This is a genomic window from Streptomyces sp. NPDC001443 (assembly GCF_053597355.1).
This window is the reverse complement of record NZ_JBSFIA010000006.1, coordinates 100354-211038: the sequence shown is the minus strand read 5'-3', so window position 1 is coordinate 211038 and position 110685 is coordinate 100354. Positions and strand designations below refer to the sequence as shown.

Annotated in this window: 108 protein-coding genes, 1 pseudogene and 1 riboswitch (2 of these 110 cut by a window edge); of the genes and pseudogenes, 53 read left to right on the top strand and 56 right to left on the bottom strand. The window is 73.2% G+C overall.

Annotated features, from left to right (window positions below):
* Nucleotides 1–619, top strand: the end of a protein-coding gene (locus ACWC24_RS10105) for an aminotransferase class I/II-fold pyridoxal phosphate-dependent enzyme (protein WP_450662358.1). It extends 713 nt beyond the left edge of the window; only the last 619 of its 1332 coding nucleotides appear in the window; its start codon lies off the left edge, out of view; its stop codon occupies nucleotides 617–619.
* A 121-nt stretch (nucleotides 620–740) separates the two neighbouring features.
* Here ACWC24_RS10105 and ACWC24_RS10100 read toward each other — a convergent pair whose 3' ends face one another.
* Nucleotides 741–1688: a DMT family transporter gene (locus tag ACWC24_RS10100; protein ID WP_450662357.1), complete on the bottom strand. Its 948-nt coding sequence runs from the start codon at nucleotides 1686–1688 to the stop codon at nucleotides 741–743.
* A 74-nt stretch (nucleotides 1689–1762) separates the two neighbouring features.
* Here ACWC24_RS10100 and ACWC24_RS10095 point away from each other — a divergent pair, with 74 nt between their 5' ends.
* Nucleotides 1763–2665: a LysR family transcriptional regulator gene (locus tag ACWC24_RS10095; RefSeq protein ID WP_450662356.1), complete on the top strand. Its 903-nt coding sequence runs from the start codon at nucleotides 1763–1765 to the stop codon at nucleotides 2663–2665.
* Nucleotides 2666–2710: 45 nt separating this feature from the next.
* On the opposite strand, the gene ACWC24_RS10090 is transcribed toward ACWC24_RS10095, so the two are convergent.
* A complete protein-coding gene (locus ACWC24_RS10090; protein WP_450662355.1) occupies nucleotides 2711–3178 on the bottom strand; it encodes a pyridoxamine 5'-phosphate oxidase family protein in 468 nt (155 codons plus the stop codon).
* Between the two features lie 165 nt (nucleotides 3179–3343).
* Between ACWC24_RS10090 and ACWC24_RS10085 the strand changes: the two genes are divergently transcribed.
* On the top strand, nucleotides 3344–3994 hold the full coding sequence (locus tag ACWC24_RS10085; protein WP_450662354.1) for a cysteine hydrolase: 651 nt from the start codon (nucleotides 3344–3346) through the stop codon (nucleotides 3992–3994).
* A 6-nt stretch (nucleotides 3995–4000) separates the two neighbouring features.
* Here ACWC24_RS10085 and ACWC24_RS10080 read toward each other — a convergent pair whose 3' ends face one another.
* Nucleotides 4001–4435, bottom strand: coding sequence for a Rieske 2Fe-2S domain-containing protein (locus tag ACWC24_RS10080; protein WP_450662353.1), 435 nt, complete (start codon nucleotides 4433–4435; stop codon nucleotides 4001–4003).
* 187 nt (nucleotides 4436–4622) lie between these two features.
* On the opposite strand from ACWC24_RS10080, the gene ACWC24_RS10075 reads away from it, so the two are divergent.
* The 7 genes from ACWC24_RS10075 to ACWC24_RS10045 all read left to right on the top strand — a co-directional run bounded on the left by ACWC24_RS10075 (nucleotide 4623) and on the right by ACWC24_RS10045 (nucleotide 10638).
* A complete protein-coding gene (locus ACWC24_RS10075; protein ID WP_450662352.1) occupies nucleotides 4623–5378 on the top strand; it encodes a HipA family kinase in 756 nt (251 codons plus the stop codon).
* The gene (locus ACWC24_RS10070; protein WP_450662351.1) at nucleotides 5375–5758 is read left to right on the top strand and encodes a DUF3037 domain-containing protein; all 384 of its coding nucleotides are present in this window, start codon (nucleotides 5375–5377) and stop codon (nucleotides 5756–5758) included. Before ACWC24_RS10075 ends, ACWC24_RS10070 begins: the two co-directional genes overlap by 4 nt.
* A 136-nt stretch (nucleotides 5759–5894) precedes the next feature.
* A complete protein-coding gene (gene fabG / locus ACWC24_RS10065) occupies nucleotides 5895–6656 on the top strand; it encodes a 3-oxoacyl-ACP reductase FabG (RefSeq protein ID WP_392618385.1) in 762 nt (253 codons plus the stop codon).
* Nucleotides 6657–6668: 12 nt separating this feature from the next.
* Complete coding sequence (locus ACWC24_RS10060; RefSeq protein WP_450662350.1) at nucleotides 6669–7421, top strand: SDR family oxidoreductase; 753 nt, start codon at nucleotides 6669–6671, stop codon at nucleotides 7419–7421.
* A 227-nt stretch (nucleotides 7422–7648) separates the two neighbouring features.
* Nucleotides 7649–9226: an ABC transporter substrate-binding protein gene (locus ACWC24_RS10055; protein ID WP_450662349.1), complete on the top strand. Its 1578-nt coding sequence runs from the start codon at nucleotides 7649–7651 to the stop codon at nucleotides 9224–9226.
* Nucleotides 9227–9307: 81 nt separating this feature from the next.
* A complete protein-coding gene (locus tag ACWC24_RS10050) occupies nucleotides 9308–9991 on the top strand; it encodes a uracil-DNA glycosylase (RefSeq protein ID WP_450662348.1) in 684 nt (227 codons plus the stop codon).
* 125 nt (nucleotides 9992–10116) lie between these two features.
* The gene (locus tag ACWC24_RS10045; protein ID WP_450662347.1) at nucleotides 10117–10638 is read left to right on the top strand and encodes a hypothetical protein; all 522 of its coding nucleotides are present in this window, start codon (nucleotides 10117–10119) and stop codon (nucleotides 10636–10638) included.
* Between the two features lie 118 nt (nucleotides 10639–10756).
* Here ACWC24_RS10045 and ACWC24_RS10040 read toward each other — a convergent pair whose 3' ends face one another.
* Together ACWC24_RS10040 and ACWC24_RS10035 are read right to left on the bottom strand one after the other, a co-directional pair.
* Entirely contained in the window at nucleotides 10757–11224 is a 468-nt protein-coding gene (locus ACWC24_RS10040; RefSeq protein ID WP_450662346.1) for a hypothetical protein, read from the bottom strand.
* Between the two features lie 112 nt (nucleotides 11225–11336).
* Nucleotides 11337–11849 carry a DinB family protein gene (locus tag ACWC24_RS10035; protein ID WP_450662345.1) on the bottom strand — a complete coding sequence of 171 codons (513 nt, stop codon included), beginning with the start codon at nucleotides 11847–11849 and terminating at the stop codon, nucleotides 11337–11339.
* Between the two features lie 104 nt (nucleotides 11850–11953).
* On the opposite strand from ACWC24_RS10035, the gene ACWC24_RS10030 reads away from it, so the two are divergent.
* The gene (locus tag ACWC24_RS10030; RefSeq protein ID WP_450662344.1) at nucleotides 11954–12865 is read left to right on the top strand and encodes a Gfo/Idh/MocA family protein; all 912 of its coding nucleotides are present in this window, start codon (nucleotides 11954–11956) and stop codon (nucleotides 12863–12865) included.
* On the opposite strand, the gene lnt is transcribed toward ACWC24_RS10030, so the two are convergent.
* From lnt to ACWC24_RS10000, 6 genes are all read right to left on the bottom strand, one after another.
* Nucleotides 12783–14357, bottom strand: coding sequence for an apolipoprotein N-acyltransferase (gene lnt, locus ACWC24_RS10025; protein WP_450662343.1), 1575 nt, complete (start codon nucleotides 14355–14357; stop codon nucleotides 12783–12785). The two genes, ACWC24_RS10030 and lnt, sit on opposite strands and share 83 nt — an antisense overlap.
* Nucleotides 14358–14543: 186 nt before the next feature.
* Entirely contained in the window at nucleotides 14544–15047 is a 504-nt protein-coding gene (locus tag ACWC24_RS10020; protein ID WP_450662342.1) for a nuclear transport factor 2 family protein, read from the bottom strand.
* 57 nt (nucleotides 15048–15104) lie between these two features.
* Nucleotides 15105–16163: a hypothetical protein gene (locus tag ACWC24_RS10015; protein ID WP_450662341.1), complete on the bottom strand. Its 1059-nt coding sequence runs from the start codon at nucleotides 16161–16163 to the stop codon at nucleotides 15105–15107.
* Between the two features lie 84 nt (nucleotides 16164–16247).
* Nucleotides 16248–17432: a PP2C family protein-serine/threonine phosphatase gene (locus ACWC24_RS10010; protein WP_450662340.1), complete on the bottom strand. Its 1185-nt coding sequence runs from the start codon at nucleotides 17430–17432 to the stop codon at nucleotides 16248–16250.
* A 245-nt stretch (nucleotides 17433–17677) separates the two neighbouring features.
* Complete coding sequence (locus ACWC24_RS10005) at nucleotides 17678–17857, bottom strand: hypothetical protein (protein ID WP_450662339.1); 180 nt, start codon at nucleotides 17855–17857, stop codon at nucleotides 17678–17680.
* A gap of 260 nt (nucleotides 17858–18117) precedes the next feature.
* Nucleotides 18118–18993, bottom strand: coding sequence for an undecaprenyl-diphosphate phosphatase (locus ACWC24_RS10000; RefSeq protein ID WP_450662338.1), 876 nt, complete (start codon nucleotides 18991–18993; stop codon nucleotides 18118–18120).
* A gap of 334 nt (nucleotides 18994–19327) precedes the next feature.
* On the opposite strand from ACWC24_RS10000, the gene ACWC24_RS09995 reads away from it, so the two are divergent.
* From ACWC24_RS09995 to ACWC24_RS09980, 4 genes are all read left to right on the top strand, one after another.
* Nucleotides 19328–20593, top strand: coding sequence for a Gfo/Idh/MocA family protein (locus ACWC24_RS09995; RefSeq protein WP_450662337.1), 1266 nt, complete (start codon nucleotides 19328–19330; stop codon nucleotides 20591–20593).
* A complete protein-coding gene (locus tag ACWC24_RS09990) occupies nucleotides 20590–21519 on the top strand; it encodes a DUF6807 domain-containing protein (RefSeq protein ID WP_450662336.1) in 930 nt (309 codons plus the stop codon). The genes ACWC24_RS09995 and ACWC24_RS09990 overlap by 4 nt, the downstream gene beginning before the upstream one ends.
* Nucleotides 21513–22244 carry a cupin domain-containing protein gene (locus ACWC24_RS09985; protein ID WP_450662335.1) on the top strand — a complete coding sequence of 244 codons (732 nt, stop codon included), beginning with the start codon at nucleotides 21513–21515 and terminating at the stop codon, nucleotides 22242–22244. Before ACWC24_RS09990 ends, ACWC24_RS09985 begins: the two co-directional genes overlap by 7 nt.
* 86 nt (nucleotides 22245–22330) lie before the next feature.
* Nucleotides 22331–22879, top strand: a complete 549-nt coding sequence (locus ACWC24_RS09980; protein WP_450662334.1) for a GNAT family N-acetyltransferase — start codon at nucleotides 22331–22333, stop codon at nucleotides 22877–22879.
* A gap of 28 nt (nucleotides 22880–22907) precedes the next feature.
* Here ACWC24_RS09980 and ACWC24_RS09975 read toward each other — a convergent pair whose 3' ends face one another.
* Complete coding sequence (locus tag ACWC24_RS09975) at nucleotides 22908–23681, bottom strand: TVP38/TMEM64 family protein (protein WP_450662333.1); 774 nt, start codon at nucleotides 23679–23681, stop codon at nucleotides 22908–22910.
* Nucleotides 23682–24049: 368 nt separating this feature from the next.
* Between ACWC24_RS09975 and tuf the strand changes: the two genes are divergently transcribed.
* From tuf to ACWC24_RS09960, 3 genes are all read left to right on the top strand, one after another.
* Nucleotides 24050–25219: an elongation factor Tu gene (tuf, locus tag ACWC24_RS09970; RefSeq protein WP_450662332.1), complete on the top strand. Its 1170-nt coding sequence runs from the start codon at nucleotides 24050–24052 to the stop codon at nucleotides 25217–25219.
* A 121-nt stretch (nucleotides 25220–25340) separates the two neighbouring features.
* Nucleotides 25341–26186: a spermidine synthase gene (locus tag ACWC24_RS09965; RefSeq protein ID WP_450662331.1), complete on the top strand. Its 846-nt coding sequence runs from the start codon at nucleotides 25341–25343 to the stop codon at nucleotides 26184–26186.
* Between the two features lie 235 nt (nucleotides 26187–26421).
* Nucleotides 26422–27369 (top strand): MIP/aquaporin family protein, encoded by a 948-nt coding sequence (locus ACWC24_RS09960; protein ID WP_450662330.1) that lies wholly within the window; start codon nucleotides 26422–26424, stop codon nucleotides 27367–27369.
* A gap of 119 nt (nucleotides 27370–27488) precedes the next feature.
* Here the strand turns inward: ACWC24_RS09960 and ACWC24_RS09955 are convergent, their stop codons facing one another.
* On the bottom strand, nucleotides 27489–28523 hold the full coding sequence (locus ACWC24_RS09955) for a hypothetical protein (protein WP_450662329.1): 1035 nt from the start codon (nucleotides 28521–28523) through the stop codon (nucleotides 27489–27491).
* A gap of 134 nt (nucleotides 28524–28657) precedes the next feature.
* On the opposite strand from ACWC24_RS09955, the gene ACWC24_RS09950 reads away from it, so the two are divergent.
* Together ACWC24_RS09950 and ACWC24_RS09945 are read left to right on the top strand one after the other, a co-directional pair.
* On the top strand, nucleotides 28658–29095 hold the full coding sequence (locus ACWC24_RS09950; protein WP_450662395.1) for a DUF4442 domain-containing protein: 438 nt from the start codon (nucleotides 28658–28660) through the stop codon (nucleotides 29093–29095).
* A gap of 94 nt (nucleotides 29096–29189) precedes the next feature.
* Nucleotides 29190–29840, top strand: coding sequence for a DedA family protein (locus tag ACWC24_RS09945; RefSeq protein ID WP_450662328.1), 651 nt, complete (start codon nucleotides 29190–29192; stop codon nucleotides 29838–29840).
* A gap of 57 nt (nucleotides 29841–29897) precedes the next feature.
* Here the strand turns inward: ACWC24_RS09945 and ACWC24_RS09940 are convergent, their stop codons facing one another.
* A complete protein-coding gene (locus tag ACWC24_RS09940; RefSeq protein WP_450662327.1) occupies nucleotides 29898–30428 on the bottom strand; it encodes a gamma carbonic anhydrase family protein in 531 nt (176 codons plus the stop codon).
* A 76-nt stretch (nucleotides 30429–30504) separates the two neighbouring features.
* Here ACWC24_RS09940 and ACWC24_RS09935 point away from each other — a divergent pair, with 76 nt between their 5' ends.
* On the top strand, nucleotides 30505–31296 hold the full coding sequence (locus ACWC24_RS09935; protein ID WP_450662326.1) for an acyltransferase: 792 nt from the start codon (nucleotides 30505–30507) through the stop codon (nucleotides 31294–31296).
* A 50-nt stretch (nucleotides 31297–31346) separates the two neighbouring features.
* Here ACWC24_RS09935 and ACWC24_RS09930 read toward each other — a convergent pair whose 3' ends face one another.
* Nucleotides 31347–32204: a DMT family transporter gene (locus tag ACWC24_RS09930; RefSeq protein WP_450662325.1), complete on the bottom strand. Its 858-nt coding sequence runs from the start codon at nucleotides 32202–32204 to the stop codon at nucleotides 31347–31349.
* 145 nt (nucleotides 32205–32349) lie between these two features.
* Here ACWC24_RS09930 and ACWC24_RS09925 point away from each other — a divergent pair, with 145 nt between their 5' ends.
* Together ACWC24_RS09925 and ACWC24_RS09920 are read left to right on the top strand one after the other, a co-directional pair.
* Nucleotides 32350–32922, top strand: coding sequence for a helix-turn-helix domain-containing protein (locus ACWC24_RS09925; protein WP_450662324.1), 573 nt, complete (start codon nucleotides 32350–32352; stop codon nucleotides 32920–32922).
* A gap of 43 nt (nucleotides 32923–32965) precedes the next feature.
* Entirely contained in the window at nucleotides 32966–33523 is a 558-nt protein-coding gene (locus tag ACWC24_RS09920; RefSeq protein WP_450662323.1) for a YbaK/EbsC family protein, read from the top strand.
* Between the two features lie 2 nt (nucleotides 33524–33525).
* Here the strand turns inward: ACWC24_RS09920 and ACWC24_RS09915 are convergent, their stop codons facing one another.
* Nucleotides 33526–34698 (bottom strand): cation diffusion facilitator family transporter, encoded by a 1173-nt coding sequence (locus ACWC24_RS09915; protein WP_450662322.1) that lies wholly within the window; start codon nucleotides 34696–34698, stop codon nucleotides 33526–33528.
* A 76-nt stretch (nucleotides 34699–34774) separates the two neighbouring features.
* Between ACWC24_RS09915 and ACWC24_RS09910 the strand changes: the two genes are divergently transcribed.
* The gene (locus tag ACWC24_RS09910; RefSeq protein ID WP_450662321.1) at nucleotides 34775–35140 is read left to right on the top strand and encodes an ArsR/SmtB family transcription factor; all 366 of its coding nucleotides are present in this window, start codon (nucleotides 34775–34777) and stop codon (nucleotides 35138–35140) included.
* Nucleotides 35141–35180: 40 nt separating this feature from the next.
* On the opposite strand, the gene ACWC24_RS09905 is transcribed toward ACWC24_RS09910, so the two are convergent.
* Nucleotides 35181–35588, bottom strand: coding sequence for a CoA-binding protein (locus ACWC24_RS09905; RefSeq protein ID WP_450662320.1), 408 nt, complete (start codon nucleotides 35586–35588; stop codon nucleotides 35181–35183).
* Between the two features lie 172 nt (nucleotides 35589–35760).
* Here ACWC24_RS09905 and ACWC24_RS09900 point away from each other — a divergent pair, with 172 nt between their 5' ends.
* On the top strand, nucleotides 35761–36489 hold the full coding sequence (locus tag ACWC24_RS09900) for a hypothetical protein (protein WP_450662319.1): 729 nt from the start codon (nucleotides 35761–35763) through the stop codon (nucleotides 36487–36489).
* Nucleotides 36486–37031, top strand: a complete 546-nt coding sequence (locus ACWC24_RS09895; RefSeq protein WP_450662318.1) for a SixA phosphatase family protein — start codon at nucleotides 36486–36488, stop codon at nucleotides 37029–37031. Before ACWC24_RS09900 ends, ACWC24_RS09895 begins: the two co-directional genes overlap by 4 nt.
* Nucleotides 37032–37052: 21 nt before the next feature.
* Here ACWC24_RS09895 and ACWC24_RS09890 read toward each other — a convergent pair whose 3' ends face one another.
* Complete coding sequence (locus ACWC24_RS09890) at nucleotides 37053–39059, bottom strand: amino acid transporter (RefSeq protein ID WP_450662317.1); 2007 nt, start codon at nucleotides 39057–39059, stop codon at nucleotides 37053–37055.
* Between the two features lie 173 nt (nucleotides 39060–39232).
* On the opposite strand from ACWC24_RS09890, the gene ACWC24_RS09885 reads away from it, so the two are divergent.
* From ACWC24_RS09885 to ACWC24_RS09875, 3 genes are all read left to right on the top strand, one after another.
* Nucleotides 39233–39859 carry a YigZ family protein gene (locus ACWC24_RS09885; RefSeq protein WP_450662316.1) on the top strand — a complete coding sequence of 209 codons (627 nt, stop codon included), beginning with the start codon at nucleotides 39233–39235 and terminating at the stop codon, nucleotides 39857–39859.
* A gap of 302 nt (nucleotides 39860–40161) precedes the next feature.
* Nucleotides 40162–41325: an exonuclease SbcCD subunit D gene (locus ACWC24_RS09880; protein ID WP_450662315.1), complete on the top strand. Its 1164-nt coding sequence runs from the start codon at nucleotides 40162–40164 to the stop codon at nucleotides 41323–41325.
* Nucleotides 41322–44324 carry an AAA family ATPase gene (locus ACWC24_RS09875; protein ID WP_450662314.1) on the top strand — a complete coding sequence of 1001 codons (3003 nt, stop codon included), beginning with the start codon at nucleotides 41322–41324 and terminating at the stop codon, nucleotides 44322–44324. The genes ACWC24_RS09880 and ACWC24_RS09875 overlap by 4 nt, the downstream gene beginning before the upstream one ends.
* Before the next feature lie 45 nt (nucleotides 44325–44369).
* On the opposite strand, the gene ACWC24_RS09870 is transcribed toward ACWC24_RS09875, so the two are convergent.
* Nucleotides 44370–44816 carry an Lrp/AsnC family transcriptional regulator gene (locus tag ACWC24_RS09870; RefSeq protein WP_375982675.1) on the bottom strand — a complete coding sequence of 149 codons (447 nt, stop codon included), beginning with the start codon at nucleotides 44814–44816 and terminating at the stop codon, nucleotides 44370–44372.
* Between the two features lie 144 nt (nucleotides 44817–44960).
* Here ACWC24_RS09870 and ACWC24_RS09865 point away from each other — a divergent pair, with 144 nt between their 5' ends.
* Nucleotides 44961–45449: a rhodanese-like domain-containing protein gene (locus tag ACWC24_RS09865; protein WP_450662313.1), complete on the top strand. Its 489-nt coding sequence runs from the start codon at nucleotides 44961–44963 to the stop codon at nucleotides 45447–45449.
* Between the two features lie 164 nt (nucleotides 45450–45613).
* Here the strand turns inward: ACWC24_RS09865 and ACWC24_RS09860 are convergent, their stop codons facing one another.
* Entirely contained in the window at nucleotides 45614–47305 is a 1692-nt protein-coding gene (locus ACWC24_RS09860; RefSeq protein WP_450662312.1) for a DUF885 domain-containing protein, read from the bottom strand.
* 75 nt (nucleotides 47306–47380) lie between these two features.
* Nucleotides 47381–47878: an Lrp/AsnC family transcriptional regulator gene (locus ACWC24_RS09855; RefSeq protein WP_450662311.1), complete on the bottom strand. Its 498-nt coding sequence runs from the start codon at nucleotides 47876–47878 to the stop codon at nucleotides 47381–47383.
* Between the two features lie 60 nt (nucleotides 47879–47938).
* Here ACWC24_RS09855 and ACWC24_RS09850 point away from each other — a divergent pair, with 60 nt between their 5' ends.
* Nucleotides 47939–49153: a trans-sulfuration enzyme family protein gene (locus ACWC24_RS09850; protein WP_450662310.1), complete on the top strand. Its 1215-nt coding sequence runs from the start codon at nucleotides 47939–47941 to the stop codon at nucleotides 49151–49153.
* A gap of 74 nt (nucleotides 49154–49227) precedes the next feature.
* On the opposite strand, the gene ACWC24_RS09845 is transcribed toward ACWC24_RS09850, so the two are convergent.
* From ACWC24_RS09845 to pdxR, 5 genes are all read right to left on the bottom strand, one after another.
* The gene (locus tag ACWC24_RS09845) at nucleotides 49228–50661 is read right to left on the bottom strand and encodes a GNAT family N-acetyltransferase (RefSeq protein WP_450662309.1); all 1434 of its coding nucleotides are present in this window, start codon (nucleotides 50659–50661) and stop codon (nucleotides 49228–49230) included.
* A 188-nt stretch (nucleotides 50662–50849) separates the two neighbouring features.
* Entirely contained in the window at nucleotides 50850–53513 is a 2664-nt protein-coding gene (locus tag ACWC24_RS09840) for a DUF7824 domain-containing protein (protein WP_450662308.1), read from the bottom strand.
* A complete protein-coding gene (locus tag ACWC24_RS09835) occupies nucleotides 53510–54925 on the bottom strand; it encodes an SWIM zinc finger family protein (RefSeq protein WP_450662307.1) in 1416 nt (471 codons plus the stop codon). Before ACWC24_RS09835 ends, ACWC24_RS09840 begins: the two co-directional genes overlap by 4 nt.
* A 186-nt stretch (nucleotides 54926–55111) precedes the next feature.
* A complete protein-coding gene (locus tag ACWC24_RS09830) occupies nucleotides 55112–56698 on the bottom strand; it encodes an alkaline phosphatase D family protein (protein WP_450662306.1) in 1587 nt (528 codons plus the stop codon).
* 142 nt (nucleotides 56699–56840) lie between these two features.
* A complete protein-coding gene (pdxR, locus tag ACWC24_RS09825) occupies nucleotides 56841–58289 on the bottom strand; it encodes a MocR-like pyridoxine biosynthesis transcription factor PdxR (RefSeq protein WP_450662305.1) in 1449 nt (482 codons plus the stop codon).
* Nucleotides 58290–58336: 47 nt separating this feature from the next.
* Between pdxR and ACWC24_RS09820 the strand changes: the two are divergent.
* Nucleotides 58337–59173: pseudogene (locus tag ACWC24_RS09820) on the top strand (EamA family transporter); the annotation flags it as partial.
* A gap of 75 nt (nucleotides 59174–59248) precedes the next feature.
* Here ACWC24_RS09820 and ACWC24_RS09815 read toward each other — a convergent pair.
* Nucleotides 59249–60079 (bottom strand): alpha/beta fold hydrolase, encoded by an 831-nt coding sequence (locus tag ACWC24_RS09815; protein ID WP_450662304.1) that lies wholly within the window; start codon nucleotides 60077–60079, stop codon nucleotides 59249–59251.
* 390 nt (nucleotides 60080–60469) lie between these two features.
* Here ACWC24_RS09815 and ACWC24_RS09810 point away from each other — a divergent pair, with 390 nt between their 5' ends.
* The gene (locus tag ACWC24_RS09810) at nucleotides 60470–61231 is read left to right on the top strand and encodes a GntR family transcriptional regulator (protein WP_450662303.1); all 762 of its coding nucleotides are present in this window, start codon (nucleotides 60470–60472) and stop codon (nucleotides 61229–61231) included.
* Between the two features lie 191 nt (nucleotides 61232–61422).
* Here ACWC24_RS09810 and ACWC24_RS09805 read toward each other — a convergent pair whose 3' ends face one another.
* The 3 genes from ACWC24_RS09805 to ACWC24_RS09795 form a co-directional block, all read right to left on the bottom strand.
* On the bottom strand, nucleotides 61423–62580 hold the full coding sequence (locus ACWC24_RS09805; protein WP_450662302.1) for an ROK family transcriptional regulator: 1158 nt from the start codon (nucleotides 62578–62580) through the stop codon (nucleotides 61423–61425).
* Nucleotides 62581–62679: 99 nt separating this feature from the next.
* Nucleotides 62680–63342, bottom strand: coding sequence for a response regulator transcription factor (locus ACWC24_RS09800; RefSeq protein WP_450662301.1), 663 nt, complete (start codon nucleotides 63340–63342; stop codon nucleotides 62680–62682).
* Nucleotides 63343–63356: 14 nt separating this feature from the next.
* Nucleotides 63357–64526, bottom strand: coding sequence for a sensor histidine kinase (locus ACWC24_RS09795; protein ID WP_450662300.1), 1170 nt, complete (start codon nucleotides 64524–64526; stop codon nucleotides 63357–63359).
* 107 nt (nucleotides 64527–64633) lie between these two features.
* Here ACWC24_RS09795 and ACWC24_RS09790 point away from each other — a divergent pair, with 107 nt between their 5' ends.
* The 3 genes from ACWC24_RS09790 (at nucleotide 64634) to ACWC24_RS09780 (ending at nucleotide 66663) form a co-directional block, all read left to right on the top strand.
* Complete coding sequence (locus tag ACWC24_RS09790) at nucleotides 64634–65554, top strand: ATP-binding cassette domain-containing protein (protein ID WP_450662299.1); 921 nt, start codon at nucleotides 64634–64636, stop codon at nucleotides 65552–65554.
* A gap of 1 nt (nucleotide 65555) precedes the next feature.
* Nucleotides 65556–66281, top strand: coding sequence for an ABC transporter permease (locus tag ACWC24_RS09785; RefSeq protein WP_450662298.1), 726 nt, complete (start codon nucleotides 65556–65558; stop codon nucleotides 66279–66281).
* A 175-nt stretch (nucleotides 66282–66456) separates the two neighbouring features.
* Nucleotides 66457–66663: a hypothetical protein gene (locus ACWC24_RS09780; protein ID WP_450662297.1), complete on the top strand. Its 207-nt coding sequence runs from the start codon at nucleotides 66457–66459 to the stop codon at nucleotides 66661–66663.
* A 106-nt stretch (nucleotides 66664–66769) separates the two neighbouring features.
* On the opposite strand, the gene mug is transcribed toward ACWC24_RS09780, so the two are convergent.
* From mug to ACWC24_RS09740, 8 genes are all read right to left on the bottom strand, one after another.
* Entirely contained in the window at nucleotides 66770–67315 is a 546-nt protein-coding gene (mug, locus tag ACWC24_RS09775; RefSeq protein ID WP_450662394.1) for a G/U mismatch-specific DNA glycosylase, read from the bottom strand.
* A complete protein-coding gene (gene purB / locus ACWC24_RS09770; protein ID WP_450662296.1) occupies nucleotides 67312–68754 on the bottom strand; it encodes an adenylosuccinate lyase in 1443 nt (480 codons plus the stop codon). The genes mug and purB overlap by 4 nt, the downstream gene beginning before the upstream one ends.
* A 144-nt stretch (nucleotides 68755–68898) precedes the next feature.
* Nucleotides 68899–69687, bottom strand: a complete 789-nt coding sequence (locus tag ACWC24_RS09765; protein WP_450662295.1) for an SGNH/GDSL hydrolase family protein — start codon at nucleotides 69685–69687, stop codon at nucleotides 68899–68901.
* 109 nt (nucleotides 69688–69796) lie between these two features.
* Nucleotides 69797–70810 carry a hemolysin family protein gene (locus ACWC24_RS09760; RefSeq protein ID WP_450662294.1) on the bottom strand — a complete coding sequence of 338 codons (1014 nt, stop codon included), beginning with the start codon at nucleotides 70808–70810 and terminating at the stop codon, nucleotides 69797–69799.
* The gene (locus tag ACWC24_RS09755; protein ID WP_450662293.1) at nucleotides 70807–72198 is read right to left on the bottom strand and encodes a hemolysin family protein; all 1392 of its coding nucleotides are present in this window, start codon (nucleotides 72196–72198) and stop codon (nucleotides 70807–70809) included. Before ACWC24_RS09755 ends, ACWC24_RS09760 begins: the two co-directional genes overlap by 4 nt.
* Nucleotides 72199–72365: 167 nt before the next feature.
* A complete protein-coding gene (locus ACWC24_RS09750; RefSeq protein WP_450662292.1) occupies nucleotides 72366–72791 on the bottom strand; it encodes a GNAT family N-acetyltransferase in 426 nt (141 codons plus the stop codon).
* An 85-nt stretch (nucleotides 72792–72876) separates the two neighbouring features.
* Entirely contained in the window at nucleotides 72877–75444 is a 2568-nt protein-coding gene (locus ACWC24_RS09745; protein ID WP_450662291.1) for an ABC transporter permease, read from the bottom strand.
* Between the two features lie 4 nt (nucleotides 75445–75448).
* A complete protein-coding gene (locus tag ACWC24_RS09740; RefSeq protein WP_450662290.1) occupies nucleotides 75449–76309 on the bottom strand; it encodes an ABC transporter ATP-binding protein in 861 nt (286 codons plus the stop codon).
* Nucleotides 76310–76599: 290 nt separating this feature from the next.
* Here ACWC24_RS09740 and ACWC24_RS09735 point away from each other — a divergent pair, with 290 nt between their 5' ends.
* Both ACWC24_RS09735 and ACWC24_RS09730 read left to right on the top strand, forming a co-directional pair.
* Complete coding sequence (locus ACWC24_RS09735) at nucleotides 76600–76839, top strand: toxin-antitoxin system HicB family antitoxin (protein ID WP_450662289.1); 240 nt, start codon at nucleotides 76600–76602, stop codon at nucleotides 76837–76839.
* Nucleotides 76840–76843: 4 nt separating this feature from the next.
* Complete coding sequence (locus ACWC24_RS09730; RefSeq protein WP_450662288.1) at nucleotides 76844–77218, top strand: fic family toxin-antitoxin system, toxin component; 375 nt, start codon at nucleotides 76844–76846, stop codon at nucleotides 77216–77218.
* Between the two features lie 40 nt (nucleotides 77219–77258).
* On the opposite strand, the gene ACWC24_RS09725 is transcribed toward ACWC24_RS09730, so the two are convergent.
* On the bottom strand, nucleotides 77259–77945 hold the full coding sequence (locus ACWC24_RS09725; protein WP_450662287.1) for a class I SAM-dependent methyltransferase: 687 nt from the start codon (nucleotides 77943–77945) through the stop codon (nucleotides 77259–77261).
* A gap of 181 nt (nucleotides 77946–78126) precedes the next feature.
* Entirely contained in the window at nucleotides 78127–78813 is a 687-nt protein-coding gene (locus ACWC24_RS09720; protein WP_450662286.1) for an esterase/lipase family protein, read from the bottom strand.
* A gap of 118 nt (nucleotides 78814–78931) precedes the next feature.
* Between ACWC24_RS09720 and ACWC24_RS09715 the strand changes: the two genes are divergently transcribed.
* A complete protein-coding gene (locus tag ACWC24_RS09715) occupies nucleotides 78932–81376 on the top strand; it encodes a LuxR C-terminal-related transcriptional regulator (protein WP_450662393.1) in 2445 nt (814 codons plus the stop codon).
* A gap of 329 nt (nucleotides 81377–81705) precedes the next feature.
* On the opposite strand, the gene bioD is transcribed toward ACWC24_RS09715, so the two are convergent.
* From bioD to bioB, 3 genes are read right to left on the bottom strand one after another with little or no spacing between them, the layout of a single operon-like run.
* On the bottom strand, nucleotides 81706–82434 hold the full coding sequence (bioD, locus tag ACWC24_RS09710; RefSeq protein ID WP_450662285.1) for a dethiobiotin synthase: 729 nt from the start codon (nucleotides 82432–82434) through the stop codon (nucleotides 81706–81708).
* Nucleotides 82435–82437: 3 nt separating this feature from the next.
* A complete protein-coding gene (locus ACWC24_RS09705; RefSeq protein ID WP_450662284.1) occupies nucleotides 82438–83718 on the bottom strand; it encodes an adenosylmethionine--8-amino-7-oxononanoate transaminase in 1281 nt (426 codons plus the stop codon).
* Nucleotides 83711–84901 (bottom strand): biotin synthase BioB, encoded by a 1191-nt coding sequence (bioB, locus tag ACWC24_RS09700; RefSeq protein WP_450662283.1) that lies wholly within the window; start codon nucleotides 84899–84901, stop codon nucleotides 83711–83713. Before bioB ends, ACWC24_RS09705 begins: the two co-directional genes overlap by 8 nt.
* 147 nt (nucleotides 84902–85048) lie before the next feature.
* Between bioB and ACWC24_RS09695 the strand changes: the two genes are divergently transcribed.
* On the top strand, nucleotides 85049–86176 hold the full coding sequence (locus tag ACWC24_RS09695) for an 8-amino-7-oxononanoate synthase (protein ID WP_450662282.1): 1128 nt from the start codon (nucleotides 85049–85051) through the stop codon (nucleotides 86174–86176).
* Between the two features lie 126 nt (nucleotides 86177–86302).
* Here ACWC24_RS09695 and ACWC24_RS09690 read toward each other — a convergent pair whose 3' ends face one another.
* Entirely contained in the window at nucleotides 86303–86527 is a 225-nt protein-coding gene (locus ACWC24_RS09690) for a DUF397 domain-containing protein (RefSeq protein WP_450662281.1), read from the bottom strand.
* Nucleotides 86528–86536: 9 nt separating this feature from the next.
* On the bottom strand, nucleotides 86537–87394 hold the full coding sequence (locus tag ACWC24_RS09685) for a helix-turn-helix domain-containing protein (protein ID WP_450662280.1): 858 nt from the start codon (nucleotides 87392–87394) through the stop codon (nucleotides 86537–86539).
* 210 nt (nucleotides 87395–87604) lie between these two features.
* On the opposite strand from ACWC24_RS09685, the gene ACWC24_RS09680 reads away from it, so the two are divergent.
* Nucleotides 87605–88063 carry an ATP-binding protein gene (locus tag ACWC24_RS09680; RefSeq protein WP_450662279.1) on the top strand — a complete coding sequence of 153 codons (459 nt, stop codon included), beginning with the start codon at nucleotides 87605–87607 and terminating at the stop codon, nucleotides 88061–88063.
* A gap of 93 nt (nucleotides 88064–88156) precedes the next feature.
* On the opposite strand, the gene ACWC24_RS09675 is transcribed toward ACWC24_RS09680, so the two are convergent.
* The 3 genes from ACWC24_RS09675 to ACWC24_RS09665 form a co-directional block, all read right to left on the bottom strand.
* Nucleotides 88157–88630, bottom strand: coding sequence for a C40 family peptidase (locus ACWC24_RS09675; RefSeq protein WP_450662278.1), 474 nt, complete (start codon nucleotides 88628–88630; stop codon nucleotides 88157–88159).
* 3 nt (nucleotides 88631–88633) lie between these two features.
* Nucleotides 88634–88805, bottom strand: a riboswitch (cyclic di-AMP (ydaO/yuaA leader).
* 379 nt (nucleotides 88806–89184) lie between these two features.
* Nucleotides 89185–89493 carry a hypothetical protein gene (locus tag ACWC24_RS09670; protein ID WP_152886784.1) on the bottom strand — a complete coding sequence of 103 codons (309 nt, stop codon included), beginning with the start codon at nucleotides 89491–89493 and terminating at the stop codon, nucleotides 89185–89187.
* Between the two features lie 7 nt (nucleotides 89494–89500).
* Nucleotides 89501–90187 (bottom strand): ATP-dependent Clp protease proteolytic subunit, encoded by a 687-nt coding sequence (locus ACWC24_RS09665; protein ID WP_450662277.1) that lies wholly within the window; start codon nucleotides 90185–90187, stop codon nucleotides 89501–89503.
* A gap of 73 nt (nucleotides 90188–90260) precedes the next feature.
* Here ACWC24_RS09665 and ACWC24_RS09660 point away from each other — a divergent pair, with 73 nt between their 5' ends.
* Nucleotides 90261–90536 (top strand): type II toxin-antitoxin system Phd/YefM family antitoxin, encoded by a 276-nt coding sequence (locus ACWC24_RS09660; RefSeq protein WP_450662276.1) that lies wholly within the window; start codon nucleotides 90261–90263, stop codon nucleotides 90534–90536.
* A 24-nt stretch (nucleotides 90537–90560) separates the two neighbouring features.
* Here ACWC24_RS09660 and ACWC24_RS09655 read toward each other — a convergent pair whose 3' ends face one another.
* Complete coding sequence (locus tag ACWC24_RS09655) at nucleotides 90561–91574, bottom strand: ABC transporter permease (protein WP_450662275.1); 1014 nt, start codon at nucleotides 91572–91574, stop codon at nucleotides 90561–90563.
* Between the two features lie 127 nt (nucleotides 91575–91701).
* On the opposite strand from ACWC24_RS09655, the gene ACWC24_RS09650 reads away from it, so the two are divergent.
* The 8 genes from ACWC24_RS09650 (at nucleotide 91702) to ACWC24_RS09615 (ending at nucleotide 98950) form a co-directional block, all read left to right on the top strand.
* Nucleotides 91702–92331 (top strand): TetR/AcrR family transcriptional regulator, encoded by a 630-nt coding sequence (locus ACWC24_RS09650; protein ID WP_450662274.1) that lies wholly within the window; start codon nucleotides 91702–91704, stop codon nucleotides 92329–92331.
* 215 nt (nucleotides 92332–92546) lie between these two features.
* On the top strand, nucleotides 92547–92849 hold the full coding sequence (locus tag ACWC24_RS09645) for an urease subunit gamma (RefSeq protein WP_162468422.1): 303 nt from the start codon (nucleotides 92547–92549) through the stop codon (nucleotides 92847–92849).
* A gap of 12 nt (nucleotides 92850–92861) precedes the next feature.
* Nucleotides 92862–93173, top strand: a complete 312-nt coding sequence (locus ACWC24_RS09640; protein ID WP_450662273.1) for an urease subunit beta — start codon at nucleotides 92862–92864, stop codon at nucleotides 93171–93173.
* Nucleotides 93166–94887, top strand: coding sequence for an urease subunit alpha (locus ACWC24_RS09635; RefSeq protein WP_450662272.1), 1722 nt, complete (start codon nucleotides 93166–93168; stop codon nucleotides 94885–94887). Before ACWC24_RS09640 ends, ACWC24_RS09635 begins: the two co-directional genes overlap by 8 nt.
* The gene (locus ACWC24_RS09630) at nucleotides 94887–95561 is read left to right on the top strand and encodes an urease accessory protein UreF (RefSeq protein WP_450662271.1); all 675 of its coding nucleotides are present in this window, start codon (nucleotides 94887–94889) and stop codon (nucleotides 95559–95561) included. The genes ACWC24_RS09635 and ACWC24_RS09630 overlap by 1 nt, the downstream gene beginning before the upstream one ends.
* Nucleotides 95562–95644: 83 nt before the next feature.
* The gene (gene ureG, locus ACWC24_RS09625; protein ID WP_450662270.1) at nucleotides 95645–96328 is read left to right on the top strand and encodes an urease accessory protein UreG; all 684 of its coding nucleotides are present in this window, start codon (nucleotides 95645–95647) and stop codon (nucleotides 96326–96328) included.
* Nucleotides 96325–97077 (top strand): urease accessory protein UreD, encoded by a 753-nt coding sequence (locus tag ACWC24_RS09620; RefSeq protein ID WP_450662269.1) that lies wholly within the window; start codon nucleotides 96325–96327, stop codon nucleotides 97075–97077. The genes ureG and ACWC24_RS09620 overlap by 4 nt, the downstream gene beginning before the upstream one ends.
* Nucleotides 97078–97354: 277 nt before the next feature.
* Complete coding sequence (locus ACWC24_RS09615) at nucleotides 97355–98950, top strand: alpha/beta hydrolase (RefSeq protein ID WP_450662268.1); 1596 nt, start codon at nucleotides 97355–97357, stop codon at nucleotides 98948–98950.
* A 111-nt stretch (nucleotides 98951–99061) separates the two neighbouring features.
* On the opposite strand, the gene ACWC24_RS09610 is transcribed toward ACWC24_RS09615, so the two are convergent.
* The 7 genes from ACWC24_RS09610 to ACWC24_RS09580 all read right to left on the bottom strand — a co-directional run bounded on the left by ACWC24_RS09610 (nucleotide 99062) and on the right by ACWC24_RS09580 (nucleotide 108369).
* Entirely contained in the window at nucleotides 99062–99787 is a 726-nt protein-coding gene (locus tag ACWC24_RS09610) for a lysophospholipid acyltransferase family protein (protein WP_450662267.1), read from the bottom strand.
* A 106-nt stretch (nucleotides 99788–99893) separates the two neighbouring features.
* Nucleotides 99894–101639 (bottom strand): glycoside hydrolase family 15 protein, encoded by a 1746-nt coding sequence (locus tag ACWC24_RS09605; protein ID WP_450662392.1) that lies wholly within the window; start codon nucleotides 101637–101639, stop codon nucleotides 99894–99896.
* Nucleotides 101640–101789: 150 nt separating this feature from the next.
* Nucleotides 101790–102830 carry an NAD-dependent epimerase/dehydratase family protein gene (locus tag ACWC24_RS09600; protein ID WP_450662266.1) on the bottom strand — a complete coding sequence of 347 codons (1041 nt, stop codon included), beginning with the start codon at nucleotides 102828–102830 and terminating at the stop codon, nucleotides 101790–101792.
* A gap of 201 nt (nucleotides 102831–103031) precedes the next feature.
* Entirely contained in the window at nucleotides 103032–105491 is a 2460-nt protein-coding gene (locus ACWC24_RS09595) for a SpoIIE family protein phosphatase (RefSeq protein ID WP_450662265.1), read from the bottom strand.
* Between the two features lie 159 nt (nucleotides 105492–105650).
* Entirely contained in the window at nucleotides 105651–106889 is a 1239-nt protein-coding gene (rocD, locus tag ACWC24_RS09590; RefSeq protein ID WP_450662264.1) for an ornithine--oxo-acid transaminase, read from the bottom strand.
* A complete protein-coding gene (gene ddaH / locus ACWC24_RS09585; RefSeq protein WP_450662263.1) occupies nucleotides 106889–107707 on the bottom strand; it encodes a dimethylargininase in 819 nt (272 codons plus the stop codon). The genes rocD and ddaH overlap by 1 nt, the downstream gene beginning before the upstream one ends.
* 116 nt (nucleotides 107708–107823) lie before the next feature.
* Nucleotides 107824–108369 carry an Lrp/AsnC family transcriptional regulator gene (locus tag ACWC24_RS09580; protein ID WP_450662262.1) on the bottom strand — a complete coding sequence of 182 codons (546 nt, stop codon included), beginning with the start codon at nucleotides 108367–108369 and terminating at the stop codon, nucleotides 107824–107826.
* A gap of 88 nt (nucleotides 108370–108457) precedes the next feature.
* Between ACWC24_RS09580 and ACWC24_RS09575 the strand changes: the two genes are divergently transcribed.
* The 3 genes in view from ACWC24_RS09575 to ACWC24_RS09565 are tightly spaced (at most 10 nt apart) and all read left to right on the top strand, a layout consistent with a single transcriptional unit that may run on beyond the window.
* Nucleotides 108458–109213 carry a LytR/AlgR family response regulator transcription factor gene (locus ACWC24_RS09575; protein ID WP_450662261.1) on the top strand — a complete coding sequence of 252 codons (756 nt, stop codon included), beginning with the start codon at nucleotides 108458–108460 and terminating at the stop codon, nucleotides 109211–109213.
* A 10-nt stretch (nucleotides 109214–109223) separates the two neighbouring features.
* Nucleotides 109224–109583 (top strand): hypothetical protein, encoded by a 360-nt coding sequence (locus ACWC24_RS09570; protein WP_450662260.1) that lies wholly within the window; start codon nucleotides 109224–109226, stop codon nucleotides 109581–109583.
* A 5-nt stretch (nucleotides 109584–109588) separates the two neighbouring features.
* Nucleotides 109589–110685: the 5' portion of a sodium/solute symporter gene (locus ACWC24_RS09565; protein WP_450662259.1), read on the top strand. 634 nt of this gene lie beyond the right edge of the window; the window shows 1097 of its 1731 coding nt (coding positions 1–1097); it begins with the start codon at nucleotides 109589–109591; its stop codon lies beyond the right edge, outside the window.

Below are 110685 nucleotides of genomic sequence, written 5' to 3'. Positions count from 1 at the left end.
CGCGGTGAACGCCATTCGGGCGCGCGCCCTGCGGGCCGTGCTGCGCGAGCACCCCGACACCCTCCTGATCGAGGACGACCACGGGCACCGCATCGTCGACCTTCCCCTGCACCCGCTCGCCGGCACCACCCGCAACTGGGCCTTCGTCCGCTCGGTAGCCAAGGCCTACGGCCCCGACCTCAGGCTCGCGGTACTCACCGGGGACACCGTCACCCTCGACCGGGTCAGCGGACGCCAGCGGCTCGGTCCCGGCTGGGTCAGCCGGCTCGTCCAGCGGGCCGTGCTGCGGCTGTGGACCGACGGCGCGGTGGACGCGCCCGCGGTCGCGGCGGCGTACGGGCGACGGCGGGACGCGCTGATCGGCGCGCTCGCCGACCGGGGGATCGAGGCTCATGGGCGCAGCGGCATGAACGTCTGGATCCCGGTTCCGGACGAGACCGGCGCGGTCGCCCGGCTGCTGCACGCCGGCTGGGCGGTCGCGCCCGGCGCCCGGTTCCGGCTGGGCGCGCCCCCCGGCATCCGGATCACCGTCTCGACCCTGGCCGCGCACGAGACCGGTCCGCTCGCGGACGCGGTCGCCGCGGCGGTCGGCCCGGCTCCGGCCCGCCACCATGTCTGAACGGTCCGAACGGTCCGAACGGTCCGAACGCCCGCTGCAGTCGCCGACACGCAGGCCCCGGGGTGACACCCGGGGCGCCGGACGCCCGCCCAGAAACCGACCAGCCCCCGCGCCTCCCGTCCTACGACCTGCCGCGGACCTGGCTCAGCGCCGCGCCCGCCAGGACGACGACCGCGCCGACCGGGGTGGTCCAGGCCAGCGGCTCGCCGAGGATCGCGACACCCGCGGCCGTGGCGATGACCGGGATGAAGTACGTGACCATCTGGGCGGTGGTCGGACCGACCTCGGCCACCAGGCCGTGCTGGACGAGGACCGCGAACCCGGTGCCGAACGCGCCCAGGGCGGCGATCGCCAGCAGGGGCAGCAGCGCGAAGTGGGTCGGCAGGGTGGTGAACAGCGGTGTGACGACGGCCAGTTGCACGGTGGCCAGCAGGAGCTGGGCCCCGGTCAGGGACAGGTGGGAGACGCCGGAGCCGGTCAGCGTGCGACGGACGTGGATCCAGCCGACCGGGTAGCAGAGCGAGGCCAGCAGCGCCAGCGCGGTGCCCCTGGCGTCCAGGCCGTGGAATCCCTGCCAGGCGCCGAGCACGGTCAGCACGCCCAGGAAGCCCAGGCCGAGCCCGGCGACCCGGAGCCGGGTCGGCCGGTCCTCGGAGAGCGCGACCAGGGACAGGGCCATGCCCCACAGGGGTGAGGTGGCGTTGCAGATGCCCGCCAGCGTGGACGGGATCGTCAGCTCCGCGTAGGCGAAGAGGGAGAAGGGCAGCGCGTTGAGGAGGAAGGCGGCGACCGCCAGATGCGCCCAGGTCCGCCGGCCGCGCGGGAGCCGTTCGCCCTTGACGGCCATGGCCGCCGCGAGCACCGCGGTGCCGAACACCAGTCGGCCGAGGGTGACCTGGAAGGGTGCGTACCCGTCGGTACCCACTTTGATCAGCAGGAAGCTGAAGCCCCAGATCAGGGACAGGGCCGCGAAGCGCAGCCGCCAGTCCCGGACCCGGCGCGGGCGGTGGCCGGCGGGGGTGGCCGGAAGGGGCTCGTGGGTGGCGGCGACGGTGCTGACGGTGCTCATGCAGGCAACGATGGGGGAGCAGACGTCGTAGCACAATCGAGAATTCGCAAGCGTTATCTCGTAGTATCGCTTACATGTTGAACCTGGAGCGGCTGCGCACGCTCGACGCCCTCGCCCGGCACGGCTCGGTCAGCGGGGCGGCCGAGGGGCTGCACATCACCACGTCCGCCGTCTCGCAGCAGCTGGCCAAGCTGGAGCGGGAGGTCGGGCAGCGGCTGCTGGCCCGGCACGGCCGGGGCGTACGGCTGACGGACGCGGGCCGGCTGCTCGCCGACCACGCGGCCCGCATCCTGTCGCAGGTGCAGCTCGCCCAGTCCGACCTGGAGGCGCAGCGCGGACAGGTCGTCGGCGAACTCGGGCTGTCGGCCTTCCCGACCGCCGCCCGGGGACTGTTCCCCACCGCGCTCTCCGCCCTGCGCGCCGAGCACCCGGCGCTGCGGATCCGCTCGTGCGAGCTGGAACCGGAGGCCGGGGTCACCGCCGTGATGCGCGGCGACCTCGACCTCGCGGTGGTGCTCGACTGGTACAACAAGTCGATCCCGCTGCCCGAGGGGCTGACGAAGGCACCCATCCTCGACGACCCCGCGGACGTCGCCCTGCCGGCCGGCCATCCGCTCGCCGGACGCGACGCGGTGGATCTCGCGGAGTTCGCCGAGGACGAGTGGATCACCTGGGGCGAGGGCGAGTTCTGCCACGAGTGGCTGATGTACACCCTGCGCTCGCAGGGCATCGAACCGATCGTCGGCCACCGGGCCGGCGAGACGCACACCCAACTCGTCCTGGTCGCGGCCGGACTGGGCGTGTGCGTCGCGCCCCTGCTCGGCCGCAGCCCGATGCCGCCCGGGGTCGTCACCGTCCCGCTCGCCCAGCCGGTGAGCCGTCACGTCTACGCCGTCTGGCGCACGGACGCCGACCGCCGCCCGTCGATCCGCGCGGCGGTACGGGCGCTGCGAGCGGCCGCGGAACAGGTCGGCTGAGCAAGCCGATCGAACGCATCGGCCGAACACACCGGCCGAACGTGCCTACGCGCCACCGAGTTTGCGGAAGTCCCAGGACACGATCTTCTCGGGGATCAGCCGCACCCACGCGTGTCGGCCGTCGTGCGGCATCTCCTCCAGACCGAAGTTCTTGCGGGCGAACAGCGTCTCGGGAACGTCGAGTTCCGCGCGCAGCTCCCCGGTGCGCGGACTCTCGCCCACGAAGTCCACGGTCCCCGAAAGCTCGACGCCGCGCAGTTCGTCGTACGCCTCGCCCGTGTCGACCACGATCGCCACCCGGGGATCGTGACGCAGATGGATCCAGCGCTTGCTGCGCACCACCGAGTACAGCCACATCGAGGTGCCGTCCCAGGCGAACCACAGTGTGCTGACGTGCGGCGCGCCGTCGGCCGACACGGTGGCGACCCGGCAGGTGCGCTGGGTCGTGAGGAACTCGTCCAGTTCCCCCGGTGTCATCATGATCTTGCGACCCCGGCGCTGAGTGGCGGTCATGCGGCCCCCTCTTCTTGTCCCACGTCGTGCCAGAGGGCCGTGGTCCCCGAGCGGGGAGATCCTCTGACATCACGTCAGAAAAGAATGGAACGTCTTCCGTCGTCGCGCAATGGTGGCTAGTGTCACGCCCCGCCGGTCCGTGCCGAGGAAGAGCGAGGACGTGCCATGCCGTCGCCGGAACAGCTCGTCCACCTCCTCGACCCGGTGAGCACGGTGCTGCTCACCGTGGAGTGCCAGCAGGGCGTCGTGGGTCCCGACAGCGCGCTGCCCGAACTCGCCCGCGAGGCCCGCTCCTCCGGAGCCCTCGCCAACGTCGCCCGGCTGGTCGCCGCCGCGCACGAAAGCGGGATCCAGGTGATCCACGCCGTCGCCGAACGCCGTCCGGACGGCCGCGGCGCCAACCGTAACGCCCGCCTCTTCCGCGCCGCAGAACGCCTGCCCGTCCAGCAGTTGACCGGTACCACCGCGGTGCGGGTGGCGCCGCCGATCGAGGTCGCCGCGGACGACCTCGTCGTACGGCGGCTGCACGGTCTGTCGCCCCTCCAGGGCACCGATGTCGACCCGCTGCTGCGCAATCTCGGCTGCCGCACCCTGGTCGTCACCGGTGTCTCCGCCAACGTGGCGATCCCCAACGCCGTCTTCGACGCGGTCAACCGCGGCTACACGGCGGTCGTGCCGACGGACGCCGTCGCGGGCGTGCCGGCCGACTACACGCCCATGATGATCCGTCACACGCTGGCCCTGGTGGCGACGTTGGTGACCACCGACGAAATGCTCGGCGTCCTGCTGCGGCCCCGGCGGGCCGCACACGGGTGACCGTGCTCAGGCCAGCTTGATCTCGTCGCCGGACACGGTGATCTCCACGGCGGGCAGCGGCTGCGTCGCCGGGACCCGCTTGACGCTGCCGTCCTCGATGGAGAACTCGCTGTGGTGGCACGGGCAGACGATCACGCCGTTCGCGACGCTGGTCACCGGACACCCCTTGTGCGTGCACTTCGTGGAGAAGGCCTTGAACGTGCCCGCCGTCGGCTGCGTCACCACCACGCCCGGCTCCGTGAAGATCTTGCCGCCGCCCTCCGGGATGTCCGAGGTCTTCCCGATGACCGTGCCCGCGGAGCCGGCGCCCGAGGCGTCCTTGTCGCCCGAGTCCTGCGACCCGCACGCGGTCAGCGCGACGGCGATCCCGGCCGCTCCGACGGTCGCCACGACGGTGCGGCGGCTGGGGCCGGTGACGGGCTGAAGCGATTCGCTGGTCATGCTGACGTTCCCTTCCCTGGATCTCACCTGATCTGCACTTCAGTACGGCCGGGGCGCACGCGCCGTTCATCCGGGCGGACCCGCTCTCGTCCGGATGCGCCGGACGAGATGCCGGGAGGACGCCGCGACGGGCGGCCGCCGGGAGCGGTCGGCGTGGGTCGCCCTGACACCCCAGTAACCTGGGGCGATGCTCAAGGAAGTCATCGCGACCCGCTACATCACGCCGCTGCGTGAGGGCGGCTCGCTGCCGGGGCTCGTCGAGGCCGACGACCTCGGGACGTACGTCATGAAGTTCACCGGCGCGGGACAGGGCCGCAAGACGCTCGTCGCCGAGGTCGTGTGCGCGGAACTCGCCCGCCGGCTCGGCCTGCGCGTCCCCGGCCTGGTGACGCTCGAACTGGACCCGGTGCTCGGACTCGGCGAACCGGACCAGGAGGTGCAGGAGCTGCTCAAGTCCAGCGGCGGGACCAACCTCGGCATGGACTTCCTCTCCGGCGCCCTCGGCTTCGACCCGCTCGCGTTCCGGGTGAGTCCCGAGGAGGCCGGGCGGATCGTCTGGTTCGACGCGCTCGTCAACAACGTCGACCGGTCCTGGCGCAATCCCAACCTGCTGATGTGGCGGGGCGAGCTGTGGCTCATCGACCACGGCGCCACCATGATCTGGCACCACAACTGGCGCGGAGCCGAAGCCTCCGCGGCCCGCCCCTACGACATCGGCGACCACGCGCTCAGGCCGTTCGGGCCGGATGTCGCCGCGGCCGCCGCCGAGCTGGCGCCCCTGGTCACCGAGGAGCTGCTCGCCGAGGTCACCGCCGCGATCCCGGACGTGTGGCTGACCGACGAGCCGGGCTTCGACACGCCGGACGAACTCCGGCGGGCCTACGCGCGGCCGCTGCTCGCGCGCGCGGGCGCCATCCACGAGCGCATCCAGGGGGCACAGTGAGCGGGCGGAACGTCTTCGAGTACGCGGTGCTGCGGGTGGTGCCCCGCGTGGAGCGCGGCGAGTGCATCAACGCCGGAGTCCTCGTCTACTGCCGGGCCGCGTCCTACGTAGGCGTGCGTACGCATCTCGACGAGCACAGGCTGCTGGCGCTGGACCCGGCCGCGGACGTCGACGCCGTACGGGCGGCGCTGCGCGCGGTCGAGGGCGTGTGCGCCGGGGGCACCGCGGCCGGGCAGGCCGCGGGCGACGACGCCGGCCGGCGCTTCCGCTGGCTGATCGCGCCGCGTTCCACGGTCGTCCAGCCGGGCCCCGTGCACACCGGTCTGACCGGTGATCCCGCGGCCGAGGCCGAGCGGTTGCTGGAGCTGCTCGTCAGGTAATGGATCACATGCCCGCGGTGTGCCGTTGACACCGCGTGCCAGGGCTTCTAGCGTCACGTCTGCTGAAGGTACTAAGCGGTCGCTCACCTCAGGGGCGTACCGTGGGAGCCGCACTCAAGCGCGAGGAGAACCAGCAATGTCCACCACTGAGCAGCGGGTCGCCGTAGTCACCGGCGCGGCGCGCGGCATCGGCGCCGCCACCGCCGTACGGCTGGCCGCCGAGGGCCGCGCCGTCGCCGTGATCGACCTCGACGAGGCCGCCTGCAAGGACACCGTCGAGAAGATCACCGCGGCGGGCGGCAGGGCCGTGGCGATCGGCGCGGACGTCTCCGACGAGGCGCAGGTCGAGGCCGCGATCGCGCGGGTCGTGGAGGAGCTCGGCGCCCCGACCATCCTGGTCAACAACGCCGGTGTGCTCCGGGACAACCTGCTGTTCAAGATGTCCGCCGCGGACTGGGACACCGTCCTGAACGTGCACCTGCGCGGCTCGTTCCTGATGACCAAGGCGGTCCAGAAGCACATGGTGGACGCGGGCTTCGGCCGGGTCGTCAACCTCTCCTCGTCCTCCGCCCTCGGCAACCGCGGCCAGGCCAACTACTCCGCCGCCAAGGCCGGTCTCCAGGGCTTCACCAAGACCCTGGCCATCGAGCTCGGCAAGTTCGGCATCACCGCCAACGCCGTCGCGCCCGGCTTCATCGCCACCGAGATGACCAAGGCCACCGCGGACCGCGTCGGCATGGGCTTCGACGACTTCAAGGCCGCCGCCGCCACCCAGATCCCGGTGCAGCGCGTCGGCGAGCCCGAGGACATCGCCAACGCCATCGCCTTCTTCACGAACGAGGCGGCCGGCTTCGTCTCCGGCCAGGTGCTGTACGTGGCCGGCGGGCCGCTCGACTAAGGATCGGCGAACATGACTGAACTCTCCGGCAAGGTCGCCCTGGTCACGGGCGCGAGCCGCGGCATCGGCTACGGCGTCGCCGAGGCGCTGGTCGCCCGCGGCGACCGGGTCTGCATCACCGGCCGCAACGAGGAGGCCCTGAAGGAGGCCGTCGACGCGCTCGGCGCCGACCGGGTCATCGGCGTGGCGGGCAAGGCCCACGACGTGGAGCACCAGGCGGCCGCCGTCGAGCGCACCATGGAGGCCTTCGGCCGCGTCGACTTCCTGGTCAACAACGCCGGTACGAACCCGGTGTTCGGACCGATCGCCGACCTCGACCTCGATGTCGCGCGCAAGGTGTTCGAGACCAACGTGATCTCGGCGCTCGGCTTCGCGCAGCGCACCTGGCACGCCTGGCAGAAGGACAACGGCGGCGCGATCGTCAACATCGCCTCCGTCGCGGGCCTTTCGGCCTCGCCCTTCATCGGCGCCTACGGCGTCAGCAAGGCCGCGATGATCAACCTGACCCAGCAGCTCGCGCACGAGTACGCGCCGAGGGTCCGGGTCAACGCCATCGCCCCGGCCGTCGTGAAGACCAAGTTCGCCCAGGCCCTGTACGAGGGCCGGGAGGCGGAGGCCGCCGCGTCCTACCCGCTCGGCCGGCTCGGCGTGCCCTCGGACATCGGTGGCACCGCCGCGTTCCTGACCTCGACCCAGTCCGACTGGATCACCGGCCAGACCCTCGTGGTCGACGGCGGCATCTTCCTCAACGCCGGCGTCGGCTGACCTGCGCGCATCCGGAACGGGCGCTGTTTCCTCCCCCGCGGATCCTGCCGGATCCATACGGGACTTGACGGAAACGGCGCCCGTTTCGTCGTACAGGAGACCTGCAGGCGTTTGCCGACTCCGTTGAACACGGGTTGATCTCGGGCCCCGCAAGAAGCTGGTTCAACTCCCGTCACTCTGCGGTATGGTCTGCCGACCCTTGGTATGCCAGATCGAGGAGCGTGCGCGTGTTCAACCGGAAGCGAAGCCTGCGCCAGGTTGCGGCGATCGCATCCATATCCCTGGTGACTGGATGCAGCTACCTCTCGGCAAGCGACTCCGCGGGGAAGGGCCCGATCGTGGTGGGGACGACCAGCGCCCCCAGCACACTGGACCCCGCCGCCTCCTGGGACGGCTCCTGGGAGCTGTTCCGGAACATCTACCAGACGCTGCTGGCGTATCCGAACGGCGCGACGACGCCGCAGCCGGACGCCGCCCAGAGCTGCGACTTCACCGACGACACCAACACCAAGTACCGGTGCAAACTGCGTGCGGACATGAAGTTCTCCGACGGTGACGCGCTCGACGCCGCCGCGGTCAAGTACTCCATCGACCGGATCAGGAAGATCAACGCGGCCAGCGGTCCGGCCGGGCTGCTGGGCAGTCTGGACCGGGTGCAGGTGCTGGGCGACCGTGAGATCGTCTTCCACCTCAACCAGGCCGACGCGACCTTCCCGTTCGTCCTCGCCACCCCGGCCATGTCCATCGTCGACCCCGACGACTACCCGGCCGACTCCCTCCGCAAGGACGGCAAGGTCTACGGGTCGGGGCCCTACCGGCTCCAGTCCTACGACGAGGGCAGCAAGGCCTCCCTCGTCAAGAACGGGAACTACAAGGGTTTCGCCGACATCAAGAACGACGCGGTGACGATCCGCTACTTCCAGGACTCGGCCACCATGGTCAAGGCCCTGCGCGACCACGACATCGACGTGACCTACCGGGGTCTCGCCGCCGGCGACATCATCGGCCTGGAACGCAAGGACGACGAGCGCGACATCCAGCTCGTCGAGGGCGCCGGCACCGACATCAGCTACCTGGTGTTCAACCCCAAGGACAAGTGGGCCGGCAAGCCGGCCGTGCGCAAGGCCGTCGCCCAGGTCGTCGACCGGTCGGCGATCGCCCACAAGATCTACAAGGACACCGTGGACCCGCTGTACTCCATGGTCCCCAAGGGTCTGACCGGGCACACCACGGGCTTCTTCGACGACTTCGGCGACCCGAACACCGCCAAGGCCCGGGCGATGCTGACCGGCGCGGGCATCACCACGCCCGTTCCGCTCACCCTCTGGTACACCACCGACCGCTACGGCTCCGAGACGGCCCTTCAGTTCCGCGAGCTCAAGCGCCAGTTGGAGACCACGGGCCTGTTCACCGTGACGCTCAAGAGCCGGCCCTGGAAGACCTACGTCGAGGGCTACCAGAACGGCGAGTACCCGGTGTTCGGGCGCGGCTGGTTCCCGGACTTCCCCGACGCGGACAACTTCATCGCGCCCTTCGTGGGCAAGCAGAACGCCCTCGGCACGCCCTACCCGGAGCCGAAGATCGCCGATGCGCTGGCCCACTCCCGAAAGCAGAGCGACCGCGGCGCCGTGATCAAGGACTTCGAGGACGCCCAGCAGGTCCTCGTCGACGACGCGCGACTGCTGCCGCTGTGGCAGGGCAGGCAGTACGTGGCCGAGAGCGTGGACATCTCGGGCGGGGAGCGCGCGCTGGACCCCTCGACGATCATGATGATGTGGGAGCTGTCCCGCAAGACCAGTTGGTAGAGCCGTTCGCCGGGCCGGTTGTCAGTGGTCGCCTGTAGGTTCTGAAGTCTGCAAGCGACCGTACGACATAAGGACATCGACGTGACCGACACCGCCATGCTGCCCGAGTCCTGGCGCGGCGTCCTGGGCGACGAACTCCAGCAGCCCTACTTCAAGGAGCTGACGGAGTTCGTCGAGGACGAGCGGGCGAAGGGGCCCGTCTACCCTCCGCGCGAGGAGGTGTTCGCCGCGCTCGACGCCACACCGTACGAGCGGGTCAAGGTCCTGATCCTCGGCCAGGACCCGTACCACGGCGAGGGCCAGGGCCACGGCCTGTGCTTCTCGGTCCGCCCCGGGGTGAAGGTCCCGCCGTCCCTGCGCAACATCTACAAGGAGATGCACGAGGAACTGGGCACGCCCGTCCCGGACAACGGCTATCTGATGCCGTGGGCCCAGCAGGGCGTGCTGCTGCTCAACGCGGTGCTCACCGTCCGCTCCGGCGAGGCGAACTCGCACAAGGGCAAGGGCTGGGAGAAGTTCACGGACGCGGTGATCCGCGCGGTGGCCGACCGGCCCGACCCGGCGGTCTTCGTCCTGTGGGGCAACTACGCGCAGAAGAAGCTGCCGCTGATCGACGAGAGCCGGCACGTGGTGGTCAAGGGCGCTCACCCCTCGCCCCTGTCGGCCAAGAAGTTCTTCGGCTCCCGTCCGTTCACGCAGATCAACGAGGCCGTGGCGGCGCAGGGACACGAGCCCATCGACTGGACCGTGCCGAACCTGGGCTGACCCGCTGCCGGGCCGGTCCCTTTCATCGGCCGGCCCGGTGCCGCCTGCTCCGGATCCCCGGTCCCTGCCGTTAGCGTCGGTCGGCAGGGTCCGGCGAGGACGCCGACGAGCACGCGGAGGACGCGGTGGCGGAGCGACAGGGGCAGACGGCATCCGATGCCGTGCTGACGCGGATCGGGCAGCTCGTGATGCTGCATCACGCGGGCGATCGCGAGGAGGCCCGCCGCCGGCTGCTGGAGCTGTGGACGGAGCTCGGCGAACACGGCGAGCCGCTGCACCGCTGCACCCTGGCGCACTACCTCGCCGACACCCAGGACGACCCCGACGACGAACTCGCCTGGGACCTGAGGGCGTTGACCGCCGCAGAGGAACTCACGGACGAGCGACGCGCGGAGCCCGACCAACTGGTCGCCGTACGGGCGCTGTACCCCTCGCTGCACCTGAACCTCGCGACGGACTATGCGAAGCTCGGCCGCCGCGAGGCCGCCCGCAGCCATGTCCGCCGGGCCCGCGGGGCCGCCGGGGCCCTGGGCGACGACACCTACGGCGACGGGATCCGGGCGGCGATCAGCCGGCTGGAACTGACGCTGGAGGAAGGAGACGGCTCCGGCGGGGGGATCTGGGGCCCGCCGCGGCAGCGCCCCTGAGGGGCCGGGGAGCCGTCGCCTGCCCGGGGCGGGCGACCGCCCCGGGGGCTTCGCCGCGATCGGGGGCCGCACCGTGCTCGGGGGCCGTCGCCGCGATCAGGGCGTACGGGCTGTCGCCTCAACGCCCGTACGCCTGCTCGCAGATCGCCGACTCCGGGCTGTCCGCGCGCCAGCCCCCGTACGTCCTGCCGAGGGCGCACAGGTCCGGGTTGCCGCGCACCGTCCCGGACATCTCCGGGATCTCGGTCCGCGGCCGGTGAGGCCCACGGGAGCGCGGGCGCGGCGGCCGGGGCACGGTGTCCGGCTGCGCCCGCCCGGCCGCCGCGTGCCCTCGCGGAGCCGCCTGCCGCGGTGCCGGCGTCGGCGGCTGCGACCCTTGCCGCGGCCCTACGAGCTCCAGAGCCTCCCGGTCCGGTGCCTGCACCACCTGGGACTGCGGGTCGACCTCCGCCCGGGGCACGGGTGAGGACGCGGGCGCCGCCGCCGGAGGGTCGGCCGCGGGCGGACGCTGGACCGTCACACAGCCGGTGAGGGCCGACACGGCCACGGTGGCCAGAAGCGTCGCGAGGGTCGTCGTTCGATGCACCCGCGCAACTCTGATGGCTCGGACCCCGTGAGGCACGGCGGACGAGCGGAGGTTGCCCCACACGGGTGATCCCGCACCCCCTACGAGGGTTCCGGGCCCGCCCGGGCTGACGTCAGTCGCCCGTGACGCCGTCGACGCGCTCACGGATCAGATCGGCGTGACCGTTGTGACGCGCGTACTCCTCGATCATGTGCGTGTAGATCCAGCGCAGGCTGAACGGCTCGTCGTTGTGCCTGCTGCGCCCCGCGGAGAGCTCGTCGAGGCCGAGGCCGGCCGCGTTGCGCCGGGCGATCCCGATCTCCGCCTGCCAGCCGTCGTGGGCGTCCTGCCAGGTGTCCGCCTCGGTGAGATGGAACTCGCCGTCCGGATCCTCCTTGCTGTAATAGATCGGCCCGGGGTCGTCGCCCGTCAGCACCCTGCGGAACCAGTTCCGTTCCACCTCGGCCATGTGCCGCACGAGACCCATCAGGGACAGCTCGGACGGGGGCACGGCGGCGGTCCTGAGCTGCTCGTCGGTCAGGCCCTCGCACTTCACGGCGAGCGTCTGCCGGTGGTAGTCCAGCCAGCCCTCCAGCATGGTGCGTTCGTCGGCGTCCTGGTCCGGTTCCCTGCGCTCGGTCGTCATGCCCTCATGCTCACCCGACCCGTCCCGATCCACCAGGGGTTTTCGACCGGGCCCTGCGTATGCTGCCGTGCAGGCAGGCGCGGACAAGCAGAGAAGGAGCCCCCGTGAAGGTCGGCTGCATCGGACTCGGTGACATCGCGCAGAAGGCCTATCTGCCGGTGCTCGGGGTCCAGCCCGGGATCGAACTGCACCTTCAGACCCGGACCCCCGCCACCCTCGACCGGGTCGGCGACAGTCTTCGGGTGCCCGGCGCCCAGCGCCACCGGGACCTCGAGTCACTGCTCGCCCAGGGCCTCGACGCCGCGTTCGTGCACGCGCCCACCACCGCGCACCCCGAGATCGTCGCCCGGCTGCTCGAAGCGGGCGTACCGACGTACGTCGACAAGCCGCTCGCCTACGAACTCGCCGACTCCGAGCGGCTAGTGGCGCTCGCCGAGCAGCACGGGGTGTCACTCGCCGTCGGCTTCAACCGGCGTCACGCCCCGGGCTACACCCAGTGCGCGGAGCACCCGCGGGAGCTCATCCTGATGCAGAAGAACCGCATCGGGCTGCCGGAGAAGCCTCGCACGATGATCCTCGACGACTTCATCCACGTCGTGGACACCCTGCGCTTCCTGGTACCCGGCACGGTCGACGACGTGAGCGTGCGGGCCCGCGTACGCGACGGTCTGCTGCACCACGTCGTGCTCCAGCTCGCCGGGGACGGCTTCACCGCGCTGGGCGTGATGAACCGGCTCAGCGGCTCCGCCGAGGAGATCCTGGAGGTCTCCGGCCAGGACTCCAAGCGGCAGGTGATCAACCTCGCCGAGACCGTCGACCACCGGGGCCAGCCCACCCTGCGCCGCCGCGGCGACTGGGTGCCGGTGGCCCGGCAGCGTGGCATCGAGCAGGCCGTACTGGCCTTTCTCGACGCGGTACGGGCGGGCAGGGTGCTCAGTGCCCGGGATGCGCTGGCGACTCATGAGCTGTGCGAACGCGTGGTGCGTGCGGTACAGGAGAGCCCCGGCGCAGTCTGACCGCCCGAGCGCCCTCGGTCAGGCACAGCGCCGCCAGCACCAGCAGCGACACCTGGGCCGGCCAGTCGCCGAACCGGACGTACGGGGTGACGCCGGTGGCGAGCGGCACCTCGTACACCCGCGCCGCGCTCGTGTCCGTCCCCAGCCACGGACCGATCCGTTCCCCGCTCGGCCCGTACACGGCGGAGACCCCGGTCAGCGTGGCGTGCACCATCGGCCGGCCGGTCTCCGCCGCGCGCAGCGCCGCCAGCGAGGCGTGCTGCTCGGGAGCCCAGCTCCGCTGGAACGTCGAGGTCGAGGACTGGCCGACCAGGACGTCGGCGCCGTCCTCGGCCAGGTGCCGGGTCATGTCGGGGAACGCGGTCTCGAAGCAGACCAGCGGGCCGATGCGCAGCCCGTGCCCGGCGTTCATCACCACCTGCTCGGTGCCGCGCCTGCGGTCCTCGCCGGCCGCCCTGCCGACCGAGGTCGCCCAGCCGAGCAGGGACCGGGCCGGGACGTACTCGCCGAAGGGGACGAGCCGCATCTTGTCGTAGCGGTCGCCGGTCGGGCCGTCCGGGCCCACCAGGATCGAACTCTTGTAGATGCCGGGCCGGTCGGAGCGGCGCGCGTCCACGTTGACCAGGATGTCCGCTCCGGTCTCCCGGGAGAGCGCGGCGACCCGCCGGGCCAGATCGGGGCGGTGGCCGAGGTCGAAGCCGACACTGCTCTCGCCCCAGACGATCAGATCGACGTGCCGGCCGGCCAGTTCGCGCGTCAGCTGTTCCTCCCGGGCGAAACGGCGGTCGCCGCTGTCGGGGCCGCCGACCACCCCGGGCTGGACGACGGCGATCCGCACGCGCGAGTCCGTCTCGGGGCGCGGTGACCACACCCAGGCGGCCGAGGCGGTCGCGGCCGTCGCGACGAGAGCGGCCACGGCCGGTATCCGGGCCCGCGGGACCGCGGTGAGGACGGCGAACGCGACGTTCACGGCCACCACCAGGAAGCTGAGCAGCCACACCCCGCCGACCGACGCCAGCCGCAGGGCCGCCGTCACCTGCCACTGGCTGGCGCCGAGCATGCCCCATGGCCCGCCGAGGCCCTGCCAGGAGCGCACCAGCTCGATCGCCAGCCAGCCCGAGGGCAGCACGACCAGGGCGGCCAGGACCCGGCCGCCCGAGGGCACCCCGGCCAGGAACCGGCGCACCAGCCAGGCCCACGGCGCCCACAGCGCGCCCAGCAGAGCCGCGATGACCAGCAGGAACACATGCAGGTTCGGCAGCAGCCAGTGGTGCATGGCCAGCAGGAACCCGAAACCGCCGCACCAGCCGTCGTACGCCGCGCGCCGCCCGCTCGGCGCGGCCCGCGCCAGCAGGATCCACGGGACCAGGGCGGCGTACGCGAACCACCACAGGGAGGGGGCGGGGAACGCGAGCACGGGCAGCGCCCCGGCGAGTGCCGCGAGAGTCCCACGGCGCCAGGGGGAGACGAGCCACCGCTCGGGCCTCCTCATCGCCGCCCTCCCGCTCCGGTCCGGGAGGTCGGCAGCTCTTTACGCGGCTCGGGGCCGGTGCCGGCACCGGCCGGCCGGTGCATTGGGACCAGCTCGGGTTCTGGCAACAGGACTCACTCCCGCTCCGTCTCCGGGGACGGTTCCAGTGTGCGCGCCGGGGTGGGGGGTGCGACAGGGTGCCTCGGCTCAGTCGGCCGGGGCACGGTGGGCGGGGCCGGCCGACGGGCCGGGGACGCGGCGCCACTTCTCCTCGACGACCACCTCGCGCAGCCGCCAGCCGTCGTACGTCCGCAGCAGCGTGAAGGCGTAGCGGCCGCCGCACACGAAGTCCGGTGCCGCCGCGGAGCCGTCGCCGCCGGGACCGGCGAAGCGCATGGGGTTGAGGTAGTCGGCCTGGACGCGGGCGGTGTCCCCGGTGTCCTGCTCCAGGATCCCGAAGCGCACCCGGCGGTTGACGATCAGATGCTGCCGCATGGCGAAGAGCCGCATGCTGTCGGCGAGCCAGCCGGCCACCGTGCGGGCGTCGCCCTCGATCCCGCCGGCCGAGCGGTAGTCGGCGCGCCCGTCCGGGGTGAACAGGCCCCGGTAGGCCGCCCAGTCGCCGTCGTCCACCGCCACCGCGTAGTCGGTGACCAGTCCGTCCACCGCCAGCCGGTCCATCACGGTCGCGAGCTCCACACGCTGCGTCATCGGCTCAGTGTTGGGCATGGCGCGGGCCGCGCCAAGGGGCGTGCGGCGACATTCGGGTCAGGTGTTCTCCGGGCTGTTCTCCGGGCCGTTCTCCGGGCTGCTCTCCGGGCCGTGTTCCGGATCCTTCTCCGGCTCCTTCAGCTCCTTCTCCGGGTCCTTCTCCGGTTCCTTGGACCGCCGACGTGAGACCTGTTCGCGCGCGGTGTGCCAGCGGGAGCGGGCCTGCTCGACCACGAGGTCCCACTGGCGGCGGACCTCGTTGTCCGAGGGGCGGTGGCCGTGCTTGATCCGGACGAGCTCGTCGCGCACCTCGCGGCCCACCGCCGCCGACCCGACGATGACGAGCATGGCGGCGAAGAGCGCGGAGATCATCGCGAAGACGGCGCCGATGGCCCCGTAGCGCGAGGCGTAGGAGTTGAACAGGCGCGGCAGATACACGGCCGCGCCCACCGAGTAGACGGCCGTCAGGACGGCCGCGGTGGTCACGAAGGGCAGCAGGTCCGCCCAGCCGATCCGCTTCGCGGACAGCAGCCGGCCGCTCCACAGGAGGAAGGCGGCGGTCAGCGGCACCTCGGACACCGCCGCCGTCAGTTCCAGACGTCCGCCGCCGAGGACCGCGTGCAGCCATCCGGTGACGGCCATGTAGACGCCCAGCGAGATGATCCACCACAGGCCGTTGCGTGTGTTGCGGACACTGAGCGGCTTGAGCTGCCAGGTCTGTTCGAACAGCCGCTGCGAGGCCCGTGCGAAGCTCAGCGCGGAGATCGTCAGGAACACCACCCCGAAGACGCCCGCGCTCGTGACGTCGTCCTCGGCGGGGGTGAAGAGCGACCGGACGGAGGTGGCGCCCGCTCCGGTGAGGCCGTAGCGGCTGATGATCCGTTCCGCGGCGTCGTAGTCCGTGGCACTGTTCAGCACGGCGCTGGTCAGGATCGCGAGCGGGATGACCGCGGTGAGCGCGCTGGAGGCCAGGGCCATCGCGCGGTCGAAGCCCACGATCTTCTGGAACCTGTTGACGACGCGCAGCGCGAAGGAGGGGCGCAGCCAGAACGTCAGGGTCCTGGTGACGCGCTCGCGATTGATCTCCGCCGTTCTGTCCTCCGTAGCGATCGTCACCTTTGTGGTGATGTGACCTTAATGGACGGCTTGATGGGCGGACAGGGCGACACGGCCCGGCCGGGTCGGCGGTGCGGTGCCCGGTCAGGACCCGGCCGGCCGGTCGGGGTGACCGTCGAGGTGGGCGGCCGGCTGCGGCCGGGGGAAGTGCCGGGAGCGGGTGCGCTCGATCACCAGTACGGCGACGTCGTCGCCGGGACTGCCTCCGACGTGGCGGAGCAGGTCGTGGTGGATGTGCCGCAACAGGGTGTCGGGGCCGTTGACGGGCAGGAACGAGGTGATCCGTTCGGCGAGCGGATAGAAGGCCCCGCCCGGCGACCGGGCCTCGACGACCCCGTCCGTGTAGAGCACGAGCAGGTCACCGCCCTCGACGGTGAAGGTCTCGGCGGAGCGGGGCGAACCGGCGGCGGGTTCGCACAGGCCCAGCGGCGGTACGGGGTGCCGGACGGACAGGGCGGTGACCTGCCGGCCGCGTACCCGCAGCGGAGCCGGATGGCCGAAGTTGATCAACTCGGCCTGTGCGGTGTCGTCGGGGATGTCGAGCATGAGCGCGGTGATGAAGTGCTCGCCGAGTTCCTGCTCGGTGTCCACCACCTCCGCCAGGTTCCGGTGGACGCTGTCCTCGACCGCGGCGGCCAGTTCGGGCAGGGGGCCGTACCGGTGCGCGCCCTCGCGGAACGCTCCCAGGACCAGGGAGGCCTCGGCGATGGCGCCGAGGCCCTTGCCCCGGACGTCACCGATGATCACACGGGTGGCGGGCCGGTCGGCCCGGGCGACGGCGAAGAGATCGCCCCCGATCTGCGTCTCGTCCTCGGCGGACAGGTACAGCCAGGCCACCCGCAGCGGGCCGACCCGCCGCGGCGGTGGTCTTAGCAGTACGCGCTGTGCCGTCTCGGCCACGGACCGGGCCAGGCCCAGTGATCGCTCCCTGCGCTCCTGGATGTGGCGCAGGAAGACCGTGAGTCCGGAGAGCAGGGTCAGGGCGGTGATCTGCGCCAGATGGTTGGGTGTGGTCAGTCCGCCGTGGAACACGGCGATCAGCGCCTGGGCCGTGATGGCCAGGGTCCCGGCCAGCGCGGTCATGGCGGTGCCGCCCAGCGAGGCGGTGAGCGCGGGGGCGACGACGAGCAGGGGGCCCAGGTGGACGTCCTGGGGGACCTGGAGGTCCACCACGGTGATCGCCACGATCAGTCCGAGTGGAATCGCCACCAGTCCACGGCTCAGTGGCTGCTCGAGGAGGTGGTCCACCGAGGCGCGCCGAAGACCCATATGTCCATTTTGCGCTCTGGTTGAAATATCGCCGCGCATTGGGGAGACCGGAGTGGCGATCGAGGGTGTCGGGAGGAGGGATCCCGGGGCCGGGAGTGGCGGTCGGGGGGCCGGGAGCGCGGACCGCGGGGGCCGGAAGCGGCGATCGGGGGGCGAGTGGCGCGTGCGCGTGGACCCGGAAGGAGATGTCCGTCCGGCGGCGACCTCCCCAGGTGCCGCCGGACGGAGAGCGGGGGTGGTGCGGCTCAGGCCGCCTTCACTACCTCGCCGCGGATCGCCGCGGCCCACTCGACCACCAGCAGCTCGTACTCCGTCCGCTCCTGGGTCGACAGCGAGCCGCCGGTGCGCATCCAGAGCGCCCGGATCTGCTCGTTCACCTCGGCGGCGTCACGCACGGAACCAGGGGTCACGGATTCGGGGGACATGGGGGTCAGCCTAGGGGCAAGCACTGACAGTGCGCTACCGGGTCACTACACAGATCGTATGCCGTAGGTCACGAGCGCGGGATCGCCGGCGCGTGACGGCGGCGGGGCGGCCGGGGTGGAACGGCCGTGCGCGGACCGGGAGTTCGCGTGGTGCGGCAGCGGACGGGCCGGACATGGCGGTCGGTCGAGGGCTCCCCCTCCGTGAATTCCGGCAAGGGAGAGCCCTGTTGGTGTCGCGCGGGCGCCGTCGTGCGCGGGGCTCAGCCCGCGGACTCCGCCGCGTGCGGGCTCAGCACGCCCGCGGCCACCAGGCCGATGACGACGATGCCGAGGGCGACGCGGTAGTAGACGAACGGCATGAAGGACTTGGTGGAGATGAACTTCATGAACCATGCGATGACGGCGTAGCCGGACGCGAACGCGATCACCGTCGCGAACAGCGTCGGCCCCCACAGCACATGGTCGCTCTCCAGCGCGTCCTTGGTCTCGAAGAGGCCGGAGGCGAGTACCGCCGGCATGGCGAGCAGGAAGGAGTAACGGGCCGCCGCCTCGCGCTTGTAGCCCATGAACAGGCCGCCGCTGATGGTGGCGCCGGACCGGGAGACGCCGGGCACGAGGGCGCAGGCCTGGCAGAAGCCGTAGATCAGGCCGTCCTTCACGCCGAGGTTCTCAAGCCCCTTGCGCTGCTTGGGCGCACGGTGCCGGCCGCCCTTCTCGTCGCGGTCCGCGAGGCGGTCGGCGATGCCTATGACGATGCCGACGACGATCAGCATGGTCGCCGTCACCCGCAGATCGCGGAACGGTCCCTCGATCTGGTCCTTGAGCGTCAGGCCGAGCACGCCGATCGGGATCGAGCCGACGATCACCAGCCACCCCATCTGCGCGTCGTGGTCGCTGCGCATCGCCTTGTCGAAGAGCGAGCGGCACCACGCGGAAAGGATCCTGCCGATGTCCTTGCGGAAGTAGATCAGCACGGCGGCCTCGGTGCCGATCTGGGTGATCGCGGTGAAGGCCGCTCCCGGGTCCTTCCAGCCCGAGAAGGCGGCGGTGAGCCGCAGGTGCGCGCTGGAGGACACGGGGAGGAACTCGGTCAGCCCCTGGACGAGGCCGAGGACGAGGGATTCGAACCAAGACATGAAGTGAGGAAGTCCAAGTGCCGATGCGGGAAGGGGCGAGGGTCCGCCGGGTCCGCCCGGTCCGCCGTGCGGGGGCACGGACACGCGTTCCGTCGCGCGCGTTGATCACGTGCGCCGTGATGCAGCGTAGCGTCCCCGGGTGACAGGCCCGTCACAGGGGTTTCGAACACAGCCGGTGAGCGGCCGCTTCGGGGTGTTGACCGGCCGCGGCGCCGCCGCATACGTTGCCAGAGGGGAAAGCGCTTACCGTCGAGCGCGCGGCCGTGTCCACCGCCAGGGTCACCGCCGTGCCCGCCGTCCTGTCCGCCGCTTCGGAGGAGTGCTGATCACACCCATGCCCACGCCTGCCGCCCGGCCCGGGACGCCCGCGTCGCCATCCGCCGCCCGCCCCGGGACACCCGCGCCCGTATCCGCCGCCCGGCCCGCGACGTCCCGGGCCGGCTTCGCCCCGCTCGACGGCCGTCCTGTCCGCGCCGCCGTCGTCGGCACCGGCGCGATCGCGCGCGGAAGTCATCTGCCCGCGCTCGCCCGGCTCGCCGAGGAGGGCCGGACGGAGGTCGTCGCCGCCGTCGACATCGACCCCGGTGCCGTCCGCGAGTTCTGCGCCTCGGGCGGGATCCCGCACGCCTACACCGACCTGGACCGGATGCTGCGGGAGCAGCGGCCCGACCTGGTCACCGTCTGCACCCCGCCCACCCTGCACCGTGAGCAGACGGTGGCCGCGCTGCGCGCCGGGGCGTGGGTGTGGTGCGAGAAGCCGCCGGTGCCCACGCTCGCCGATTTCGACGCGGTCGAGGCCGCGGCGGGCGACGGGGGCGGGCCGTACGCCTCCATCGTCTTCCAGCACCGCTTCGGCTCCGGCTCCCGCCATGTCCGTCGGCTGCTCGCCGAGCGGGCCATGGGGCGGCCGCTCGTGGCGCACTGCCAGACCACCTGGTACCGCGACGCCGCCTACTACGCCGTGCCCTGGCGGGGCCGCTGGGGCACCGAGGGCGGCGGCCCGGCCATGGGGCACGGGATCCACCAGATGGACCTGCTGCTCGATCTGCTGGGACCGTGGAGCGAGGTGCGGGCCATGGCCGGGCGGCTGGTGCACGCCGTGGAGACGGAGGACGTCTCCACGGCGCTGGTCCGCTTCGAGAACGGGGCCCTGGCGACCGTCGTCAACAGCGTCCTCAGCCCCGACGAGGTCAGCCGCATCCGGATCGACTGCGAGCACGCCACCGTAGAGCTCACCCACCTCTACGGACACGGCAACGCGAACTGGCGCGTGACCCCGGCGGCGCACGTGCCGCAGGACGAGGCCGCCGCCTGGCGGGACTTCGGCGCGGACGTGCCCAGTTCGCACCTGGAACAGCTCCGTGAACTGGTGGCGAGCATGCGGGCCGGGCAGCGGCCGCGCAGCAGCGGCGAGGAGGCGCGCACGAGCCTGGAGCTGATCAGCGCGCTGTACAAGTCGGCGTTCACCGACGTCACGGTGCGGCGGGGCGAGATCGGGCCGGGAGACCCGTTCTACACGGCCCTGCACGGGGGCGTGCCCGGCTGGGCACCCGCGACCGCCGCCCCCGGGGTCCCCGCGGGCGAGGAGGTGTCCGCATGACGACCGGACTGCGCGTCGTGCACACGCACGGTGATCGCATCACGGTGACCGAGACCGCCACCGGCGTCGAACTGCTCGCCTACGTCTACCGGCCGGAAGCGGCCTGGGAGGCGCCCAAGCCGTACATCCACCCGCTGCGCACCCTGGCCGGGGACGTCGTCACCGGCTACCGGCCCAACGACCACCGCTGGCACAAGGGCCTGTCGCTCACGGCCTCCCATCTGTCCGGAGCCAACCTGTGGGGCGGCAACACCTACGTCCACGGCCAGGGGTATCTCGAACTCCCCGAGCGGGTCGGCTCGATGGCGCACGTCGCCTTCGACGAGGTCGCCGCCGACGGCGGACGCGCCGTCATCGCCGAACGCCTCACCTGGCACCCGTACGGCGGGGAGCTGTGGGCCGAGGAGCGACGTCGCGTGGAGATCCACGACGTGGACCCGGCGGCCGGCTCCTGGGCGCTGACCTGGACGACCGCCGTCACCAACCGGCGCGCGGAGCCGCTGCTGTTCGGCAGCCCCACCACCGCCGGGCGCGAAATGGCGGGCTACACGGGGCTGTTCTGGCGCGGCCCGCGCGCCTTCCGGGACGGACTCGTCCTCGGACCCGACGGCGAGGGCCGGCAGCTGATGGGCAGTCAGTCCTCCTGGCTGGCGCTCCGCGGCGAGCACGACGGCGCGGACGGCCACGCGACCCTGGTCTTCGCGCACGCTCCCGAGAACGACCACGCCGGAGCCCTGGGCACCCACCCCGCCCACTGGTTCGTGCGCAACGACCCCTTCGCCGCCGTCGCCCCGTCCTGGGCCTTCCACGACGAGCTCGCGCTCGCCCCCGGTGCCACCCTCGCCCGCCGCTACCGGGTCGTGGTGGCCGACGGGGCCTGGGCGCGGGAGGAGATCGCCGGGTATCTGAAGGCGCACCCGTGGTGAGCCCGGCGCAGTTCGCCGGACCGCCGGGCGGGGTCGGCCTGTCGCGGCTGTCGGTGTACGACTGGCCGGCGGCCGACGGCGTGTGCGGCGGAACACCCCATCTGCACCTGGCCTGTTCGGAGGCGTACGTGGTCACCGGCGGCCGGGGCGCGGTGCAGACGCTCACCGCCTCCGGGTACGAGGTCACACCGCTCACGCCGGGCACCGTCGCCTGGTTCACGCCCGGCACGATCCACCGGCTGGTCGACGAGGGCGACCTGCGCATCACCGTCCTGATGCAGAACGGCGGGCTCCCGGAGGCGGGCGACGCGGTGCTCACCCTGCCGCCGCCGTACCTGGCCGACCCGGGCACGTACGCCGCCGCCACGACGATCCCCGCCGACGCGCCCGAGGCCGAGCGGGAGCGGATCGCCCGGGCCCGCCGGGACCTCGCCCTGGCGGGCTACCGGGCGCTGCGGGACGCCGAAGGCCCCGAGGCGCTGGCCGCTTTCCATCAGGCCGCCTGCGCGCTGGTGCGCCCGCGGATCGCCGAGTGGCGCGAGCGCTGGCGGCGCGGTGCCGAGGCCGCCGCGAAGGCGACGGGGGAGCAGCTCGACCGCCTGGAACGGGGCGATCCGTCCCACCTCGGCGGGGCCGTCGTACGATCCGAACAGCCCTTGGAGCGCGGGAGGTTCGGGATGTGCGGACGGCTGGACGTGTACGACTTCCGGGAGGCCCACGGGTGAACCGGCCGGTCGAGGGAGGTGAGGCCGGACCGCCGGGGAGCGGGGCTGCCGGGGCGCCTGCGGGCCGGGCCGTCGCGTCGCCCGTCGTGACGGTCCGGGGCCGGACCGAGGACGACCTGGCGGACTGCGTACGGCTCCTCGCCGAGGTCCACCGCCGCGACGGCTATCCCGTGAACTGGCCCGAACGGCCCGCGACATGGCTGACCCCGGCGTCCGCACTCGGGGCCTGGGTGGCCGAGGTCGAGGGCCGTCCGGCCGGGCATGTCGGCCTGTCCCGGGCCGCGGAGGGCGACCTCGCCCCCGTGGTGTGGAGCGAACGCGCCGGTCTGCCCGTGGAGTCGGCCGCCGTCCTCGGCCGGCTCTTCGTCGCGGCCGCAGCGCGGGGACACGGCCTCGGGGGCCTGCTCGTCGGCCGGGCCGTACGGGAGGCCCGGCGGCACGGGCTGCACCCGGTGCTCGACGTCGTGGCCTCCGACACCGCCGCGGCCGCCCTGTACGAGCGGCTTGGCTGGGAGCGGCTGGCCACGGTGGAGCAGCTGTGGGGGCCGGACCGGCGGGTGAGGGTGCACTGCTACGCGGCGCCCGCCACGCCCTCCGGAGGATCCGCGGGGCGGGCGGGCGCGCCGACGCCGTGATCCCGGGCGCTATGTGACGGACGGGCCGTCAGCTCGACCGCAGGTGGTGGCGCTTGCGCCAGGCCACCACCGCGCCCGCCAGCGTCGGTACGGTGATGGCGGCCATCGCGACGAGGAACGCGGGGGACGTCGGCGCCGAGGCGCGGGCCCCCGCGACGACGTACGCGGCGGTGTTCGGAACCGAGCCGAGCGCCGTCGCGAGCAGGAACGGCAGCCAGCCCATGCGGGAGACGGCCGCGCAGTAGTTCGCCGCCCAGAACGGCACCCCCGGGAACAGCCGGGCCGCCATCATCGAGCGGAAGCCGTGCCGGCTGAGCTGGCCGTCCGCCGCCTTCAGCCAGCGGCCCCGCAGCAGCGGACGCAGCGCGCCCTGCCCGAGCGCCCGGCCCAGCCCGAACGCGATCCCGGCGCCGAGCACGGTGCCCGCCAGCGTCGAGGCGGTACCGAGCTGCGAGCCGAACAGCGCGCCCGCCGCCAGGTTCAGCAGCGGCCGGGGCACGAACGCCACCGTGCACAGCCCGTACGCCAGCGCGAACACCAGGGCCGCGGTGGCGCCCCCGGCGTGCGGTGGCCAGCCGTGGGCCAGCAGCTTCTGCGGCTCGAAGAGCAGCACGCTCGACGCGGCCGCCGCGAGCAGCACGACGAGCAGGGCGAACCGGGACCACGGTGAGAGCAGCGCTCTCGTGCAGCGTGTGGTGAAGCCGACGGGCGTGGGCAGGGGCACGGCGAGGGCGAGCTCCGTGGCGGCGGCCCGGGGAGTGGCCGTGGCGGTGCCCCCAGAGCGGGTGGTGGCATCGAGCATTCGGTGACAGTAACCGACGGACGCGTGTGATCGCCGTACGGCCCTGGAGAAGAACGCCGCCACGCGCGCGTGCGGGCGAGACCGGGCGCGGGCCGGAAAACCATTCGACGTGCGGGGACGCGTCGGCGAGGATCGGCGTCATGTTCCGGTACGCCTTCCACCTCGCAGCATCCGCGGTCGCGGATGCCACGAAGGCTGCCGTTCCCGTGTTCGTCGCAGCAGTCGACGGCGCCCGAAGCTGACCCTCTCCGGACATTCCGGCGGACCCCGCAGGGGGAGGGTCGGCCAGTCCCTCGGGGTCCCCGTCCCGCCGCGCCCACCGCGCCGGGACCTTCGCTCGGTCCACTGAGAGGCTTCCAGGTACCGCCATGCCCAAGACGGCATACGTGCGCACCAAACCGCATCTGAACATCGGCACGATGGGCCACGTCGACCACGGCAAGACCACCCTGACCGCCGCCATCACCAAGGTCCTCGCCGACCGCGGGACCGGCACCTTCGTCCCGTTCGACCGCATCGACCGGGCGCCGGAGGAGGCCGCCCGCGGCATCACCATCAACATCGCGCACGTCGAGTACGAGACCGACACCCGGCACTACGCGCACGTGGACATGCCGGGCCACGCCGACTACGTCAAGAACATGGTCACCGGGGCCGCGCAGCTCGACGGGGCGATCCTCGTCGTCTCCGCCCTCGACAGCGTCATGCCGCAGACCGCCGAGCACGTGCTGCTCGCCCGTCAGGTGGGCGTCGACCATGTGGTCGTCGCGCTGACCATGGCCGACCGGGCCGACGAGGAGCTCGCCGACCTGGTCGAGCTGGAGGTCCGCGAACTGCTCACCGCGCAGGGCTACGGCGGCGACGCCGTGCCCGTCGTACGGGTCTCCGGACTCGGGGCGCTGGAGGGCGACCCGCGCTGGACCGCGTCGATCGAGGCGCTGCTCGACGCGGTGGACACCTATGTGCCCCTGCCGGAGCGGTACGTGGACGCGCCGTTCCTGCTGCCGGTGGAGAACGTGCTCACCATCACCGGCCGCGGGACGGTGGTCACCGGTGCCGTCGAGCGCGGCACGGTCCACGTCGGTGACCGGGTCGAGGTGCTCGGCGCCGGTGTCGAGAGCGTCGTCACCGGCGTGGAAACCTTCGGCAAGCCCATGGCCGAGGCGCAGGCGGGCGACAACGTCGCGCTGCTGCTGCGCGGGGTGCCACGGGACGCCGTCCGGCGCGGGCACGTCGTCGCGGCGCCCGGCAGCGTCGTGCCCCGGCGTCGCTTCACGGCGCGGGTGTACGTGCTGTCGGGGCGCGAGGGCGGCCGCACCACCCCGGTGTCGACCGGCTACCGGCCGCAGTTCTACATCCGTACCGCGGACGTGGTCGGCGACGTCGACCTCGGCGAGGTCGCGGTCGCCCGCCCCGGCGACACGGTCACGATGACCGTCGAGCTGGGACGCGAGGTACCGCTGGAGCCCGGGCTCGGCTTCGCCATCCGCGAGGGCGGCCGGACGGTCGGCGCGGGCAGCGTGACCGCCGTCGAGTGACGGCGCGCCACCCGGGCACGGGGACGCTCCCGGTCCCCGTGCCCGGGTCCGGGGCGCCTCCGTACGGGCAGGCGCCCCGGTGCGGTCCGGGCGGGGCCGGTCGCGCGGGCACAATGGGACGGTGAACGAGCCCATACCCGTAAGCCGAGCCGTCGATCACGGGTTCGCCAAGCTGATGCCCGACGTCGACCGGGAGCGGGCCTGGCTGCTGACCGTCGACGGGGCTCCGCAGTCGTACGTCGACCTGGACGAGCCGACGCACCTGGAGTTCGAGTACGCGCGCCGGCTCGGGCACGTCCTGGACACCGTCACCCGGGCCGGGGCTCCGCTGGACGCGCTGCACCTCGGCGGAGGCGCGCTCACCCTGCCCCGCTACCTGGCCGCGACCAGGCCCGGATCCCGGCAGGACGTCGTCGAGGCCGACCGGGGCCTGCTGGACCTGGTCGCCGAGCATCTTCCGCTCCCGGACGGCGCGGGCGTCACCCTGCACGCCACCGACGCCCGCCGCTGGCTGGAGGCCGCCCCCGACGACTCGGCCGACGTCCTGGTCGCCGACGTCTTCGGCGGCTCCCGCGTCCCCGCGCACCTCACCTCCCTCGGTTACGCCCGTGAGGCCGGGCGGGTCCTGCGCGACGGCGGTGTCTACCTCGCCAACCTCGCCGACGCCGCTCCGTTCGCCTTCCTGCGCTCCCAACTCGCCACCTTCGCGGCGGTGTTCCCGGAACTCGCGCTGATCGCCGAACCGGGCGTGCTGCGCGGCCGCCGCTTCGGGAACGCGGTGCTCGTCGCCGCGCGGCACCCGCTCGACACCGCCGCCCTGGCCCGCCGGACCGCCGCCGACGCCTTCCCCGCGCGCGTCGAGCACGGGGCGGCGCTGCGCGACTTCATGGGCGACGCACGCCCGGTACGGGACGAGGACGCCGTACCTTCGCCGGTGCCCCCCGACGGCGCTTTCGGCATCGGCTGAACAACGGGCGGAAAAACGAAATGCACAGAACGCCGCGGTGCGCAAAAGGAGGTGGGGGAACAGGGTTGGCACTCTCCGAATTTCCCGTCGCATTCGGCTGCCGGGCCGGGGTGTGGATATTTCGTCGTCGCGCCCGGAAGTCCTGCCGACGGTAGTATGACCTTCATCGGAGGGAGGGGATCCAGCGCGCTGCGGCGCCTCGGATGACGGTCTTGACGACGGTCTTGGAGGAACCATGGCTGCGGAGATCTCGCCGCTCATCAAGCCCTCCCGGCTCAGACGTCGGGAAGGCCTGTGGGGCGAATGCCTGGCCGAGTTCCTGGGGACCCTCGTCCTCATCGCCTTCGGCTGCGGCGTGGTGGCCATGACGGTCGCGGCGCTGCCGGGTTCGGGCCGTACGTCGGGGCCGACGACGTTCTTCTGGGGAGCCGGGGACTGGCTGCTGATCACCTGGGGCTGGGCGTTCGCGGTCGTCTTCGGGGTGTACGTGGCCGGCGGGGTGAGCGGGGCACACCTCAATCCGGCGGTGACCCTGGCGTTCGCGGTGCGGCGCAAGTTCGCCTGGGTCAAGGTCGCGCCGTACATGCTGTCGCAACTGATCGGCGCGTTCACGGGGGCCGCACTCGTCTACGCGGTCTACCACGACGCGATCAACACCTTCGACGCCGCCATGAAGGGCCCGAAGACCAACGGGCACACGCTCGCGTCGTTCTCCATCTTCGGGACTTTCCCCGCGCCGTATTTCCACGGCGGAATCTGGGGGCCGCTGATCGACCAGATCGTGGGAACGGCGTTCCTGGTGATGCTGATCGTCGCCGTCATCGATCTGCGCAACACCGCCGTGAAAGCGAATCTGGGTCCGCTGATCATCGGATTCGTCGTCGCGGCGATCGGCATGTCCTACGGGGCGAACGCCGGATATGCCATCAATCCGGCCCGTGACCTCGGGCCCCGCCTTTTCACCTGGGCCGCGGGGTGGCAGGATCTGGCGATGCCTGGGACATTGGCGGGGTCGTTCAGCAATTACTTCTGGATTCCCATCGTCGGCCCTCTGGTCGGCGGGGTGATCGGGGTGCTGGTGTACGACCTGTTCATCGGTGACGTCCTGCATCTGCGCGCCAGGGAGGGCGCCGGACTCGAGGTCGGCCCCGCGCACAACGAGGGGATCCCGGACGACGAATAGCCGTACGACCGGACGGCCTTGCCCGGACCGGCGGGTGAACCCCGGGCGCGGGCGGGCGCCGTGAGGTCACCCGTCGGCCGGGTGCCTGGAACACCGGGACCGCCGCCGGGCCTTGCCGGTCAGTTGCGGGTCGGGTCCCCGTGCAGCCGGACCGTGCTGAGGATCTTCATGACGGTCGCCTTCGGGACCTCCTTGTCGACGCCCGTGGCCCCGTAGAGGTTCCAGGAGACGAAGTCGTCGGCGGAGTTCTTGAAGCCGAACGTGATCGCCTTGCCGTCGGTGGCGCACTTGCCCTTCTGGGGCGTGTGGGCGGACTGCGCCCAGGCGTAACTGCCCTTGACGCCCGAGGCGGTCGTGTAGGGCGTGGCCTTCTTGTCGAACGTGATCGACTTCTTGTCCGGCTGGGTGTAGCCGCCGTACACCCACCACGCCGGGGTGTTGACCGCCACCTCGTCGGTGCTCTTGGCGCCGCCGCCGCCCTTGGTGCCCACCACGGCCAGCGGGGTGTCCTCGGTCCTGCCGTCCTTGTCGTCGTCGGACGTGCACCACTTCGACTGGTACTCGGCCGTCCCGGACATGATGATGATCGGCTTGGCGTCGTCCGAGTTGTCCTCCTCGAAACCGATGCTCAGGCCGGGGGACTGGACCTCCCAGTCGGCCGGCACGTCGAAGGCGATGCCCCACTTGGGGTTCACGACGACCTTCCAGCCCGCGACCGTCGGCTTCTCGGTCTCGTTGCCGCGCGGGTTGTCGTCCGCGCCGGACGCCGTGGCACTCGGGTCGCTCGGCGTCGTGGACGCGGAGGTGCTCGGCTTCTTGTCCTTGCCGTAGACCTCGACCTCGTCCTTGTCCTTGCCCAGGACCAGATAGCCGGTGACGCCCGCCGCCACGACCACGGCCGTCGCCGCCAGGATCGCGACCAGCTTGGTCCGGTTGCCGCCACCGCCGCCGCCCGGCTGCGGCCGGGGCGCGCCCGCGGGTATGGACGCGCCCCACTGGGGCTGCTGCTCATACGGGTTGGGCTGCTGATAGCCGGGCTGCTGATACGGATTCGGCGCTTGGTACCCCGGCTGCTGGTACGGGTTGTTCTGTCCCTGCGGGTTCTGTCCCTGCGGGTTCTGCTCGCCCCCGGGCGGCTGCTGTCCTGGCCACATGGCGAGCAACCCTAGTGCCGCCATGGACACGAATCGGTCACCGCCCTTTGTCAGGCACGTACCGATGGTGCCGCCACGGATCTGGCCAGCGAAGACTACTCGTGGGTAACATCTGGTTCATGAGCGCAGACCAGATGTCGATCGGCGAGATGCTCGCCGCCACGGTGCCCATGGTTCGGACCCTGAACCTGGAGTACCTGGAGACCACCCCGGAGCGGGCCGTCCTCGCCCTCCCGGACCAGAGCGAGTACCGCAACCACGTCGGCGGGCCGCACGCCGGGGCGATGTTCACCCTCGGTGAGTCGGCCAGCGGCGCGATCGTCCTGGCCGCCTTCGGCGACCAGCTCGACCGTGCCGTGCCGCTGCCGGTCAACGCCGAGATCGCCTTCAAGAAGATCGCGCTCGGCCCGGTGCGGGCCACGGCCACGCTCGGCCGCCCGATCGCGGAGGTCGTCGCCGAGCTCGACGAGGGCAGGCGTCCGGAGTTCCCCGTCTCCGTCGCCATCCAGCGCGAGGACGGTGCCGTGACCACGGAGATGACGGTCCTGTGGACCCTGCGTCCCAACGGCTGAACACCGGCTCGTTCGGGTGACCCGGTAGGCTTCCCGGCGTGCGCGCCTTTCGGCGCGCGCCGGGAGACACGGGACACAACGGGAGGAAGCCGCGGTGCACGTCCAGGAATGGCTCGACACGGTGCCCGCCGGTGCCGTCTACGCCGTGGTGGCCCTGGTCATCGGAGTGGAGAGCCTGGGCATCCCGCTGCCGGGGGAGATCGTCCTGGTGTCGGCCGCCCTGCTGTCCTCGCAGCACGGGGGAGTCAACCCCGTCGTGCTCGGCGCCTGCGCGGTCGCCGGCGCGGTGATCGGCGACTCCATCGGCTACGCCATCGGCCGCAAGGGCGGACGCCCGCTGCTGGCCTGGCTCGGCAACAAGTTCCCCCGGCACTTCGGCGAGGCGCACATCGCGACCGCCGAGCGGTCCTTCGAGAAGTGGGGCATGTGGGCCGTCTTCTTCGGCCGCTTCGTCGCCCTGCTGCGCATCTTCGCCGGCCCGCTCGCGGGCGTGCTGCGGATGCCGTACTGGAAGTTCCTCGTCGCCAACGTGCTCGGCGGGATCGCCTGGGCGGGCGGCACGACCGCGGTCGTCTACTACGTCGGGCTCGTCGCCGAGGACTGGCTGAAGCGGTTCTCGTACCTGGGGCTGGCGGCGGCCGTGCTCATCGGACTGACGTCGGTGCTGGTGCTCAAGCGCCGGGCGAAGAAGACGGCGCAGCAGCGGACGGCGGACGAGCGCGAGGCGGTTCCGGCCGCCGAATAGGCGGCCGCACCGGCCTCTGTGGTCACCTGACTGCCGTCAGCGGGCCGGCCGCGCGGCTCAGCCCTCGTGCACCTCGCGGTGGGCCTTGGCCAGTTCCGCGTACATCGTGCCGTTCAGGGTGATCCCCTGCCGCTCCTCCTCGGTCAGCTCCCGCCGGACCTTCGCGGGGACGCCCGCGACCAGGGACCCCGGGGGCACCTGCATGCCCTGCGGTACCAGGGCCTGCGCCGCGACCAGCGAGCCGGCGCCGATCACCGCACCGTTCAGCACCGTCGCCCCCATGCCGATCAGACAGTCGTCGCCGACCGTCGCCCCGTGCACGACGGCGTTGTGCCCGACGGAGACCCGCTCGCCCACCGTCACCGGGAAGCCGGGGTCGGCGTGCAGGGTGCAGTTGTCCTGGATGTTGCTGCTCGCGCCGACCGAGATCCGCTCCACGTCGCCGCGCAGCACCGCCCCGTACCAGACGCTCGCCCCGGCCCCCAGCGTCACGTCGCCGATCACCGTGGAGGTGGGGGCCGTGAAAGCCTCCGCGTCCACCCTCGGTTCCCTGCCGCCGATGCCTGTGATCAGCGCGCTGTGCGTCATCGCCGTCTCCTCGTGTCCGTCGTACACCGGCACCGTACGCCACCGGGTGGGGTGAAGATCACAGGTTGCGGACGGCATGGTCACGGCACGCGCCGACTACGGTGAGCGGGTGCCGAAGAGCAAGAACACGTTCTCATCCTGGTGGCGCCGCGCGGCGCAGCGGGCCGTCCACGCGGGCTGGGCCTGGGCGCAGCGCGCGGGCTCCGTCAGCGCCGAACACCCGGGGCGCTTCCGCTTCGGCTCGATCGGCCCGGCCACCCGGCTCGCCTTCCCGCTCGGCACCGTGTTCGGCGAGCCGTGGATCCATCTCGGCTCCCACTGCATCGTCGCCGAACAGGTCACCCTCACCGCGGGCCTGATGCCCGACCTCGATCTGGGCCCGGACCCGATCCTGCGCATCGGCGACGGCGTCGTGCTCGGCCGCGGCAGTCATGTCATCGCCGACACGACGGTCACCATCGGCAGCGACTGCTACTTCGGACCGTACGTCTACGTCACCTCCACGAACCACTCCTACGACGACCCGCACGAGCCCATCGGCAAGCAGTGGCCGCGGATGGAGCCGGTGGAGATCGGGCCGGGCTGCTGGATAGGGACCGGGGCGGTGATCCTGCCGGGTGCCCGGATCGGACGCAACGTCGTGGTGGCCGCGGGCGCGGTCGTCCGGGGGACCGTGCCCGACCACGCCGTGGTGGCCGGGGCGCCCGCCCGGGTCGTACGCCGCTGGACGCCGGACGGGGGCTGGCAGCCGCCGCTGCGCACCCCCGCACCGGTCCCGGTCCCGGACGGGGTCACCTCCGACCAGTTGGCGGCACTGGCGGGCCTCGACGAGGAGACGGTGGCGAAACTGGCCCGGCTGGAGCCCTGAGGCCCTCGGGGGTGCCGGGCGCGGCCCGCGGCGCCGGGCCGGTGGTCGGCTCATCCGGTCGCCAGCAGCAGCGTGCCCACCAGGGCCAGGCCGGCGCCCGCCGCCTGTACGGCGCGCAGCCGTTCACTGAGGAAACCGCGCGCGGCGAGGGCGGTCACCACGGGGTAGAGCGAGGCGAGTACGGCGGCGACCGTGATCGGCCCGTGCTGGGCGGCCACGGAGTACGTGCCGTTGGCCGCGACGTCGGCGAGGCCGACGAAGGCGAGCGCCGGGAGCGAGGCCCAGGGGAAGCCGCCCGCCGGAAGGGCCGGGGCGCCGCGGCGCGTGGCGGCGTACAGCGCGGCGCCGCCCACGGCCACGTTCGTCAGGCGCTGCACGAACAGGGCCAGGAACAGGCCGGTGACCGTGGTCGACGCCTCGGCGATCAGCGCGAAGACCGTGCCGAAGCCGAGCGCGGCGACCAGGGTCAGCAGGATGGCCCGGCGCTGCACACCGGCGCCCCTGAGCTGCGGACCGCCCGCGAGCACGACACCCGTGACGGCGACGGCGATCCCCGCGGCCTGCGTCAGTCCGGGGCGCTCGCCGAGGAAGAGGCCCACGCCGACGGGGACGGCGACGCTCAGGGTGGCCAGCGGGGAGACGACCCCCATCGGGCCCAGGGCGAGTGCCTTGTAGAAGGAGAGCAGCGCGACCGGGCCGACCAGACCGGCGGCGAACGCGAACCACAGCCGCGGCCCGGCCTCGCTCCAGCCCCCGGTGGCCGCTACGATCGCGCCGAGCACGACCGCGGCGATCCCCTGGGAGACCACGACGACGGACAGCGCCGGGATCCGCCGGGTCAGCACCCCGCCGCCGAAGTCGGCCAGGCCCCACAGCAAGCTGGTGGCCAGGGCGAAGAGTGCTGTCACGGGGTGCCTCGCAGTACAGTTCGGTGAACGATCGGGTGCATCACACAGTAGTTCAGTGCGATGGACTCTGTCATTCACAATACTGAACCCCGGGTGCTCTTCGGATATCCATGGATATCCGGTCACACCAGATATTGGACGGAATGTGTCGGACCTCGACCTGCTGACCCAGTCCCTGGCGCGCAACGTCAAGCGCTGGCGCACCGAGCGCGGCTTCACCCTGGACGCGCTCGCCGCGCGGGCCGGCGTCAGCCGCGGCATGCTCATCCAGATCGAGCAGGCCCGCACCAACCCCAGCATCGGCACGGTCGTCAAGATCGGTGACGCCCTCGGCATCAGCATCACCACCCTGCTCGACTACGAACAGGGTCCGAAGGTGCGCGTCGTCCCCGCCGAACAGGCCGTGCGGCTGTGGCGCACCGACGCGGGCAGCTACAACCGGCTGCTCGCGGGAACCGAGGCCCCCGGCCCGCTGGAGATGTGGGACTGGCGGCTGATGCCCGGGGAGAACAGCCTCTCCGACCCGCATCCCGTCGGCACGGTCGAGCTCGTCCATGTCCTGGCGGGGGAGCTGACCCTCACCGTCGACGGCGTGGACCACGTCGTCCCGACCGGCGCGAGCGCGTCCTTCGAGGCCGACACCCCGCACACGTACGGCAACCGGGGCGACGTCCCGATGGAGATGGTCATGGCGGTCTCCGTCCCGCCCGTGCGCTGAGACGCCCCCGGGGCCGCCGCCGGACGGCTGTTACCGTGCGGCCATGCGCGCACCCATCGGAGACTTCGACCACGCCACCCCCGCCCCCGACTGCCTCGACGAACTCACCGGCCCGGTCGCCGACGCCGTACGCCACTGGACCGGCACCGTCCCCGCCGGCGAGATCCTCTACGTCGAGACCGACCCGCGATGGGCAGACACCGCCGTCTTTGTAGAGCACTACGGCCGGGACCTGCTGGAGCGGTCCGCGAACTGCGTCGTCGTCGCCGGCAGGCGCGGCAGCGGGACCACCCTGGCCGCGTGCCTGGTCCTGTCCACCACGCGCGTCGACGTCAACGGCGTGGTCCGCCGGCAACTCGGCGCCCGCAAGGCCTCGTTCGCGCCCATGGACACGGCGACCGGGGAGACCGGCATGGAGTACGGCGGGATCACCCCGATCGGGCTGCCCGCCGACTGGCCGGTGCTGGTGGACTCGGCGGTCGTCGACCTGCCGTACGTCCTGGTCGGCAGCGGACGCAGGCGCGGCAAGCTGCTGGTGCCCGGCAAGGCGTTCGCACAACTGCCGGGCGCGGTCGTGCTGGAGGGCCTGGGCACGTCCTGAGGTCACACCCGCGCGTGGTGGGCCAGCGCCAGATGCGGGTCGGCCTGGCCCGCGACCGGCGCCGGATCGGCGTGCACCAGCGCCGCGGTGAGCCGGGGAACGGCGTGCAGCAGGGCGTGCTCGGCGTCCACGGCGATCGCGTGGGCCTGCCGCACGGTCGCCTCGCCGTCCACCACCACGGCCACCTCGGCGCGCAGCCGGTGCCCGATCCAGCGCAGCCGCAGCTCGCCGACCCCGCGCACCCCCTGGACCGCCGACAGCGCCCGCTCGGCCCGGTCCACCAGCGCCGGGTCCACGGCGTCCATGACCCGCCGGAACACCTCCCGCGCGGCGTCCCGCAGCATCAGCGCGATCGCCGCCGTGATCGCCAGCCCCACCACCGGGTCGGCCGCCTGCCGGCCGAGCGCCGAACCGCCGGCGCCGATCAGCACCGCCAGTGAGGTGAACCCGTCCGTACGGGCGTGCAGTCCGTCGGCGACCAGGGCGGCCGAACCGATCGAGCGGCCGACCCGGATCCGGTGCCGGGCCACCCACTCGTTGCCCGCGAAGCCGACCAGGGCGGCCACGGCGACCGCCGGGACGTGCTCGACAGGCCGCGGGGACAGCAGCCGCTCGAACGCGGTCCACCCCGCGAAGGCCGCCGAAGCGCCGATCGTCAGCACGATCGCCAGGCCCGCCAGGTCCTCGGCGCGGCCGTAGCCGTAGGTGAAGCGGCGGGTCGCGGCCCGCCGGCCCAGCACGAAGGCGATGCCGAGCGGTACGGCGGTCAGCGCGTCCGCGGTGTTGTGCACCGTGTCGCCGAGCAGCGCCACCGACCCGGAGAGGACCACGACCACCGCCTGTACCGCCGCCGTCGCCCCGAGCACGGCCAGCGACACCCACAGCGCGCGCAGCCCCCGGGCCGAGGCCTCCAGGGCGGGGTCGAGCCGGTCGGCGGTCTCGTGGGAGTGGGGGGTGAGGAGATGGGCGAGGCGGTGCCGCAGCCGGCCGGCGGGACGGGCCGGCCCGTGGCCGTGGGAGTGCTCCCGACCGTGGGGGCGCGCGTGCTCATGACGGCTCGCCCCCCGGTCCTGATGGCGGGCCGGGTCGGGCCCGTGCCCGTCGTGATGCACATGACCACGACCGTGGCCGTGCGCGTGGTCCTGCTCGTGTCCCTTGTCGTGCCGGTCGCTCACGGCGATCCCCTTCCGGTGCGCCGGGCGCAGGTGCGCGGGAGTGGACGCGTCTCGCCCTCGACGCCATTATGTGCGCATGAGCGCACACATGCACCCGTCTCCCGCGCATCGGCACCACGGGCATCCGCGTACCCCCGGAGAGGAGCATTTCGCCCTCGCGGCCGAGATCCTCGCCCTGCTCGGCGACCGCACCCGCCTCACCCTGCTGCACGCACTGGCGGCCGGGGAGGCGGACGTCACCACGCTCACGGAGACGTGCGGAGCGGCGCGGCCGGCCGTGAGCCAGCATCTGGCACGGCTGCGCCTCGCCGGACTGGTGAGCACCCGCAAGGAGGGCCGCCGGGTCGTCTACGCGCTCCGCGACGGCCATCTGCGCCGTCTGCTGGACGAGGCGCTCGACGTGGCCGACCACCGGCTCCGCGACCAGCCCGTCCACGACTGACCCGCGGCCGGCGCATCGGTCGTACCGGAGGGAGCGGCGCTCAGCCCAGCCTCGGGATCTCGATCGCCGGGCAGCGGTCCATCACCATCTCCAGGCCGGCGGCCCGGGTACGGTCGTACGCCTCCTCGTCCATCACGCCGAGCTGGAACCAGACCGCCCGCGCCCCCTTGGCGACCGCCTCGTCGGCGACCGCCCCGGCGAGACGGCCGTTGACGAACACATCGACCACGTCCACGTCGAAGGGGATGTCCGCGAGGGACGCGTAACCACGCTCGCCGTGCACGGTCTCCGCCTTGGGGTGCACGGGGACGACCCGCTTGCCGAAGCGCTGGAGCACCTCGGCGACGCCGTACGCGGCGCGGTCGCGGTTGGACGACAGGCCCACCACGGCCCAGGTGTCACCGAGCTCGGTGAGAATCGTGCGGATCGTTGCCTCGTCGCCGTACACCGGCGGCCTCCTCGACACAGACGGGAAAGGGCTCTCCCGGGGACAACAGCACGGTACGCGGTGGGATTCCGGCGGCCGGGCCCCGCCCGCCGTACCGGTTCGGTACCGGTTCGATGTCCTGATTCCGCGCAGCCTGTCTGCGCGACGGCCTCCACCCGCCTACGCTCACCTCGTGCTCCGCATCATCGACGCCCGTATTGGCGAACTCGTCGACGCCGCCCCGGTCCGCCGGGGCCTGACCCGGGTCGAGGCGCACGTGCCCGGGTTCGACCTCACCGCAATGCGCCTGCTGCTCGTCACCGACCTTCTCGTACGCGCCCTCGAGCTCGGCGGCACGCCGGTGTGGGCGCTGCTGACCGCACCGCGCGAGGGGGCCGAACTGCGCGCGGGCGCCGCGGCCCTCGGGGTGCGGCCCTTCGAGGACGCGCGGGACATCGGGACCGGACTGGGCGAGGCCCAGGTCCTGCACGTGGTGGGCACGGGTGGCGCCGTGCCCGACGGCGTCCGGGTCGAGGTCGCGCCCGTCGTCCCCGGCGGGGCGGGGGTCCCGCAGGGCACCGACCCGACCGTGCTGCGCCTGGCGCTGCTCGGCCACCCGCGCGGCGCGCCCCTGCACCTCGGACCGGACGCCCTGACGGACGCCGAGCGCACCCTCGGGCGCTGGCGCCGCGCGGTCGCCGGCTGGGCCACCCGCCCCTCCCGGCCGGTCCCCGACGAGGTGCGGGTACGGCTGCGCACCGCCTGGGAGGACGACCTGGACGTGCCCGAGGTCCTGAACGTCCTGCGCTGGGTGGAGGAGGCCGGACCGGACCTGCCGGAGGGCGCCCGCTTCGAGACGTACGCCTACGCCGACCGGCTGCTGGGCCTGGAGCTCACCCGCGACCTGGGAACCCTCGTATGACCGCGCGCGCCGGGGCGGGCCCGCTGCGCCGCCTGGTCGTGCTGCGGCACGCCAAGTCCGCCTGGCCGGAGGGCGTGCCCGACCACCGGCGGCCGCTCGCGCCGCGGGGCCGCCGGGACGCCCCGGCCGCGGGCCGGGCCCTCGCCGAGGCCGACTTCCTGCCCGACCTCGCCCTGTGCTCCACCGCCCTGCGCGCCCGGCAGACCTGGGACCTGGCCGCCGCCGAGTGGGGCACCCCGCCGCCGGTGCGCTACGACGCGCGGCTGTACGGGGCCGGTGCGCCGGAACTGCTGGACGTGGTGCGCGAGACACCGCCCGAGGTCGAGACGCTGCTGCTGGTCGGCCACAATCCCGGCCTGGAGGAACTCGTCCTCGACCTGGCCGACGACGGCCTCGACGGAGCGCTGGAGGAGGTCCGGGCGAAGTTCCCGACCTCCGCGATCGCGGTCCTCGCCTGGTACGGGAGCACCTGGCGGGCGCTCGCCCCGGGCTCGGCCCTGCTGACGTCGATGACGGTGCCGAGGGGGCGGCGGCTGAGCTAGCGCCTCACCGGTGACGCGGCCTCAGCCCACATGGACGTACGGCCTGCGCTGCGGGGCCCGTTCCGCGCGGCGCAGCACCTCCCGGGTGACCGGCGCGACCTCGCCGTCGCCGAAGACCAGGAACCGGATCAGATGGCTGACGGGGTTGCCCTCCGTCCAGCTGAAGTAGGCGTGCGGCACCTCGCCGGTGCGGTCGCGCAGGGCCAGCAGCACCGCGGCGATGGTGTTGGGCACCGTCGGGCCCTGCGCCCGCAGCCGCCGTACGCCGTGCAGCTCGTCGCCGCGCACGGTGACGTCGGCGCTGAAGTCCGAGGAGTCCCGCACGAACACCTCCAGGAACAGCACAGGACCGCCCTTCGGGATGGGGGTGTGCCCGCGCTGCTCGTGCTCCTTGGCCCGGTACTCCCGCCGGGTGTGCTCCACCGGTTCGTTCGCGATCAGCCGCAGCGGGCCGGCCCGGGCCGCCCCGTCGACGATCCGCCGCGCGCGCTCGTCGAGGACGACCTCGGCGACGCGCAGTTCGAAGGCCCGGTGCACCCGCGAGACGAACGAGGTCACCAGGATGGCCACGATGAAGATCGCCGCGATCTTGATGCCGTCCGGCCGCTCGATCACGTTCGCCACCAGCGTGTACGCGAACACGGCGGTGATCGTGCCGAACCCGAGCGCGGCACGGTGCCGGCCACGCCGATGCACCGCGACCGTGGAGGCGAACGCCGCCGACAGCATCAGCACCAGCACACCGGTCGCGTACGCGCCGCTCTGCCGGTCCACGTTCGCGTCGAACCACAGGGTGATGAGCACCGCCGCCGTCATGAAGACCAGGACCAGCGGACGCACCGCCCGCGTCCACTCGGGGGCCATGCCGTAGCGCGGCAGATAGCGCGGTACGAGGTTCAGCAGCCCGGCCAGCGCGGAGGCGCCCGCGAACCACAGGATCGTGATCGTGGAGATGTCGTACACCGTGCCGAACACCGTGCCGAGATGCTGGTGGGCGAGGTAGGCCAGCGCGCGGCCGTTGGCCTTGCCGCCGCTCCTGAACTCCGACTGCGGGATGAGGATCGTCGTGGCCAGGCTGGACAGCAGCAGGAAGCAGCTCATGATCAGCGCGGCCGTGGTGAGCAGTCGGCGGGTGCCGTGGATCCGGCCCGCCGGGTTCTCGTACGTGTCCGTCGGAGCGCCCCTGACCTGCGGCATCACGGCCACGCCGGTCTCGAAGCCGGACATGCCGAGCGCCAGCTTCGGGAAGACCAGCAGCGCCACGCCGATCATCATCAGGGGCGAGGAGTGCTGCGCGCTCAGCGCGTCGGTCCAGTCGTCCACGCGCACCGGGCCGGTGAACACCGCCCACGCGGAGGCGGCGAGCACCACCAGATTCAGGGTCAGATACGTCGCCACCAGCACCACCGCGATGCCGATAGCCTCCCGGAAACCCTTGAGGAAGACCCCGCCCAGCAGCCCCACCAGCACCAGGGTGATCCACAGGTTCTCGCCGCGCAGCCACGGCGGCGCGAACGGGTTCTCCACCACGTGCGCGGCGGCGTCCGCCGCCGACAGGGTGATGGTGATGATGAAGTCGGTCGCCGCGAAGCCCAGCAGCACCAGCACGAAGATCTTCCCCGACCACCACGACAGCAGCCGTTCCAGCATGGCGATCGACCCCTCGCCGTGCGGACTCTCGCGCGCCACCCGGCGGTAGACCGGCAGCGCGCCGAACAGGGTCAGCCCGATCAGCACCATGGTCGCGAGCGGGGACAGCAGACCGGCGGCGAGCGCGGCGATGCCCGGCTGGTAGCCGAGCGTGGAGAAGTAGTCGACACCGGTCAGGCACATCACCCGCCACCACCGGTGGCCCTCCTGTCCGGCCCGCGCCTTCGCGTGCGGGCCGGGGTGCCGCGCGGTCTGCTCGCTCAGGCCCTGAAGCAGCCAGGCCCGCCAGCGGGCCGTGCGCGCGGAGCGGCCCGACGCGGTGGGGCTCGACGGGGTGGCCCCGGCACCGCCGGTGCTCCCCACGTGCGTGCCGGTCATGCCGGTGTCTCCCGTCTTGCGGACCTCCCCACATCGTCGCCCGCACCCGCGACGCGGGCGACCGCACGAGCGGCCGTACGGAGGGCTGTACGGGCGGCCGTACCGAGGGCTGCGCGGGCGGCTGTCCGGAAGGCTGTACGAGCGGCCGCACGGGCTCCGTCTAGGCTGGCCGGATGCAGGACCAGTACCGCACCGTCGCCCACCCGGGTGTGCACGAGACCGAGGTCAACCGTTCCCGCTTCCTGTGCGCGCTCGCTCCGGCGGCCACCGAGCAGGAGGCGCAGGACTTCGTCGCCGCCGTCCGCAAGGAGCACGCCGACGCCACGCACAACTGCTGGGCCTACGTCATCGGAGCCGACGCCTCCGTCCAGAAGGCCAGCGACGACGGCGAGCCGGGTGGCACGGCCGGGGTCCCCATGCTCCAGATGCTGCTGCGCCGCGACATGCGGTACGTCGTCGCCGTCGTCACCCGCTACTACGGCGGCGTCAAGCTCGGCGCGGGCGGCCTCATCCGGGCGTACGGAGGCGCCGTCGGCGAGGCCCTGGACGCGCTCGGCACCCTGACCCGGCGGCGCTTCCGGGTGGCCACGGTGACCGTCGACCACCAGCGGGCGGGCAAGGTCCAGAACGACCTGCGCTCGACCGGGCGGGAGGTGCGGGACGTGCGGTACGGGGAGGCGGTCACCATCGAGATCGGGCTGCCGGACGCGGACGTGCCGGCCTTCCGGGGGTGGCTCGCGGACGTGACGGCCGGCACCGCCGGGTTCGAGCTGGGCGGCGAGGCGTACGGGGACGCCTGAGGGCTGAGGGCTGAGGGCCGTCGCCCGACGCTCCAGCGGTGCCGGGACGTATCTCGTTGCTCACCCCGGCGGCGGTCATCCGTCACGCCAATATGGACATATCAGAAAATTGACTGTTGTGCGGGTGTGACGGGCCGGGATCCGTGGGGGATCGGTTGCCGAAAGGCGTTAGCGTGGTGGACGCCGACCGGAGGGTTCATGCCGGTTCGGCCCGAGTGCGCGCCGGTGCCTTCCGCCGCGCGCCCACGGGCAGCCGGTCCGGAAGGAGCAGGTGGGGGAGACGTGCGGGGCGGAGCGGTTTCTTGAGGTTGCTGCACACGTCCGACTGGCATCTGGGCCGGTCGTTCCACCGGGTGGGCATGCTCGGCGCCCAGGCCGACTTCATCGGTCACCTCGTCACGACCGTGCGCGAGCACGCCGTGGACGCCGTGGTCGTGTCGGGAGACGTCTACGACCGGGCGGTGCCACCGCTCGGCGCGGTCGAGCTGTTCGACGACGCCCTGCACCGGCTCGCCGAACTCGGCGTGCCGACCGTGTTGATCTCCGGCAACCACGACTCCGCCCGCCGGCTGGGGGTCGGCGCCGGGCTGATCGACCGCGCCGGCATCCATCTGCGCACCGAGCCCGCGGCCTGCGGCGCACCGGTGGTGCTGGCCGACGCGCACGGCGACGTGGCCTTCTACGGCCTGCCGTATCTCGAACCCGCCCTGGTCAAGGACGAGTTCGCGGTGCCGAAGCCGGGGCACGAGGCCGTGCTCGCCGCCGCCATGGAGCGGGTCCGCGCCGACCTCGCCGGCCGGGCGGCGGGCACCCGTTCCGTCGTGCTGGCCCATGCCTTCGTCACCGGGGGAGAGGCCAGCGACAGCGAGCGGGACATCACCGTCGGCGGAGTGGCCGCCGTACCCGCAGGGGTCTTCGACGGCGTGGACTACGTGGCCCTGGGGCATCTGCACGGCTGCCAGACGATCACCGAGCGCGTGCGCTACTCCGGTTCCCCGCTGGCGTACTCCTTCTCGGAGGCGGAGCACCGCAAGAGCATGTGGCTCGTCGACCTCGACGCCGACGGCGCGGTCACCGCCGAACGCGTCGACTGCCCGGTGCCCCGCGCGCTGGCCCGCATCCGCGGCCCGCTGGAGCGGCTCCTCGCCGATCCCGCGCTCGCCCGGCACGAGCAGGCGTGGGTCGAGGCGACGCTCACCGACCCGGTCCGCCCGGCCGACCCCATGGCCCGGCTCACCGAGCGTTTCCCGCACACCCTCAGCCTCGTCTTCGACCCCGAGCGCGCCCCGGACGACCCGGGCCTGTCGTACGCCGCCCGGCTCGCCGACCGCAGCGACCAGCAGATCGCGGAGGACTTCGTGGCGCATGTGCGCGGCGCCGGGCCCGACGAACGGGAACGGGACGTCCTGCGGGACGCGTTCGACGCGGTGCGCGCCGACGCCGCCGTGCGGGAGGTGGCACGGTGAGGCTCCACCGCCTGGACATCACCGCCTTCGGGCCGTTCGGCGGGGCGCAGACGGTCGACTTCGACGCGCTGTCCGCCGCCGGTCTCTTCCTGCTGCACGGCCCGACCGGCGCGGGCAAGACCTCCGTCCTCGACGCGGTCTGCTACGCGCTCTACGGCGCCGTCCCCGGTGCCCGCCAGGGCGCCCAGGGCCTGACGCTGCGCAGCGACCACGCCGCGGCGGCCGTCCGTACCGAGGTGCGCCTCGAACTGACCGTGGCCGGACGCCGGTTGGAGATCACCCGGCAGCCGCCCTGGGAGCGGCCCAAGCTGCGCGGCTCGGGCACCACGGTCGACAAGGCCCAGACCTGGCTGCGCGAGTACGACGCCGCCGCCGGCGCCTGGAAGGACCTCAGCCGCTCGCACCAGGAGATCGGCGAGGAGATCACCCAGCTGCTCGGCATGAGCCGCGAGCAGTTCTGCCAGGTCGTCCTGCTGCCGCAGGGCGACTTCGCGCGGTTCCTGCGCGCCGACGCCGAGGCCCGCGGCAAACTGCTCGGCCGCCTCTTCGACACGCGCCGCTTCGCCGAGGTCGAGAAGCGGCTGGCCGACCGCAGGAAGGCCACCGAGGCCCAGGTGCGCGAGGGCGACGCCGCGTTGCTCGCGGACGCCCACCGGATGCAGCAGGCGGCGGGCGGCGCCCTGGACCTGCCCGAACTGACACCCGGACAGCCGGGGTTGGCCGACGCCGTACTGATCGCCGCCGCCGTCGCCCGCAGCACCGCCCGCGAGGAACTGGCCGTCGCCCACTGCCGCCTCACCGCCGCCGAGAGCGCGCAGCACAGCGCCGAGCGCGCACTGTCCGACGTGCGTGAAGTGGTCCGGTTGCAGCAGCGGTTCGCCCAGGCGCGGCAGCGGGCCGCACTCCTGGCGGAACGGGCCGACACACACCGGGCGGAGCGGTCCCGCGTGGAGCGCGGACGCAAGGCCGAGGCGGTCGCACCGGCGCTGGAGCTGCGCGAGGCCGCCGACACCGAGCACCGCAGGGCAGCCGCCGCCGAGACGCACGCACGCGCCCTGCTGCCGGACACCTTCGCGGAAGCGGGCGCGGCCGGACTCGCGGCCGCCGCGCGCCGGGCCGCCGAGGAGCTCGGCCGGCTGGAGTCGGCCCGCCGCGCGGAGCACCGCCTGAACGAACTCACCGCAGAGCGCACCGGCCTGGACCGCCAGGAACGCGTCGACGACGACGTCCTCGCCGAGGCGGAGAGCTGGCTCGGCGCCTGGGAGACGGTCCGGACCGCTCTCCAGGCCCGGATCGCCTCGGCCCAGGCGGCCGCCGGCCTCGCCGAGCAGCTCGCCGTACGACGCGAGCCCGCGCGGGCACGCCTGGACGCCGCCCGGACCCGCGACCGGCTCACCGTGGACGTCGAAGCGGCGCGCCTGGGAGCCTTCGACGCGGAGAAGCACGCGACGCAGGCCCGCGCCGACTGGCTGGACCTGAAGGAACAGCGACTGAACGGCATCGCCGCCGAACTGGCCGCGGGCCTGCGGGACGGCGAGCCCTGCGCCGTCTGCGGGGCCACCGCGCACCCCGCGCCCGCCCGCAAGGTCGCCGGACACGTCGGGCGAGAGGCGGAGGAACGCGCCCTGGCCGCCTACCGCGACGCCCAGGAACGCCACGCGGTCGAGGAACGGCGGCTGGCCGCCGTACGCGAGGCGCGGGCCGCCGCCACCGCCGAGGCCGGTGACACCCCGACCGAACAACTGGTCCAACAGGCCGACGAGTTGGAGCGGCAGTACGCCGAGGCCCGTCGCGACGCCTCCGGACTGCACCCGGCGAACGAGGAGTTGAGGCAGGCCGAGCAGGAACGCGACCGGCGTACCGCGCTGCGCCAGGAGGCGGCCGTCCGGGCCGCCGCCCGGGTCGGCCACCGCGACCGGCTGGAGCGTGAAAAGGCCACGCTGGAGGCGGAGTTGGCACAGGCCAGCGGCGAGGCGGGCAGCGTCGCCGCGCGCAGCGCCCAGCTCGAGCGGCAGGTCGCCCTGCTCACCGACGCGGCCGACGCCGCCCGCACCGCAGAGGACACCGCGCGCCGGCTCAAGGACGCCGACGCGCGCCTGGCCGACGCCGCCTTCCGCGCCGGGTTCGACACCCCGCAGGCCGCGGCCGCCGCCCTGCTCGACGACGCCGCCCACCGCGAGCTGCAACGACGTCTGGACGCCTGGCAGTCCGAGGAGTCCGCGGTACGCGCCGTGCTCGCCGAGGCCGACACCGCGGCCGCCGCCCAGCAGTCGCCCGCCGACGGCGACGCCGCCGAGCGGGCCGCCGCCCTGGCCGACCGCCGGCTGCGGGAGGCCGCCTCCGGACGCGACGCGGCCGCCCGGCGCTGCGCCGAACTCGACCGGCTCTCCACCCGCGCGGCCACCGGGGCACGGCGCCTGGCCCCGCTGCGCGAGGAGTACGACCGGGTCGCCCGCCTGGCCGGCCTCGCCGCGGGCACCTCGGCCGACAACGAGCGCCGGATGCGCCTGGAGTCGTACGTGCTGGCGGCCCGCCTGGAACAGGTCGCCGCCGCCGCGAGCGCCCGGCTGGAGCGCATGTCGTCCGGCCGCTACACCCTCGTCCACTCCGACGACCGGACCGGCCGCGGCCGCAGCGGGCTCGGGCTGCACGTCGTCGACGCCTGGACCGGGCGGGAGCGGGACACGGCGACCCTGTCGGGCGGCGAGACGTTCTTCGCCTCGCTCTCCCTGGCGCTCGGCCTCGCCGACGTCGTCACCGACGAGGCGGGCGGGGTCCGGCTGGACACCCTCTTCATCGACGAGGGCTTCGGCAGCCTCGACGACCAGACCCTCGACGAGGTCCTCGACGTCCTCGACTCGCTGCGGGAGCGGGACCGCAGCGTCGGCATCGTCAGCCATGTCGGTGATCTGCGGCGGCGCGTCCACGCGCAACTGGAGGTCGTGAAGGGCCGCTCGGGCTCGGCGGTGCGGCAGCGGGACGTGGGGGGCGCGGGCTGAACCCGGGGCTCCGGGACCCGGCCGCGGCTTCGCGACCCGCCCGGCTCACCGGCCGAGCGGACGCCGGGGCAGGGGCGAGGAGTAGACGACGCTGGTGGTGACCGAGCCCAGCGTGCCGATCTTGCCCGACACCTCCTCCAGATGACGCATCGAGCGGGCCGCGACCTTGATGACGAAGCAGTCGTCGCCCGTCACATGGTGCGCCTCCAGGATCTCCGGCGTCACGGCGACGAGGTCGTGGAAGGGCTTGTAGTGGCCGTTCGGGTAGCGCAGGCGGACGAACGCGAGGATCGGCAGGCCGAGCCGCTCGGGATCGACGACCGCCGTGTACCCCTGGATGACCCCCGCCTCCTCCAGACGGCGCACCCGCTCGGTGACGGCGCTCGCGGACATCGAGACGGCACGGGCGAGTTCGGCGAAGCTGGCGCGGCCCTCGCGCTGGAGGGCGTCGAGGATCCGCCAGTCGGTGGCGTCAGGGGAATACGCGGTCATGACCGAGGAATAGCAGGGGAATCCCCGGCCGATCAAGTGGACGGCCGGGAAACACCACTTCAGGACGGCGATCATCACCCGTAGATTTCTGGGCATGGAGATCCGCCGCACCGCCGACGCGGCGGCCCGAGGGAAGGCCATACGATGACCGCCACCGCCGCCACTTCTGTCACCAACCCCGTCCTGCGCGTCGCCCCGGCGGCCCCGGCCGAGGCCGCCGCCTACTTCCGCGCGAGCCTCGTCTTCCACGCCGACGTCTCCGACGTAGCCGCCGCGCTCGCGGCCGAGGGCGACCCGGGCTTCGTCGTCCTGGACTCCCGCTCCACCGAGTCCTGGGACCAGGGCCACATCCCCGGCGCGGTCCACCTGCCGACCGCGCTCATCGCCGAGCAGGCCGCCCGGCTCCTCGACAAGTCGGTGCCGGTCGTGACGTACTGCTGGGGACCCGGCTGCAACGGTGCCACCCGGGCCGCCCTCGCCCTCGCCGAACTCGGCTACCAGGTCAAGGAGATGCTGGGCGGCTTCGAGTACTGGGTGCGCGAGGGCTTCGCCCACGAGACCTGGGAGGGCCCCGCGCGCCGTGACGCGGACCCGCTGACGGCACCGGTGGACGCGCAGGACTGCGGCTGCTGACCCGGCGACCGCTCGCCGAGCACGGCGTCACCGTCGACCCGGGCCCCGTGGACACCGGTTACGCGGGCGGCGACGATCTCACGGCCGTCGCCGCCCGCTTCCCGGCCGGTCGCCGGGTCAGGTCATCGGCTCGGAGGGCGGCTTCCGCAGGTGAGCCCCGCGGATCAGAGCCGCGACAGCTCGTCCACCAGGTCGTCCAGGCCCAGCGAGCCCTGCGACAGCGCCGCCATGTGCCAGGCCTTGAGGTCGAAGGCGTCGCCGTGCCGCTCGCGCGCCTTCGCCCGGCCCAGCAGCCAGGCCCGCTCGCCGAGCTTGTAGCCGATCGCCTGGCCGGGGATCGTGAGATAGCGGGTCAGCTCGCTCTCCACGAAGTCCGCAGGCCGGCTGCTGTGCGCGCCGAAGAACTCCTCGGCCAGCTCCGGGGTCCAGCGCTCGCCCGGGTGGAACGGGGAGTCCGCCGGGATCTCCAGTTCCAGGTGCATGCCGATGTCGACGATGACGCGCACGGCCCGCATCATCTGCGCGTCGAGATAGCCGAGCCGCTGCTCGGCGTCGGTGAGGAAGCCCAGCTCGTCCATCAGCCGCTCCGCGTACAGCGCCCAGCCCTCGGCGTTGGCGCTCACCCCGCCGAGCGTCGCCTGGTAGCGGGAGAGGTCCGCCGCGACGTGCGCCCACTGCGCGAGCTGGAGGTGGTGGCCGGGAACGCCCTCGTGGTACCAGGTGGAGACGAGGTCGTAGACCGGGAAGCGGGTCTGGCCCATCGTCGGCAGCCAGGTGCGGCCCGGACGGGAGAAGTCCTCCGTCGGCGCGGTGTAGTACGGAGCCGCGGCCCCGCCCGGAGGCGCGATGCAGGACTCCACCTTCCGCACCCGCTCGGCGAGTTCGAAGTGCGTGCCGTCCAGTGCGTCGATCGCCTGGTCCATCAGGCCCTGGAGCCAGTCGCGGACCTCGTCGACGCCCTCGATGTGCTTGCCGTGCTCGTCGAGATGCGCGAGCGCCACCCACGGCGTCGCCGCGCCCGGCAGGATTCGCTCGGCCTCCTGCTCCATCTCGCCGCGCAGCCGGTGGTACTCGGCCCAGCCGTACGCGTACGCCTCGTCCAGATCGAGGTCCGTGCCGTTGAAGTAGCGCGACCAGCGGGCGTAGCGCTCGCGGCCCACCGTGTTCGGCGCGCCCTCGATCGTGGGCGCGTACACATCACGCATCCAGTCCCGCAGCTCCACGACGGCCGCCGTCGCCCCGCGCGCCGCCTCGTCCAGCTCCGCGCGCAGCGCCTGCGGGCCGTCCGCCGCGAACTCCTCGAACCAGCCGCGGCCGCTGCCGTCCGGGGACGACCACTCGGTGAGCTGGTCGATGAAGGTGGCCGTCGGACGCGGTGCCGCGTACAGCTTGCGCTCCAGGCCCAGCGCGAGGGACTCGCGGTAGCCGTCGAGCGCGGCCGGCACCGCGCGCAGCCGCTCGGCGATCGCCGACCAGTCCGCCTCGGTCTGCGCCGGCGTGATGGTGAAGACCTCGCGCACCGAATGCGGCGCGGTGTGCAGGTTGCCGACCGCGCGCAGATGCTCGTCGGCCTCGTGCACGGCGAGCTCCGCGGTCAGCCGTTCGCGCAGCAGTCGTCCGCAGCGGCGCTCGATGTCGCGCTCCGCGCCCGGTTGCCGCTCGGCCTCGTCGAGCCGGGCGAGCGTGGTGCGGGCCAGTGCGGCGAGCGCGTCCTGTCCCGCGGGCGAGGTGTCGGGCAGACGGTTCGAACTCTCCCGCACGCCGAGATAGGTGCCGGTGATCGGGTCGAGGGCGATCAGGTCGTCGACATAGGCGTCGGCGACCTGGCGGGGCAACGGGCTCTTCGTCTCTGGCATGCGGACATCCTCGTACGGATTCCGGTGCCGCGTCAGCCCGGTTTACCGGCCGGGCGCGGCGCCGGTCGGGTCCGGTCAGACAGGCCTGGGTGTGCCCGGTCTGTCGGGCGGCAGCAGCGGGCCGCATTCCCACTGCTGGAAGATCAACCGGGTCTCGACCCTGGCCACTTCCCGCTGCGAGGTGAACTCGTCCAGCACCAGGCGCTGGAGGTCGGCCATGTCCGCGACCGCGACATGGACGAGATAGTCGTCGGGACCGGTGAGATGGAAGACGGTGCGCGCCTCCGGCAGCGCGCGTATCCGCTCCACGAACGGTCCCACCAGCTCCCGTCGATGCGGCCTGACCTGCACCGACAGCAGCGCCTCGAGGCCGCGCCCCAGCTTCGCCGGGTCGACCCGCAGCTGATGGCCGAGGATCACCCCCGAGCGGCGCAGCCGCGCCACGCGGTCCAGACACGTCGACGGTGCGACCCCGACCTGCGCGGCGAGATCACGGAACGTGGTCCGGGCGTCGTTCTGCAACAACCGCAGCAGGTGAAGGTCCACCGGATCCAGTACGACAGATTCGGCCATGACCCGAACGTAGCACGGTGTTCGAATCCATCGCCCCGGTCGCTGTTCACCCTTCCGTCCATGGACTCAGCGAGCACGTTCGCGCCGTACGACGACGTACGCCTTCCTTCGAGAGCACTGGCCACCGAGGCCGTGCACGCGGGCCGGGACGACCTCGCCCGCCAGGGACTCCACGCCCCGCCCATCGACCTGTCCACCACCTACCCCTCCTACGACAGCAGGGGTGAGGCCGCCCGTATCGACGCGTTCGCGCAGACCGGCGCCGAGCCGGACGGCCCGCCGGTCTACGCCCGGCTCGGAAATCCCACGGTCGCCCGCTTCGAGACGGCCCTGGCGCGGCTGGAGGGCACCGAGAGCGCGGTCGCGTTCGCCAGCGGCATGGCGGCGCTCAGCGCCGTGCTCCTGGTCCGCGGCTCGATGGGCCTGCGGCACGTGGTGGCCGTGCGCCCGCTGTACGGGTGCAGCGACCATCTGCTGACCGCCGGACTGCTCGGCTCGGAGGTGACCTGGACCGATCCGGCCGGCATCGCCGACGCCCTGCGCCCCGACACGGGCCTGGTGATGGTCGAGACCCCGGCGAACCCGACCCTCGCCGAGGTGGACCTGCGGGCCGTCGCCCACTCCTGTGGCTCGGTACCGCTGCTCGCCGACAACACCTTCGCCACACCCGTCCTGCAACGCCCGGCCGAGCAGGGGGCGCGGCTGGTGCTGCACAGCGCCACCAAGTACCTCGGCGGACACGGGGACGTGATGGCCGGCGTGGTGGCCTGCGACGAGGAGTTCGCCGGGCGGCTGCGCCAGGTGCGGTTCGCCACCGGCGGGGTGCTGCACCCGCTGGCCGGCTATCTGCTGCTGCGCGGTCTGTCGACGCTGCCGGTGCGGGTGCGGGCAGCGTCCGAGAACGCGGCCGAGCTCGCCCGCCGCCTCACCGCCGACCCGCGCGTCGCCCGTGTCCACTACCCGCGGATCGGCGGCGCGATGATCGCCTTCGAGGTCCACGGCGACCCGCACGAGGTGATCGCGGGCGTCCGGCTGATCACTCCGGCCGTGAGCCTCGGCAGTGTCGACACGCTCATCCAGCACCCCGCCTCCATCAGTCACCGGATCGTGGACGCGGCGGACCGGCAGGGGGCGGGCGTGGGTGACCGGCTGCTGCGGCTCTCGGTGGGCCTGGAGGACGTCGAGGACCTGTGGGCCGACCTGGACGGGGCACTGGGCGAGGCGGCCACGGCCGCCCCGGCCGCGGTGGCGGACGCGCGGCCGTCGGCCGTCTGAACAGGGCGGACCGGCCCGGCGGAGTGCTTCTCCGCCGGGCCGGTCCGGCGGCACCGGGACGCGAGGGTGGCGGCTCAGTCGCGGACGATCCGCTCGCCGTGCCACTCCTGGCGCCGCTCGTAGGGGCGCCGCGCGGCGGCCGTCGCCGTGTCCAGCCGGGCCGTGATCACCAGCGTGCCCTCCTCGATCTGGTAGTCGAGGGGCAGTCCCAGCCCGCGCATCGCGGCGACCATGCCGGTGTTGGAGGCCTGGGTCACGGCGTACACGCTCGCGCAGTGCGCCTCGGCGGCCATCGCGACCAGCCGGCCGAGGAGTTCGGCCCCGACACCGCGCCGCTGCCACTCGTCCTCGACGAGCAGCGCGACCTCCGTCTCGTCCCCGTCCCACAGCAGATGGCCGAGGCCGACGATGCGCCCGGACGCCGTCTGCACCGCGAGGGTCCGTCCGAAGCGCGGGCTGAGCAGGTGGTTCAGATAGCGGTCCGCGTCCTTGACCGGCCCGTGGTAGCGCATCGAGAGGGTGCGCGGCGAGCACCGCTCGTGCATGTCCTTCGCGGCCTTCAGGTCCGCGGTGTCGGCCCGGCGCACGGTGATGTCGTTGCCCTCGGGCAGCGTCAGTACGTCCTGGCCGATCGGCACGCGTGGGCCGAGCCGGGCGTCCAGTTCCACCAGGGCCCGCGCCCGCGCGAACTCGGTCGGCGTGAACGGCAGGTACGGCCGCTCCACGGTGATCACCCCGCCTTCCGGCGCCCGCAGCCGCATCACCGTGTCCTCCAGCACTCCTTCGACGGGTACGACGTCCGCCCCGCGTCCTTGGCCGAGCGGCCGGGCGGGCAGCGAGCGGATGGTGCACCGGCCCAGCAACTGACGCAGAGCGAGGGGCAGTTCGGCCGCGTCCAGGGCGGTGCGGGTGGCCAGTCCCAGCACCCGGGTGGGGGCGTCCACCAGGTCGTGCGCGTCGGCCCGTTCGATCCAGGTGGCGGTGCCGCCGGCCTGCGCCACCGCGCGGGTGATCTCGGTCGCGGGCAGCTCGTCGGGGGCCCGCAGCAGGAACTCGTCCACCGTCCCCTCGCCCAGCGGATGCGTCTGGAGGCTCAGGATGTCCACCCGCTGTCCGGCCAGCGCGGTGCACAGCGCCGCGAGTGATCCCGGCGCGTCCTTGACCGTCGTCCTCATGCGCCACAGGGTGCTCGCCCCGCCCTGGGACGGAACGGTCGCGCGCGAGGGGGCGAGCGGCCCGGCCTGCTCGGCGGAGCGCGGCCGGGTTCCGGTATCGGTCTCCGGGGGTGCGTGACCGTGGCGGCGTGCCCACCAGACGTGGAAGCCCGCCGTGGCCGCGAGTGCCGCCGCCGAGATCACCAGCAGGGCCGGGCCGTCCGGGCCGTGCCCGATCAGGTTCGCCACGGCGTCCGCCACCGCCACGGCCGTGAAGACGCCGGCGAGTTCCACCACATCCCTGCGCCAGTGGTGCACGGGGCGACCGTGCTTCGCTCGCGTCACATCAGACATGTCTCGATTCATGCAACCACTGTGAAGGATGTGTGTTGCGTGATCACGAACGCTTTGTGACTGAGCGGTAAAGACCGAATCTGTACTTTTTACTGCTTTTTGATTGCTGTGTTGCGCCACCGGACCGCCCGTCCATCGAACCAGTTCACCCCCGGTCGGGGCCCGGTGGCGCCGACCCACCGACTACGTCAGGCGGCCACCCCCTCCGTCAGCGCACTGCGCAGTCGCCGGGCCTGCGTCACCAGCCGGGAGGAGCCGCGCCTGGCCGCCGTCTGCGCCAGATGCGGCAGATCCCCGCGCGCACCGGACCGCTCGGCGCACTCCGAGGCCACCGTCAGCAGCTCCCCGAGCCCACGCCCTGCCGTCCCGGTGGCCGGCAGATCGGCGAGCAGGGGCGGCAGCGCCCGGCCGAGCAGGCCCCAGATGGTGGCGTTGGCCCCGGTGGCCGCCGCCGTCCGCAGCGAGTCGGCCAGCCGCTGCGGCTTCACGGCCGCAGAGCGCACCAGCTCCGCGAGGTCCGCGCCCAGCCTGGCCGTGTCCAGCTCGCCACGGGCCGCCAGCACCAGCAGCGCGTCCACGGCGGCGAGCCGGTCCTCCGCGTGCCGGGCGCCGAGCCCGTAGGCCACGCACAGGTGCACCGCCTCGCCCGCCTCCCCGCCCGATTCCGCGAGCAGCGGCAGGAAGCCGACGCCGCGGGTGTCGTCCACCGCGACCCGGGACAGGTCCAGCAGCACCCGCATCGCCACCAGCTCGCGCCGTTCCGGGAGCAGCGCCAGCCAGTGCGGGCGCAGCTCGTCGCTCCAGTGCAGGCAGTACTGCCGTCCGTCGAAGACACCCACCGGGCGGCCCAGAGGCGCGAACTCCGCCGGGAAGTCCTCCTGCAACTCGAGGAGTTCCGCGGACTCGATCAGGACCCGGGAGCCCGAGGCGCGACTGCGCCGCGGCGGCAGGGAGGGCGCCTCGGAGACGAGCCAGGCGGCGAGCCGTGTTCCCTCGGGGGTGCCGAGCGCCGCCGCCCGGGCGGCAGCCGCCGCGGCCGCCGCCCGGTCCGTGCGACGCACCCGCAGCAGCGCCTGCGCGAAGTCGGCCGCCGCGGGCCTGGCCCCCAGCCGCCGGTAGGCGTCGAGGCGCTCCACCAGCTCGTCCGGTTCCAGCAGGCCGGTGCTCCACGTGGGCGTCGACAGCAGGAACGGCAGCGGGTCGGTCCGTATCCGGTACGCCACCTCCCACACCCGGGCCTCGAAGGCGCGGGCGAGCGCGCTGTGCGGGCAGCCCCGCTCCCTCGCGCCCTGCACGACGGCCCGGTGCAGCTGGGCGGTCGTGCACTGTCCCGCCAGCGTCGCCAGGACGAGGTCCAGGGCGTCCTCGGTGTCCTGGAGCGCGTGGAAGGACGCCCCGTAGTAGTGCTCGGCCGGCTGGTGGTACCCGTGATCGGGGCGGGCGTCGCTCCACCACCGGCGTGCCGTCACCGGGGCGAGCGCCTCCAGCAGGCCCTCGCGGTCGCGGTGCACATGCCGTACCAGGCCGTCGAGTGCCCGCTCGAACGCGGCGACGTCCCCGGACGACGCCAGCACGGCGCCCAGTTCCTCCGCGAGTTCGACGGCCGAACCGGGCGCAGGGGCGAGCCGCAGCGGCACGGGTACCGGCGGCAGCACTTCCGGGTGCGCCACGGCGTCCTCGGCCCCGGGCGTGGCGCCCAGCGACCGCACCGCCCGGGTGCGCAGCATCGGGATCAACCCCGCCGCCGCGTCGGCGACCTCGGCGCGCACCTCGGCCGAGGCGACCTTCCCCAGGTGCCGCTCCGCGAGCTTGAGCGCCCGCTCCTGCACATCCGGATCGTCGTACCCGAAGGCCTGCGCCACCACGGGCAGCAGCTCACCGGCCGCCGCCGCGTCCCGGGCGAGCACCTTCCCGAGCAGCACCAACTGCGCCCGCACGAGCTTCTTCTCGGTACGGAACAGCACGGCGGCCGACATCTCCGACAGCCGACGGGTGGCCAGCTCGCCCTCGACGGCCAGCGCGCCCAGCACCGACTGGGCGTGCGCAGCCACCACGGAGACCGCGTCCGAGGCCAGCGCCAGCCAGTCGGCCGTCCGCTCCCGCTGCTCGTCCCGGGTGAGCGCCAGGGTCTTGAGCAACCGCAGGAACACCCTGTGGTCGGCGGCGGTACCGCCGCGCAGGAGCCGGGCCACGCACGCGTCGACGGTCGCCGTCCGGTCGAGGGCGCCCTCGAGGGTCAACAGGGCGATAGCGTCGGTCCAGTTGTTCGGCCCCTCCGCGGCCCCCCACTGCATACGACTGCCGATGTCGTCGGTCTCGAACAGCGCCGCCACCAGCCGTGCCAGGTGCGGATCCCGGCGCAACTGCTCCAGCACCGTGTCCCCGCGGTACCAGGTGGAGCCGATGCGTTCCACCCAGCCCCGCACATAGGCGTCGGTGGTCGGGACCGGGTGGCCCGAGAGCCGGACCAGTCCCGCCACCAGCTCGTGCGACACACGCGAGGCGGCCGGGCGCTCGGCCAGCCGACGGGTGACCTCGGCGAGCCATGCGGGGTCACGGTCGCCCAGGACGTGCAGCACCAGGTCCGGCCTGGTCGTCGACGACCACTGGAGGTCGGCGGCCGCGATCCAGCTCGCCACTCCCGCCGCCCCGGTCTGACAGGCGGCGCCGGCCAGATGCAGGGCGGGGTAGGCGCGTACCGCGTCCGACTCCCAGCGGCGTGGCCGCAGTTCCTTGCGGAGCTGCTTTAACTCGGGGAAGGCCGACCGCCGCTCGGCGTCCGTCATCCCGTCCAGCAGACGTACCACCTCGTCCGTCCGGCCCGTCCGCACCGCGTCCGTCAGTCCACTCATCGCGCACCCCCGTCGATTCCGGTCCCGATCAGCTCCGCGGCGGTGCCCCGCCGCGCCATCCGCACCGCGAGCGCGTGCTTGCACGGCCCGCGCCCACCCCGGTACTTGGCCCACCACAGGCAGCTGCACGTCAGCACCCCGGCCTCGTCCCGCACCCGGTGTATGTGTCCGTCCTCGGCCGTCACCGTCCCGGTCGCGCCGTCCAGGGCGACCGCCCCCGCCGCCACCAGGGCCCGGGCGGACCGCAGCCTGGGGTTGTGGCGCTCCACCCGCGCCGCGTCGTAGGGCAGTTCACGGTGGAAGTAGGCCGCCTCCGCCGTGTCGTACCCGACGCGGCCCGAGGTGCCCAGCCGGACCAGCGCCGCCCGGACCCGCTCCACCGCCAGACCCGAGGCGGCGGCGAGGTCGGCGACGTCGACGCGGGGCTCCCAGGCCAGCAGCACCGACAGCAGTTCGGCGTCGGCCGCCGCCTCGTCCGTGGCCAGGGCCTCCAGGACCCCGCCCTCGCCGGAGAAGCCGCGTGAGACGTCCGGCGACAGCGTCAGGGTCAGCCGCATGCCCGGCAGGACCACCTCCCAGGCACTCGCCGTCGCGGCGACGGAGCCGCCCGCCGGGGCGACCGGCGGCCCGTACACCCGCAGGGCCGTCGCGTGCCGCAGCACCCGCTGGAGTGCGACCAGTCGCTCCGGGCCGGGCAGGCACACCGCGCCGGACACCGCCCGGGTCGTCGGCCGCAGCCCACGGCCCGCGGGCACCACCCACAGCGGGCCGCCCGAGCCGCTGCGGCCCGAACCCCGGGGCAGCGCGCGCAGGAACCGCACCGCCTCGGCGGCGGGCAGTTCGGCCCGCAGATCGAATCCGGCCGCCACCACCTGGGCCTCGGCGAAGCCGCGCAGCCAGCGGTCGGGCAGCGGCACCTTCTTCTCCACGACCGGGCCGTCCAGCGTGGTGACGGCGAGTTCCTCGGGACCGACCCGCAGGTGCAGCGGATCGTCCCCGCCGAGCCGGGACAGCGCGTCGCGCAGCGGGTTGTTGACGTCCACGTTCGTCGTGCCGTGTCCCACCGCGCCGCCGTCCAGGCCGCCTTCGAGGACGTCCAGCCGCGCGTACACCCCGCCGCAGCCGGAGAAGGATTCAAAACGCAGCCGGTCGCCGTTGCCCGTCACCACCGGGTCCAGGGACGCGGGCAGCTGCCGCTGGTAGTAGCGCGCGACCGCCACGTCCGCCACCGCCAGCAGCCCCGCCGCGGCCACCTGCGGAGCCGTCAGGAACCCGGCGAAGAAGCGCGGATGGGCCTCGGCTCCCACGGGGGTCAGGCCGGCGGACGTCTCCAGCCCCAGTCGTCGGCCGCCCGCGGCGGATTCCAGCACGGAGGGTCGTCGATAGGCCACGGCCTGCAAAGATCGCGTCATGGGAAAACCGTAGAGGCGACCACTGACAATCGGCCTGACCTGCGAAAACGCCACCCTGCGGGGCTGGTTGGGGCAGGGGGTGACGCCACCTGCCGCAACGGTCCCCGGCGCGGCGCGCAGAACGCGGCCGGCGGCGGACGGCGCGCAGAACGCGCACCCGCCGCCGCCAGGCCCGGGGGCCCGGAGCTACTGCCCGACCCGCCCCGGCTGGAGGACCTGGGTGAACAGCACGGTGCCGTCCTGCTCGCGCAGCCGCACCGTCAGCTCCCCGCTGCCGCCGTCGATGTCGACCTCGCCGAAGAACTGGTAGCCGCCCGCGGGCGAGACGTTGGACGCCGTCGGCGCCTTCACGAACACCCGCTCGGGACCGAACGTGCCGTCCAGCGCGCTGGCCGGGAAGGCACCGGCGTTCAGCGGGCCCGAGACGAACTCCCAGAACGGCTCGAAGTCGGTGAACGCCGCCCGCGCCGGCTGGTAGTGCTGGGCCGAGGTGTGGTGCACGTCGGCCGTCAGCCACACGGTGCCCGTGATCCGCCGGTGCTTGATGTACCGCAGCAGTTCGGCGATCTGGAGCTCACGGCCGAGCGGCGCGCCCGGGTCGCCCTGCGCCACCGCCTCGAAGTTCGCCCGGCCCTCGGTGGCGTCGGGCACGACCAGCCCGATCGGCATGTCCGCGGCGATGACCTTCCACACCGCACGCGAACGCGACAGCTCCCGCTTGAGCCATTCCAGCTGCTCGCGGCCGAGGATGCCCTGGGGGTCCACGGTCTGGTCGTCCGGCGAGTTGGCGTTGCGGTAGGTCCGCATGTCCAGCACGAACACGTCGAGCAGCGGGCCGTGGCGCATGACCCGGTGGACCCGGCCCTGCGCCGCGCCCGGCCGCAGCGTCGAGATCGGGAAGTACTCGCCGAACGCCCGCCGGGCGCGGGCCGCCAGGGCGTCGACGCTCTTCACGGTGTAGCGGGTGTCGGAGTCCGCGATCACCTCGCCCGGGTACCAGTTGTTGCGCACCTCGTGGTCGTCCCACTGGATGACCGACGGCACCTGGGCGTTGAACCGCCGCAGGTTCTCGTCGAGGAGGTTGTAGCGGAAGTTGCCGCGGAACTCGGCCAGGGTCTCGGCGACCTTGGCCTTCTCCACGGTGGTGACGTTGCGCCAGGTGCTGCCGTCGGGCAGCGCCTGGGTCGCCGCGATCGGGCCGTCGGCGTAGATGTTGTCGCCGCTGCACACGAAGAAGTCCGGATCGAGCGCGGCCATGGCGTCGTAGATCCGGTAGCCGCCGAGGTCGGGATTGATGCCCCAGCCCTGTCCCGCCAGGTCACCGGACCACAGGAAGCGCACCCCGTGCCGTCGGCCGGCCGGCACGGTGCGGAAGGTTCCGGTGACGGGTTCGCCGGTGCGGCGCGGATCGTCCGGGTCGGCGAGCAGCACCCGGTAGTGGATCTGCTCGCCCGCGGGCAGCCCGTGCAGCCGGGTGGTGCCGGTGAAGTCGCTGTCGGGGCCCAGCAGCGGACCGTGCCAGGTGCGCGGGTTGCGGAACGACTCCGTGGCGGACGTCTGGACGGTCATCCGGGCCGGGCGGTCGGAACGCACCCACACCAGCCCCGAGTCGGACGTCACGTCGCCGCTCTGCACGCCCCAGTCCGCCCGGGGGCGCCCGGACCGGGCGAACGCGGGTGCGGCACCGAGGCCGAGGGGCACGGTCAGGGCCGCCGACGCGGCCAGCGAGCCGCGCAGCACGCTGCGACGGCCGGGGAACGGACGGTGTGACATGGATGCGCCTCCAGTGACGGGAACCGGCCGGTGTGCTGTGCCACCCCACACCTACTGGTACGCCGCGGCGCACACGCGAACCAGGAGTGAACAACGGGCCGCGCCGCCGGGACGCGCGAACCGGCCGCCGGCACGGCCCGGTTCACCCGGCGACCGCCGACGCCATCCGGTGTATCCCGGCACGGATCCGGGCGGGCGACAGATGCGCGTACCCCAGGACCAGCCGCACCTCCCCGGACGCGTCGCCTGCCGCACCCCCGGCAGGCGCGTGCGTGCAGTGCGTCAGCGGGCGTACGGCGACACCGGCGGCGGCCACGCGCGCGAGGAACCGTTCCTCGGGCCCGTACCGCCGCGGCAAGGCGGCGATCGCGTGCAGGCCCGCGGCGATCCCGGTCACCGACGCACCGGGGAAGGCCTCCTGGAGAGCGGTCACCAGGGTGTCGCGGCGCTCGCGGTAGGCCCGCTGGCAGCGGCGCAGCTGACGGTCGTAGTCGCCGCGCTCCAGGAACCGCGCGAAAGCGGCCTGGTCCAGGGCGGGGTGGCCGAGGTCCAGGGTCCGCTTGCGCTCCGCCACCTCGTCGGCCAGCGCGTCCGGCACCAGCAGCCAGCCCAGGCGCAGGCCCGGCGCGAGGGACTTGCTGACCGAACCCGCGTACAGGACGCGTTCGGGGTCCAGTCCCTGGAGCGCGCCGACGGGGGCGCGGTCGTAGCGGAAGTCGCCGTCGTAGTCGTCCTCCAGGACGAACCCGTCCACCGCGCGTGCCCAGTCGAGGAGTTGCGCGCGACGCCGTGCGGAGTAGGCGATCCCGGTGGGGTACTGGTGGGCGGGCGTGGTCACCACGGCCCGCACACCGGAGGCCTTCAACGGGCCGAGGGCGAGCCCCTCGCCGTCCAGCGGCAGCGGTACGACGCCGACGCCGGCCGCGGCGTACAGACCGGTGTGCTGGGGGCTGCCGGGGTCCTCCACGCCGACGGCGGGCAGCCCGCGCGCGTGCAGGACGGATCCGAGCAGGGACGTCGCCTGGGCCACCCCGGAGACGACCACGATCCGCTCCGGGTCGGCGACCACGCCCCGGCGTCGCGTGAGCAGTTCGGCCAGGGCGGCGCGCAGCCGGGGCAGCCCGCGCGGGTCGGGGTAGCCGAGGTGGTGGTGGGGCAGCTCGGCGAGCACACCGCGCAGCGCGGCGGTCCAGGCGGCGCGCGGGAACAGCGACAGGTCAGGGGTGCCGGGCACGAAGTCGACGCCGTCGCCGGGGGAGCGCGGAGCGAGGTCACGCGCGCGTGCGGGCGCGGACCGCACGGCACCGCCCACCCAGGTTCCGGCACCCCGGCCGCTGCGCAGATAGCCCTCGGCGGTCAACTGCTCGTAGGCGTCAGTGACCAGGCCGCGCGAGACACCGAGGTCCGCGGCGAGCTCGCGGCTGGACGGCAGCCGGGTGCCGGGTGCCAGACGGCCGCAGCGGACCGCCTCCCGCAGCGCGGCCTGCAGGGAGCGGCCACGCGCGCGTGCCGGCGCGGAGACGGCCGGCAGGAGCAGTTCCCAGGCGGGCGAGGCCGTGGAACCGGCCGGATTGGTCCCCGAAGACGTCATGGAAGTGGACCTTAAGCGGGGCCGCCGCGAAACCTAGCGTCACCCTCATGAACGCCACCCTCACGCGCGGCAGCCTCCTGGCCGCGCTCGCCTGCGTCCTCGTCGGCGCGTCCTTCACCGCCAACAGCGTCCTCGGCGACTTCCCTCACGCGGGCGGTCAGTTCCTGCGCTACGGCCTCGCCTGTCTGCTCCTGCTCCCGCTCGCCCGCGCGCGGGCGGCCGCCCGGCTGCGGGCGCTCACCCCGCGTCGGTGGGGCCGCCTCGCGCTGCTCGCCGCCGTCGGCATGGTCGGGTTCAACCTGGCCGTCCTCGCCGCCGAACGCTCCGCGGAACCCGCCGTCCCGGGTGTGCTCGTGGGCTGCGCGCCGCTGGTCGTGGCCGTCGTCGTCCCCCTGCTGGAGGGCCGCCGTCCCCGGCGGGCCGTCCTGTACGGGGCGTCCCTCGTCGCCGTCGGCGCCTGCACCGTCCAGGGTTGGGGGCGCACGGACGCGGCGGGCGTCGCCTTCTCCGGGTGCGCGCTGGTCGGCGAGGTCGGCTTCGCGGTCCTCGCGGTGCCCGTGCTCGCGGTCCTGGGCCCCAGGCTGCTGTCGGCCACGGTGTGCGGCCTCGCGGCCGTCGAGTCCGCCGCGGCGGGCCTGCTCCTGGACGGCGGGGCGTGGCTGAGGCGGCCCGACGCCGACGAGGCGGGCGCGCTGCTGTGGCAGGCGGTGGTCGTCACCGTCGTCGGCTTCGTGTGCTGGTACATGGGCATGCAGCGGATCGGCGCGGAACGCGCCACGCTGTTCTCCGGGCTCATCCCCGTCGCGGCGGCCTGCACCGCCCCGCTCGTCGGCACCGGTTCCTACGGCGCCGCCCAGGCCGTGGGCAGCGCCCTGGTCGGCGCCGGGGTCGCCCTGGGCTCGGCGGTGTCGTCCGCACGCGTGCGGGCATCGGCGACGTCGGCCGCACGCGTGCGGGGATCAGCGGCTTCCGTCGAGGATGACCCGGGCGACCAGGGCCGGATCGTCGCTCATCGGGCAGTGCCCGCAGCCGGGCAGCCGCACCAACCGGGCCCGGGGGATGATCTGCTTGGCGCGCACCCCCTGGCGGCGTACGAGCAGCAGGTCCCTGGTGCCCCAGGCCACGGTGACCGGGAGCCCGGGGATGTCGTCGGTGAACCGGACGTCCGCTCCGGCCCGCAGGGTCGCGTCGAAGCCTGGAGCGTGCGCCAGGGCGAGCGTCTCGGCGACCACGGCGTCGGGTGAACGGCGCCCGGGGCGGGCGTAGATCGTGCTCGTCAGCGCCGTACGGCCGGCCGCCGTGCGGGCCAGGCGCTCGACCAGCGGCAGTGGCATCCGGCGGGCGATCCGCCGCATCGCGAGCAGGACGCCGAAGGCGTAGCGCCGTTCGGCCTGTGACCAGAACCCGGCGGGGGACAGGGCCGTGACGGACCGTACGAGCTTCTCGCGCCCCAGGTCGAGGGCGAGCAGGCCGCCCAGGGAGTTGCCCGCCACATGGGGCCGGTCCAGCTCCAGCGCCTCGCAGAAGGCGCCGAACACGGCGCTCGTGGTGGGCAGATCGTAGGAGAGGCCGTCGGGCAGGCCCGGGGACGCGCCGAAACCGGGCAGGTCCACGGCGATCACGTCCCGCTCGGTGGAGAGGATGTCCACCACGGGGTCCCAGGCCTGCCGGTGGTGCCCTATTCCGTGCAGCAGGAGCAGTGGTTCGCCGCGGCCCACGCGCGCGTAGGAGACGGTCACGTTCTGCGGGCCCCGGGGGGACGGGACCGGGAAGGAGACGGTGGCGGACATGGGAGTGCTCCTCGGCTGGACTCGCTGACGGACGCCGTAGACAGCTTGTCAGCAATTACTACTGGCGGGTAGCCCTTCGCTGCCCTGCGTGTCATCCGGCCCGTCGGCGCCTCAGTGCGCCCCGTATGCCTCGCGGTTGGGCTCCGGACGCCCGGTCTCCGGAACGCGCCGGCCCCCTGACCCGGGGTTTCGCTGGGATGTCGGGAATGCGGCCCTGTGCGAACGCCTCATGAACGCTCCACGGCGATCGGCCCATATCGGGCCGGAAGGGTCGAGGATTGGTATTGACCAAGGGTGGAGCCCCCCTTATCGTCGCAGAGAAAGTGAAACAACCTTTAATAAACAAGGGCGCTTAAACGCCGCCGGATCACGGCGATTGCGGAGGACACGGTGGGGACCACGCAGCTGGAATCGGTACCGGAACCGAAGTACTGGCACCTCAGGACCGTGCTCAGCGAGGCACTGGACTCCGAGTTCGCCGTGGGTGAGATCCTGCCCAACGAGCGAGACCTCGCCGCCCGCTTCGGCGTCGCCCGCGCGACCCTCCGTCAGGCCCTGGAGCAGTTGGAGCTGGAGGGCCGCCTCCAGCGCCGTCGCGGCGTCGGCACGACCGTCGCCCCGCCCCGGGTCGGCGTGGCCGTCGGCACCGAACAGCACGCCTGGCCGGGATCGGCCGAGGACGCCTGGCAGCCCGTCGACTCCGCCCTGGCCGTGCCGCCCGCGGCCGTCGCCGGGATCCTGGGCACCGGTGCGGACGAACCCGTGCACACGGTACGCCGGTCCCGGACGAGCCATGGTCAGCCCGTCGCCGCCGAACTCCTGTACATCCCGCGGTCCTCGGTGCCCGACCTGTCCGCCATAGACACCCCGTCGGGCACGGCACGCGCGCGTGCCGTGCTGCGCGAGGTGCAGCGGCTGGAGCTGGAGGGCCGGGAGAACTCCGTCGAGCTCGGCTCGGCCCGCGCCGACGAGGCGAAGGAACTGGACCGGCTGCCCGGCGCCCCCGTCCTCGTCGTCACCACCCGCTTCCTCAGCGGGGGCGGTGTCGCCGCGCTCTCCGTGGCCACCTACCGCGCGGACACCTGCCGGCTCACCTTCGGCGCCTCGGGCGGCGTGGAGATCCATCACGGACCGGAGCGGCGCGCCTCCTGACCGACGGCGTCCCGCCCGCGCCCCGGAACTCCACCGGGGCGCGCGGCGTTCTCCATGACGACAGCCCACGACGAACCGTCAGCTCCCCCATTCGTGCCCGCCCGCCGCGATCGACGTCCGCGCGCCGCCCGCCGTGGCTCCCGCCCGCCGGGCCGGCCGAGGGGCGGGCCCGTGCCCGGCGGGCGGTCTGGTCAGTGCCGTGCGGTCGCCGTGCCCTCCACCGCGAACAACTGCTTCTCCACATGGTCCAGGGCCAGCCGCAGCGCGCCGGTCGCCACGGCCGCCTCGCCGAGCAGGGACAGGGTCACCTTCGGCGGCCGCAGACAGTAGCGGGCCAGCTCGCGCCGCAGCGGCTCCAGCACCCCGTCCAGACCGGCCGCCCAGCCCCCGATGACCACCAGTTCCGGGTCGAGCGCGAGAGCGAGCGCGGCGACGTCGTGGACGAGCCGCTGTATGAAGCGGTCGACGGCCGCCAGCGCCCGCTGGTCGCCCTGGCGCGCCTGCGCGAAGACCTGCGCGACCGCCTGCTCGTCCAGTGGATGCAGCGGCTCGTCCGTGGTCGACAGCAGCGTCTCCGGAGTGACCTCCCGGCCCAGCAGATGCAGCGCCCCGATCTCGCCGGCCGCCCCGCCGAACCCGCGGTGCAGCCGCCCGCCGATCAGGGAACCGGCCCCCGGACTCAGTCCGGCCAGCACGAACACGATGTCGTCCGACTCCCTGGCGGAGCCCTTCCAGTGCTCGGCGACGGCCGCCGCGTTCGCGTCGTTCTCGACCAGCACCGGACACTTGAAGGAACGGCTCAGCCGTTCGCCGAGGCGCAGCCCGGTCCACTCGGGCAGCGCGGTGCCCAGCCGTACGGTGCCGTCCGCCTCGACGATCCCGGGGGTCGCCACTCCCACCGCGCGCAGCGAGTTCCGGGGCACCCCGGCCCGCCGCAGCAGCTCGGCGACCGCGGTGCGCAGCCGCTCCAGGCGGTCGTCGGCGGAGGCCGTCTCCTCGACGTCCTTGGCCTGGGCCCCTATGATCCGGCCGTCCAGGTCGGCCAGGAGCGCGGCGACCCGGTGCGAGCCGATCTCCAGCCCCAGCAGATGACCGGCCTCCGCCCGGAACCGGAACCGGCGCGCGGGTCGCCCCTGACGCCGTGTCGCGCCCTCCTCGGCGGCCGTCTCGACGACCAGGCCGCCCACGATGAGGTCCTCGACGACGCCCTCGACCGTGGGCCGGGACAGCCCCGTCACCCGGGTGATCTCGGTCAGCGTCGCGCAGTCCGTGGCACGCAGCGCGTGCAGCACCACCGCGGAGTTGATCCTCCGCAGCAGCGAGGGATCCCCGCCGGTCAGCCGCCCCAACGTCCGTCCTCCCAGCTCGTGCGCGTGTTGGCCGGATCGTACTCGTCGCGGAGGGGCCCGGCGAGCTCCGGGCACCCGGTCCGCCCCGGGCGTACCGTTTCAGCTCGGTGTCACGAACCCGGACTCGTACGCCGTGATCACCGCCTGCGTGCGGTCCCGGGCCCCCAGCTTGGCCAGTACGGCGCTGACGTGCGACTTCACCGTCTCGGTACCGACCGTCAGCCGGGCGGCTATCTCCCCGTTGGACAGTCCCCGGGTCATGAGGCGCAACACCTCCGCCTCCCGCTCGGTCAGCCGGGCCCGTTCCAGTACCGCCCGGGCCTGTACGTTCCCGGGCCGACCGCCGTACTCGGCGGCCAACTGCCGTACCGACGCCGGGAAGAGCAGCGAGCCGCCCTCGGCGACCAGCCGTACCGCGTGCACGATCTCGGCCGGCCGGGCCCGCTTGAGCAGGAAACCGTCGGCACCCGCGCGCAGCGCGTCGTACACGTACTCGTCGTTCTCGAACGTGGTCACCACGATGATCTTCGGTGGTTCGTCGACCGTCCGCAGCACCGCGCGGGTGGCCTCGATCCCGTCCATCAGGGGCATGCGCACGTCCATCGCGACCACGTCGGGCCGCAACCGCCGCACCAGCGGGATCACCGCCGCGCCGTCCGCCGCCTCGCCGACCACCGTGATGTCGGGCTGTGACTCCAGCACGGCCCGCAGACCGGCGCGTACGAGGGGCTCGTCGTCGACGAGCAGAACGGTGAGCGGCATCCGGCCAGCGTAGATCAGCGCAGCGGCAGCTCCACGAGCACCTGCCAGTCCCCCTCGTACGGACCCGTGTGCGCGTGCCCGCCGAGCAGGGCCGCGCGTTCGCGTATCCCGCGCAGCCCGCTGCCCCGGCCGGGCCCCGGCGCGCCGCCCGCCAGCGGATTGCGCACCTCCAGGCCGAGGGTTCCGTCCGTGACCTCGACGCGCACCCGGACCGGAACGGCTCCCGCGTGCCGCAGCACATTGGTCAGCGACTCCTGGAGGATGCGGTAGCCCTCGCGGGAGACCGCTCCGGGCACGGTGTCGAGGGGACCGGTCATGTCGGCCTCGACCTTCGCGCCCGAGGCGCGCGCGGACTCCAGCAGCCGGCCGGCGTCCGTGAGGGTCGGCCGGCTGCTCACCGGCCGCCGCGACTCGCGCAGCACGCCGAGGACGTGCTCCAGGTCCTCCAGGGCGGCCCGGCCGGTCTCCTCGATGGCGCCCAGGGCCCGGTCGGTGAAGGCGGGATCACCCGCCGCCCGTGCGGCGCCCGCCTGCACGACGGCCACGGTCAGGGCGTGGCCGATGGAGTCGTGGAGCTCGCGCGCGATCCGGTTGCGTTCGAGGAGTTGCTCGGTGCGCTCCTCCAGCGCGGCGAGACGTTCGGCGGGCGAGGGGCCCAGCAGACGGGGGGCCAGAGCGGTGATGACCCGGCCCGGGACGACCACGGCGACCGCCAGCGCGACCAGCACCGGCGGCACGAGCAGGACGTGCCAGCGGTGAGGGCCGTCGAGGAAGAACAGCGACCCCTCCCCGACGTTCCGGCCGAGGGCCGAGCGCACCAGGTCCACCGCGGCGAGGAGGAGCCGGACGACGGACATGGCGGTCGCACAGCCCAGCAGCAGCCGCGCCTGCAGCCACACCACGAGCCGCCCCCGGTCGCCCCAGGCGGTGGACGGCGCGACGACGATGCCGGTGCTCCCGCTGTCGTGCCCGTGACCGGTCAGCAGCAGTCTGGCCTGGAGCCCCTCCACGGTGCGCATCGCGGGCACCATCCCGGCGGGGACGAGGAGCACGGCGGCGAACGCCCAGGTCCACCACGCCTCCTCGACGAACAGCCACATGCTCGGCCACACGATCGCGATGAACAGATGCAGCAGCCGTGTGTACGTCACCACCCGTCCGAACGGGCGCAGCAGTCGGACCATTGCGACATCGTGCCAGCCCCCACCGACAACGGACCTCCCCCGGGCGGGGGAGACGTCCTCCACCCACGGGGGAGGACCCGACCTCGTGGAACGGCAAGGCTGTTGCCATGACCAGCATCGACGTACAGGACCTCACCAAGGAGTTCGGGGACCGGCGCGCCGTGGACCGTCTCAGCTTCCGCGTGCTGCCCGGCCGGGTCACCGGTTTCCTCGGACCCAACGGAGCGGGCAAGTCCACCACCATGCGGCTCGCGCTCGGCCTCGACCGGCCGACCTCCGGAACCGCCACGATCGGCGGCCGTCCCTACGCCACGCTCACCGACCCCCTGCGCCAGGTGGGCGCGTTGCTCGACGCCGGGGCCGCGCACGGGTCCCGCACCGGCCGCGACCATCTGCGGATCCTGGCCGCGAGCCACCGCATCCCCGGCCGCCGGGTCGACGAGGCACTGGAGGAGACCGGGCTCGCGGCGGTGGCGCGCCGCCGGGTGCGGACGTACTCCCTGGGCATGCGCCAGCGGCTGGGCATCGCCGCGGCCCTGCTCGGGGACCCCGCGGTGGTGATGCTCGACGAACCCTCCAACGGACTCGATCCCGAAGGCATCGTCTGGATCCGCGCGTTGCTGCGCCGGCTCGCCGCCGAGGGCCGCACGGTCCTGGTCTCCAGCCACCTCATGAACGAGACCGCGTCCTTCGCCAACCACCTCGTCGTCCTGGGCCGGGGACGCCTCCTGGCCGACACCCCTGCGCGGGAGTTCATCCACGCGCGGGTGCGGCCCCGGGTGCGGATCCGCACGACGGACCACGCGGCACTCGAAAGGGCCCTCGCCCCGCACGGCCACCGGGTCGTCGGGCACGCGGACGGGCACTGGACCGTGGAGCACGCGCGCGTGGACGACGTCGGCCGGCTCGCGTCCGCCGCGGGCGTCCCGCTCCTCGAACTGGCGGCCGAAGAAGGCACCTTGGAGCAGGCCTACCTCGATCTGACGTCCGCGGAGACCGAGTTCACCGCTCAGCCGCAGGAGGCCTGACATGCCGTTCGTACCCGTTCTCCACTCCGAGTGGCTGAAGATCCGCACCCTCCGCTCGCTGCTCGGGACGCTGTTCGCGCTGTTCGCGGCGACCACGGCGTTCTCCGCGATCGCACATGTCCCGGACGCGCCCGACCCGGACTTCGACCCGCTGTTCATGGCACTGTCCGGTGTCACGCCCGGCCAGATCGCCGCGATCTCCTTCGGCGCGACGGCGGTCTCCTCGGAGTTCCACGGGGGAGCGCTGCGGCTCTCGCTCGCCGCGGTGCCGCACCGCGGCCGGTGGTTCGCGGCCAAGGCGACCGCCGTCGCCCTCCCCGTGCTGGTCGTGGGACTGGTCACCGCCCTCGCCGCGCTGCTCGCCGCCAGAGCGAGGCTCGGCGACGCCGGGAACGCTCTCACCACGGGTGAACAGGTCCGCGGCGTCGTGGGCTGCGGCGTCTACCTCACGCTGATGGCGCTCCTCGCGGTCGGCCTCACGGCCCTGCTGCGCAGCGGGGTGGGCGCGCTCTCCCTCCTGATCCCCTTCATCCTCGTCGTCTCGTTCGTGATCGGGGAGACGGCGGGCGGCGTCACCGACTTCCTGCCCGACCACGCGGGCCAGGTGGCCCTGCACCGGACCTGGGACGGCAGCCTCGGCCCGTGGACGGGCCTCGCGGTGACCGCGCTGTGGGCGGCGGCCGCCCTGCTCGCCGGGGCGTGGCGGCTGTGCCGCAGGGACGCCTGACCCCGCGACCGGCCTGATCCCCCGCCGATTGTCAGTGGTCGCCGTTCTACTGGACCCATGGGCATCGCACGGTGCCTCACCACGATCGACCCGCTGTGCGCCCGGGACCTCCACCCGGAGCACGGCGGGACGGACGTCGGCACGAGCGGCTCACCACACGCTGGGGGCACCCCGCATGTTCAGCCTCGCGAGCCTCTTCGACCGGGTCATGGCCGACGAGGACGTACCCGAGCCCTGGGGCGTGCTCGGCAGCCACGTGCCGGACCTGCATCCGTGGCGGCTGCTGGGGACGGAACGCCGGCCGGCGCTCGGCGTGTCCCAGTGGGACAAGGAACTGCCGTTCCAGCTCATCGCCGTGGTCACGGACGTGGACCCGCCGTGACGGACGGGCCGGGCCCACATCGGGTGCGCAGAACGTGCCGGGTGAGCCGGATGCATCGGGTCGGTCCGATGTGCCGGACGGCGCGCCCGGCGATGTGCCACCCGCGTCAGGCCTGTGCGGCCTCGCGCAGCCGCGCGAACTCCTCCGCCATGGTCGCCGTCGTCCAGTGCGCGTTCAGCCCGCTGGGATTCGGCAGCACCCACACGCGTGTGTCGCCGAACACCCGCTCCTGGGGCCCCACCTGTGCCTTGCGCTCGTCGAACGCGGCACGGTACGCCGTGACCCCCACGACCGCCAGCCAGCGCGGCCGCAGCCGCGTCACCTTCGCGGCCAGCAGGGCCCCGCCCTCGCGGTACTCCGCGGCGCTCAGCTCGTCGGCCCGCGCGGTGGCCCGTGCCACCACGTTCGTGATGCCGAGCCCGTACGCGGGCAGTTCCCCCTGCTCCGCGGGCTTCATGAGCCTCGGAGTGAACCCGGACAGGTGCAGCACCGGCCAGAAGCGGTTGCCGGGGCGGGCGAAGTGGTGGCCCGTGGCCGCGGTCATCAGCCCGGGGTTGATCCCGCAGAACAGCACACGGAGACCGTCCGCGACCACGTCGGGGACGACACGGTCGCGGGCGGCCTCCAGTTCCGCTTGGGTGAAGCGCCTCAGAGGATCGCTCCGGGGGTGTAGCCGGCCGCCTCCGGGCGCTGCTTCACGATCTCCTCGACCCGGCCCACGACGACGCCCACCTGGGCCGCCGCCGCGCCGGTGAAGGACAGCTTGTCCGCCATCAGCGCGTCGAGCTGCGCGCGGTCGAGCGGGAGGCGCTCGTCGGCGGCGAGCTTGTCGAGGAGTTCGTTGCGCTCGGCGCCCTGCTCGCGCATCGCCAGCGCCGAGGCGACAGCGTTCTCCTTGATGGCCTCGTGCGCGACCTCGCGGCCCACGCCCGCGCGCACGGCACCCATGAGCACCTTGGTGGTGGCGAGGAACGGCAGGTAGCGGTCCAGCTCCCGGGCCACGACCGCCGGGAACGCGCCGAACTCGTCCAGCACGGTCAGGAACGTCTCCAGCAGACCGTCGAGCGCGAAGAACGCGTCCGGCAGCGCGACCCGGCGCACCACCGAGCAGGACACGTCACCCTCGTTCCACTGGTCGCCCGCCAGCTCGCCGGTCATCGAGGCGTAACCGCGCAGGATCACCGTCAGGCCGTTGACGCGCTCGCAGGAGCGGGTGTTCATCTTGTGCGGCATGGCGGACGAGCCGACCTGGCCCGGCTTGAAGCCCTCGGTCACCAGCTCGTGCCCGGCCATCAGCCGGATCGTCTTCGCCAGCGACGAAGGCGCGGACGCCAGCTGCACCAGCGCGGTGACGACCTCGTAGTCCAGCGAGCGCGGGTAGACCTGGCCGACCGAGGTGAACGCCTGCGAGAAGCCGAGGTGCCGGGCGATCCGGTCCTCCAGTTCGGCGAGCTTCGCCGCGTCGCCGCCGAGCAGGTCCAGCATGTCCTGGGCCGTGCCGACCGGACCCTTGATACCGCGCAGCGGGTAGCGGCCGAGCAACTCCTCGACCCGGCCGTAGGCGACGAGCAGCTCGTCCGCGGCGGTCGCGAAGCGCTTGCCGAGGGTGGTGGCCTGGGCGGCCACGTTGTGCGAGCGTCCGGCCATGACCAGCTCGCCGTACTCGGCCGCCAGCCTGCCCAGCCGGGCGAGGACGGCCACCGTGCGGTCGCGCACCAGTTCCAGCGAGAGCCGGATCTGCAACTGCTCGACGTTCTCGGTGAGGTCGCGGGAGGTCATGCCCTTGTGGACGTGCTCATGCCCGGCGAGGTCGTTGAACTCCTCGATGCGGGCCTTGACGTCATGCCGGGTGACCTTCTCGCGCTCGGCGATCGAGGCGAGGTCGACCGTGTCGAGCACGCGCTCGTAGTCGGCGATCGCGGCGTCCGGCACCTCGATCCCGAGGTCCTTCTGGGCCCGCAGCACGGCGAGCCAGAGCTGACGCTCCAGCTTCACCTTCTGCTCGGGCGACCAGAGCACGGCGAGCTCGGTGGAGGCGTAGCGTCCGGCGAGGACGTTCGGGATGCGGGGCTTGGCGGGCGCAGAAGTCACGTGTACGGATTCTACTGGCGATTCGTGCAGGCCAGCGCCACGGGCTTCTTCGTAGGAACGTACGAGAGCGAAGCGGCGGGGTCGTCGGTGCCCCCGCGGCCCCCGGGATCGGCGACCGCGTGGGCGGTGACGGGGCGGGTGGCCCTACGCCGCCGGGTCCTCGTAGGGCAGCAGGTCGGGGCGCTTCGGGGGGCGGCCGTCGCCGGAGGAGCGGCCCGTCAGGCGACGGCCTATCCACGGCAGCAGGTACTCCCGGGTGAAGCGCACGTCCGCCACGCGCCGGTCGAGCCAGCCCGGCGGGGCGGTGGCCGGCATCGGCGTCCGCCACTCCGCGTCCTCGGCCGGGTGGCCGAGCCGCTGCCACACCGCCTCCGCGACCCGGCGGTGCCCCTCCGCCGTCAGGTGCAGCCGGTCCACGTCCCACAGCCGCGGGTCGCCGAGCGAGGGCGCCCCGTACAGGTCGACGACCAGCGCGCCGTGCCGGGCCGCGAGCCCGTCGACGCACTCGAACAGCTCCTCCATACGCGGCCGGAACCGGTCCAGGACCGGCCCCTGCCGTCCCGGGCTGCGCATCAGCACGAGCTGCTTGCACGCCGGGGCGAGCTGCTCGACGGCCTCGGTCAGCAGGCCTCGGACCCGGCCCATGTCGCACTTGGGGCGCAGGGTGTCGTTGAGGCCGCCGACCAGGGTGATCACATCGGCGCCCATCGCGGCGGCGACCGGCACCTGCTCGTCGACGATCTGGCCGATCAGCTTGCCGCGCACCGCGAGGTTGGCGTACCGGAAGTCGGGCGTCCGGGCGGCCATCCGGGCCGCGAGGAGGTCGGCCCAGCCGCGGTAGGAGCCGTCGGACATGCGGTCCGACATGCCCTCGGTGAAGGAGTCGCCGACGGCGACGAGACTGGTGTACAGGGGAGTGGGGTTCGTCTGCATGGCGTCAGCGATGGTATCCCGGGTCCATACCCGCCGGTCGGTCGGCCTCGTCACAGGCCCCGCACGCGGCCCTGTGCCGCCTCCGCGCGGAGGCGGCACAGGGCTCCGCTCACGTCAGCTGGCCGAACAGCTCCCGCAGGACGTCCTCCATGGTCACCAGGCCCGCCAGCCGCCCGTCGTCACCCAGCACGACCGCCAGGTGCGTACGGCTGCTCCGCATCGCGGTGAGCACGTCGTCCAGCGGGGTGTTCTCCCGCACCCGCGCGATGGGACGCATGTCCCGCAGCCGGAACGGCAGATCCCGGGGCGCGGCGTCCAGCGCGTCCTTCACATGCAGGTAGCCGACGATCCGGCGCCCCTCGTCGGCGACCGGGAAGCGGGAGAACCCCGACTCGGCCGCGAGCCGCTCCAGTGCCTCCGGTGTGACACCCACGCGCGCGTAGACGACGCTCTCCAGTGGCAGGGAGACATCACGCACGGGCCTGCGGCCCAGTTCCAGGGCGTCGTGCAGCCGCTCCTGCGCGCGGTCGTCGATGAGGCCCGCCTCACCCGCGTCCTTGACGATCTGGGCGAGTTCGGCGTCCGAGAACGTCGCCGCGACCTCGTCCTTCGTCTCGATCCGCAGCAGCTTCAGCAGACCGTTCGCGAAGGCGTTGATCGCGAAGATCACCGGGCGCAGCGCGCGCGACAGCGTCACCAGCGGGGGGCCGAGCAGCATCGCGGTGCGGGCCGGCTCCGCGAGCGCGATGTTCTTGGGCACCATCTCGCCCAGCAGCATGTGCAGATACGTCGCCAGGGTCAGGGCGATCACGAAGGACACCGCGTGGCCCGCTCCGGCCGGTACGCCCAGCGCGTGGAACACCGGCTCCAGCAGATGCGCGATCGCGGGCTCGGCGACCACGCCGAGCACCAGGGTGCACAGGGTGATGCCGAGCTGCGCGGCCGCCATCAGCACGGACACGTGCTCCAGACCCCACAGCACGTTCTTGGCCCGGCGGTCGCCCTGTTCGGCGTACGGCTCGATCTGGCTGCGGCGCACGGAGATCAGCGCGAACTCCGCGCCCACGAAGAAGGCGTTCACGACGAGGGTCGCGAAGCCGATCAGCAGCTGTGCCGCGATCATCGGTCCGTCTCCTTCTTGTGGGCCGCGTCGGCGGCGTCGGCGGCGTCGGCCGCGTCGGCCGCGTCGGCCGCATCGGCCGCATCGTCCAGGGGTGCGTGCAGCAGCACGCGCGCGGCCCTGTGCCCGGACGCGTCCACCACGTCCATGCGCCATCCGGCGACGTCCACCCGGTCGCCGACCCGCGGGATGTGGCCGAGTTCCGCCGCGACGAGACCGGCCAGCGTCTCGTACGGTCCCTCCGGCGAGCGCAGGCCCACGCGCGCGAGCTGGTCGGTGCGGGCGGCGCCGTCCGCCGAGTACACGGCGCGGCCGTCCGCGTCGGTGCCGGCCGGGGCGAGGTCGGGGGTCTCGTGCGGATCGTGTTCGTCGCGGACCTCGCCGACGACCTCCTCGACGATGTCCTCCAGGGTCGCGACGCCCGCCGTACCGCCGTACTCGTCGATCACCACGGCCATGGTGCGTTTCCCGCCCAGTCGGTCCAGGAGCCGGTTCACGGTCAGGGACTCGGGTACGAGCAGCGGCTCGCGCATGATCGTGGAGACGGCCGTGCGGGGCCGGTGGTCCGCGGCCACCTTCAGCACGTCCTTGATGTGCGCGATGCCGACCACCGCGTCCAGGCTGTCCCGGTACACCGGGAAGCGGGACAGGCCCGTCGCCCGGGTGGCGTTCGCGACGTCCGCGCAGGTCGCCTGGGCATCGAGGGCGATGACCTGGACGCGCGGTGTCATCACGTTCTCGGCGGTCAGATCGGCGAGGTTCAGGGTGCGCACGAACAGTTCGGCCGTGTCCGGCTCCAGGGCGCCCTGCCGGGCGGAGTGCCGGGCGAGGGCCACGAGTTCCTGCGGGCTGCGCGCGGAGGCCAGCTCCTCGGCGGGTTCGATGCCGAAGCGGCGCACGAAACGGTTCGCCATGTTGTTCAGGTGGGCGATGAAGGGCCGGAAGGCGGCGCTGAACCAGCGCTGCGGGGTGCCCACCCGCTTGGCCACGGCCAGCGGGGAGGAGATGGCCCAGTTCTTGGGCACCAGCTCGCCGACCACCATCAGGACCACCGTGGACAGGGCCGTGCCCAGGACCAGGGCGGCCGACCGCGCCGTGGCGGCGGAGATGCCGAGGGCCTCCAGCGGGCCCGCGATCAGCTTGGCGATGGACGGCTCGGCGAGCATGCCGACCACCAGGTTGGTGACCGTGATGCCGAGCTGGGCCCCGGACAGCTGGAACGTCAGGTTCCGTACGGCTTTCAGGGCGCCCGCGGCACCGCGCTCACCGCGCTCGGCGGCGCGCGCCAGTTCGTTGCGGTCGACGGTGGTGAGGGAGAACTCGGCGGCCACGAAGGCGCCGCAGACGACGCAGAGCAGGATCGCCAGCAGCAGGAGGAGCACTTCGGTCATCGGGTCACCTCCGTCCCATGATCCGGCAGGTAGGAGGGATGTGCGCGACGGCGGGTACTGGGAGGCTCGCCCATGGGGAGGACGCTCACGCCTTTCGGTAGAGGAACGGGAAACACGCCCCTCAATGGTAAAGGAAAGGCAAAGCAGCCTCCCTGGGCGGGGCGCGATCAGTCGGCGATCGGCTTCACCCAGCGCCGCCACTGTTCCTCGGGCGTGTACCCGGCCGCCCGCCAGGCATGGTGCGCGGTCTCGTTGCGGGTCAGTACCATCGCGTCGAGACGCCGCCCGCCGAGCCGTACGAAGCGCTCCTCGGCGGCGGCCAGCAGCGCCGAACCGATGCCCTGACGCCGGCGCTCCGGATCCACCGCGAGCCGGTACAGGTGGCAGCGCCAGCCGTCGAAGCCCGCGATCACCGTGCCGACCAGCAGGCCGTCCCGTTCGGCCAGGATCAGCGCCCCGGGGTCGCGGGCGACCAGCCGCTCCACCCCGTCCCGGTCGTCGGAGATGCTCGCGCCCTCGGCGGCCGTCTTCCAGAAGGCCAGCACGGTGTCCAGGTCGTCGGGCGCAGCGGCCCGTATCCGTAGGTCAGTCATACGGTCATCGCAGCACGGCCGACGGGACGGGGTGATCAATTCCAGTATGCGGACGACCCCCGCCCCGCGTCGGCTCCCGCTCCGGTCACTCGTGCGCGATGGCCGCCAGCACGTTCATCCGGGACGCGCGCAGGGCCGGCAGCAGGGCCGCCACCACGCCGACCACCGCCGAACCGATCACCACCGCGACGATCGTGCCCCAGGGGACCGCCAGGGCCTTCATGCCCTGGAGCGCCAGCACCTGCTGCGTGCACACGCCCCACACGAGCCCCAGCGCGAGTCCCAGCACCGCCCCGAACACCGCGATCACCACCGACTCCAGCCGGATCATCCGGCGCAACTGCCGCCGGGCCAGCCCGATCGCCCGCAGCAGTCCGATCTCCCGGGTGCGCTCCACCACCGACAGGGCGAGGGTGTTGACCACACCGAGCACCGCGATCACGATCGCGAGCCCCAGCAGCGCGTACACGAGGTACAGCAGCACGGCGATCTGGTCGTGGACGAGCTTCTTGTAGTCGGCCTGGTCGCGCACCTGCACCTGCGGGTACGGGTCCAGCGACTTCTCCAGGAGGGGCCGCAGCCGGTCGGCACCGGTGCCGGCGGCCGCGTTCACGTACAGCGCGGAGTCCTGGCCGCCGGGGAGGAACTTCTCGACCGTGCCGAGGCCGAAGAACAGCCCGCCCTGCGTGCCGAACCCGCCGGACGACTCCTGGTCGGTGAGCGCGCCCACCTTCAACTCGGTCCTGCGGTCGCCGGGGAACTCGACCGGGAGCACGCTGCCGAGCCGCACGCCGTGTTCCGCGGCGAACTTCGCGTCCATGCCCATGGCACCGTCCGCGAGCGCGGCCGCCGAGCCACCGGCGGCGTACGTCACATGCGCGACGTCGTCCACCTGGGCGTCGTAACCCGCCGCGGTCGTCTCCACCCGCTTGCCGTCCGGCAGTCGAACCGCGACCGGCGCGAACCGCTGCCGTACGACGAGCCCGACGCCGTCGGTGGCACGCACCCGGTCCGTGACCTCCCGGGAGAACGGCGTGTAGTTGCTGTTCTGGATCACGAAGTCGGCGCCCAGCGTCCGGTCGATCTGCTGGTCGAAGGACCGGGACATGGAGGCGCTGGCCACCGACATCCCGCCGACCAGGGCGAGACCCACCATCAGCGCGGACGCCGTGGCGCCGGTACGACGGGGGTTGCGCAGGGCGTTGCGCTGGCTCATCCGGCCGACCGAGCCGAACAGGGCCGGGAAGGCCCCGCCGAGCACCCGGATCACCGGGCGCACCAGCAGCGGGCCCGCGATCACGGTCGCGACCAGGGTGAGGACGACGCCCAGGCCCAGCAGGGAGGCGGCCGAGGCGGTCTTCGTCGCCGTCGCGCATCCCGTCAGGGCGGCCGCGCCGAGCGCCCCGACCACCGAACCCACCACCGCGCGCACCTTGAGCGGCCGTCCCACCCCGGCGATGTCGGCGTCCGCGAGGGCGGCCATGGGCGACACCCGGGCCGCCCGCCGGGCCGGGAGGTAGGCCGCCACGAACGTGACCCCTACACCGACGACGTACGACGCCACCGGCGTCGCCCAGCCGACGACCATCTCCGTGGCCTTCAGGTTCATGCCGAACGCGCCCATGAGCTTGATCAGCCCGGCCGCCAGCCCGATCCCGGCCGCCAGCCCCAGCGTGGAGCCGACCAGGCCGAGCAGCACCGCCTCGGTGAGCACGGACCGCCGCACCTGCCGCCGGTCGGCGCCGAGGGCCCGCAGCAGACCCAGTTCGCGGGTGCGCTGGGCGATGAGCATCGAGAAGGTGTTGACGATCAGGAACACGCCCACCAGCACGGCGATCCCGGCGAAGCCGAGCATGACGTACTTGATCACGTCCAGGAAGCCGCCGAGGTCGGCGGCGGCCGACTTGGCCTGCTCGTCGGCGGTGCGCACCTCGTAGGAGCCGGTGCCGACCGCGGCGGTGACCCGGCGCTTGAGCTCGGTGTCGCTCACTCCCGGCGCCGCGTCCAGCGAGATGCTCGTCACGCGGTCGGCGGCGCCCAGCAGCTCGGCCCGGGCCACGGCGGGGTCCAGGAAGACCAGCGCCGCGCCCGGGTTGGTGGTGGTGAAGGTGGCGATGCCGACGATCTCGACCTTGAAGGTCCCGGGCTGCGCCAGCACGGTGAGCGTGTCGCCGATCCGTACGTTCTTCTTGTCCGCGGTGTCCGCGTCGAGAAGGGCCTCGCCGGCGCCGTGCGGGGCATGGCCGGAGGTCAGCTTCACCGGGCTGCGGTCGGTCGGGTTCCAGTCGTTGGCGATGGTGGGAGCGCCGGTGGTCGGTCCGACCGACTCGTTCTTGCCGTCGACGACCGTGATGTTCTCGACGCTCACGTCGGGGTGGACGGCCGCGACACCGTCGACCCCGGCCACCCGGTCCGCGAGCGCGGCGGGCACCGTCTGCACCGCGCCGGTCGGCACGGACGACTTGAGGTCCTGCTTCGGCTCGATCGTCACATCGGCGGAGGTGGACGCGAACAGCCGGTCGAAGGTACGGGTGACGGTGTCGGAGAAGATCAGGCTGCCCGCGACGAACGCGACGGACAGGACGACCGCCAGGGCGGACAGCAGCAGCCGCCCCTTGTGCGCGAGGAAATTTCTCAGGGTCGCCTTCAGCACCGGCTCAGTCCTCCCCGCCGGGGTGGCCGGGGGTGCCGGGACTCGGGGACGCGGACGGTAACGCGGACGTGGCTGCGGATGTGGAAGCGGCTCCGGCGGTGGTGAACAGTCGCATCCGTTCCAGTACGGCCTCCGCGGTGGGCCGCTCCATCTCGTCCACGATCCGCCCGTCCGCGAGGAAGAGCACCAGGTCGGAGTGGGCGGCGGCGCCCGGGTCGTGGGTGACCATGACGACCGTCTGGCCGAGGTCGTCGACGGCCTCGCGCAGGAAGCCGAGCACCTCCAGACCCGCGCGCGAGTCCAGGTTGCCGGTCGGCTCGTCGGCGAAGATCAGTTCCGGCCGGGAGGCGAGCGCGCGGGCGCAGGCGACGCGCTGCTGCTGGCCGCCGGAGAGCTGGGCGGGCCGGTGCCGGAGCCGGTCGCGCAGGCCGAGCGTGTCGATGACCTGGTCCAGCCACTTCGGGTCGGGCTTCTGGCCCGCGATGTCCATGGGCAGAGTGATGTTCTCGGCCGCGTTCAGCGTCGGTATGAGGTTGAACGACTGGAACATGAAACCGATCCGGTCCCGGCGCAACCGGGTCAGCTCGCGGTCCTTGAGCCCGGTGATCTCGGTGTCGCCGAGCCACACCTGCCCGGCCGACACGGTGTCGAGCCCCGCCAGGCAGTGCATCAGCGTGGACTTCCCCGAACCCGAGGGGCCCATCACCGCGGTGAAGCGGCCGCGTGCGATGTCGACGTCGACCGAGTCCAGGGCGAGCACCGACGTCTCGCCCGAGCCGTACGCCTTGGTCAGACCGCGGGCGCGGGCCGCGACTCCGCCGGCCGGTGCCCGGCCGGGGGCGTGCTCCGCAGCAGGTGTGGACAAGGCTGCCTCCTCGCTCGCATGGACGTGCCGACTCGTCGTCGCGGCCGAGCGTAGTGTGACCCGACCCACAGCCGGTATCCCCCCTGGGGCCGAGGCGCTCTCCGCCGGAGGTCGGGCGAGCGGCCGATATCGATGTAACCGATGTAAGGGGCATGTTCTGTCCGGCTGACGGGGTACGGGCGGGACGCGAGGGGGACGCGAGCCGGACGGGGGCGGGAGCCGGTCCGGACGAAGCGCGGCGGCCACGGAGGCACTTGCCGGTGCTAGCACTCCGGCGCTAGCGTCGAGACATGGCGAAGACCCAGCTGAACGTACGCGTGGACGAGGGCACCGCCCGCGCGGCGCGTGAACGCGCCCTGGCCCGTGGTGTGAGCGTCAACCGCTACATCGAGGAACTGGTCAGACAGGACGCCGGAGAGGCGGGCCACGCCTTCGTGGAGGCCGCCGCGGACTTCATGAAGCAGTACGAGGCCGTCTTCGCCGAGGACTTGGGCACGGACGGCGACCGCCGGGCCGAAGGTCGCGGCTGATCCGTTGTCCGACCTCAGGATCGACCTGGCCTGGCTGCTCATGCTCGCCGAACAGCGGACACCGGGCGATGCCCGGGTCACCGACTGGGGAGCCCTCGTCGCCGCGGTCGCCCGCCACCAGGCCGAGATCTTCGACGTCCCCGTCTACGACAGTCCCCACGCCCGCGGTGCGGCCCTGCTCCAACTCCTCATCCACATACCGGCGCTGGAGCGCTCCAACGCGCTGTTCGCGTCCGCGGTCGCCTACGGCTACCTCGTCGCCAGCGGCCTCAAGGTGGTCACCACGCCGGAGCGGGTGCGTGATCTGGCCCGCCTGGTGAAGGGCGGCGAGGCCTCCGTCGACGACATCGCGCGCGAGCTGCGGCAGTGGAGCGCCTGAGGCTCACGCTCAGCAGGTGAACGGGTCGGCCGGTCGCCGGTCAGCCGGTCGGCCCGGGGCGCCAGGCCGTGCCCAGCACACAGAACGAGGTGGGCAGCCGGGGTCCCTTCTCCGGCAGTGTCAGGCTCCGGTAGGGACCGATCAGGAACCCGGCGTCACGCAGGGCGCCGACCGGGTCCCGGGCCAGACGGCAGCCGCCGGCCAGCCGCGGCCACACCGTGCGGTCCAGCAGGCGCTGGGTGGCCGTCATCACCGGGCCGCCGCCCCGGCCGTGCTCGAAGAACCGCACCTGGCCGCCGGGCCGCAGGACCCGCCTCGCCTCGGCCAGCGCCCGCTCCACGTCGTGCACACTGCACAGCACCAGACTGAGGACGACCGCGTCGAAGGCCTCGCTCTTGACCGGCAGCGCCTCCGCCACGCCCGGCACGACGTCCACCGGGACCTCGCAGCGCAGCGCCGCCTCCATCGCCGCGTGCCGCAGCAGCCGCTCGGGTTCGATCGCGACGACTTCGGAGACCGTGCGGGGATAGCGGGCGAAGTTCAGCCCGTTGCCGGCCCCGATCTCGATCACCCGCCCCGACAGTCCGGCGAGCAGCCGCTCCCGCACGCGGCCCATGCCCAGCCTGGTCTCGGCGGTGACGCTCACGCGGGCGTAGTAGCGGGCGAACAGCGGGTGGTGGACGGGATCCCCGGCCACCTGGCCGGAGTTGACGGGCCGTGCGGGCATGGCGACCTCCCGGGCAGGACGGGGCCCTACGGGGATTGTCCCCCGCCGAGCCCCTTCGCACCCCCCGCCCGCGCCGATCCGCGGGGAGGGAAGTCCGCGTCGCGCCGGGCGGCCGGGGTCCGTCCGGCGGTTCCCGGCCGCCCCGTCCTCCCGGTGGACGGCGGCAACCGCCGGACAGGTATCAGGCGATGAAGTCCCGGACCTGCTCGTACACGCCGTAGTCGTTGTTCATGTCGGTGTGCGAGATGCAGCCGACCTCGACGTTCGTCGCGCCGCTGAGGACCGCGGTGGTGTCCGGGGTGAGCGCTTCGTCGCAGTCGGACCAGTAACTGGCGTACGACACGCTGCCCGGCGTCTCGTCGCCGGAGTTGAGCGAGGTCAGGAACGAACTGCCGGTGTACATCTCGGCGCACGACGTGTACAGCCACGAGCACCAAGAAGCGGTGGTCGTGCCGTGGTTGACGCCGGCGGTGGAGACGAAGTCGTCGACGTACGACGTTCCGCCCAGGTTCTTCAGGTAGTAACGCGCGCTGAGCACACCCATGGAGTGAGCGACGATGTCGACCTTGGACGCACCGGTTCTGGCCAGCACGCTCTGGATCTCGGTGGCCAGTTGCCGAGCGGTGGTGACGTTCGACTGCGACCAGTCGTACGACCACTCGTCGAGCTCGGCGGAGGAGTAGCCGTCGGCCTTGAAGTCGGCGGTCCAGTCGTCCCAGCTGCTCGACGAACTGCTGATGCCGTGCACGAAGACGACCGGGTTGTGGGTCGCCGCGTGCGCGGCGGGGGCGGAGACGGAGAGTGACACGAGGAGTGATGCCGCGACGGCGGGGACGGCCGCGGCGATACGACGCCTGTGGCGTTGCATGGTGCCTCCTGAGACGGGTGGGGTCAGCAGGAGTGTCCGATCGGGTCTACGCGCGCCGCATCAGTGAAACCGCCGGTCTTTACTGCTCAATTAACGCACCAGTAACGTCAGTTGTGTGGTGACTCCGGTGAACCCCCCACCTCCTGAGAGCACTTCACCCCCGCCGCTCCCCGACACCCCGCGGCCCCCGGTCGTCGGGCTGCCCGAAGCGGTCCGCATCCGGGCGCTGCGGGCCGTGTACGGCGATCCGCGCGCCGCCGCGGAGCTGCTGCCGCGGCTGACCGAACGGCAGGCGGCAGGCCTCGACCCGCTGCCCACGGAACCCGGCGACCTCGCGCCCGCACTGCTGCGCGAACACCGGCGGGAGATCCGTACCCTGCCGGACGACACCCGGCTGCTGCTCCTGCTCGCCGCGGCCGACCAGTATCCGGTCCCCAGCCACGCCTTCCTGCGCGCCGTCACGGCCGCCCGCCTCGACACCCGGCCGCTGGCCGCCGCCGAGGCCGCCGGTGTCGCGCACGCGGCGACGGGCGGGGTCGTCTTCCGCGACGCCTGGACGAGGATCGCCGCCTACGAGACCGCGGAACCGGTGGACCGGCGCGACGCCCACCGACTGCTGGCCCGCGTGCTGCGCGGGGCGGGAGAGGCGCCCCGCCGCTCCTGGCACCGGGGCGCGGGCGCGTGGGGCCCGAGCGGGCGGCTGGCGGTCGAACTGGACGCGGCGGCGGTGCAGGCCCGCGCGGCGGGCCGCCCCGCACTGGCCCGCGCGCTGGTCGAACGCGCGGCCGCGCTCTCCCCCGAACCGGGCGAACAGGCCCGGCTGCTCGCCCGTGCCGCCGTGGACGCCTGGCACTGCGGCGAGGCCGACCGCGCCCGTCGGCTCACCGCGGCCACCGCCGACGACGCGCTGACCGGCCTGCTCGCCCTGCGCGCCGGCGACGCCTTCGAGGCCTTCGACGCCCTGCTGCGAGCGGCGGCCCGAGCCTCGACAGGCAACTGCTCGGGCCCGGGGGACGACGCCTCGGTCTCGACAGACGATCGCTCGGGCCCGGCGGGTGGTCGTGAGGCCGCGGTGGCAGCCGTCCGGGGCAAGGCCGGTGATGCCGGGACCGGTACCCGTGCCCCCGCCGGGCCGCGCCGGGCGACGGCGGGGCCGTCGGTGTCCGACTTACGGCTCCCGGCCGGCCTCCCGGTGCCGCTGCTCCTCGTACGGGCCACCGAGGCCGCCGTCTACACCGGTGACCTGCGCCGGTGCCGGGAGGCGGTACGGGTCGCCGTGCGCTCGGGAGTCGCGGTGCCCGAAGTGCTCGCCGGGATCACGGCCGCCGCCGACGGGCGTTACGAGGTCGCGCGCGTCCACCTGGAGAGAGCGGCCGGGCGTCGTGGCCCCGGGATCGGACGCGAGAGCGGGGGCCGGCCCGACGGCGGGGGCGACCCCACCCTGCTCGTGCACGCCGGGATCGCCGCCCTGATGCTGGGCGACCACGCCCGCGCCGCCACCGCCACGCTGCGCGCCGCCGACTCGGCACGGGTGCAAGGGGCGACGGCCACCGCGGCGCAGGCCATGGAGTTCCGGGCGTACGCCGATTTCTGGACCGGCCGGCCGCGCGCCGCCGAGGCGGCCACCGCGCACGCCCTGCACCAGGCGTACGCCGCGGGTCAGGACAACGGTGCCTGTCATCTCCAGGCCGCCCTCGCCATGTTCGCCGCGATCACCGGCGACGGCGACCTGTGCCGGGAGCGCGCCGCCGCCGCCCGTGGGTACGCCCTGGCCCACGGCCTCGGTCTGCCCGCTGCCCTCGCCCAGTGGGCGCTCGCCTTCCTCGACGTGGTCACCGGCCGCTTCGGGACCGCGGCCACCCGGCTGCGCGCCCTCGCCGGCTTCGGCCCCGGGCACGGACACCGGGCCGTCCGGCACCTGGCCACCCCGCACTACGTCGAGGCCGCCGTCCGCACCGGCGACACCCGGGTCGCCCGTACCGCCCACGCCGACTACCACCGGTGGGCGAGCGCCGTGCGCAGCGCCGACGACCTGGCGCTCAGCGCGCGGTGCCGGGCCCTGCTCACCCCCGGTGCGGGGGCCGTCGAGCACTACCGCGCGGCACTCGACCTGCACGCATACGGCACCCGTGACTTCGAACGCGCCAGAACTGAACTGTTGTTCGGCAGTGCGCTGCGCCGCCTGCGCAGACGGACGGAGGCGCGCGACCGGCTGCACGGCGCCCTGGCCGCGTTCGAATCCTTCGGCGCTCCGCACTGCGCCGACCAGGCCCGCACCGAACTGCGCGCGCTGGGCACCCCGGCCGCGCCCGCGCGCGGGCCCGACGACCCGGCCGCACGGCTGACCGCGCAGCAGTTGCTCGTCGCCCGGATGGCCGCGGAGGGCGCCACCAACCGGGAGATCGCCGCCCGGCTGGCGCTCAGCCCGCGCACGATCGACCATCATCTGCGGGGCGTGTTCACCCGCCTGGGCATCCGCTCCCGGATCGAACTGGTCCGGCTGCTCGCCGAAGGCGGCTCCCCGCCGGGCGGCTCCCCGCCGGGCGGCTCCCCGCCGGGCTGATCCGTGCCGGGCCGACCCGTGCTGGGCTGAGCCGTGCCGGGCTGAGCCGTGCCGGGCTGATCCGTGCCGGGCGGCTCCCCGCCGGGCTGAGCCGTGCCGGGCTGAGCCGTGCCGGGCTGATCCGTGCCGGGCTGATCCGTGCCGGGCTGATCCGTGCCGGGCTGATCCGTGCCGGGCGGCTCCCCGCCGGGCTGATCCGTGCCGGGCCGACCCGCGCGGCAGCGCCCCGGCCCGGGCTGCGGCCCTGCGAGGCTGTCGCGCTGCTGGGCCCCACGTGCCCCGCGCACCCGAACTCGCCCGAGCCGCGCAGACCCCTGCCCGATCCGCCCTCAGCCGTCCTCGCCGTCCGTCTCCCGTGCCCGGAACGCCTCCGCGTCCCAGCTGCCGTCCAGGCGTGGCGCCAGCCAGCCCGGCGCCACCCGGCGGAAGTCGGCGGGCGCGAGCGACCCGGCGCCCGCGGGCAGCGCGCCGAGCAGCGGCGCCCCCGAGACGACCGGCAGATCCGCCACATTGCAACGCGACGCGAGATCGGGCGAGTCGGGCCAGCTACCGATCACGACACCCAGCAACTCGATCTCCCGCAGGCGCAGTTCACGTGCCGTCAGTTCGGTCGTGTTCAGCGTGCCCAGGCCCGCCGAGGCCACCACCAGCACCGGGGCGCGCAGCAGCCGGGCCACATCGGCCAGGTTCCCGCCCGTCTCGTCGAACCGCACGAGCAGCCCGCCCGCGCCCTCGACCAGCACCAGGTCGTGTTCCGTGGCCAGCTTCTGGGCCGCGTCCGCCACGTCCTGCGGACGCACCGGCGCCAGCCCGGCCCGCCGGGCCGCCGTGTTGGGCGCCAACGGCTCCGGATAGCGCGCGAGTTCGCCCGCCGTCACCGCACCGGCCAGCCGTACGACCTCCTCGGCGTCGCCCGGCTCGTCCGGCCGCACGCCCGTCTGGGCGGCCTTCAGCACGGCCACCGAGCGGCCGGCGGCGAGCGCCGCCGCGGCGACCGCCGCCGTGGTGACGGTCTTGCCGACCTCCGTGCCCGTGCCCGTGATCACCAGTACCGGCATGTGTCATCCCTCCCGCGCCGCGGCGCACACCGCGCGCGCGATCCGTGCCACGTCCGCGTCATCGGTGACGTACGGCGGCATCGTGTAGACCAGGTCGCGGAACGGGCGCAGCCACACACCCTCGCGCACCGCGGCCGAGGTGGCCGCCGCCATGTCCACCGGGCGGTCGAGCTGGACGACCCCGATGGCACCGAGGACGCGTACGTCCTTCACCCCGGGCAGCGCGGAGGCCGGTTCGAGCCCCTCGCGCAGTCCGGTCTCGATCCGGCCGACCTCGGCCCGCCAGTCCTGACCGAGCAGCAGTTCGACCGAGGCGCAGGCCACGGCCGCCGCCAGGGGGTTGCCCATGAACGTGGGTCCGTGCGCCAGCACCGGCACCTCGCCGCGCGAGATGCCGTCGGCCACCCGTGGGGTGCACAGCGTCGCCGCCATGGTCAGGTAGCCGCCGGTCAGCGCCTTCCCCACGCACATCACGTCCGGCGTCACCGCCGCGTGCTCCGCCGCGAACAGGGCGCCCGTACGGCCGAATCCGGTCGCGATCTCGTCGAAGACCAGCAGCACGTCGTGCGCGTCGCACGCCTCGCGCAGCACCCGCAGATAGTCGGGGGAGTGGAACCGCATCCCGCCCGCGCCCTGCACCACCGGCTCGACGATCACCGCGGCCAGGTCGTCCGCGTGCTCCTCGACGGCCGCGCGCAGCAGCTCGGCGTAGGCCTCGTCGTACTCCGCGGGCGGGGCGTCCGTGAACACCTGACGCGGCAGCACCCCGCTCCACAGCTCGTGCATCCCGCCCTCGGGATCGCACACCGACATCGGCTGCCAGGTGTCGCCGTGGTAGCCGCCCCGCCAGGTCAGCAGCCGCCGTTTCGCGGGGCGGCCCAGCGAACGCCAGTACTGGAGGCACATCTTCACCGCGACCTCGACCGACACCGAACCGGAGTCGGCGAGGAAGACGTGCTCCAGACCGGCCGGGGTGACGTCGACCAGGAGCTTCGCCAGCCGTACGGCGGGCTCGTGGGTGAGCCCGCCGAACATCACATGGCTCATCCGCGAGAGCTGTTCGCGCGCGGCCTCGTTCAGCACCGGGTGGTTGTAGCCGTGGATCGCCGACCACCAGGACGACATGCCGTCGACCAGTTCGCCCGAACCGTCCGCGAGGGTCAGCCGTACCCCGCTCGCCGACGCCACGACCAGCGGCTCCTGGCGACCCGGCATCGGGCCGTACGGATGCCAGACGTGGCGTCGGTCCAGTTCGAGCAGTTCGGGCACGCTCAGGTCAGGCATTGGGCGCGAGGTCCGTGCCGGCGCCCCGGCGGCGTACGGCGACCAGGTCCGGGCGCGGCTCGTCGACCCGCGGGGCGGGAGCGGCGGCCGGGGCGGAGCCGCAGACGCTGTCGCCGCCGTGGCAGCCGGCGCCGTCGTCGTGGCAGCCGCTGTCGGCCGTCGCCTCGTGGCAGCCGCCGGACCGGTGCTCGGGCAGCGTCACCTGGTCGGCGCCCTCCACCTCGAACCCGGCGTCGGCGATCATCTCCAGGTCGGCCCTGCCCGCCTGGCCCTCACTGGTGAGGTAGTCCCCGAGGAAGATCGAGTTGGCCAGGTGCAGGGCGAGCGGCTGCATCGTACGGAGATGGACCTCGCGGCCGCCCGCGATCCGCACCTCGACGTCCGGGCACACGAACCGCACCATGGCCAGGATCCGCAGACAGCGCTGCGGGGTGAGGTTCCACTCCTTGGCCAGCGGGGTGCCCTCGAACGGGATCAGGAAGTTCACCGGAACGGAGTCGGGGTCGAGCTCGCGCAGCGAGAAGACCACGTCGACCAGGTCCTCGTCGCTCTCGCCCATGCCCGCGATCAGCCCCGAACACGCCGACAAGCCGGCCGCGTGGGCCTTCTGCACGGTGTCGACGCGGTCGGCGTAGGTGTGCGTGGTGGTGATGTCCGCGTACGTCTCCTCGGACGTGTTGAGGTTGTGGTTGTACGCGTCCGCGCCCGCCTCGCGCAGCCGCTCCGCCTGGCCGTCGGAGAGCAGGCCGAGGCAGGCGCACACCTCCACGCCCTCGTTCTCGTCCTTGATGGCCTTGATGGTGTCCGAGACCCGCTCCACGTCCCGGTCGGTCGGACCGCGCCCGCTGGCCACCAGGCAGACCCGCTTGGCGCCGCCGGCCAGACCGGCCGCCGCGGCCTTGGACGCCTCGTCCGGCTTCAGCCAGGTGTACTTGAGGATCCCGGCCGTCGAGCCCAGCCGCTGGGAGCAGTAGGAGCAGTCCTCGGGGCACAGTCCGGACTTCAGGTTGACCAGGTAGTTGAGCTTCACCCGTCGGCCGAACCACTGCCGGCGCACCTTGCCGGCCGCGGCCACCACATCGAGCAGATCGTCGTCGGAGGTGGCCAGTACGGCGAGTGCTTCCTCGCGGCTCGGCAGCTCGCGCCGAAGCCCCTTCTCCACCAGCGTCTTCAGCAGGTCCATGAGAGCCGATCCTGTCGTAAGGACCTGCTCGGGGCCAAGGTGACTTCACACAACAGAGACACTTCACGGTGTGTGGATTGCCACATCCTGGCCCGACGGCCGTCCGGCTAGGGTCTGTCCACTGCCTACAAAATCCCCGGAGGACCCATGGCGTTCGGCTGGATCGACGAGCAGGCGGAACTGCGCGGCCGCGCCGGGCTCGTACGGACCCTGCGCCCGCGCCCGGCGGACTCGCCGCTCCTCGACCTCGCGAGCAACGACTACCTCGGGCTGACCCGGCACCCCGAGGTCGTCGAGGGCGCGGCGAGCGCGGCGCGGACCTGGGGCGGCGGCGCGACCGGCTCCCGGCTGGTCACCGGCACCACCGAACTGCACACCGAACTCGAACGGGAACTGGCCGACTTCTGCGGCTTCGAGGCGGCCCTGGTCTTCTCCTCCGGCTACGCGGCCAACCTCGCGGCCGTCTCGGCGCTGGCCCCGCACGGCTCGCTGATCGTCTCCGACGCGGGCAACCACGCCTCGCTGATCGACGGCTGCCGGCTGGCCCGGGGCGTCACCCAGGTCGCCGCGCACGCGGACCCGGACGCCGTGCGCAAGGCGCTGCGGACCCACGAGGGGCCCGCCGTCGCCGTCTCCGACACGGTCTTCTCGGTCGACGGCGACGCCGCACCGCTGGCCGCGCTCGCCCGGGTCTGCCGGGAGCACGGCGCCGGACTGGTCGTCGACGACGCGCACGGACTCGGCGTGCTGGGCGACGGCGGCCGGGGAGCCCCGTACGCGACCGGGCTCGCGGGCGCCGACGACGTCGTGGCGACGGTCACCCTGTCCAAGTCGCTGGGCAGTCAGGGCGGTGCCGTGCTCGGCCCGGCCCGGGTGATCGACCATCTGGTCAACGCGGCGCGGACGTTCATCTTCGACACAGGTCTCGCTCCCGCGGCGGCGGGGGCGGCGCTGTCGGCCCTGCGGCTGCTGCGCCGCGAGCCGGAGCGCGCGGCGCGGGCCCGCACGGTGGCGGGCGACCTGCACGCGCGCCTGACGGCCGTGGGTCTGGAGGCGGTACGTCCGGACGCCGCGGTCGTCTCCGTACGGGCGCCGTCCCCGGAGGCGGCCGTGAAATGGGCGGCCGACTGCCGGGCGGCGGGTGTCGTGGTGGGCTGCTTCCGTCCTCCTTCCGTGCCCGACGGGATCTCGCGGCTCCGGCTCACCGCGCGCGCGGACCTCACCGAGGAGCGGATCGCGCACGCGGTGCGGGTGATCGACGAGACACGACCATGAGTCGGCGTGACACGGCCCTGTTTCGCACGTTCGCCAATTACCGGTGAATGACGGCGCTTTGCTGTCGAATCGGTGCCGATCGATACTGGCCCGATATTGGTCGGAGTGGACCGGGAATGACCGGAATCAGTGGAATGTGGCCGTGAATTTCGCCCAGCTCTCGGGGGAGAAGAGCAGCGCCGGACCGGCCGGATCCTTGGAGTCGCGTACGGCGAGCAGTCTGGCCCCCGGTCCTCGGCCGGGCCGTGCCGTCTCGACGCAGTTGTTCGCTCCTGTGCTGTAGCTGCTGCGCAGCCACATCGCGCCGCGCAGCCGCGCGGCGGGGATCGAGTTGCGAGGCAGTGCAGTCATGGTGCCTCCTTATGTGTCGTCACCTATCCCGGCGATGAAATCCAATGAGTCCTCGGGTGAAAGAGCGTGTGTCCTGAGGGTGTTGAAGGCCTCCGAGTAGGCCTGGAGGTCTTCTTTCCGTTCGAGGTAGAGGCTACTCGTCATGTGGTCGAGAACAACCACATCCAGATCAGAAGTGCTCGGAAATGACAAGATAACGAAAGGTCCGGTGACGCCAATGTGCGCTCCCGCCCGGAACGGCAGGACCTGGAGCCGCACTTGGGGCAGCCGTCCCGCGTCCACCAGCCGCCGCAGCTGACGCGCCATCACCTCGGGCCCGCCGACCTCCCTGCGCAGCACCGCCTCGTCCAGGACCGCGGTCAGCTCCAGCGGACGATGCGCGCGCAGCACGTCCTGCCTGGCCAGTCGCACCTCGACCAGCGCGTCCAGCCGCTCCTCGTCCAGTCCCTCGACCGCGGCGCGGGTCACCGCGCGGGCGTACTCGGGCGTCTGCAACAACCCCGGGACCACGGACGTCTCCAGCGTGCGCATCGCGCTCGCCTGTGACTCCAGGCTGATGAAATCCCGGTAGGTGGGCGGGAGAACACCGCGGTACGCGTGCCACCAGTGGTCCCGGCCGCCGTCATGGGGGCCCGCCAGTATCAGCAGCAACTCCCGAAGTTCCGTCTCGGTGACTCCGTACGCGTCCAGGAGCAGCCGCACATCGGCCGGTTTCACCCCGCTGGCACCGGTCTCGATCCGGCTGACCTTCGACTGGTGCCAGCCCACCAGACGGGCCGCCTCACCACTGGTGAGCCCGGTGCGGGCGCGCAGCGCGCGCAGTTCGGCGCCCAGTTTTCGGCGGCGCACGGCGGGACCGTACTGCATGGGAATACTCCCTACTCCTTCCAAGCCGCCCAAATACGGTCTGCCGTCGCAGAGTTCACCGCTTCGAGCGACAGATATATGCATATCTCGGTGGATCGGCACCGCGACCGGCCCGGTAATGGCAGTCTGGCGAAGAAGCACCAGTCCGGGACCGTACTCGAATCCGCTCCTTGTCGGACTGCGGTCCCGTGGGAAAGGGACGACGTCGCCATGGCAGACCATCTGGAAGCATCCGTCACTCTGCCGAGCGATCCCGCCTCGGTCTCCGCGGCCCGCAACTTCGTGGCGAGCGCCCTCGTGGAGTGGGGCCTGCCCGCGGACGCCGAGATGGCCGACACCGTCCGACTGGTCGTCTCCGAGCTCACGACCAACGCCGTACAGCACACGTTCGGGCAGTCCCCGACGTTCACGGTCGACCTCACCCTCGACCGGGACGAGCGGCTGCGCGTCGGCGTCACCGACAGCCATCCGCGCTTCCCCAAACGGCTGCCGGCCGCTGTCCAGCAGGACAACGGCCGGGGCATGGTGATCGTCCGCTGGCTGACCACCGAGTGCGGCGGAAGGCTGCACGTCCGTCCCACCCCCGAGGGGGGCAAGACGGTGTGCATCGAACTCCCGTGGACCGTCCCGGCCCAGCCGGTGCCTGCCGCGGGGCAGCAGGAGCCTTGAGGGCCGGGCTCCGGTCCGGGGAGGCCCAGGGGGCGAGGGAGGAGACCCGGCGCGGTGGGGGCGTGCCAGGCCGCCGCCACCGCACCGGGCGGGTCAGCTCACCCGGCCGTACCAGACGCTCTTGGTCCAGATCTTCTGGAGCCGCACCACATCCCCGGTCTTCGGGGCGTGCCAGATCCTTCCCTTCCCGGCGTAGATGCCGACGTGGTAGACGCTGGAACCCGAGTGGAAGAACACGAGGTCCCCGGCCTTGCGGTGGCGGGCCGAGACGTGGTGGGTCTTGTTGTACTGCTGGGCCGCGGTGCGGGGCAGCTTCTTGCCCGCCTTCTTGAACGCGTACAGGGTGAGCCCCGAGCAGTCGAACCTGCGCGGCCCGGTGGCGCCGTAGCGGTACGGCGAGCCCTTCTTGGAAGCCGCGATCTTGAGAACCTTCGTCGCGGTCGTTGCGGCCGCCGCGTCCGCGGAGAGGCCCGGGACCACGATCGAGCCGCCCACGGCGGCGATGGTGAGCGCCGAAGCCGTACCGGCCCGGACCATCAGCGACGGGACACGATTGAGCGCAGTCATGCGCAACCCTTCGTCAGCCGCCTGTGAAGGATGACCTGTCGGATTCGGGCTGGCGAAGTTGCCCGGCCGCTGTCGCGGCTTCACCCCAAGGGCTGCTCGGTGCGGCCATGGCTTGACCGTTCCGGCGAACCCGTCGTGCTTGGGTCCTCCACTCCTGCCGGTGCACTTCTGTCGACCGGTCATCCGGGCGGCGGCAGGACTCGGCGTCCGCCCGGACCGCCCCGCCGCTGTGGCGGGGGCTTGTCGTCAGACAGGGATCTTCACTCACAGGTGTCCGAAAATCCCAACGGAACCGTGGATTTGTGGCGTTACTCACCACTCACCCGTTCGGGTGGACACCTTTTTGTTCGATCGTCCGTCCAGGGGAACGACGAGCCCCGGACCAGCGGCGGAGCAGTTCACCCCGCCGTGGAGCTACGCGCGTTGCGCAACCCTGGAGGCCCGAGAAAAGGATCCGTCGCTACTCCGACAGTGGGTACGTCGTTCGGAGCGTTTGAACTCAGACCCGGACGGTTCGCGCATCGCGCGCGACGTCCGGGAGGGCCGGGGACGGGTCAACTGTCGGAGCGCGACGGCACGGTGACGCGCGCCGTGCGGCGCTCCCCGTCCAGGACGCGCAGCGCCCGCGCGAGCGTCGGCGCGTGCAGTTCGGCCTCGCCCCGCTGATGCATCAGCGCCAGCGCGTCGCGCAGCGCGGTCGCCCTGCCCACCAGCGCCTGGGCGGCGCGCAGTCCGCGGTAGGTGTCCCCGTGGTGCGCGGGGTTGATGCGGCCGAGCAGGTCGACCACCTCCAGGTAACGGTCGATCAGCTCGCCCTCGGCCCGGGTCAGGGCGGGCAGCGGCGGAAGTTCCGGCGGCAGCATCCCCGACTCACCTCGCGCCGGGAGCGGTGGGCGCGCCGGGTGCGCCGGGACGGGTGGCGCCGACCGTGCCCGGTGCGGCGGGCGGGGCCTCGCGGCCGTCGACGACGCGGTCCACCAGGCCGTACTCCAGAGCGCCCCGCGCGTCCAGGACCGTGTCCCGTTCGATGTCCGCGGCCACCTGATCCGGTGTTCGGCCCGTGTGCCGGGCCAGCATCTCCTCCAGCAGGGCCCGGGTGCGCGCCAACTCCGCCGCCTCCACGACGAGATCGCTCACCTGGGCCTCGACCGGCCCGGGAAGCGCCGGCTGGCGGATCGTCACCCGGGTGCCGGGCAGCGCGTGCCGCCTGCCCGGCGCGCCCGCGGCCAGCAGTACCGCGGCGGACGCCCCGGCCCGACCCAGGCAGAACGTCTCCACGTCGCAGCTGACGTAGCGCATGGTGTCGTAGACGGCGGTCATCGCGCTGAACGAGCCGCCGGGGGAGTTGATGTACAGCGAGATCGCCCGGTCCGGTGCCGCGTGCTCCAGGTGCATGAACTGCGCGATCACGTCGTTGGCCGAGGTGTCGTCGATCGGTGACCCCAGCAGGACGATCCGTCCCTCCAGCAGCTTCGCGTAGGGATCCAGCGTCCGGTGCCCGAAGCTCGTGCGTTCGGTGAACTCCGGCAGGACATGGCGGGCGGACGGTCGGGTCATGGGGAACCCCCTCCTCACGGCAAGGTGTCTCTGTAAAAAATGTACAGGACGTACGTGACGTTATGATGGGGGTATGGCCTACGAGATTCCGGTGACACAAGCCAGGGCTGAGCTCGCCGACCTGATCAACCGCGTGGTGTACGGCGGTGAGCGCGTCGTCGTGACCCGCCACGGCAAGCCCCTCGTCGCCCTCGTCTCCGCGGCGGACCTGGAGCGGCTCGACGAACTCGACGGCCCCGAGGAGCAGGTGATCAGCTCGGTCTCCGCGGTCCGGGAGGTCCCGGCCGCTCCCCGGGAGCGTCAGCGCTTCGGGATCGCCGCCGAGCACCGGGGGCCCGGCCCCGCCTGACCGGGCGCGCGGCCGGGACGCCGTTCAGGAGACGGGTGCGAGGCCGCGCTCCGCGGCGGGTTCCGTGAGCCGCGCGCGCTCCTTCAGCGCGCTCCCGGCCAGCACCGCGGCCAGACCCAGCGCCGCCCACCAGGTCAGCGTGAGGGCCGGGCCGGCCGCCGCCGCGCCGTCGAAGTACGACACCGAGCGCACCAGCGTCGTACCGGCTCCCGGCGGCAGCCACTGCCCGATCGTGCCGACCGGTTCGGGCAGCATCCGCGGCGCCGACGCCGCGCCCGAGAAGGGGTTGCCGAACAGCATCATCACGCCCGCCGTGATCCCGATCCCGGCCGGGCCGAGCAGGGCCGCGAGCCCGGCCACGGCGCCGCTCACGGCCAGCGTCGCCAGGGCCAGCGCCCCGGCCTCGGCCCACCAGTCGCCGGTCAGCACCCCGAGCCAGCTGTGCGCGATCCCGGCCGCCGCCAGACCCACCAGGGCGGCGGCGCCGACCAGGGCGGCCGCGGCGCGGACGCCGCGCAGCCCCAGCAGGGTCACCGCCGCGCCCGCCGCGATCCCGGCCAGCGCGAGGGGCAGCACGCTCGCGCTCAGGGCGGCGCCGCGCGGGTCGTTCGCGGGGGCGGCCACGATGTCGACCGTCCTGATGTCGGTGCCGTCGGCGGGCACCAGCCGGGCTGCCGACTGCTGGAGCAGCTGGGCGACGAGCGGGCTCGCCGCCGACGCCGTCAGCAGTTCGGGGCCGTCGGCGGTGACCACGACCGCGCCGTACACCTGCCGGTCCGCCACGGCCCGCCGGGCGGCCGCCTCGTCGGCGTAGTGGTGGATCTCGAACGCCCCCTCCCGTGCCGCCAGGCCGCGTTCGATCCGCGCCGTCGCGGCGGCCGGGCCGGCCACGCCGAGCGGCAGGTCGCGGGGCGCGGTCCGGGCGGCGGGCCAGGCGAAGGCCCACAGGGCCAGGGCGGCCAGCACGGGAACGAGCAGCACGACGGCCGTCAGCCGGCGGACGGGGACTCGGGTGGGGGAGTCGAGGGCGGTGGGCATGGGCTTCTCCAGGAAGGCCGAGACGGATGGACTCTAAAAAGAATGAGCGTTCGTTTTTGACGGTGCCCACCGTCCTCCCGACATCTCCGGCTTGTCAAGAAGGAATGTTCGTTTTACGTTGTGGGTCATGGCCCGTGTATCCCAGGCGCACCTCGACGCCCGCCGGCGGCAGATCCTCGACGGTGCCGCGCTCTGTTTCGCCCGCAACGGGTTCCACGCCACGTCCATGCAGGACGTGCTCAAGGAGGTCGATCTCTCCGCGGGCGCCGTCTACCGGTACTTCACCGGCAAGGACGAGCTGATCGGGGCGATCGTCGGCGAAGTGCTCGACGTACTGCGCGACACCTACGAGAAGGCGGCCGTCGAGACCCCGCCGCCCCTGCCCGACGAGCTGATCCCCCGCGCGCTCGCCCAGTTGAGGGCGATCAGGCCCGGGGTGCTGGACGGCGGCGCCTGGGTCTTCCCCCGGCTGATGATCCAGGTCTGGGCGGAGATCCTGCGCAACGACGAACTCGCCACCGTGGTGCGGACGGGGTACGACAGGGTGCGCGAGGCCTGGGCGCGGGTCGTGGACAGCTACCGGGCCGCCGACCTGATCGCCCGGGACGCCGACGCGGACGCCCTGGCGCGTGTGATGATCGCACTGGCCCAGGGGTTCGCCGCGCAGACGGCCCTCATCGAGGAGATGCCCTCCGAGATCCTCCGGGACGGGCTGCGGGCGTTGATGAGCATGCGGGACCCGCGCGCGGAGGCCTGACGCGGCAGGGCCCGTACGGCGGCCCGTACGACAGCCGGTACGACGGCCCGTGCGGCCGACTGCTCGTGCGCCGGACCACGGACTCGACCACAACTTGGTTAACTTGCTCGAAACCCGCTCCAACTAGCCTGCCGATCCACGCCATCCGGGACGCTGCCCCGGGGCTGCGGCAACCGGACCCCGCACGGTCCGGAGCGAGGACTGTGAGGTGGGACGTGCAACTGACCCCGCACGAGCAAGAGAGGCTGCTGATCCATGTGGCGGCCGACGTCGCAGAGAAGCGCCGGGCCCGTGGTCTCAGGCTGAACCACCCCGAGGCGGTCGCGCTCATCACGTCGCACATCCTGGAAGGCGCGCGTGACGGCCGTACCGTCGCCGAACTCATGTCCTCCGGACGCAAGTTGCTCACCCGGGACGACGTCATGGACGGCATTCCCGAGATGATCCACGACGTCCAGGTCGAGGCGACCTTCCCGGACGGCACCAAACTCGTCACCGTCCACGACCCGATCGTCTGACGGGGGAGTGCCGTGATTCCCGGAGAGATCCTGTTCGAGGACGACCCGATCGTCTACAACGAGGGCCGCGAGGTCACCCGGCTCACCGTCCTCAACGCCGCCGACCGCCCCGTCCAGGTCGGCTCCCACTACCACTTCGCCGAGGCCAATCCCGGCCTGGACTTCGACCGTGCCGCCGCGCACGGCAAGCGGCTGAACGTCGCCGCCGGCACCGCCGTGCGCTTCGAACCCGGGATCCCCGCCGAGGTCGAACTCGTCCCCCTCGCCGGTGCCCGGATCGTGCCCGGACTGCGCGGGGAGACCGGAGGCGCACTCGATGCCTGAGATCTCACGCGCCGCGTACGCCGACCTGTTCGGCCCGACGACCGGCGACCGCATCCGGCTCGCGGACACCGATCTGCTGATCGAGATCGAGGAGGACCGCTCGGGCGGGCCCGGACTCGCCGGTGACGAGGCCGTGTTCGGCGGCGGCAAGGTCATCCGCGAGTCCATGGGGCAGGCACGCGCCACGCGTGCGGAGGGCACCCCGGACACCGTCGTCACGGGTGTAGTGATCGTCGACCACTGGGGGATCGTCAAGGCCGACGTCGGCATCCGCGACGGGCGGATCACCGGGATCGGCAAGGCGGGCAACCCCGACACCATGGACGGGGTGCACCCGGATCTCGTGATCGGTCCGGAGACCGAGGTGATCGCGGGCAACGGGCGGATCCTCACCGCGGGCGCGGTCGACGCGCACGTCCACTTCATCTGCCCGCAGATCGCCGACGAGGCGCTCGCCTCCGGTGTCACCACGCTGGTCGGCGGCGGCACCGGACCGGCCGAGGGCTCGAAGGCGACCACCGTGACGCCCGGCCCCTGGCATCTGGCCCGGATGCTGGCGGCGATGGAGTCCTATCCCCTGAACATCGGTCTGCTCGGCAAGGGCAACACCGTCTCGCAGGAGGCGATGCTGTCCCAGATCCGCGGCGGAGCGCTCGGGCTGAAGCTGCACGAGGACTGGGGCTCCACCCCGGCCGTCATCGACGCCTCGCTGACCGTCGCCGAACGGACCGGCATCCAGGTCGCGATCCACACGGACACCCTGAACGAGGCCGGTTTCGTGGGGGACACGCTCGCGGCGATCGCCGGGCGCGGGATCCACGCGTACCACACGGAGGGGGCGGGCGGCGGGCACGCGCCGGACATCATGACCGTGGTGTCCGAGCCGCACGTACTGCCCAGTTCGACGAACCCGACCCGGCCGTTCACCGTCAACACCGCCGAGGAACACCTCGACATGCTGATGGTGTGCCACCACCTCAACCCGGCGGTGCCGGAGGACCTCGCCTTCGCCGAGTCCCGGATCCGGCCGTCGACGATCGGGGCGGAGGACATCCTCCACGACCTCGGCGCGATCTCCATCATCTCGTCCGACTCCCAGGCCATGGGGCGCGTCGGCGAGGTCGTCCTGCGGACCTGGCAGACGGCCCACGTCATGAAGCGGCGCCGGGGCGCGCTGCCCGGCGACGGAAGGGCGGACAACCGCCGGGTCCGCCGCTATGTCGCCAAGTACACGATCAACCCGGCGCTCGCCCAGGGGCTCGCGCGGGAGATCGGCTCCGTCGAGAGCGGCAAGCTCGCCGACCTGGTGCTGTGGGAGCCCGCGTTCTTCGGCGTCAAGCCGCACCTCGTCCTCAAGGGCGGGCAGATCGCGTACGCGCAGATGGGCGACGCCAACGCCTCGATCCCGACCCCGCAGCCGATCCTGCCGCGCCCGATGTTCGGGGCGATCGGGCGGGCGCCCGCGGCCAACTCGTTCAACTTCGTGGCCCCGGCGGCCGTCGAGGACGGGCTGCCGGAGCGGCTCCAGCTCGGGAAGCGGTTCGTGGCGATCGACTCCACGCGCGGGGTGACCAAGGCGGACATGCGCGAGAACGACGCGCGGCCGCGGGTCCGGGTCGACCCCGACAGCTTCGCCGTGCACATCGACGGGGAGCTCGTCGAGGCGACTCCGGCCGCCGAACTGCCCATGGCCCAGCGTTACTTCCTCTTCTGATGGCCAGGGCGGCACTGCTCGTCCTGGCCGACGGCCGCTTTCCCGCCGGAGGGCACGCGCACTCCGGCGGCGCCGAGGCGGCCGTCCGGGCCGGGCGGATCACGGGAGCGGCGAGCCTGGAGGACTTCGCCCGGGGCAGGCTGCACACGGCGGGGCTGGTGTCGGCGTCCCTCGCCGCCGCGGCCGCGCTCGGGGTGGACCCGTCAGTGCTGGACGCGGCGGCGGACGCCCGTACGCCGTCCCCCGCGCTGCGCGCGACGGCGCGCAGGCTGGGCCGACAGCTGATGCGGGCCGCCCGTGCCACCTGGCCGTCCCCGGAACTCGACGCCGTGGCGAGCGAGTTCCCCAAGGGCATGCATCAGCCGGTGGTGCTGGGGCTGCTGGCGCGGGCGGCCGGGCTCGGGGCCGTCGACGCGGCCTGCTGCGCGGCGTACGAGAGCGTCGGCGGGCCGGCCACCGCGACGGTGCGGCTGCTGAGCCTGGACCCGTTCGACGCCACGGCGGTGCTGGCCCGGCTGGCGCCGGAGCTGGACCAGGTGGCCGACCGGGCGGTCGAGGCGGCCCGGCGGGTGCTCGACGAAGGGGTCGACGCCCTGCCCGCGGCCTCGGCCCCCCTGCTGGAGATCGACGCGGAAGCCCATGCCGCCTGGCCGGCCAGGCTGTTCGCGTCCTAGCCCCGCGGCATGGGGGCACGACCGCAGGGCACACGCGCGGACCGCTCGAGAGGGCGCCGCAGAACACAGGCAGGAGCCGTTTCATGCATCTCGACCACCCCCACGACGGCCCGTCCGCCGTCAGCGCCGACGCCCGGCGTCCCGACGGCCGCCGCCGGGCCCTGCGGATCGGCCTCGGCGGGCCCGTCGGGTCCGGCAAGACCGCCACCGTGGCCGCGCTCTGCCGCGCCCTGCGCGCGGAGCTGTCCCTCGCGGTCGTCACCAACGACATCTACACCCGGGAGGACGCCGAGTTCCTGTTGCGGGAGGCCGTGCTGCCGCCCGAGCGGATCACCGCCGTGGAGACGGGCGCGTGCCCGCACACGGCGATCCGGGACGACATCTCCGCCAACCTGGAGGCGGTGGAGGACCTGGAGGACGCGGTCGGGCCACTGGACCTGATCCTGGTCGAGTCCGGCGGCGACAATCTCACCGCCACCTTCTCCAAGGGGCTGGTCGACGCGCAGATCTTCGTGATCGACGTCGCCGGGGGCGACGACATCCCGCGCAAGGGCGGCCCCGGGGTGACCACCGCCGACCTGCTGGTCGTCAACAAGACCGACCTCGCCCCCTACGTGGGGTCCGACCTCGGGCGGATGGCCTCGGACGCCAAGGCGCAGCGGGTCGAACTCCCGGTCGTCTTCCAGTCGTTGCGCGGCGAGGACGGAGTGCGGGAGGTCTCCGCCTGGGTGCGGGCGCGACTCGCCGCCTGGACGGCGCGCGCGTGAACGCGGTCAGCGCCGTCGCCAGGATCGTCGCGCGCGACGACGGCCGCGGCGGCACCGCCCTTCCGGTGCTGGAGAGCGACGGGCCGCTCGCGCTCCGGCGGACCCGGGCGAGCGGCCGCGAGGCACACGTGATGCTCGTCGGGGCGATGAGCGGGCCGCACGGCGGCGACCGTCTCGCCGTCCGGGCCGAGGTCGGGCCCGGGGCCCGGCTGCGCGTCGGATCGGCGGCCGCCACCATCGCCTTGCCGGGCCAGACCAAGGCGGAGGCCCGCTATGATGTGCGGCTCGACGTCGCCGACGGCGGTGAACTCCACTGGCTGCCTGAGCAGTTGATCTCGGCAGGCGGCAGCGAACTGTGTGTGACGACGCGAGCCGATCTGTCCGGCTCCGCCCGGCTCGTGCTGCGCGAGGAACAGGTGCTGGGGCGGGTCGGCGAGCAACCCGGACGGCTCACCAGCCGTCTCACCATCCGGATCGACGGGCGGGCGCTGCTCGACCAGGAACTCGCCTGCGGGCCGGGCGCGCCCGGCGGCTGGGACGGCCCCGCCGTCCTGGCGGGGCATCGGGCCGTGGGACAACTGGTCGTCATCGGAGCGGAGTTCGCCGCCGAGCCGGTGACGGCCAGGATGCTGGGCGAGCAGTCCGCGCTCGTTCCGCTCGCCGGACCGGGCGCCCTGGTGACCGCGGTCGCCGCGGACGCGCTGCGGTTGCGCCGGGTACTGGACGGGGCGCTCGCGGAGTTGGGCTGAACCGACTCCGGACCGATTCGGCCCCGGATCGATTCGGCCCCGGACCGAGTCGACTCCGGACCGGGGCCGACGCCCGACCTGGAGCCCGGCTCCGGACCGAATCGGTCCCGGGTCAAGTCGGCCGCAAGCCGGGCGGGTTCGGCACTGAGCATCCGGTAACCGGGACATGGCTCCCGGTTATCGGATTGGCAAAGAAGGTCAACGAACCCTGTTCTCAGACACCTCACAGCCGAAATGATCCCTCTGCAGTCAATAACCAGATACGGAGAGTGCCCACTTGAGGGACATCAGACCGAGGAATCGAAAGACCGCGCTCGGTTCGGCCGGAGCGCTGGTCACCGCGACCCTGATAGCCGGCGCCTTCGCGGCGCCCACGGCGAACGCGGAGAGCCGCCCCGGCCAGGACCGCGAGGCCCGCGGTGCCGCCGTCGCCGCGGAGCGCGCCGCGAAGGCGGGGATCGACTGGAAGGACTGTCCCGCGGACTGGGGCTTCGAGAAGCCGATCCAGTGCGGTTACGTCACGGTCCCGCTCGACTACGCCCGGCCCGACGGCAAGAAGATCCAGCTCGCCGTCGACCGGATCGGCAACACGGGTACCAAGGAGGAGCGCCAGGGCGCCCTCGTGTACAACCCCGGCGGCCCCGGCGGCTCCGGCATGCGCTTCCCGCGCCGTGTCACCACCAAGAGCGCGCTGTGGGCCAACACGGCCAAGGCGTACGACTTCGTGGGCTTCGACCCGCGCGGCGTCGGCCACTCCGCGCCCATCTCCTGCATCGACCCGCAGGAGTTCGTCAAGGCGCCCAAGGCCGACCCGGTGCCGGACTCCGAGGCGGACAAGCGTGCCCAGCGCAAGCTGGCCGCCGAGTACGCGGACGGCTGCTACGAGCGCAGCGGCGAGATGCTGCCGTACATGACCACGCCGAACACCGCCCGCGACCTGGACGTCATCCGGGCCGCGCTCGGCGAGAAGAAGCTCAACTACCTGGGCGTCTCCTACGGCACCTACCTCGGCGCCGTCTACGGCACGCTCTTCCCGGGCCATGTCCGGCGCATGATCGTGGACAGCGTCGTCAACCCGTCGCGCGAGAACATCTGGTACCAGGCCAACCTGGAGCAGGACATCGCGTTCGAGGGCCGCTGGAAGGACTGGGAGGACTGGGTCGCCGCCAACGACGCCACCTTCCACCTGGGCACCACCCGCGCGGACGTCCAGGCGAAGTGGCTCACGCTGCGTGCCACCGCCAAGAAGAGCCCCCTCGGCGGGGTCGTCGGCCCGGCCGAGCTGATCTCCTTCTTCCAGAGCGCCCCGTACTACGACTCGTCGTGGGTGCCGGTCGCCACGGTGTTCAGCAAGTACGTCGCCGGGGACACCCAGGCGATGATCGACGCCGCCGCTCCCGACCTGTCCGACACCGCGGGCAACATCTCCTCGGAGAACGGCAACGCCGTCTACACGGCCGTCGAGTGCGCCGACGCCAAGTGGCCCACCGGCTGGAAGCAGTGGGACCGCGACAACACGCGGCTCAACAAGGACTACCCGTTCATGACGTGGGCCAACGCGTGGATGAACCTGCCTTGTGCCACCTGGCCCGCCAAGCAGCAGACCCCGGTGAACGTGAAGACCGGCAAGGGTCTGCCGCCGGTGCTGATCGTGCAGTCGCAGCGTGACGCCGCCACGCCGTACGCGGGCGCCGTCGAGCTGCACCAGCGGTTCAAGGGCTCGCGTCTGATCACCGAGAAGGACGCCGGCTCGCACGGTGTGACCGGTCTGGTGAACCCCTGCATCAACACCCGGGTGGACGCCTACCTGCTCACCGGCGAGCTGGACGGCGCGGACGTGACCTGCACCCCGCACGCCACGCCGAAGCCGTAACCGTCGGTCGTACGAGGGGAGGGGCGGCGGGGGCCATCACCCCGCCGCCCCTCGCTCGGTCCCGGGCATCGAGCCAGGCGCCCTCGGTCGCGGCAGCGTGCGGCGGCCAGCTCAACTCAGCGGCATCCGAGGGAACTTGAGCTGCCTTGCCGCCGTCTCTGCCGCCAGTTCGGCCTTGACCTCGGCCGCGTACCGGTCGACGTACTCCTGCTCGGACAGCGCCAGGATGGCGTACATGAGCTCGTCGGTGACGGCGCGCAGGATCGCCTTCTCGTTCTCCATCCCCGCGTAGCGGGAGAAGTCCAGCGGCTTGCCGAAGCGGATCACCACGGGGTGGATGCGCGGGAGGACCCGGCCCGGCGGCTGCGCCTCGAAGGTGCCGATCATCGCGCACGGCACGATCGGCACGCCGGCCCGCAGGGCCATCACCGCGACACCGACCTTGCCCTTGTACAGCCGCCCGTCGTGCGAACGGGTGCCCTCCGGATAGATGCCCAGCAGTTCGCCCCGGCTCAGCACGCCCAGGCCCTCGCGGATCGCGGCCTGTCCTGCCTCCTTGCCGGTGCGGTCCACGGGGATCTGCCCGATGCTGTGGAAGAAGGCGGCGGTCAGCCGGCCCTTCAGGCCCGAACCGGTGAAGTACTCGGACTTCGCCAGGAAGGTGATGCGCCGTCTGAGGATCGCGGGCATCAGGAAGTGGTCGGCGAAGGAGAGGTGGTTGCCCGCGACGATGGCCGCGCCCGACGCCGGTACGTGCTCCAGACCCTCGATCCGGGGCCGGAAGAGCACTCTCAGCAGCGGTCCCAGCACCACGTACTTCAGGAGGTAGTAGAACACGGCTCGCCTCTCGCCCCTCCACGGTCGATCTGCATACTCCTGCGCAAGCTTCCCGCGATGCGGTGGCGGAGGCAATCTCGTCGCCGCTTCCGGGTGCACGGGAGGGTCATCGGCGGCGGGCGAGGGTGGCGGCGGCCTCCAGCATGAGCGCGTGCACGAAGGACTGGGGCAGATTGCCGCGCAACTGCCGCTGTGCGACGTCGAACTCCTCCGCGTACAGGCCGGGCGGGCCGCAGGCCGCGCGGTTGCGCTCGAACCAGCGGACCGCCGCCACCTCGTCGTGCTGCTGGTGCTCGGCCAGCGCCATCACGAACCCGCCGAGCAGGAACGCCCCCTCGGCGTCCTCCAGGGGCCGCTGGTCGTGCCGGAACCGGTAGACGTGGTGGTCCACGCCGAGGTCGGCGCGCACGGCACGCAGCGTGGCGACGGTCCGGGGGTCGTCGGCCGGCAGGGCGCCGCGGACGGCGGGCAGCAGCAGCGCGACGTCCACCCCCGGCTGTGCCGGGGAGCGCTGCCAGCGCCCCGAGGGGTGCAGGCACTCGGCGGACGTCCCGGCCACCAGCCGGTCCGCCAGCGCCTCCCAGCCGGCGGCGCGGCCGGCGCCCGTCCCCGGGCCCGCGGCGGCGATCGCGCGCAGCCCGGCCGAGCAGACCAGCCGGCTGTGCGCCCAGCGGTCGGCGTGCAGTTCCCAGATCCCGGCGTCCGGCTCCCCGTGGCGGGCGGCGATCGCGTCGGCGGCGGTGACGGCGGCGTGCCAGCCGTCGGCGTCGAGGCGGTCGTGGCGGGCCGCGGCGGCGAGCAGCAGCAGGCACTCCCCGAACACGTCGAGCTGGAACTGGTGGTTGACCCGGTTGCCGACGACGTCGAAGCCGCCCGGGTAGCCGGGCAGGTCGAGTCTGCGCTGGTCCGGCACCGCGGTCCCGGCGGCGGTGTACGCGGGTGCGAGCGCGGGCCCGTGTTCCAGCAGGCGCGCGACGACGAACCGCACGGAGTCGTCCAGCAGCGGGTGCGCCCCGGCGGCGGCGACCGCCTCGCCGATGTAGGCCTGGTCGCGCATCCACACGTACCGGTAGTCGTAGTTGCGGCCCTGCTCGGCACGTTCCGGCAGGCTCGTGGTGGCCGCGGCCACGGTGCCGCCGCCGGGTCCGGTGAGGCCGGTCAGGACCGCGTAGGCGTGCCGGGCGTCCCGCCGCCCGAGGGTGTTCGAGAGGTCGGGGACGCCCGCCTCCCACGCCGCCTGAGTGCCCTGCCACAGCAGGTCGGCCGGCTCGGGGTCCGGCAGCGTCCGGTCGGAGATCTCCAGGACGAGGTCGTGGTGCTCGCCGGCCCGCAGGCGCACCGTGGTGCGCAGCGCCGCGCCGTCAGACCGGGCGTCGGGTGCGCCGCCGAGGCGGACGTGCAGGTCGCCGGTGCGCGCCGTCCAGCGGCCCGCCTCGTCGCGGTGCGCCTCGCGCATCGGGTGGGCGCCGAAGCCCGCCGCCGGGTTCAGCCGGACGTCGACGTGGGCGTCGCCGTCGACGGCCAGGATCCTGCGCAGTACGACGGCGCGGTGCGGGTCGCCGGGGTGGGCGAGGGCCTCGCGGCACTCGACGATGCCGTCGGTGGTGATCCAGCGGTTGCGCCAGACGAGGCTGCCCGACTCGTAGTAGCCGCCCCAGACGAACGGCCCGGTGGGGGAGACGGTGTACCAGCCCTCGCCGCCGATCAGGGCGGCGAGGACGGCGTCGCTGTCCCAGCCGGGGGCGCACATCCACACGATGTCGCCGCGTGGTCCGACCAGGGCGCCGCGCCGGCCGTCGGCGAGCAGGGCGTAGTCGCGCAGGGGGTGCGGGGCGGGCGGACCGGTGGTGATGGGGGTCAACGTGTGCGTGTCCCTTCGTTCGACGGTCCGCCAGTCCGCCGGTCCGCCAGTCGGTCGGCCCGCCGGGGCCGGTGTCGTCCCGGGACCGGGCGGCGGACCTCGAACGGACCTCGTACGGACCTCGTACGGCGGCGGTCCGCTTCAGGCGGAGAGCGGCGCCGTGTCCATGCCCGCGTGGTCGCGCAGGCCGTCCAGGAACTCCCGGACGGCCTCGGTGGCCCTGCGCCGCGGCCGCCAGTCCAGTTCCGCACGTGCCCGCGAGCTGTCCATCAGCGGCAGTCGCAGGACGGCGTCGAACAGGTCGGGGGAGGCGGGTACGAGCCGCAGCCGCCAGGCCATCGAGAGCGCGGCCCTGACCGGCGGCAGCGGGAGCCGCAACGGCCGCGACTCCAGGATCCGGCCGAGCCCGGCCGCGTCCAGGGGCGGATCGGCGGCGAGGTTGAACGCGCCGTGCACGGGCCGTACGACGGCCGCCACGTACGCGGTGGCCGCGTCGTCGGTGTGCAGGGCCTGGAAGACCAGACCCGGCAGGTCCGGGACCGCCGGAACGAACGACGGCCGCAGCAACTGGGTGGGCAGCAGCGACCCCGCGAAGATCCGCCGCTGCTGTGACGCCGACTCCCGTTTGAACAGGAATCCGGGGCGCATCCGGACCACCCGCACGTCCGGGTGCGCCGGTTCGTACGCGTCCAGGTACCGCTCCAGGTAGGCCTTCTCCCGGCAGTACGCCGCCTGGGGCCAGCCGTGGGTCGGCCAGGACTCGTCGACCGGGTGGTCCTTGGGCCCGGGCGAGTAGGTACCGACGGACGACGCGTGGATCAGCGCGGGGACGCCGGCCGCCGCCGCGGACTCGAAGACCCTGATGCTGCCGAGCACGTTGGTGCGCCATGTCGTGACGGGGTCGTGCGTGGGCTGGAACTTCCAGGCCAGATGGACGACCGCGTCCGCACCGGTGAAGTGGTCGACGAGATCGCCGCCGCCCGGGTCGACGTCCGTGGCCGCCCAGGCGGTGCCGTCCGGTCTCCAGTCCGGAACCCGGCGGGCCAGCCCGAGGACCGAGGCCACCGCGGGATGGTGGCGCAGGGCCTCCACCACGCTCGTACCCGCGTTGCCGGTCGCGCCGACGACCACCACCCGCAGTCCGCCGGTGCCTGCTGTCTGCTGCCGCGTCATGTCGTCCATCGCAGCCGCCCTTCCAGGGGAGGTCCACGCCGGGTACCCAGGCGGGGACCGCGTACCCCCTCCGGACGGGTGACGGGACGGCCGGGACGGTCCCCGGCCCCTGGTCCCCGGTCCCGGCGGACGAGCCGTCGGGCACCGCGCGACCGGTCGTCCCGGGCGCCTCGCACCGAACCCGTCCCCCGGTGTCCCGGAAGGGACCCGTCACCCCGTGTGCCCCGCCAGGGACTGTTCGGCCCAGATGATCTTGCCGTCGGGGACGAAGCGCGTGCCCCAGCGGTCGGCGACCTGGGAGACCAGCAGCAGGCCGCGTCCGCCCTCGTCCGTGGTGCGCGCATGGCGCAGATGGGGCGCGGTGGCGGAGCCGTCGAAGACCTCGCACACCAGGGCGTGCCCCCGGATCAGCCGGAGCCGGATCGGGCCCGCCGAGTGCCGGATCGCGTTGGTGACCAGCTCGCTGACCACCAGTTCCGTGCTGAACGTCAGCTCCTTCAGCCCCCACTGCGCCAGTTGCCGGACGGCCGACCTGCGGGCCTCCGCGACGATCTCCGGTTCGGCCGGCAGGTCCCAGGACGCGACGTGCCCGGCGTCCAGCCGGTGGGTGCGGGCCATCAGCAGGGCGACGTCGTCGTGCGGCCCGGCCGGCACCAGCGCGTTCACCACGTCCCGGCAGCGCAGCTCCAGGCTGGTCGACGGACGCTCCAGGGCCGTGCGCAGCCGGTCGCGGTCCGCGTCGGCGAAGTGCTCCTGCGTACTGTGCGCCAGCAGACCGTCGGTGTGCAGGACCAGCGTGCTGCCCTCCTCCAGGGTCAGTTCCACCGCCTCGAAGGGCGGACCGCCCACGCCCAGCGGCGGGCCCTGGGGGAGCTCGACGAAGGTGATGCTCCCGTCGGGCGCGATCACCACCGGCGCGGGATGGCCCGCGGCGGCCATCCCGCAGCGTCCCTCGACCGGGTCGTAGACGACGTACAGGCAGCCGGCGCCCAGGGTCCCGGCCTCGTCGCCCCCCTCGGGGTCCGCGCCGGTGACCTCCTCGTGCGCCGAGCGGGCGACCAGGTCGTCGAGATGGCCGAGCACCTCGTCGGGCGGGAGGTCGAGCGCGGCCAGGGTGTCCACGGCGGTCCGCAGCCGCCCCATGGCCGCGGCGGCCTGGATCCCGTGGCCGAGCACCTCGCCCACCACCAGGGCCACCCGCGCGCCGGACAGCGTGATGAGGTCGTACCAGTCGCCGCCGAGGCCGGTCAGTTCGTCGGCGGGCCGGTAGCAGGCGGCCGCCTCCACCGCGTCCTGCTCGGGCAGCCGGCGCGGCAGCAGGTTGCGCTGCAGGACCAGCGCGGACAGGCGCTCGCGGGTGTAGCGGCGGGCGTTGTCGACGCACACGGCCGCCCGCGAGACGATGTCCTCGGCCAGGGCCAGGTCGTCCTCGTCGAAGGACTCCTGGCGTTGCCGCCGGTAGAACAGGGTGATGCCGAGGGTGATGCCTCGCGCCCGCAGCGGCACGATCAGCACACTGTGCAGCCCCAGCTCCACGAACGTGGCCTCCTTGCCCTCCGGGATGTTCGTCGCCCACTCCCGGGCCAGCGGGTCGAGGCGTTCCTCGTGCCACGACGTGCCGGTGGACAGACACCGCACCGGAGGTGATCCGGCCGCGTAGGCGGCGGTCTGCCCGATGGCGACGACGGCCTCGGGCAGGTTCTCCTGCGCCGACCGCTGGGCGACCCGGCGGAGCCGCAGCGGGTCCACGTCGCGCAGGGGGCCGGGCGGGAGCTCGGCACCGCGCAGCACCGGCTCCAGCAGGTCCACGGTGACGAAGTCGGCGAAGGCCGGGACCACCACGTCGGCCAGCTCCTGCGCGGTGCGCATGATGTCCAGGCTGCGGCCGATGTGCTCGCCGCCCCGGTCCAGCAGCGCCTGCCGCTGCCGTGCGCGGTGCAGCTCGGTGATGTCCACGACCGTGTAGTAGACGCCCACCGGGTGGCCCTGTTCGTCCTCCAGACGGGTGAACGACATCATGTGGGCCGTCTCGCGGTGCGGCGCGGACCGTACGCGGCCCACGTGTTCGTAGCCGGTCACCGTCTCCCCGGTCTCCAGCACGTGCCGCATCCGGGCTTCCATGCGGTCGGTGTCCAGGCCCGGCTGGATGTCCGAGATCCGCAGGCCCAGCCGCTCGTGCGGCGACCCGCCGCCGAACTGTGCGAGGGCCTCGTTGGACCACACGTAGCGCAGGTCCCGGTCCACGATCGCGATACCGATCGGCGACTGGACCAGCTGTTCGAGCATGCTGCGGCTCAGGTCCCAGCCCGCCGCCCCGGACAGCTCCGACAACAGCATCAGCAGCCGGGCCGGGCCCGCGCCGTCCTCGGCCCGGACCAGCCGGGCCATCACGCTGACCGGCCGCCCGTCCCTGGTCCGTACGGTGAGCAGCCCCGCCCAGCCGCCGTGCGCACGGCAGTGCTCGACCAGCTCCGGCACCCGCGCCGCGTCCCGCTCCCCGAGCAGCTCGGCCAGCCCCCGGCCGACCGCCTCCGCGGCCGAGTACGCCAGCAGCCGCCGGGCACCGCCGGTCCAGCTCGTCACCACACCCTGCGCGTCGAGCAGCAGGGGTGCGGCGTCGGCCACGTCGAAGCGCGGGCGAGCCACGTCGTGCTCCTCGTGTGCGCTCACGGCCGGCCTCTCTGGCGTTGACAGGGGTCCACCACCACCCGTCAGTCTTCACCCTGCGCAACCGCAGGCGCCCGCGCCACCGCAGACGTGCGACCCGTCGTACAAGCCCGTCCGTACGAGCCGGACGGGTTCGTACGGACGGGCTCGTGCGGGCCCGGATCAGGCCGCCCGCGTGAGCACTTCCGCCAGGGCTGCGAGCGCCCCCGCCAGTTCCTCGCCGGTGATCGTCAGCGGCGGCGCCAGCCGGATCGTGGAGCCGTGCGTGTCCTTGACCAGGACGCCCTCGCGCATCAGGCGCTCGCTGATCTCGCGGCCGGTGCCGATGGCCGGGTCGACGTCGACGCCCGCCCACAGCCCGCGGGCGCGGAAGCCGACCACGCCCCGGCCGACCAGCGCGGTCAGGCCGTCGCGCAGGGCCGTGCCCAGCTCGGCGGCCCGGCGCTGGAACTCGCCCGTCTCCAGCAGTTCGACGACGGCCGTGCCGACCGCGGCGGCGAGCGGGTTGCCGCCGAACGTCGAGCCGTGCTCGCCCGGCCGCAGCACCCCGAGGACCTCCCGGCGCGCCACCACGGCCGACACCGGCACGATGCCGCCGCCCAGCGCCTTGCCCAGCAGCAGGACGTCCGGGACGACCCCCTCGTGCTCGACGGCGAGGGTGCGGCCGGTGCGGCCCAGCCCCGACTGGATCTCGTCCGCGACGAACAGGCAGTTCTCGCGCCGGGTCAGCTCCCGGACACCGGCCAGATAGCCGTCGTCCGGGATCACGACGCCCGCCTCGCCCTGGATCGGCTCGATCAGGACGGCGGCCGTCGTCCCGTCGACCGCCGCCTCCAGTGCCGCGAGGTCGTTGTACGGCACCACCCGGAAGCCGGGCGCGAAGGGGCCGAAGCCCGCGCGGGCCGTCTCGTCCGTGGAGAAGCCGACGATCGTCGTCGTACGGCCGTGGAAGTTGTCCGCCGCGACCACGATCGTGGCCCGGTCGGCGGGCACGCCCTTCACCTCGTACGCCCACTTGCGGGCCACCTTGATCGCGCTCTCCACCGCCTCCGCGCCGGTGTTCATGGGCAGCACCATGTCCATGCCGGTCAGCGCCGCCAGCCGTTCGGCGAACCCGGCGAGCCGGTCGTTGTGGAAGGCGCGCGAGGTGAGGGTCAGCCGGTCGAGCTGGCGGTGCGCCGCCTCGATCAGCGCCGGATGGCGGTGGCCGAAGTTGAGCGCCGAGTAGCCGGCCAGCATGTCGAGATAGCGGCGGCCCTCGACGTCCTCCACCCAGACGCCCTCGGCCCGGGCCACGACCACGGGCAGCGGATGGTAGTTGTGCGCGAGGACGGGCTCCTCCGCGCGGATCAGGTCGGCCGAGGTGCGGCTGTCCGGGAGCGTACGGGCGGGTGCGGTCATCAGCGGATCTCCTGGGTGCAGCACTTGATGCCGCCGCCGGCCTTGTGGAGCTCGGACAGGTCGACGGGGACGGGGAGGTAGCCGCGCTCGGCCAGCCGGGCGGCCAGCGCCTCGGCCTGCGGCGCGATGAAGACGTGACGGCCGTCGGACACCGAGTTCAGGCCCCACGCCAGCGCGTCCTCGCGGGTGGCCAGGACGGCGTCGGGGAACAGCCGCTCCAGCACCTCGCGGCTGCCCGGCGAGAACGCCTGCGGGTAGTACACGACGTTCGCGTCGGGGCCGTCGCCGAGCACGAACAGCGCCGTGTCCAGGTGGTAGAAGTACGGGTCCACCAGCGTCAGGCCGATCACCGGCCGGCCGAAGAACTCCTGCACCTCGCGGTGCGCCTCCCGGGTGGTCCGGAACCCGGTGCCGGCCAGCAGATACCGGCCCGTCCAGACCAGGTCGCCCTCGCCCTCGCAGACCGACTCGGGACGGTGCACGGTGAAGCCCGCGGTCTTGAACCAGGTGTCGTAGTGCACGGCCTCGGGGCGCCGTTCGGGCGCGTGGAACAGCGAGCCGAAGACCCGGCCGCCGACGACGACTGCCGAGTTCGCGGCGAAGACCATGTCCGGCAGACCGGCCACCGGCTCCACCGTCTCGACGGTGTGGCCGTGGGCCCGGTAGGCGTCGATCAGCGCCCGCCACTGCTGCTGGGCCAGATCGACGTCGACATGGGTGTCGGGATGCATCCACGGATTGATGGCGTACTGCACGGCGAAGTGTCTGGGTTCGCAGACCAGGAAACGCCGGGAGCGTGGCACACGGCTTTCGGGCACAGAGGGGTTCCTCCGCTTCCTACGGGTGGTGACTGAGGGTTGACACCAAGGTAAGAAGTGACGGAACCGCACGACAAGGAACGAACCCTGCGTGTTCACGCAGCATCGCTGCGTCTTTACGCCGGTCGGCGCATGTCCACTGCGTCCCTCGCGGGCTCCCCTGCGTCCTGCGCGGACTCCGTGGGCGCCGGCTGGCTCGCGCCCGCCTCCGGGCTCTCCGGCAGCAGATGGGAGAGCACCATCACGCTGATCGTCTTCCGGATGAACGGCTCCACGCGGATCCGCTCCAGCACCTCCTCGAAGTGGTCCACGTCCCGCGCCCGCACGTGCAGCAGCGCGTCCGCGCCGCCCGTCACCGTCATCGCCGCGGTGATCTCCGGGTGGTTGCGCACCACCTCCGCCAGCCGCCGCGGCGGCGCCGCGCCCTCGCAGTACACCTCGACGTACGCCTCCGTGCTCCAGCCCAGCGCCGACGGCTTCACCGTGGCCGTGAACCCCGTGATCACCCCCGTCTCCCGCAACCGGTCCACCCGGCGCTTCACGGCCGTCGAGGACAGCCCGACCGCCGTGCCGATCTCGGCGAAACTGGTCCGGGCGTTCGCCATCAGCGCGGTGAGGATCTTCCGGTCGAGCTCGTCGAACGACGTGGGCCTGCTGTTCATGGCCGCACTGTATCCAGCGCGATCCCGGCGCGAACCCACACGCAGGGCACATGTCCAGACGTACCGATTGCTCCTACACTCCACCTTCATGCTGCGCGCCCTCGCCGTCGACGACGAACGCCCCTCGCTGGAGGAACTGCTCTACCTGCTCAACGCCGACCCCCGGATAAGCAGCGTGCAGGGCGCGGGCGACGCGACCGAGGCGCTGCGCCGCATCAACCGCGCCCTGGAGTCCGGCCCGCACGGCCCCGAGGCCGTCGACGTCGTCTTCCTCGACATCCACATGCCCGGTCTCGACGGCCTCGACCTGGCCCGGCTGCTGACCGGCTTCGCCCGGCCCCCGCTGGTCGTGTTCGTCACCGCACACGAGGACTTCGCCGTCCAGGCCTTCGACCTGAAGGCCGTCGACTACGTGCTCAAACCGGTCCGCAAGGAACGCCTCGGCGAGGCGGTACGACGGGCCGCCGAACTGCGCGGCACGGCACCGCGGTTCCCCGTGCACGAACCCGACCCCGACCACCTGCCGGTCGAACTCGGCGGTGTGACCCGGTTCGTCGCGGTCGACGACATCACCCATGTCGAGGCGCACGGCGACTACGCCCGGCTGCACACCGGCCGCGGCAGCCATCTCGTCCGCATCCCGCTGTCCACCCTGGAGGAGCGCTGGCGCTCCCGCGGATTCGTCCGCATCCACCGCCGCCACCTGGTCGCCCTGCGCCACATCGGCGAACTCCGCCTGGACGCGGGTACGGTGAGCGTCCAGGTGGGCACCGAGGAGCTCCAGGTCAGCCGCCGCCACGCACGCGAGCTCAGGGACCTGCTGATGCGCCGCCCGACCAGCTAGGGAGGAACTCGTGCCCCAGGACCCCGCCGAGCGCCGCGTCGTCGTCACCGGCCCGCCCCGCCGCACCGGGCGCGCCTCCGGCTACTACCGTCCCCGCACCGAGATAGCCGAGCAGACCACCCTCGGACACACCTACGTCCGCTCCCTGATGCGCACCCAACTGCGCGCTGCCTCAGCCGTGTTCGCCGTCCTCGTGCTGCTCGTCGGGCCGCTCCCGCTGCTCTTCGCCGCCATGCCGGACGCCCGCCGCCTCGAATGGGCCGTCCTCGGCTTCTGCCTCTACGCCCCCCTCGTGCTGCTCGCCCGCTGGTACGTACGCCGGGCCGAACGCAACGAACGGGACTTCGTGCTCCTCGTGGAGGACCGCTGAGCGTCGTGAACTCCGGCTACGCCGTCCCCGCCGTCGCCCTCGTCGTGGTCGCCACCGTCCTCGTCGGCGCCTTCGGCCTGCGCATATCCCGCACCACCTCCGACTTCTACGTCGCCTCCCGCACCGTCGGCCCCCGCCTCAACGCGGCCGCCATCAGCGGCGAGTACCTCTCCGCCGCCTCCTTCCTCGGCATCGCGGGCCTCGTCCTCGTCCAGGGCCCCGACATGCTCTGGTACCCCGTCGGCTACACCGCCGGATACCTGGTCCTGCTCCTGTTCGTCGCCGCCCCGCTGCGCCGCTCCGGCGCCTACACCCTCCCCGACTTCGCCGAGGCACGGCTCGCCTCACAGGCCGTACGACGACTCGCGGGCGCCTTCGTGGTGGGTGTCGGCTGGCTCTATCTGCTGCCCCAACTCCAGGGAGCCGGACTGACGTTGACCGTTCTCACCGGCGCACCCGCGATGCTCGGCGGGGTGATCGTGGCGGTCGTCGTGGTGGCGACCGTGGCCGCGGGCGGCATGCGCAGCATCACCTTCGTCCAGGCCTTCCAGTACTGGCTGAAGCTCACCGCCCTGCTGGTCCCCGCCCTCTTCCTGGTCCTCGCCTGGCAGGGCGACGGCGCGCCCACGCACGCCTTCGAGGAACCCGCCGCCTTCCGCCGGCCGGGCGTCGTGCGCTTCGACTCCACCCTCGACCTGATGCTGGACCGGCCGCTGACCGTGACCGTCAGCGGCACCGTCGACGGCCGGCCCCTGGAGGGCACCCGGCTCGCCCTGCCGGCCGGGGTCCACCGCATCGAGCGGGGCACCCGGCTGACCTTCGCCGCAGGCGGCACGGTGCCATCGGCCGACCGCGGCGGCGGGTCCGGCATGTCGACCTCGCTGGCCGCCGGCCGCCAGGAGCGCCCGCTGTACGCCACCTACGGACTGATCCTCGCCACCTTCCTCGGCACCATGGGCCTGCCGCACGTCGTCGTCCGCTTCTACACCAGCCCGCACGGGGTCGCCGCCCGCCGCACGACCGTCGCGGTGCTCGTCCTGGTCGGCGCCTTCTACCTGCTGCCCCCGGTCTACGGCGCGCTCGGCCGGCTGTACGCCCCCGA

What these genes read in the sequence shown, in the direction of transcription:
- ACWC24_RS10100 (WP_450662357.1), bottom strand. Translation starts at nt 1,688, where the DNA reads ATGAGCACCGTCAGCACCGTCGCCGCCACCCACGAGCCCCTTCCGGCC.
- ACWC24_RS10095 (WP_450662356.1), top strand. Translation starts at nt 1,763, where the DNA reads ATGTTGAACCTGGAGCGGCTGCGCACGCTCGACGCCCTCGCCCGGCAC.
- ACWC24_RS10090 (WP_450662355.1), bottom strand. Translation starts at nt 3,178, where the DNA reads ATGACCGCCACTCAGCGCCGGGGTCGCAAGATCATGATGACACCGGGG.
- ACWC24_RS10085 (WP_450662354.1), top strand. Translation starts at nt 3,344, where the DNA reads ATGCCGTCGCCGGAACAGCTCGTCCACCTCCTCGACCCGGTGAGCACG.
- ACWC24_RS10080 (WP_450662353.1), bottom strand. Translation starts at nt 4,435, where the DNA reads ATGACCAGCGAATCGCTTCAGCCCGTCACCGGCCCCAGCCGCCGCACC.
- ACWC24_RS10075 (WP_450662352.1), top strand. Translation starts at nt 4,623, where the DNA reads ATGCTCAAGGAAGTCATCGCGACCCGCTACATCACGCCGCTGCGTGAG.
- fabG (WP_392618385.1), top strand. Translation starts at nt 5,895, where the DNA reads ATGTCCACCACTGAGCAGCGGGTCGCCGTAGTCACCGGCGCGGCGCGC.
- ACWC24_RS10060 (WP_450662350.1), top strand. Translation starts at nt 6,669, where the DNA reads ATGACTGAACTCTCCGGCAAGGTCGCCCTGGTCACGGGCGCGAGCCGC.
- ACWC24_RS10035 (WP_450662345.1), bottom strand. Translation starts at nt 11,849, where the DNA reads ATGACGACCGAGCGCAGGGAACCGGACCAGGACGCCGACGAACGCACC.
- lnt (WP_450662343.1), bottom strand. Translation starts at nt 14,357, where the DNA reads ATGAGGAGGCCCGAGCGGTGGCTCGTCTCCCCCTGGCGCCGTGGGACT.
- ACWC24_RS10020 (WP_450662342.1), bottom strand. Translation starts at nt 15,047, where the DNA reads ATGACGCAGCGTGTGGAGCTCGCGACCGTGATGGACCGGCTGGCGGTG.
- ACWC24_RS10010 (WP_450662340.1), bottom strand. Translation starts at nt 17,432, where the DNA reads ATGGGTCTTCGGCGCGCCTCGGTGGACCACCTCCTCGAGCAGCCACTG.
- ACWC24_RS10005 (WP_450662339.1), bottom strand. Translation starts at nt 17,857, where the DNA reads ATGTCCCCCGAATCCGTGACCCCTGGTTCCGTGCGTGACGCCGCCGAG.
- ACWC24_RS10000 (WP_450662338.1), bottom strand. Translation starts at nt 18,993, where the DNA reads ATGTCTTGGTTCGAATCCCTCGTCCTCGGCCTCGTCCAGGGGCTGACC.
- ACWC24_RS09995 (WP_450662337.1), top strand. Translation starts at nt 19,328, where the DNA reads ATGCCCACGCCTGCCGCCCGGCCCGGGACGCCCGCGTCGCCATCCGCC.
- ACWC24_RS09990 (WP_450662336.1), top strand. Translation starts at nt 20,590, where the DNA reads ATGACGACCGGACTGCGCGTCGTGCACACGCACGGTGATCGCATCACG.
- ACWC24_RS09975 (WP_450662333.1), bottom strand. Translation starts at nt 23,681, where the DNA reads ATGCTCGATGCCACCACCCGCTCTGGGGGCACCGCCACGGCCACTCCC.
- tuf (WP_450662332.1), top strand. Translation starts at nt 24,050, where the DNA reads ATGCCCAAGACGGCATACGTGCGCACCAAACCGCATCTGAACATCGGC.
- ACWC24_RS09960 (WP_450662330.1), top strand. Translation starts at nt 26,422, where the DNA reads ATGGCTGCGGAGATCTCGCCGCTCATCAAGCCCTCCCGGCTCAGACGT.
- ACWC24_RS09955 (WP_450662329.1), bottom strand. Translation starts at nt 28,523, where the DNA reads ATGTGGCCAGGACAGCAGCCGCCCGGGGGCGAGCAGAACCCGCAGGGA.
- ACWC24_RS09950 (WP_450662395.1), top strand. Translation starts at nt 28,658, where the DNA reads ATGTCGATCGGCGAGATGCTCGCCGCCACGGTGCCCATGGTTCGGACC.
- ACWC24_RS09940 (WP_450662327.1), bottom strand. Translation starts at nt 30,428, where the DNA reads ATGACGCACAGCGCGCTGATCACAGGCATCGGCGGCAGGGAACCGAGG.
- ACWC24_RS09935 (WP_450662326.1), top strand. Translation starts at nt 30,505, where the DNA reads ATGGTCACGGCACGCGCCGACTACGGTGAGCGGGTGCCGAAGAGCAAG.
- ACWC24_RS09920 (WP_450662323.1), top strand. Translation starts at nt 32,966, where the DNA reads ATGCGCGCACCCATCGGAGACTTCGACCACGCCACCCCCGCCCCCGAC.
- ACWC24_RS09910 (WP_450662321.1), top strand. Translation starts at nt 34,775, where the DNA reads ATGAGCGCACACATGCACCCGTCTCCCGCGCATCGGCACCACGGGCAT.
- ACWC24_RS09895 (WP_450662318.1), top strand. Translation starts at nt 36,486, where the DNA reads ATGACCGCGCGCGCCGGGGCGGGCCCGCTGCGCCGCCTGGTCGTGCTG.
- ACWC24_RS09890 (WP_450662317.1), bottom strand. Translation starts at nt 39,059, where the DNA reads ATGACCGGCACGCACGTGGGGAGCACCGGCGGTGCCGGGGCCACCCCG.
- ACWC24_RS09885 (WP_450662316.1), top strand. Translation starts at nt 39,233, where the DNA reads ATGCAGGACCAGTACCGCACCGTCGCCCACCCGGGTGTGCACGAGACC.
- ACWC24_RS09870 (WP_375982675.1), bottom strand. Translation starts at nt 44,816, where the DNA reads ATGACCGCGTATTCCCCTGACGCCACCGACTGGCGGATCCTCGACGCC.
- ACWC24_RS09865 (WP_450662313.1), top strand. Translation starts at nt 44,961, where the DNA reads ATGACCGCCACCGCCGCCACTTCTGTCACCAACCCCGTCCTGCGCGTC.
- ACWC24_RS09860 (WP_450662312.1), bottom strand. Translation starts at nt 47,305, where the DNA reads ATGCCAGAGACGAAGAGCCCGTTGCCCCGCCAGGTCGCCGACGCCTAT.
- ACWC24_RS09855 (WP_450662311.1), bottom strand. Translation starts at nt 47,878, where the DNA reads ATGGCCGAATCTGTCGTACTGGATCCGGTGGACCTTCACCTGCTGCGG.
- ACWC24_RS09850 (WP_450662310.1), top strand. Translation starts at nt 47,939, where the DNA reads ATGGACTCAGCGAGCACGTTCGCGCCGTACGACGACGTACGCCTTCCT.
- ACWC24_RS09845 (WP_450662309.1), bottom strand. Translation starts at nt 50,661, where the DNA reads ATGTCTGATGTGACGCGAGCGAAGCACGGTCGCCCCGTGCACCACTGG.
- ACWC24_RS09840 (WP_450662308.1), bottom strand. Translation starts at nt 53,513, where the DNA reads ATGAGTGGACTGACGGACGCGGTGCGGACGGGCCGGACGGACGAGGTG.
- ACWC24_RS09835 (WP_450662307.1), bottom strand. Translation starts at nt 54,925, where the DNA reads ATGACGCGATCTTTGCAGGCCGTGGCCTATCGACGACCCTCCGTGCTG.
- ACWC24_RS09830 (WP_450662306.1), bottom strand. Translation starts at nt 56,698, where the DNA reads ATGTCACACCGTCCGTTCCCCGGCCGTCGCAGCGTGCTGCGCGGCTCG.
- pdxR (WP_450662305.1), bottom strand. Translation starts at nt 58,289, where the DNA reads ATGACGTCTTCGGGGACCAATCCGGCCGGTTCCACGGCCTCGCCCGCC.
- ACWC24_RS09815 (WP_450662304.1), bottom strand. Translation starts at nt 60,079, where the DNA reads ATGTCCGCCACCGTCTCCTTCCCGGTCCCGTCCCCCCGGGGCCCGCAG.
- ACWC24_RS09800 (WP_450662301.1), bottom strand. Translation starts at nt 63,342, where the DNA reads ATGCCGCTCACCGTTCTGCTCGTCGACGACGAGCCCCTCGTACGCGCC.
- ACWC24_RS09795 (WP_450662300.1), bottom strand. Translation starts at nt 64,526, where the DNA reads ATGGTCCGACTGCTGCGCCCGTTCGGACGGGTGGTGACGTACACACGG.
- ACWC24_RS09790 (WP_450662299.1), top strand. Translation starts at nt 64,634, where the DNA reads ATGACCAGCATCGACGTACAGGACCTCACCAAGGAGTTCGGGGACCGG.
- ACWC24_RS09785 (WP_450662298.1), top strand. Translation starts at nt 65,556, where the DNA reads ATGCCGTTCGTACCCGTTCTCCACTCCGAGTGGCTGAAGATCCGCACC.
- ACWC24_RS09780 (WP_450662297.1), top strand. Translation starts at nt 66,457, where the DNA reads ATGTTCAGCCTCGCGAGCCTCTTCGACCGGGTCATGGCCGACGAGGAC.
- ACWC24_RS09765 (WP_450662295.1), bottom strand. Translation starts at nt 69,687, where the DNA reads ATGCAGACGAACCCCACTCCCCTGTACACCAGTCTCGTCGCCGTCGGC.
- ACWC24_RS09760 (WP_450662294.1), bottom strand. Translation starts at nt 70,810, where the DNA reads ATGATCGCGGCACAGCTGCTGATCGGCTTCGCGACCCTCGTCGTGAAC.
- ACWC24_RS09755 (WP_450662293.1), bottom strand. Translation starts at nt 72,198, where the DNA reads ATGACCGAAGTGCTCCTCCTGCTGCTGGCGATCCTGCTCTGCGTCGTC.
- ACWC24_RS09750 (WP_450662292.1), bottom strand. Translation starts at nt 72,791, where the DNA reads ATGACTGACCTACGGATACGGGCCGCTGCGCCCGACGACCTGGACACC.
- ACWC24_RS09735 (WP_450662289.1), top strand. Translation starts at nt 76,600, where the DNA reads ATGGCGAAGACCCAGCTGAACGTACGCGTGGACGAGGGCACCGCCCGC.
- ACWC24_RS09725 (WP_450662287.1), bottom strand. Translation starts at nt 77,945, where the DNA reads ATGCCCGCACGGCCCGTCAACTCCGGCCAGGTGGCCGGGGATCCCGTC.
- ACWC24_RS09720 (WP_450662286.1), bottom strand. Translation starts at nt 78,813, where the DNA reads ATGCAACGCCACAGGCGTCGTATCGCCGCGGCCGTCCCCGCCGTCGCG.
- bioD (WP_450662285.1), bottom strand. Translation starts at nt 82,434, where the DNA reads ATGCCGGTACTGGTGATCACGGGCACGGGCACGGAGGTCGGCAAGACC.
- ACWC24_RS09705 (WP_450662284.1), bottom strand. Translation starts at nt 83,718, where the DNA reads ATGCCTGACCTGAGCGTGCCCGAACTGCTCGAACTGGACCGACGCCAC.
- bioB (WP_450662283.1), bottom strand. Translation starts at nt 84,901, where the DNA reads ATGGACCTGCTGAAGACGCTGGTGGAGAAGGGGCTTCGGCGCGAGCTG.
- ACWC24_RS09695 (WP_450662282.1), top strand. Translation starts at nt 85,049, where the DNA reads ATGGCGTTCGGCTGGATCGACGAGCAGGCGGAACTGCGCGGCCGCGCC.
- ACWC24_RS09690 (WP_450662281.1), bottom strand. Translation starts at nt 86,527, where the DNA reads ATGACTGCACTGCCTCGCAACTCGATCCCCGCCGCGCGGCTGCGCGGC.
- ACWC24_RS09685 (WP_450662280.1), bottom strand. Translation starts at nt 87,394, where the DNA reads ATGCAGTACGGTCCCGCCGTGCGCCGCCGAAAACTGGGCGCCGAACTG.
- ACWC24_RS09680 (WP_450662279.1), top strand. Translation starts at nt 87,605, where the DNA reads ATGGCAGACCATCTGGAAGCATCCGTCACTCTGCCGAGCGATCCCGCC.
- ACWC24_RS09675 (WP_450662278.1), bottom strand. Translation starts at nt 88,630, where the DNA reads ATGACTGCGCTCAATCGTGTCCCGTCGCTGATGGTCCGGGCCGGTACG.
- ACWC24_RS09670 (WP_152886784.1), bottom strand. Translation starts at nt 89,493, where the DNA reads ATGCTGCCGCCGGAACTTCCGCCGCTGCCCGCCCTGACCCGGGCCGAG.
- ACWC24_RS09665 (WP_450662277.1), bottom strand. Translation starts at nt 90,187, where the DNA reads ATGACCCGACCGTCCGCCCGCCATGTCCTGCCGGAGTTCACCGAACGC.
- ACWC24_RS09660 (WP_450662276.1), top strand. Translation starts at nt 90,261, where the DNA reads ATGGCCTACGAGATTCCGGTGACACAAGCCAGGGCTGAGCTCGCCGAC.
- ACWC24_RS09655 (WP_450662275.1), bottom strand. Translation starts at nt 91,574, where the DNA reads ATGCCCACCGCCCTCGACTCCCCCACCCGAGTCCCCGTCCGCCGGCTG.
- ACWC24_RS09650 (WP_450662274.1), top strand. Translation starts at nt 91,702, where the DNA reads ATGGCCCGTGTATCCCAGGCGCACCTCGACGCCCGCCGGCGGCAGATC.
- ACWC24_RS09635 (WP_450662272.1), top strand. Translation starts at nt 93,166, where the DNA reads ATGCCTGAGATCTCACGCGCCGCGTACGCCGACCTGTTCGGCCCGACG.
- ACWC24_RS09630 (WP_450662271.1), top strand. Translation starts at nt 94,887, where the DNA reads ATGGCCAGGGCGGCACTGCTCGTCCTGGCCGACGGCCGCTTTCCCGCC.
- ureG (WP_450662270.1), top strand. Translation starts at nt 95,645, where the DNA reads ATGCATCTCGACCACCCCCACGACGGCCCGTCCGCCGTCAGCGCCGAC.
- ACWC24_RS09600 (WP_450662266.1), bottom strand. Translation starts at nt 102,830, where the DNA reads ATGGACGACATGACGCGGCAGCAGACAGCAGGCACCGGCGGACTGCGG.
- rocD (WP_450662264.1), bottom strand. Translation starts at nt 106,889, where the DNA reads ATGACCGCACCCGCCCGTACGCTCCCGGACAGCCGCACCTCGGCCGAC.
- ACWC24_RS09580 (WP_450662262.1), bottom strand. Translation starts at nt 108,369, where the DNA reads ATGAACAGCAGGCCCACGTCGTTCGACGAGCTCGACCGGAAGATCCTC.
- ACWC24_RS09575 (WP_450662261.1), top strand. Translation starts at nt 108,458, where the DNA reads ATGCTGCGCGCCCTCGCCGTCGACGACGAACGCCCCTCGCTGGAGGAA.